The 115,343-nt window shown below is 64.7% G+C and carries 86 protein-coding genes, 2 pseudogenes and 2 other annotated features (2 of these 90 running past the window's edge); of the genes and pseudogenes, 46 read left to right on the top strand and 42 right to left on the bottom strand.

Annotated features, from left to right (window positions below; translation table 11 throughout):
- The 6 genes from proA to ACW175_RS14230 all read left to right on the top strand — a co-directional run.
- Positions 1-5,601, top strand: the 3' portion of a protein-coding gene (gene proA, locus ACW175_RS14205) for an anti-phage protein ProA (RefSeq protein WP_492100694.1). It extends 249 nt beyond the left edge of the window; only the last 5,601 of its 5,850 coding nucleotides appear in the window; its start codon lies off the left edge, out of view; it ends in the stop codon at positions 5,599-5,601.
- A gap of 155 nt (positions 5,602-5,756) precedes the next feature.
- Entirely contained in the window at positions 5,757-5,969 is a 213-nt protein-coding gene (locus tag ACW175_RS14210) for a hypothetical protein (RefSeq protein ID WP_492100695.1), read from the top strand.
- Positions 5,966-8,431 (top strand): AAA family ATPase, encoded by a 2,466-nt coding sequence (locus ACW175_RS14215; protein WP_492100696.1) that lies wholly within the window; start codon positions 5,966-5,968, stop codon positions 8,429-8,431. The genes ACW175_RS14210 and ACW175_RS14215 overlap by 4 nt, the downstream gene beginning before the upstream one ends.
- A 28-nt stretch (positions 8,432-8,459) precedes the next feature.
- Positions 8,460-9,953, top strand: a complete 1,494-nt coding sequence (locus ACW175_RS14220; protein ID WP_492100697.1) for an ATP-binding protein — start codon at positions 8,460-8,462, stop codon at positions 9,951-9,953.
- 57 nt (positions 9,954-10,010) lie between these two features.
- Positions 10,011-11,147: an exonuclease SbcCD subunit D gene (locus tag ACW175_RS14225; RefSeq protein ID WP_492100698.1), complete on the top strand. Its 1,137-nt coding sequence runs from the start codon at positions 10,011-10,013 to the stop codon at positions 11,145-11,147.
- The gene (locus ACW175_RS14230; RefSeq protein WP_492100699.1) at positions 11,147-14,203 is read left to right on the top strand and encodes an AAA family ATPase; all 3,057 of its coding nucleotides are present in this window, start codon (positions 11,147-11,149) and stop codon (positions 14,201-14,203) included. The genes ACW175_RS14225 and ACW175_RS14230 overlap by 1 nt, the downstream gene beginning before the upstream one ends.
- Before the next feature lie 7 nt (positions 14,204-14,210).
- Here ACW175_RS14230 and ACW175_RS14235 read toward each other — a convergent pair whose 3' ends face one another.
- Complete coding sequence (locus tag ACW175_RS14235; protein ID WP_492100700.1) at positions 14,211-14,594, bottom strand: ATP-binding protein; 384 nt, start codon at positions 14,592-14,594, stop codon at positions 14,211-14,213.
- Between the two features lie 428 nt (positions 14,595-15,022).
- Positions 15,023-15,098 (bottom strand) — a sequence feature (AL1L pseudoknot).
- Positions 15,030-15,156, bottom strand: a pseudogene (locus tag ACW175_RS14240) (IS3 family transposase); the annotation flags it as partial. Its footprint overlaps the feature before it by 69 nt.
- A 509-nt stretch (positions 15,157-15,665) precedes the next feature.
- On the opposite strand from ACW175_RS14240, the gene ACW175_RS14245 reads away from it, so the two are divergent.
- The 8 genes from ACW175_RS14245 to ACW175_RS14280 all read left to right on the top strand — a co-directional run bounded on the left by ACW175_RS14245 (position 15,666) and on the right by ACW175_RS14280 (position 28,258).
- Entirely contained in the window at positions 15,666-16,148 is a 483-nt protein-coding gene (locus tag ACW175_RS14245) for a glycine-rich domain-containing protein (RefSeq protein ID WP_492100701.1), read from the top strand.
- Between the two features lie 2 nt (positions 16,149-16,150).
- Positions 16,151-16,843 (top strand): class I SAM-dependent methyltransferase, encoded by a 693-nt coding sequence (locus ACW175_RS14250; RefSeq protein WP_492100702.1) that lies wholly within the window; start codon positions 16,151-16,153, stop codon positions 16,841-16,843.
- A 2-nt stretch (positions 16,844-16,845) separates the two neighbouring features.
- On the top strand, positions 16,846-17,703 hold the full coding sequence (locus ACW175_RS14255) for a TauD/TfdA family dioxygenase (RefSeq protein ID WP_492100703.1): 858 nt from the start codon (positions 16,846-16,848) through the stop codon (positions 17,701-17,703).
- Positions 17,704-21,945, top strand: a complete 4,242-nt coding sequence (locus ACW175_RS14260) for an excinuclease ABC subunit UvrA (protein WP_492100704.1) — start codon at positions 17,704-17,706, stop codon at positions 21,943-21,945.
- 1 nt (position 21,946) lies between these two features.
- The gene (locus ACW175_RS14265) at positions 21,947-22,663 is read left to right on the top strand and encodes a class I SAM-dependent methyltransferase (protein ID WP_492100705.1); all 717 of its coding nucleotides are present in this window, start codon (positions 21,947-21,949) and stop codon (positions 22,661-22,663) included.
- A gap of 104 nt (positions 22,664-22,767) precedes the next feature.
- The gene (locus tag ACW175_RS14270; RefSeq protein WP_492100706.1) at positions 22,768-24,906 is read left to right on the top strand and encodes a hypothetical protein; all 2,139 of its coding nucleotides are present in this window, start codon (positions 22,768-22,770) and stop codon (positions 24,904-24,906) included.
- Positions 24,906-27,503: a hypothetical protein gene (locus ACW175_RS14275; RefSeq protein ID WP_492100707.1), complete on the top strand. Its 2,598-nt coding sequence runs from the start codon at positions 24,906-24,908 to the stop codon at positions 27,501-27,503. Before ACW175_RS14270 ends, ACW175_RS14275 begins: the two co-directional genes overlap by 1 nt.
- Complete coding sequence (locus tag ACW175_RS14280) at positions 27,500-28,258, top strand: TauD/TfdA family dioxygenase (protein WP_492100708.1); 759 nt, start codon at positions 27,500-27,502, stop codon at positions 28,256-28,258. The genes ACW175_RS14275 and ACW175_RS14280 overlap by 4 nt, the downstream gene beginning before the upstream one ends.
- A gap of 273 nt (positions 28,259-28,531) precedes the next feature.
- Here ACW175_RS14280 and ACW175_RS14285 read toward each other — a convergent pair whose 3' ends face one another.
- From ACW175_RS14285 to ACW175_RS14295, 3 genes are all read right to left on the bottom strand, one after another.
- Positions 28,532-28,948, bottom strand: a complete 417-nt coding sequence (locus ACW175_RS14285) for a CopG family transcriptional regulator (protein WP_492100709.1) — start codon at positions 28,946-28,948, stop codon at positions 28,532-28,534.
- Between the two features lie 7 nt (positions 28,949-28,955).
- Positions 28,956-29,357 carry a type IV secretory system conjugative DNA transfer family protein gene (locus tag ACW175_RS14290; protein WP_492100710.1) on the bottom strand — a complete coding sequence of 134 codons (402 nt, stop codon included), beginning with the start codon at positions 29,355-29,357 and terminating at the stop codon, positions 28,956-28,958.
- Between the two features lie 437 nt (positions 29,358-29,794).
- Complete coding sequence (locus tag ACW175_RS14295) at positions 29,795-30,034, bottom strand: hypothetical protein (RefSeq protein WP_492100711.1); 240 nt, start codon at positions 30,032-30,034, stop codon at positions 29,795-29,797.
- A gap of 176 nt (positions 30,035-30,210) precedes the next feature.
- On the opposite strand from ACW175_RS14295, the gene ACW175_RS14300 reads away from it, so the two are divergent.
- On the top strand, positions 30,211-30,900 hold the full coding sequence (locus tag ACW175_RS14300) for a hypothetical protein (RefSeq protein ID WP_492100712.1): 690 nt from the start codon (positions 30,211-30,213) through the stop codon (positions 30,898-30,900).
- A gap of 62 nt (positions 30,901-30,962) precedes the next feature.
- The gene (locus ACW175_RS14305; protein ID WP_492100713.1) at positions 30,963-31,241 is read left to right on the top strand and encodes an HU family DNA-binding protein; all 279 of its coding nucleotides are present in this window, start codon (positions 30,963-30,965) and stop codon (positions 31,239-31,241) included.
- Positions 31,242-31,348: 107 nt separating this feature from the next.
- On the opposite strand, the gene ACW175_RS14310 is transcribed toward ACW175_RS14305, so the two are convergent.
- Together ACW175_RS14310 and ACW175_RS14315 are read right to left on the bottom strand one after the other, a co-directional pair.
- On the bottom strand, positions 31,349-32,566 hold the full coding sequence (locus ACW175_RS14310) for an amino acid aminotransferase (RefSeq protein WP_492100714.1): 1,218 nt from the start codon (positions 32,564-32,566) through the stop codon (positions 31,349-31,351).
- A gap of 2 nt (positions 32,567-32,568) precedes the next feature.
- Positions 32,569-33,510 carry a DMT family transporter gene (locus ACW175_RS14315; protein WP_492100715.1) on the bottom strand — a complete coding sequence of 314 codons (942 nt, stop codon included), beginning with the start codon at positions 33,508-33,510 and terminating at the stop codon, positions 32,569-32,571.
- Between the two features lie 130 nt (positions 33,511-33,640).
- Here ACW175_RS14315 and ACW175_RS14320 point away from each other — a divergent pair, with 130 nt between their 5' ends.
- Positions 33,641-34,111, top strand: coding sequence for an Lrp/AsnC family transcriptional regulator (locus ACW175_RS14320; protein ID WP_492100716.1), 471 nt, complete (start codon positions 33,641-33,643; stop codon positions 34,109-34,111).
- 155 nt (positions 34,112-34,266) lie between these two features.
- Here the strand turns inward: ACW175_RS14320 and ACW175_RS14325 are convergent, their stop codons facing one another.
- The 13 genes from ACW175_RS14325 to ACW175_RS14385 form a co-directional block, all read right to left on the bottom strand.
- On the bottom strand, positions 34,267-36,546 hold the full coding sequence (locus ACW175_RS14325; RefSeq protein WP_492100717.1) for an FdhF/YdeP family oxidoreductase: 2,280 nt from the start codon (positions 36,544-36,546) through the stop codon (positions 34,267-34,269).
- Positions 36,539-37,357 carry a formate dehydrogenase accessory sulfurtransferase FdhD gene (fdhD, locus tag ACW175_RS14330; RefSeq protein WP_492100718.1) on the bottom strand — a complete coding sequence of 273 codons (819 nt, stop codon included), beginning with the start codon at positions 37,355-37,357 and terminating at the stop codon, positions 36,539-36,541. Before fdhD ends, ACW175_RS14325 begins: the two co-directional genes overlap by 8 nt.
- 265 nt (positions 37,358-37,622) lie before the next feature.
- Positions 37,623-38,504: a copper resistance protein B gene (locus ACW175_RS14335; RefSeq protein WP_492100719.1), complete on the bottom strand. Its 882-nt coding sequence runs from the start codon at positions 38,502-38,504 to the stop codon at positions 37,623-37,625.
- Positions 38,501-40,342: a copper resistance system multicopper oxidase gene (locus tag ACW175_RS14340; RefSeq protein ID WP_492100720.1), complete on the bottom strand. Its 1,842-nt coding sequence runs from the start codon at positions 40,340-40,342 to the stop codon at positions 38,501-38,503. The genes ACW175_RS14335 and ACW175_RS14340 overlap by 4 nt, the downstream gene beginning before the upstream one ends.
- A 33-nt stretch (positions 40,343-40,375) precedes the next feature.
- Positions 40,376-41,638, bottom strand: a complete 1,263-nt coding sequence (locus ACW175_RS14345) for a Glu/Leu/Phe/Val family dehydrogenase (protein WP_492100721.1) — start codon at positions 41,636-41,638, stop codon at positions 40,376-40,378.
- Between the two features lie 3 nt (positions 41,639-41,641).
- A complete protein-coding gene (gene hisC, locus ACW175_RS14350) occupies positions 41,642-42,775 on the bottom strand; it encodes a histidinol-phosphate transaminase (RefSeq protein ID WP_492100722.1) in 1,134 nt (377 codons plus the stop codon).
- A gap of 120 nt (positions 42,776-42,895) precedes the next feature.
- On the bottom strand, positions 42,896-43,177 hold the full coding sequence (locus tag ACW175_RS14355; protein WP_492100723.1) for a copper resistance CopC family protein: 282 nt from the start codon (positions 43,175-43,177) through the stop codon (positions 42,896-42,898).
- Entirely contained in the window at positions 43,174-44,052 is an 879-nt protein-coding gene (locus ACW175_RS14360; RefSeq protein WP_492100724.1) for a DJ-1/PfpI family protein, read from the bottom strand. The genes ACW175_RS14355 and ACW175_RS14360 overlap by 4 nt, the downstream gene beginning before the upstream one ends.
- Positions 44,053-44,108: 56 nt before the next feature.
- Positions 44,109-46,265, bottom strand: a complete 2,157-nt coding sequence (locus tag ACW175_RS14365) for a TonB-dependent receptor (protein ID WP_492100725.1) — start codon at positions 46,263-46,265, stop codon at positions 44,109-44,111.
- 93 nt (positions 46,266-46,358) lie between these two features.
- Positions 46,359-47,375, bottom strand: coding sequence for a succinylglutamate desuccinylase/aspartoacylase family protein (locus tag ACW175_RS14370; RefSeq protein WP_492100726.1), 1,017 nt, complete (start codon positions 47,373-47,375; stop codon positions 46,359-46,361).
- 261 nt (positions 47,376-47,636) lie between these two features.
- The gene (locus tag ACW175_RS14375) at positions 47,637-49,031 is read right to left on the bottom strand and encodes an MFS transporter (protein WP_492100727.1); all 1,395 of its coding nucleotides are present in this window, start codon (positions 49,029-49,031) and stop codon (positions 47,637-47,639) included.
- Between the two features lie 302 nt (positions 49,032-49,333).
- The gene (locus ACW175_RS14380) at positions 49,334-50,392 is read right to left on the bottom strand and encodes a GlxA family transcriptional regulator (protein ID WP_492100728.1); all 1,059 of its coding nucleotides are present in this window, start codon (positions 50,390-50,392) and stop codon (positions 49,334-49,336) included.
- 112 nt (positions 50,393-50,504) lie between these two features.
- Entirely contained in the window at positions 50,505-51,320 is an 816-nt protein-coding gene (locus ACW175_RS14385; RefSeq protein WP_492100729.1) for a FadR/GntR family transcriptional regulator, read from the bottom strand.
- A 148-nt stretch (positions 51,321-51,468) separates the two neighbouring features.
- Between ACW175_RS14385 and ACW175_RS14390 the strand changes: the two genes are divergently transcribed.
- On the top strand, positions 51,469-52,731 hold the full coding sequence (locus ACW175_RS14390; RefSeq protein WP_492100730.1) for a Rieske 2Fe-2S domain-containing protein: 1,263 nt from the start codon (positions 51,469-51,471) through the stop codon (positions 52,729-52,731).
- An 87-nt stretch (positions 52,732-52,818) separates the two neighbouring features.
- On the opposite strand, the gene ACW175_RS14395 is transcribed toward ACW175_RS14390, so the two are convergent.
- From ACW175_RS14395 to ACW175_RS14415, 5 genes are read right to left on the bottom strand one after another with little or no spacing between them, the layout of a single operon-like run.
- Positions 52,819-53,457, bottom strand: a complete 639-nt coding sequence (locus tag ACW175_RS14395) for a 4-carboxy-4-hydroxy-2-oxoadipate aldolase/oxaloacetate decarboxylase (RefSeq protein ID WP_492100731.1) — start codon at positions 53,455-53,457, stop codon at positions 52,819-52,821.
- A complete protein-coding gene (locus ACW175_RS14400; RefSeq protein WP_492100732.1) occupies positions 53,457-54,110 on the bottom strand; it encodes an RraA family protein in 654 nt (217 codons plus the stop codon). The genes ACW175_RS14395 and ACW175_RS14400 overlap by 1 nt, the downstream gene beginning before the upstream one ends.
- 3 nt (positions 54,111-54,113) lie before the next feature.
- Positions 54,114-54,782, bottom strand: coding sequence for an RraA family protein (locus tag ACW175_RS14405; protein WP_492100733.1), 669 nt, complete (start codon positions 54,780-54,782; stop codon positions 54,114-54,116).
- A gap of 10 nt (positions 54,783-54,792) precedes the next feature.
- Positions 54,793-55,806 (bottom strand): DODA-type extradiol aromatic ring-opening family dioxygenase, encoded by a 1,014-nt coding sequence (locus ACW175_RS14410; protein WP_492100734.1) that lies wholly within the window; start codon positions 55,804-55,806, stop codon positions 54,793-54,795.
- An 8-nt stretch (positions 55,807-55,814) separates the two neighbouring features.
- Complete coding sequence (locus ACW175_RS14415; RefSeq protein ID WP_492100735.1) at positions 55,815-56,819, bottom strand: amidohydrolase family protein; 1,005 nt, start codon at positions 56,817-56,819, stop codon at positions 55,815-55,817.
- A gap of 236 nt (positions 56,820-57,055) precedes the next feature.
- On the opposite strand from ACW175_RS14415, the gene ACW175_RS14420 reads away from it, so the two are divergent.
- Genes ACW175_RS14420 through ACW175_RS14450 form a run of 7 tightly spaced genes read left to right on the top strand, consistent with a single transcriptional unit; the run spans position 57,056 to position 64,002 of the window.
- Positions 57,056-57,763 (top strand): HD domain-containing protein, encoded by a 708-nt coding sequence (locus ACW175_RS14420; protein ID WP_492100736.1) that lies wholly within the window; start codon positions 57,056-57,058, stop codon positions 57,761-57,763.
- 11 nt (positions 57,764-57,774) lie between these two features.
- The gene (locus tag ACW175_RS14425; protein ID WP_492100737.1) at positions 57,775-59,223 is read left to right on the top strand and encodes an aldehyde dehydrogenase family protein; all 1,449 of its coding nucleotides are present in this window, start codon (positions 57,775-57,777) and stop codon (positions 59,221-59,223) included.
- The gene (locus tag ACW175_RS14430; RefSeq protein WP_492100738.1) at positions 59,223-60,047 is read left to right on the top strand and encodes a sulfite exporter TauE/SafE family protein; all 825 of its coding nucleotides are present in this window, start codon (positions 59,223-59,225) and stop codon (positions 60,045-60,047) included. Before ACW175_RS14425 ends, ACW175_RS14430 begins: the two co-directional genes overlap by 1 nt.
- A 5-nt stretch (positions 60,048-60,052) precedes the next feature.
- Positions 60,053-61,273 carry a flavin-dependent oxidoreductase gene (locus ACW175_RS14435; protein ID WP_492100739.1) on the top strand — a complete coding sequence of 407 codons (1,221 nt, stop codon included), beginning with the start codon at positions 60,053-60,055 and terminating at the stop codon, positions 61,271-61,273.
- Positions 61,270-62,313: a gentisate 1,2-dioxygenase gene (gene gtdA / locus ACW175_RS14440; RefSeq protein ID WP_492100740.1), complete on the top strand. Its 1,044-nt coding sequence runs from the start codon at positions 61,270-61,272 to the stop codon at positions 62,311-62,313. Before ACW175_RS14435 ends, gtdA begins: the two co-directional genes overlap by 4 nt.
- Before the next feature lie 20 nt (positions 62,314-62,333).
- On the top strand, positions 62,334-63,023 hold the full coding sequence (locus ACW175_RS14445) for a fumarylacetoacetate hydrolase family protein (protein WP_492100741.1): 690 nt from the start codon (positions 62,334-62,336) through the stop codon (positions 63,021-63,023).
- A gap of 22 nt (positions 63,024-63,045) precedes the next feature.
- Complete coding sequence (locus ACW175_RS14450) at positions 63,046-64,002, top strand: PDR/VanB family oxidoreductase (RefSeq protein WP_492100742.1); 957 nt, start codon at positions 63,046-63,048, stop codon at positions 64,000-64,002.
- Between the two features lie 3 nt (positions 64,003-64,005).
- On the opposite strand, the gene maiA is transcribed toward ACW175_RS14450, so the two are convergent.
- On the bottom strand, positions 64,006-64,644 hold the full coding sequence (gene maiA, locus ACW175_RS14455; protein ID WP_492100743.1) for a maleylacetoacetate isomerase: 639 nt from the start codon (positions 64,642-64,644) through the stop codon (positions 64,006-64,008).
- Positions 64,645-64,892: 248 nt separating this feature from the next.
- Between maiA and ACW175_RS14460 the strand changes: the two genes are divergently transcribed.
- Positions 64,893-66,290, top strand: a complete 1,398-nt coding sequence (locus ACW175_RS14460) for an MFS transporter (RefSeq protein ID WP_492100744.1) — start codon at positions 64,893-64,895, stop codon at positions 66,288-66,290.
- A gap of 27 nt (positions 66,291-66,317) precedes the next feature.
- Positions 66,318-66,794: a YybH family protein gene (locus ACW175_RS14465; RefSeq protein ID WP_492100745.1), complete on the top strand. Its 477-nt coding sequence runs from the start codon at positions 66,318-66,320 to the stop codon at positions 66,792-66,794.
- A 207-nt stretch (positions 66,795-67,001) separates the two neighbouring features.
- Here the strand turns inward: ACW175_RS14465 and ACW175_RS14470 are convergent, their stop codons facing one another.
- From ACW175_RS14470 to ACW175_RS14480, 3 genes are all read right to left on the bottom strand, one after another.
- Positions 67,002-67,874 carry a DJ-1/PfpI family protein gene (locus tag ACW175_RS14470; protein WP_492100746.1) on the bottom strand — a complete coding sequence of 291 codons (873 nt, stop codon included), beginning with the start codon at positions 67,872-67,874 and terminating at the stop codon, positions 67,002-67,004.
- A 92-nt stretch (positions 67,875-67,966) separates the two neighbouring features.
- Entirely contained in the window at positions 67,967-68,809 is an 843-nt protein-coding gene (locus ACW175_RS14475) for a DJ-1/PfpI family protein (RefSeq protein WP_492100747.1), read from the bottom strand.
- A gap of 139 nt (positions 68,810-68,948) precedes the next feature.
- On the bottom strand, positions 68,949-69,953 hold the full coding sequence (locus tag ACW175_RS14480; RefSeq protein ID WP_492100748.1) for a GlxA family transcriptional regulator: 1,005 nt from the start codon (positions 69,951-69,953) through the stop codon (positions 68,949-68,951).
- A 153-nt stretch (positions 69,954-70,106) separates the two neighbouring features.
- Here ACW175_RS14480 and ACW175_RS14485 point away from each other — a divergent pair, with 153 nt between their 5' ends.
- Positions 70,107-70,643, top strand: coding sequence for a BPL-N domain-containing protein (locus ACW175_RS14485; protein WP_492100749.1), 537 nt, complete (start codon positions 70,107-70,109; stop codon positions 70,641-70,643).
- The gene (locus tag ACW175_RS14490) at positions 70,640-70,843 is read left to right on the top strand and encodes a hypothetical protein (protein ID WP_492100750.1); all 204 of its coding nucleotides are present in this window, start codon (positions 70,640-70,642) and stop codon (positions 70,841-70,843) included. Before ACW175_RS14485 ends, ACW175_RS14490 begins: the two co-directional genes overlap by 4 nt.
- Positions 70,844-71,731: 888 nt before the next feature.
- Here the strand turns inward: ACW175_RS14490 and ACW175_RS14495 are convergent.
- The 3 genes from ACW175_RS14495 to ACW175_RS14505 form a co-directional block, all read right to left on the bottom strand.
- Entirely contained in the window at positions 71,732-73,966 is a 2,235-nt protein-coding gene (locus tag ACW175_RS14495) for a prolyl oligopeptidase family serine peptidase (RefSeq protein WP_492100751.1), read from the bottom strand.
- 274 nt (positions 73,967-74,240) lie between these two features.
- Complete coding sequence (locus ACW175_RS14500; RefSeq protein ID WP_492100752.1) at positions 74,241-76,475, bottom strand: prolyl oligopeptidase family serine peptidase; 2,235 nt, start codon at positions 76,473-76,475, stop codon at positions 74,241-74,243.
- Between the two features lie 398 nt (positions 76,476-76,873).
- Entirely contained in the window at positions 76,874-78,367 is a 1,494-nt protein-coding gene (locus ACW175_RS14505; RefSeq protein ID WP_492100753.1) for a S10 family peptidase, read from the bottom strand.
- A 312-nt stretch (positions 78,368-78,679) separates the two neighbouring features.
- Between ACW175_RS14505 and ACW175_RS14510 the strand changes: the two genes are divergently transcribed.
- Entirely contained in the window at positions 78,680-80,176 is a 1,497-nt protein-coding gene (locus tag ACW175_RS14510; RefSeq protein ID WP_492100754.1) for a S10 family serine carboxypeptidase-like protein, read from the top strand.
- Between the two features lie 337 nt (positions 80,177-80,513).
- A complete protein-coding gene (locus ACW175_RS14515; RefSeq protein WP_492100755.1) occupies positions 80,514-82,592 on the top strand; it encodes a M13 family metallopeptidase in 2,079 nt (692 codons plus the stop codon).
- Positions 82,593-83,102: 510 nt separating this feature from the next.
- Here the strand turns inward: ACW175_RS14515 and ACW175_RS14520 are convergent.
- Positions 83,103-85,382, bottom strand: coding sequence for a TonB-dependent receptor (locus ACW175_RS14520; RefSeq protein WP_492100756.1), 2,280 nt, complete (start codon positions 85,380-85,382; stop codon positions 83,103-83,105).
- Positions 85,383-86,100: 718 nt separating this feature from the next.
- On the opposite strand from ACW175_RS14520, the gene ACW175_RS14525 reads away from it, so the two are divergent.
- Positions 86,101-86,844 (top strand): helix-turn-helix transcriptional regulator, encoded by a 744-nt coding sequence (locus tag ACW175_RS14525; protein WP_492100757.1) that lies wholly within the window; start codon positions 86,101-86,103, stop codon positions 86,842-86,844.
- 300 nt (positions 86,845-87,144) lie between these two features.
- Here ACW175_RS14525 and ACW175_RS14530 read toward each other — a convergent pair whose 3' ends face one another.
- Positions 87,145-89,415: a TonB-dependent receptor gene (locus ACW175_RS14530; protein ID WP_492100758.1), complete on the bottom strand. Its 2,271-nt coding sequence runs from the start codon at positions 89,413-89,415 to the stop codon at positions 87,145-87,147.
- Between the two features lie 587 nt (positions 89,416-90,002).
- Here ACW175_RS14530 and ACW175_RS14535 point away from each other — a divergent pair.
- The 6 genes from ACW175_RS14535 to ACW175_RS14560 all read left to right on the top strand — a co-directional run bounded on the left by ACW175_RS14535 (position 90,003) and on the right by ACW175_RS14560 (position 96,471).
- The gene (locus tag ACW175_RS14535; protein WP_492100759.1) at positions 90,003-91,196 is read left to right on the top strand and encodes an MFS transporter; all 1,194 of its coding nucleotides are present in this window, start codon (positions 90,003-90,005) and stop codon (positions 91,194-91,196) included.
- Positions 91,197-91,392: 196 nt separating this feature from the next.
- Positions 91,393-92,046, top strand: coding sequence for a helix-turn-helix transcriptional regulator (locus tag ACW175_RS14540; RefSeq protein WP_492100760.1), 654 nt, complete (start codon positions 91,393-91,395; stop codon positions 92,044-92,046).
- A 288-nt stretch (positions 92,047-92,334) separates the two neighbouring features.
- Entirely contained in the window at positions 92,335-93,207 is an 873-nt protein-coding gene (phhA, locus tag ACW175_RS14545; protein ID WP_492100761.1) for a phenylalanine 4-monooxygenase, read from the top strand.
- 162 nt (positions 93,208-93,369) lie between these two features.
- Positions 93,370-93,828, top strand: a complete 459-nt coding sequence (locus ACW175_RS14550) for a 4a-hydroxytetrahydrobiopterin dehydratase (protein ID WP_492100762.1) — start codon at positions 93,370-93,372, stop codon at positions 93,826-93,828.
- Between the two features lie 382 nt (positions 93,829-94,210).
- Complete coding sequence (locus tag ACW175_RS14555) at positions 94,211-95,215, top strand: ornithine cyclodeaminase family protein (protein WP_492100763.1); 1,005 nt, start codon at positions 94,211-94,213, stop codon at positions 95,213-95,215.
- Positions 95,212-96,471, top strand: coding sequence for an aminotransferase class V-fold PLP-dependent enzyme (locus ACW175_RS14560; protein WP_492100764.1), 1,260 nt, complete (start codon positions 95,212-95,214; stop codon positions 96,469-96,471). The genes ACW175_RS14555 and ACW175_RS14560 overlap by 4 nt, the downstream gene beginning before the upstream one ends.
- A 71-nt stretch (positions 96,472-96,542) precedes the next feature.
- Here ACW175_RS14560 and ACW175_RS14565 read toward each other — a convergent pair whose 3' ends face one another.
- The 6 genes from ACW175_RS14565 to ACW175_RS14590 form a co-directional block, all read right to left on the bottom strand.
- A complete protein-coding gene (locus ACW175_RS14565; RefSeq protein ID WP_492100765.1) occupies positions 96,543-96,710 on the bottom strand; it encodes an acyl-CoA dehydrogenase family protein in 168 nt (55 codons plus the stop codon).
- Positions 96,711-96,749: 39 nt separating this feature from the next.
- Positions 96,750-97,271 carry an ABC-type transport auxiliary lipoprotein family protein gene (locus ACW175_RS14570; protein ID WP_492100766.1) on the bottom strand — a complete coding sequence of 174 codons (522 nt, stop codon included), beginning with the start codon at positions 97,269-97,271 and terminating at the stop codon, positions 96,750-96,752.
- 131 nt (positions 97,272-97,402) lie between these two features.
- On the bottom strand, positions 97,403-98,338 hold the full coding sequence (locus tag ACW175_RS14575) for an MlaD family protein (protein ID WP_492100767.1): 936 nt from the start codon (positions 98,336-98,338) through the stop codon (positions 97,403-97,405).
- The gene (locus tag ACW175_RS14580) at positions 98,338-99,126 is read right to left on the bottom strand and encodes an ABC transporter ATP-binding protein (RefSeq protein ID WP_492100768.1); all 789 of its coding nucleotides are present in this window, start codon (positions 99,124-99,126) and stop codon (positions 98,338-98,340) included. The genes ACW175_RS14575 and ACW175_RS14580 overlap by 1 nt, the downstream gene beginning before the upstream one ends.
- Positions 99,123-100,211, bottom strand: coding sequence for an MlaE family ABC transporter permease (locus ACW175_RS14585; RefSeq protein WP_492100769.1), 1,089 nt, complete (start codon positions 100,209-100,211; stop codon positions 99,123-99,125). Before ACW175_RS14585 ends, ACW175_RS14580 begins: the two co-directional genes overlap by 4 nt.
- 40 nt (positions 100,212-100,251) lie before the next feature.
- Complete coding sequence (locus ACW175_RS14590) at positions 100,252-100,695, bottom strand: hypothetical protein (RefSeq protein WP_492100770.1); 444 nt, start codon at positions 100,693-100,695, stop codon at positions 100,252-100,254.
- 229 nt (positions 100,696-100,924) lie between these two features.
- Between ACW175_RS14590 and ACW175_RS14595 the strand changes: the two genes are divergently transcribed.
- Positions 100,925-101,446, top strand: a complete 522-nt coding sequence (locus ACW175_RS14595) for a TetR/AcrR family transcriptional regulator (protein ID WP_492100771.1) — start codon at positions 100,925-100,927, stop codon at positions 101,444-101,446.
- A gap of 474 nt (positions 101,447-101,920) precedes the next feature.
- On the opposite strand, the gene ACW175_RS14600 is transcribed toward ACW175_RS14595, so the two are convergent.
- Positions 101,921-104,017 carry a response regulator gene (locus ACW175_RS14600; RefSeq protein WP_492100772.1) on the bottom strand — a complete coding sequence of 699 codons (2,097 nt, stop codon included), beginning with the start codon at positions 104,015-104,017 and terminating at the stop codon, positions 101,921-101,923.
- 571 nt (positions 104,018-104,588) lie between these two features.
- Between ACW175_RS14600 and ACW175_RS14605 the strand changes: the two are divergent.
- A pseudogene (locus ACW175_RS14605) lies at positions 104,589-105,843 on the top strand (IS3 family transposase).
- Positions 104,896-105,013 (top strand) — a sequence feature (AL1L pseudoknot). (Overlaps the previous pseudogene by 118 nt.)
- Positions 105,844-105,963: 120 nt before the next feature.
- On the opposite strand, the gene ACW175_RS14610 reads toward ACW175_RS14605, so the two are convergent.
- The gene (locus ACW175_RS14610; protein WP_492100773.1) at positions 105,964-107,271 is read right to left on the bottom strand and encodes a glycine cleavage T C-terminal barrel domain-containing protein; all 1,308 of its coding nucleotides are present in this window, start codon (positions 107,269-107,271) and stop codon (positions 105,964-105,966) included.
- Between the two features lie 302 nt (positions 107,272-107,573).
- Between ACW175_RS14610 and ACW175_RS14615 the strand changes: the two genes are divergently transcribed.
- The 6 genes from ACW175_RS14615 to ACW175_RS14640 all read left to right on the top strand — a co-directional run.
- Positions 107,574-108,437, top strand: coding sequence for an SMP-30/gluconolactonase/LRE family protein (locus ACW175_RS14615; RefSeq protein WP_492100774.1), 864 nt, complete (start codon positions 107,574-107,576; stop codon positions 108,435-108,437).
- 2 nt (positions 108,438-108,439) lie between these two features.
- The gene (locus ACW175_RS14620) at positions 108,440-110,053 is read left to right on the top strand and encodes a GMC family oxidoreductase (RefSeq protein WP_492100775.1); all 1,614 of its coding nucleotides are present in this window, start codon (positions 108,440-108,442) and stop codon (positions 110,051-110,053) included.
- Positions 109,992-111,215: an LLM class flavin-dependent oxidoreductase gene (locus ACW175_RS14625; protein WP_492100776.1), complete on the top strand. Its 1,224-nt coding sequence runs from the start codon at positions 109,992-109,994 to the stop codon at positions 111,213-111,215. The genes ACW175_RS14620 and ACW175_RS14625 overlap by 62 nt, the downstream gene beginning before the upstream one ends.
- Positions 111,212-111,544, top strand: coding sequence for an EthD family reductase (locus ACW175_RS14630; RefSeq protein WP_492100777.1), 333 nt, complete (start codon positions 111,212-111,214; stop codon positions 111,542-111,544). The genes ACW175_RS14625 and ACW175_RS14630 overlap by 4 nt, the downstream gene beginning before the upstream one ends.
- Before the next feature lie 18 nt (positions 111,545-111,562).
- Complete coding sequence (locus ACW175_RS14635; protein WP_492100778.1) at positions 111,563-113,062, top strand: aldehyde dehydrogenase family protein; 1,500 nt, start codon at positions 111,563-111,565, stop codon at positions 113,060-113,062.
- A gap of 191 nt (positions 113,063-113,253) precedes the next feature.
- Positions 113,254-115,343: the 5' portion of a TonB-dependent receptor gene (locus ACW175_RS14640; RefSeq protein WP_492100779.1), read on the top strand. It continues 208 nt past the right edge of the window; the window shows 2,090 of its 2,298 coding nt (coding positions 1-2,090); the start codon lies at positions 113,254-113,256; its stop codon lies beyond the right edge, outside the window.

The raw sequence follows: 115,343 nt of genomic DNA on the forward strand, positions 1-115,343 counted from the left end.
CTGTTTGAAACCGCCGAGAGCCTAGCGGGCGAGGTCGTCATCTGCGTGCGCGGCGAAGAGGGCGAACTGGCGCGGGCGCGCTTTCCCGTCGAAGTGTTAGCGCGCAACGAGTGGGGCGGCGTCGGCTACATGCCGGAGCTGCTGGCGGCCTTCGTGACACCCAATGATCCTGCTGTCGACCAACTGCTCAAGCGTACGGCGCAGGTGCTGCAAAGCGCCGGCAAACCCGACACCCTGGATGGCTATCAAAGCCAGTCGAGCCGACGGGTGTGGGAGCTCACCTCCGCGCTCTGGTCGGCGGTGTCATCCCTGCGGCTGACTTACGCTTTGCCGCCGGCGAGCTTCGAGACGAATGGCCAGAAGATCCGCACGCCGGGAGCCATCCTCGAAGGCGGATTGGCGACCTGTCTCGACACCGCGTTGTTGTTCGCCGCAGGGTTGGAGCAGATGGGACTCAATCCCGTCCTGATCCTCACCAAAGGCCACGCCTTTGTCGGGTGCTGGCTGATCCCGCAGGAATTCGCCAGCCTGATCACCGACGACGTGGTGGCGGTCAGAAAACGCGTTGCGCTCGGCGAGATGGTACTGTTCGAAACCACGCTTTCGACCAGCAAGCCCGCGCCGTCCTTCAGCCACGCCGTGGAGACGGCCAGCCGCCAGATCGCCTCCGAGCACGAGGACGATTTCATCCTGGCGCTCGATATCCGCCGTGCGCGCATGCAACGCCTGCGACCGGTGGCGCTGCAGATCACCGCCGTCGCGCCCGAAGAGTCGGACGGGCGCGCGTCTGTCGCCGAGAGCCTGGAAGAAGCGCCTGCCTTGCCCGACTTCGACCGAAACCTGGCCAATGAAGCCCAGGCGACGCCGAGGGGCCGGATCGACCAGTGGCGGCGCAAGTTGCTCGATCTAACGGTACGCAACCGTCTCTTACACACCAAACCCAGCGCCACAGCCCTGCGCCTGATCTGTCCTGACATCGCCCGGCTCGAGGATCTGCTTACGGACGGCGCCAAGATCCGGATTAAGCCTCTGCCCGAGCTGGAGGGTTTTGGCGCAGGGGGGCGGGAAGCCGCCCTGCATGAAGCCCGGACAGGCGAAAACTTGCTTGAGGCCCACGCCCGCGAGGCCCTGGAAGTCGGCGAGGTCCTCTCATCGCTCGACGCCAAGGCGCTGGACGCCCAACTAGTCGAACTCTATCGCAAATCGCGCCTCGATTTGCAGGAAGGCGGCGCCAACACCCTGTTTCTGGCCATGGGCTTCCTGAACTGGAAGCGCTCCGAAGCCGATCCTCGCACCTATCACGCGCCGTTGATCCTGTTGCCCGTGACGCTTGAGAGAAAGAGCGCACGCTCCGGGGTGGTGATGACCGCGCACGAGGATGAGGCGCGCTTCAACCTGACCCTGCTGGAATTGTTGAAGCAGGATTTCGAGCTGACCATTCCCGAGTTGGAAGGTGAATTACCGGCTGATGACCATGGCGTGGATGTCCGCGCCGTCTGGACCGCGGTTCGGCGCGCGGTGCGTGACGTTGCGGGGTTCGAGGTCGCCGAGGAGCTGACCCTGGGCGTCTTCTCCTTCGCCAAATACCTGATGTGGAAGGACCTGACCGATCGCGTCGACCAACTGAAGGCCAGCGCGGTCGTGCGCCATTTGATCGACACGCCGCGCGACCCGTTCCTCTGCAAGGAAGGTTTCCCAGACGCCGACAAATTGGACCAGGAGGTCCGGCCATCCGACTTGTTCGCGCCGCTCCCCGCAGACTCCTCCCAGCTGGCCGCCGTGGTGGCGTCCGGCCAGGGCTGCGACTTCGTGCTCGACGGCCCGCCCGGCACCGGCAAGTCCCAGACGATCGCCAACATGATCGCGCACAATCTGGCGCTGGGCCGCAAAGTCCTGTTCGTGGCCGAGAAGATGGCGGCCCTGGAGGTTGTCTACCGCCGCCTGGACGCCAGAGGTCTGGCGCCCTTCTGTCTGGAGCTGCATTCGAACAAGGCCAACAAGTCCCAGGTGATCCAGCAGCTGGGACGCGCCTGGGACACGCGCGACACCGTGGCGGTGGAAGACTGGACCGCGGAAACCGGTAAGCTCGCTGCGTTGCGCGACGAGCTGAACGGCCTGGTCGACCTCTTGCATGCTCGGTCCGAGAATGGCCTGAGCCTCTTCGAGGCGATCGGTCGGACCGTCCGCGACGCCGACGCCCGCACGCCCGAGCTCGGCTGGACCGCCGAGCGTCGCCATGACCGCGTGACGCTCGACGCCATGCGCGAAGCCTGCCGTCAGATGGATCGCCTGTTCGACGCCGTCGACGCGCTGGACAGCGAAGCCTTTGGGGTGATCGCGGCCGATGATTTCACCGGCGCATGGCAGGCCGATATGGTCGCCGCGACCGCGGCCCTGGCGCGCGCGGGGGAAACGGCCCGCGCTCGACGGGCGGAACTCGAAACCTGCTTGGCCCTGCCGCGCGGGCCCGGTGACCGGCTGGGTCTCACAGCGCTGACCGCCATGGCCGATGCGATCGACGCCGCCCACGGCCTGGACCTGAGCTTCGCCTTCGTGCCCGACGCGACGGCGGTCATCGACGCGCTGGAGCGCGGACTCAAACATCTCGAGACCTATCAGACGGCCGAACGAGATCTGTCCCAGCCCTACCCGTCGGAGGCGTGTCGCCAAATTCAGACGGCGGCGTTGCAAGCGAAGCTGGAAAAGTCCGACAAGGTGTTCTGGCCTCTGAACCTAATCGGGCGTTCTGCGGTGAACGGCGCGTTGAAGACCGCCGCGAAGCTGGCGGCAAAACCCGACGCGCGTGCCGACCTGCCGCGCCTGAAGACGATGCAAGGCCAGTTGGAGCGCTTGGATGAGCTGAAGGGACAGGCCAGCCGGGCCTCGGCCTGGACGGGTCTGGCGACCGATGAAGCGCGGCTGGCCGCAACGCTCGAGGTTGCGCGACGACTACGCGCCGCCACGGCCAAGCTGGCCTCCACGCCCGAGACCTTCACCGCCGTCCGCGGCGCGGTGCGACAGGTGGTGGTGGACGGCAATGAATTGTTGGCGGAGGCCATGCCGATCCGGCAGGCGACAGCGCGATGGCGCGGTGCGCACGCCGATCTCGAGACGGCACTGGAGCGATTCTGCGCCGTCGCCCGTTGCGAGCAGCCGCTCGATCATCCCGACTTGCTGGAGCGGATCGCGACGATGAGCGCGACCCTGTTGGCTCATCAACCCCAGCTTCGCGATTGGAGCTTGTGGCGAAAAGCCCGACGCGCGGCCGTGACGCTTGAGCTCGACAGCATGGTCGAGGCCCTGGAGAGCCGCAGGGTCCGTCCCGGCGAGATCGCTACGCAGTTCGAGACGGCCTATGCGCGATGGTGGGCCGCCGGGCGCATAGACGCCGACGACCGCCTGCGTTTCTTCACGGCGCGCGAGGAAAAGGATCGCATCGCCGACTTCCGCGCGCTGGACGATCGCGTGGCGGACCTGACGGTTCGCTACATCCGCGCAAAAATCTCGGGCCAGATCCCGGACCGCAATACCGTCGCCAAATCTTCAGGATTCGGCGCGCTGCGCCATCAGTTGGGCCTGCAAAAACCCCGCAAGCCGGTGCGCGCCCTGATGAGCGAAATGGGACCAGACATCACCACGCTCGCGCCCTGCATGTTGATGAGCCCGCTTTCAGTGGCCCAGTACCTGCCGGCGGACGGTGCCTTGTTCGACCTGGTGATCTTCGACGAAGCCAGTCAGATCACCACTTGGGACGCAATCGGCAGCCTGGCGAGAGGCCGACAGGTCGTGATCGCGGGCGATCCGCGCCAAATGCCGCCGACCAATTTCTTCCAGCGTGGCGCGGGCGCGCCGGCCGAAGACGAGATCGACGACAGCGTCGAGGAGGATCTGGAAAGCATCCTGGACGAATGCCTCTCGGCCGGCCTGCCGCGACATACGCTGGAGTGGCACTACCGCTCGCGCCACGAGAGCCTCATCGCCTTCTCGAACCATCGCTATTACGAGAGCCGTTTGGTCACCTTCCCCTCGGCTGTGACCCAGGACACCATGGTCAGTCTGCGGCGGGTCAGCGGGGCATACGCCAAGGGCAAGTCCCGCACCAACGCGTCCGAGGCCCAGGCGATGGTCGAGGAAGCCGTTCGGCGGCTCCGGGATCCGACCTTCGGCGGCCGCGGCAAATCGTTGGCCATCGTGACCCTCAATTCCGAGCAGCAACGACTGATCGAAGACCTGCTCGACAAGGAGCGCGCCAAATACCCAGCGCTGGAGCGGTTCTTTGGCGACCATTGCCTTGAGCCTGTCGTGGTCAAGAACCTGGAAACCGTCCAGGGCGATGAGCGCGACCTGATCCTCCTGGGCGTCGGCTATGGGCCCGAGACGCCAGACGCCCCGACCATGAGCATGAACTTTGGTCCGCTGAACCGCTCTGGCGGCTGGCGGAGGCTGAACGTGGCGGTGACGCGGGCCCGCGAGGAGATGATTATCTTCGCCTCGTTCGGCCCTGAAATGGTCGATCTCAATCGGACCTCGGCCGATGCGGTGCGGGACCTCAAGCACCTCCTGGAATTTGCTCAACAAGGTCCCAGGGCCTTGGCCGCGGCGATCCAGGGTTCGGTCGGGGGCTACGAGTCGCCGTTCGAGGAGGCCGTGGCGCGCGGCCTGCGCGAGCGTGGCTGGACGGTCATCCCCCAGATCGGGGTCTCGCGGTTCCGGATCGACCTGGGCGTGGTGCATCCCGACAAGCCCGGCGCCTATCTGGCGGGCGTGGAGTGCGACGGGGCTTCCTATCACAGCGCGGCCACGGCGCGTGATCGGGACAAAGTCCGCGCGGGAATTTTGAAGGGCTTAGGATGGGAGTTGGAGCGCGTCTGGTCGACGGCCTGGTGGCACAATCGTCAACAGGCGCTCGATCTTCTCCACGCGGCGTTGACCGGCTTGCTGGAGGCCGATCGCGCCCGAGGTGCCGAAGATGTCCCGGTCAGTTTGCCAGAACCGGAAGAAACGGCCGAAACGCCCTCGGACCCGCCCAGTCCAACCGGCCGCGTCGCGCAATTCGCGCGCGCCGTCGCCTTCCCGGATTTGGAGGCGACTTCGCCGAGTCAGGACGATCTTTACCGCATGGTGGATTTGTCCGACGAACCAGCTCTCGATCCGGCCGCGTTTTACGAGCCGATCTACACCCCGACGATCGAGCGACTGACCCGCAGGGTCGTCGGAGGCGAGGGACCGTTGCGCATGGACGCGCTGGTTAACCGCATTGCACGCGCCCACGGGTTCAAGCAATCAGGCCGCCTGATCCGAGAACGGGTCGAATTGGTCGCCAACGCCCTGTTTCCGGCCGTCGCGGATCCCGACGGCCTGGTGTTCGTCTGGCCCGACTGGGCGGCGGTGGAAACCTGGTCGCGCGCCCGTGTGCCGGCGAGCGAAGCCGATATCCGTTTCATCGACGACATTCCTCACGCGGAGCTGTCGGCCTTGGCGCGGCGCGTCTCCAATGCTGACCCTGTGGTCGAAATCGCCCGGCAGTTTGGAGTGCGACGCGTTTCCGCTGCCGCCCGAAACAGAATCCAAGCGGCTGTCGCTTCGAACGTGGAAACATGACCGGACCGCAAAAAGGATTTGAGCCTGAAACGAGGCGCTATTCCCAAGAGAGTTTCGCAATAGAATTCGCGCTCAGCGGGTGTCTGCTGTAGAGCTTTCTAGCCGGTCGAAAAGCCCAATCCAACGGGGTCAATGTCCGACGAGGAGGAGAGCATATGGCAAAGGCCAAGTTTCTGTTCGCGATCGATGATGATCAGTCGTTCGAGCAAAACATGACGGCTTTGTCTCAACAGGGCGTCGCGCTGGACGCTAAGCTTGGCGCGGCCTTGTCACCGTTTCTGACACGCCTGGCTGCGGGCGACGTCAGCAAGGGCGAGATTTGGGATGCGCTGATGACGGCCGCCCGGCAAAACGGCGACGCCCCATGACCGGGTGGCTGTTGGAAGCGGTCTCCATCGAAGGATTCCGCGGGATCAACAACGAGGACGATCCTCTGATCCTCAAATTCAAAACAGACGCCGTCAATTCGATTTCAGCGCCCAATGGGGTGGGCAAGACGTCCATCTTCGACGCGATGACGTTTGCTTTGCGCGGCGGCATAAGCAAGCTCGACAATCTGGCCGCCACGGAACGCGGCGGTGACTACTACGTCAATCGCTTCCACTCCCAAGGGATGGGCACCGTCGGACTGACGCTGGCGCCGGCGGCCGGCGGCGCCTCGGTGCAAGTCACTGTGACGCGCAGCGCAAGCGGCGCGCGGGCGGTCACGGGTCCTCCGGGCGTCGACGCCGAGGCACTGCTCGAGGCGCTCAACCGCGATTTCGTCCTCCTGGATCACAAGATGTTTCAAGGCTTCATGGAGACGGACGCGCTCGATCGTGGCCGCGCCTTTTCCGGTCTTCTGGGTTTGGCCAAATATTCGGCGCTACGCCAGGAGCTCCAAGCGCTGGCCCATACCAAGGCCTTCAACAATCACGTCCAAAGCGCCGCGCTTCTCCAAGGGCATGCGACGCTGAAAGGCCAAATCTCTCAACATGAGGCCGAGGCGGCCTCGGCATTCGAGCAGCTGACCGCCCAGAAGCTCACCGACTTTGCCGATCCCAAGGCGGTCAGCGTCGCGGCGCACAACGCCCTGCATCAGATCGCCGTGCTCAAACCCCATTGCGCCGATCGAAATTTCGAAGCCATCGAGGTCGATGCCTGCATCGAAGCGGTAAAGCTGGCGGAGGGCGGCGAAGACCGCGCCCGGCTGACCGACTTGGTTCGCCAAGAGATCCAGCTTACGGGCTTGTTGAACGGCGGCGCGCAGTTGACCCAGTACGAGATAATGGTCGCCCTGGCGGCGGACCGCGACGGAGCGCTCAACCAAACTTCCGGCGAGCTTCTGCGCAAACTGTACGGCGCCGGCCGCGACGTGCTGGTCGACGACAGCTGGGCCGACAAGAACCAATGTCCCGCCTGCGAGCACACCGGTCAAACCTCCGTCCTTGAGCATGTCAATCATCGGCTGGGCGCCTACGCGGCCGTCGATGGCGCCACCAGTCAGATCACTGCGGCCTGGGCCGAAGGCGCCTGGGCTGAGCTGGAAACGCTGGAAACGCAGTTTCGCGTGGACGGCGAGGCAAATCTCTTCGCCGCCGCGGGACGGCAGGTGTCGACCGGCGGTCTCAGCGCGACCGAGGTCCAAGCGCTGTGGGCCTGGCGCACAGTCCTTGTCGATCGCGCCAAAACCAAGCTCACCGAAACCCAAGCGGCCAAGGCCGAGCTGGAGCAACGGCTTCCCGCCTCGATGGTGGCGGTAACTACGGCTCTGGAAAGCGCTCGCCGACTGCAGGGCAATTGGCTCAAGCTGGACAGCGAGCGTGCGCAGCTGCTCAAATCCGAAGCCACGATCGCCGAAATCACCCGCGTCAAAGCCTTCATCGATGCGGTCAGCGCCGGCTTCGCGACGGCCGAGGCGGACGCCTCCAAGCGCAGGCTGGCCGCTGTCGAACCGCTTTGCCAAACCCTGTTTCACAACATCATGCATCAACCGGTGCGGCCAACGCTGATCAAGGCCGACGGCAAGGAAACCCTGACGCTGGGCCTGGAGCAGTTCTACAGCCTAAAGAACGTGTCGGCTCAGGCCCTGCTGTCAGAGAGCTTTCGCAACGCCTTCGCGGTTTCGGTCTATTTGGCGGCCGCCAGTCTCTATGGCGGCGCTCCAAAGTTCGTGATTTTCGACGACGTAACCTCAAGCTTTGACGCCGGTCATCAGTACCAGCTCATGCAACTGATCCGGACCCAGTTCGCCCGGCCGGCCAAGAGCGACGGACCGCAAGTGATCTTGTTGAGCCACGACACGTTGCTGGAAAAGTTCTTCAACAGGAGCAGCAACGATCCAGACTGGCGCCATCAGCGTTTGGAGGGCACGGCGCAGACCGCCGTGCTGCCGCAAACCGGCGCGGTCAACCGCGTGCGCGATGCGACGCTCGCCTTTCTGCAGGCTGGGCAGGTCGAGTACGCCGCGCCGCGAATCCGGCAGTATCTCGAATACAAGCTCTTGGAAATCATCACCAAGGTCAGGATCCCTGTGCCGGTCGACTTCGCCGTCGATGATCAAGACAAGCAGGTGGGGGCCGCCATCGCCGCGATCGAGGCGGCGGTCAAGCTGCATGGCGCCGCCGGCTCGCTGGTCATGACCCCCGCGCAAGTCCAGGGCCTGCAAACCCATGTCGCTGGCGTGATTGGCAACTTCCTGGCGCACTACGCGACCGGCCAGGCCCAGGCCTTCTCGGCCCCCGCGCTCCAGGCGGTGATGGCGGGCATAGACGCCTACGCCGAGTGCTTCATGACCCAGGCTGGGACCCCGGGTCCAACGCGCTACTACAAGTCTCTTTCGCAGATCTGAGACCCCTCGCCGCCAGCCGGATGCTTCGATGACCGACAGCCGTCTCTTCGACCTCAATATCAAGAAGATCCTCGAGGCTTGGGACAACGCCCATGCCGTGCGCGAACTGATCGCCAACGCCCTGGACGAACAGGTCCTGACGGGAACGGCCGAAGCGCGCATCGAAAAGGACGCCGATGGCGTTTGGACCATTCGCGATCAAGGTCGCGGACTGCGTTACGAGCATTTTACCCAGAATGAGAACCCCGAAAAGTTGGCGGCCGTCGGCCAGGTGATCGGCAAGTTCGGCGTGGGTCTCAAGGACGCGATGGCCACGCTCGATCGCAACGGCGTGGGCGTTGAAATCGAATCCTCCCACGGGGTGATCACGCTTGCGCAACGCGCCAAGCATGGATTTGGCGACGTTGTGACGCTTCACGCCGCCGTCAGTCCGCCACGCGAGCCGCTGATGACCGGCACGACCATTCGGCTGCCGGGACTGCCGGGCGCCGACATGGAAAGGGCCAAAAGCTTCTTCCTGAAGTTCTCCGGCGAGACCGTGCTGGAGGACACCAAGGTTGGGAGAATTCTATTCAAAAGCGGCTCCAAGAGCCGAATCTACGTCGCGGGCCTGCTTGTGGCCGAGGAGGACAACTTCGCCTTCTCCTACGATATCACCAGCCTGACCGAGACGATGAAGAAGGCGCTCAATCGCGAGCGCACCAATGTCGGACGGACCGCCTATGGCGAGCGCGTCAAGGCCATGCTGCTGCAAACCAAGAGCGCCGGCGTCGCCCAGGTCCTGGCGGACCAGCTCATGGCCCTGGAACGCGGTACGGCCTCTGACGAAGTGGCCTGGAAGGATGTCGCGGTCCACGCTTGCAAAATCCTCAACGCCGCCGGCGATGTCCTTTTCGTCACGTCATTTCAGCTGCAAACCAATGTCAGCGCCGTCAACCTCGCCCGTGGGGACGGGCTGAGGATCGTCACCGTGCCCGATTCAATCTTGGCCGAAGTCGCTGGTGGCAAGGATCTCAGCGGCGCGCCGATCCGCGATCTTGGGGTGTATCAGAGCGAGTGGAACGACAGCTTCACGTTCGACTGGATAGACCCTAGCGCCCTAGAACCCTCCCAAGCGGCGGTGTTCGCCATGACCGACCGCCTGGTCGCCCTGGTCGGCGGCATGCCGCGTCGCGCGCGCGCGGTCCGTATCAGCCGAACGATGCGGCAGGATTTCTTCAGCGGCAGCGACGCCCTGGGGCTCTGGGATCCCGCGACGTCGAGCATTGTCATCCGCCACGACCAGCTAAACTCGCTTGCGACCTATGCTGGAGTGTTGCTTCACGAGGTGGCGCATGCGCGCAGCGGTCATGACGACGTCACGCGAGCCTTTGAAAATGAACTGACCGATCTTCTGGGCCTGACCGCCGCTGCGGCTGTGAGCCGGCTGGCCGTTGCCCCAGCCACGAGCCCAGCGTCGCTTGCGGTGGCTCCCCCTCCCCAACAAGCTCCCGCCAAACGCCGTTGGTTCTGGCGCGGTTAGAGTTCATCGACCATCGGGCGTCAGGCGGGCGGCTGATCCCCGCTATGAGAGAACGGCATGCGATTTCTCCATACTTCCGATTGGCATCTGGGCCGCATGATGGCCCAGGAGAGTCTGCTTGATGATCAGGCGCTGGTGCTCGATCAGATTTTCGACGCTCTGGTGGAGACCGACGCCCGGGCCATCATCATCGCCGGCGATATATTCGATCGCGCCGTGCCGCGCCGCGAAGCCGTTGACCTGTTCGACCGGTTTTTGACCCGCGTCTACCGGGAGACGCCCGCGGCCATCATCGCCCTGGCCGGCAATCATGATGCTCCCGAACGGGTGGGCTTTGGCGGCGCGCTGCAAGACCCCGCCCGGGTTCTGATCCGCGGGCCGCTCAGCGCGCGCGCCGACCCGCTGGTGTTGTCCGACGCCCATGGCCGGGTCGCTTTCAGCGCCCTGCCCTTCAGCGAGGTCCACGCCGCCCGAGGTCACTACAAGGACCCGGCGATGAACTGCCCCGCCGACGTGCTGGTGCGCCAACTCGCTGAAGCCAGGGCCCTGATTCCAGACGGCGCGCGTTGGGTGGTGGCCGCCCATGCCTTCGTGCAAGGCGGCTCGGTGACCGAGGCCGAGCGTTCCCTGGATTTCGTCGGCGGCGTTGAAACCGTGCCGCACGAGGTGTTCAACGGCGCGGCCTATGTCGCGTTGGGCCATTTGCATCGCGGCCAAAGCGCTGGAGCGGAGCATATTCGCTACTGCGGCGCGCCCATGGCGTTTGGCTTTGACGAGGCCGGCGCCAACAAGACGTTTTCGATCGTCGACTTGGGCGCCACCGGGCCAATCGTGGCGACACGCGACCTGACGCCGCGACGCGCCGTGCGCGTGGTCGAAGGGCGACTAGACGATCTTCTGAGCCAGGCTGGCGGAACGCCCAGCCAGGACTTCGTCAAGGCGATCCTGTTGGACGAGGGCGACCTCATCGATCCCATGGGCCAGCTTCGCGCCCTATATCCCAACGCCTTACAGATCGCTCGCCCCGAACGGGCCGGTCGCACCGGCGGCGCGGGCGTAACCCCAAGCCAGGCGCGTCGCGATCCGATGGACGTCCTGGACGCTTTCTTACACGACGTGCGTGGAGAGGGTTTGCTCGAGATCGAACGTCCCATTGCCCAAGCCGCCCTGACCCTCATCGACGAGGCGTTCTGATGCGCCCGATCCGTTTGACCGTCCAAGCCTTTGGCCCTTTCGCGCAGCGCGTGGTCGTTGATTTTCGAACGGCGCTGGCCCAACGGCTTTTCGGGATCTACGGGCCGACCGGCGCGGGCAAAACCAGCGTGCTCGACGCCATGTCCTACGCCTTGTTCGGCGTGTCGTCCGGCGGCGAGCGGACCCGGGCCCACCTGCGCTCGGACCTGGCGGATCTGGACACCAAAACCTTCGTCGAATTCATCTTCGAACTGGGTGCCAAGCGCTATGTCGTGCGTCGCGAACCCGAGCAGGATCTGAAGTCGCCGCGTCGCGAGAGCCGGGTCTACGCCCAGACCGCCGCGCTCTTTGACGTGAGCTTGCTAACGATCGAGGACATCTCCGAAAGCAACAGCGGCGTCGCCATAGCCGAACGGCGCGTGCGAGAGGTCGACGAAGCGCTCACCCATCTCTTGGGCTATAACGCCGAGCAGTTTCGCCAGGTCGTCATGCTGCCGCAGGGTCGCTTTCGCGATCTTCTGACCGCGAGCAGCGATCAGCGTTCCGAAATTCTCCGCGGGCTTTTCGATGTCTGTCTTTATGAGCGCGCCGCTGAACGGCTGCGCGCTCAGGCGGCGGATCTGGAAACCATCGTGCTGGCCGCGCGGCGAGACGTCGCCAGTCGATTGCAGGATCTTGGCGTCGACGACCTGGCGGCCTTGGCCCAACGTGCTGAAGAGCGGCAGGCCAAGGTCGCGGCGCACCGCCTGCATAGACTTGAATTGGACGCCGACCGACTGCTTGCGGAAACAGCGCTTGTCGCCGGTCGCGCGACCAGCGCCCTCTTCGCCGAAACGGCGACGGCCGCGGCGAGCCTGGCCGAGCAGCAGGCTCTGGAACCCGTGCGACTTCTGGATCGCCAGCGACTTACGCGCGCTCAAGCCGCGCGCGAGCTTGAGCCCCTCTCCAACGGTGTTCAGGACGCTCTTCGATCGGCCGAGCAACTGACCCAAGCGGTCACCGCGTTTGAAGGGCAACTCGCCCTGCTGCAGAGCGCCGAAACGGCCGCGCGCGCGGCGCTCGACGCATCTGAGGCCCGCGAGGGGGAGCGCGCCGCGCTCGTCCTGTCCCAACAGCGCGCCGAGCGGATCGTCGAGCGTGTGACCGCCGCCGCGCCCTTGCAGGCCCGGCGACTGGCCGCTCAGGGCCGCTTGAGCGCCGCTATGGTGGCTCACGCCAGCGCTGAAACGCTAAGACAGGAACGCCAAGCCGACGAGGCGCTGGCGCGATCCGCGCTCGACGCCGCGCATCTTGGCGCCGACCGCGCCTCGGTCGCGCGCTTGTCGCTGGCTCAAGGTCGACAATCCCTCGCCGCCGCCACGGCCTACGAGAGTCAGACCACACGGGTCGCCGCCCAAGGCCCGGTGACGGCAAAAGCCCAAACCGACCTGGCGTCGGCTCAGGCCGAGGCCGACGCTAAGGCGCGACATCTCGGCATGGCGCGCGAAGCCCGAGACGCCGCGCAGGCCGCGCATCTGGCCTTGGCCCTTGTCGACGGTGAGCCCTGTTCGGTTTGCGGCGCGCTTGATCATCCCGCTCCGGCCGGCGGCGGCGACATTGATCAAGACCTCGGTGCGGATCTCCGGGCAGCCGAACGCGCCGACAACCAGGCGCGCGACCTGCTCGGCCAGGCCGAACGCGCGGCGGGCGAGGCGCGGGTGCTAACCGAGGAGCTCGTTCGCGTTCTCAACACCCTAACCTCCCCCTCGACGTCTGTCGCCCAACTGACCGAGGAGATCACGGGCCTGGAGACGGCCCTGCGATCCTTGGAGGCGGGGCCAACTGCGGCCGAGGCGAGCGAAACGGCGGAGTTGGCCGTTCAGGCGCTGACCTCCGCGCAAGTCGAATTGGAGCACCAGCATAGCATCTTGATCGAGGCTCGCAGTGCGTTCGACGCCGTCGACGCCGCCCTGGTTACCGAACTCGCCACGGTTCCCGATGATCTGCGAGACGCGGAAAAGGCCAGCGCCAATCTGTCTGGCGCCGCGCAGGCTTTGGCTCGGGAGCTGGCCGCTCACCGCGAGCTTGAACAAGCGCTTGGCCAAAGCGTCCAAGCTAGCGCCGTCCTTCAGGCCACGCTTGGCGAGCGGCGCGGCGAAGCCGGCCGGGCCGAAACTTCCGCAGAGCGCGCTCGTGAAAGCCTAGCACAGGCTCTCTCGGCTCGGAATCTGGACGCGGCGACGTTTGAATTGGCCCGTGCCGAAATCAGTCAGATCAACGAGCTGCAAGGTCTCGTCTCGGCGCATCAAGACGCCCTGGCGGCCGCCCACGCGCGCGCCCAACGCGCGGCGGAGGCTGTTGCCGGGAAGATCCCCGCGGATCTCGCCGCCCTGATCCTCGCCCGCGATCAGGTTGATGAAGCGCTTGAGATGCTGATCAAGACGTTGGCCGATGAGGACGCCAATGTCCGCGAATTGCTGGCTGGCCAACAGCGGATCATCGATGCCCTAGAGCGCCAGAAAGCCGCCGAGGATTCTCACCGGCATGTCGGCGAACTGTCCCGTCTTGCCCAGGGGCGAAACCCGTTGCGGATGTCCCTGATCGACTATGCCATCGCAGCCTATTTTGAAGATGTGCTGCGTGCGGCGAATATCCGCTTTGATCGCATGTCGGCCGGCCGCTTCGAACTGCGCCGCAAGACCGCCGCGCAAGATCAACGTAGCCGCGCGGGTCTCGATATCGCGGTCTTCGACGCCCACAGCGGCCGGGAGCGAGACGCTCAGACACTCTCTGGCGGTGAGGGGTTCCTCGCGGCGCTCGCGCTCGCGCTCGGATTATCGGACGTGGTCCAGGCCGAAGCCGGAGGCGTGAAGCTTGACGCCATCTTCATAGACGAAGGTTTTGGACATCTCGATGAACAGAGCTTGGAGCGGGCGCTTGACGCGCTGCGCGACATGGTCGGCGGCGCCAGAGCGGTTGGGGTCATCTCGCATGTTGAAGCCGTGAAGACCCAGATCCCCGCCGGTTTTGATGTCATTCCCGGCGTCCGTGGCAGCCACATATCCGCCAGGCTTTGATGGACCCTTACCAAGCTCTGCGGAAGGCGAAGGAGGCCTGCGACTTCACCCACTTGATCACGCCCAAGGCGCCGGTCTTGCCTCGCCGGGCCTCGTCCTCGAGACGGTTCACTAGATCCACGGTGTTGAGGTAGCGACCCCGCGCCCCGGCCCGCACGACGTTGGCAGTGATGGCGATGGCGATGGCCAGGTGGGTTGCCGGTGCCCGTGCCGCCGAACAAGACGATGTTGCGGTGATCGGCCAGGAACGAGCCGCGTGCAGGGCGCGGACCAGGCCCTCGTTGATCGGCGAGCCGTCGAAGGTGAAGCACGCCAAATCCTTCATCGTCGGCAGCTTGGCGGCGATGATCCGGTAGCGGATGGAGGCGGTTTGTATTGCGCTTTTTCTCATTGTGCCCTGCAATGATAAATGACGTGATCTTGCCCCCAACCTTGGACCGCCCGGGCCGGTATTTCAGAGTAGGTCACGGGTCAACCGGCGTGCGCTAGGAAGTGATTTCGTGCTCAATATTGACGAGACAGCGGTTGGCAAGTCCGCGCTAGGGACCGCAAGTGGGATGGTGTTGTCGGGCAGGCCCGGGGAGCTTTGCGATGAAGACATTCATTAGATGGTTGGCCAGGTTATTCGCAATTAAAGTGCGAAAGAGAAGCCCGTCGATCCGACAAGGGGCTAACGCGCCTGTCCGCAGGCCGCCGGGATCAACGCCACACGAGCCGACTGGGTGGATTTCGCGAGAGGACTACAAGCAGGAGGCGGAGCGTAACGCGCGCAAAGGGTCGTGACACGCCACTGACGAAAGAATCTCTATCAGAAGATTCAGCCGCCCCGGTGATAGTCGACGAAGGCGATCATCGCTTGAACGGGCGGCCGAGCTCCGCCTGGGCGAAATAGGCCGCCGCCTTGCGCTGGATCTCGTTGCTTGGCGCAGCTCGCGGTTCTCCCGCTTCAGCGCCGCCGCGCGCGGCCGGAGTGATCCGCGAGAAAGAATGCTTCGTCTAACGCGCGCTCGCTGACCTCAGGAAGCTGGACGTCGAGGAAGAAGCGCTCTTCGCGCTTCTTCCGACGGCGAGGTCGCGACGGCGGACTTAGGCCGTCGCTTCGCGCCTCTGTCCGAAAGTCGCCGACCGCTCGACGACGAGCTTCCGCGGCTTCAAGCCGAACTCGACGTCATGCGTATCTCCTCCGTATCTCAAGAGGAGGTCATGCCCGGAGCACGGCCTCTAACTAGGGGCTGGGAAGCCATGAACCTGCCGCAGAAGCGGCAGATGATCGAAGCAACCACCAACCGCATCGTTGTCGGCCAGACTGTGTCGCCGCGATCGGTTGAGCCCACCAGCGGTAGCTGACGTTGGGGACCCACTTGCTAGAATACGTCGGAATTTGCTCACTGTCGCAAGCTCGGCTGGCCTGTCTCGCTTGAGCCATGCTACGTTGCATCTTAGACTCGGAGGATGATTGCGAATGACTACGGGATTTGACGGTCTCGTCACCTACGACGAAGCCCAAGCGATGGTCTCTCATAGTCCGGAGATGGAGCAGGCGCTGGCCAAGGCTGCGCAGCTCGATTTCACCATGCTGACCTTCAAGCTGATGGAAGACAAAGGCTGGACCTTCGAGCACTGCCAGGAGGTCCAAGACCTCTATCGCAAGTTCCTGGCGCTCAACGTCTGCTATCCGGACCGTAAGGTTTGCCCCACCGGTCCGGTCGACGAATTCTGGCACGCCCACATTCTCGATACGCGCGCCTACATGGCGGACTGCGATACCATGTTCGGCCAATACCTGCACCATTTCCCCTATTTCGGCCTGCGGGGCGAAGCGGACCGAGCGGCGCTGGAGAAGGCTTTTAAGGAGTCGGTGAGCCTGTTCATCATCAACTTCGGCATTGATCCGACCGCGGGCGACATGCTGGCCAGGTCGTGCTCTTCGCAACGCTGCCCCTGACCATGGCCGAGGGTGAGCGCGCCGGCTTCTTCAGCCAACGTTCCCTCGACACCAGCCTTCCCGAGGCCAACGCTACTTTTTGGACGGCCTTGATCGGTCATATCCAGGATGACGGCGTGTCAGCGCCCTCCGTCATCCTGGACGTGGGCTGTCACTCCGGCGGCCTCCTAGCACGGCTGATCGACGGCTTCCGGCCGGACCGGGTCATCGGCATCGAGCCCGCCTCCGCACTGCGTGCGGAGGCGGCGGTCAGGCTAAGCCCCTATCCGGCGGACGTCGGCCTGGCCGGTCTCGCCGGCTGGGACGAGATCGCACCTGGTTCGATCGATCTCATGACCTGTCACGAGGTGCTGTACTTGGTGCCTGATCTACCCGGTTTCATAGCCCGGACCGCACTCGTTCTCGCGCCTGGGGCTTCCGCTTATGTCGTTCTGGGCTGTCACGCCGAGAACCCGACATGGCGGGACTGGAAGCCGGCGATGGAGGCCTCCGGCATCCAAACCTACGATCGGACGCCGTTCGAGATCCTGTCCGAGGCCGCAAACGCTGGCCTGAGCGCCGTCGTCCAGCCTCTTCGGCGAACGGGGTGGATCAGCTATGACCCCCGCCAGGCGGACTTCAGATACGCGGACGTCGCCTCCATGTTCGATCACCATTACCGTCACAAACTGCTGTTCCGTCTCACCCGCCCGTGACGATGCCCGCTCTACCTGAAATCCAGGTCGCGCCGGACGCGATCGCTGCTTTGAGATCGGTCGCCGCGCGGTACGCCGACATCGACGCGCTCGAAGCCGACGCGCTCGAGCAGGCTCTTGATCTTAAAACGTCAGCCGGCGAGCCTTGGCAGGCTCTTGCCAACGACATCCGCACCACGCTCGACGAGAGAGGTTACGCCGTGCTGCGCGGCATGGACCTCGACGACGGCAAGACGCTTGTGCTGCTTTCCACGTGTTTGGGTGCCGGGTTCGATGCATATGGGGCCAACCGCATCGTCAAGCGATTCAGAATGTCGCCCTGGACGCGCGCGCTCTCGCACACCGTCAAGGCGGGCGACTTCCACACCGACGGCAATGTGTCAGTCGACCCGCCGGTCGCCACCCTGATGCAGTGCGAGGTCGAAGACCCCGGCGGAGATGCCTACGCCGAGCAGCGCGTGGCGGATCTGCCCGACCTCCTAGCCCATCTGGCCGTTGACGATGAGCTCACGGCCTTCCTGACCACGCGGGAGGCCGTGATGTCGCACGAGGGATCCAGCCAGACTTGGCGGGGCCGGCTGGTGGAGGATGGCCGCATTCGATACCACCCGGCCAGCTTGCGGATCGCAGCTGGAAGATCGGGCGGTCCGACGGCCGAGCTTGAAGGCCTGATGGCTAGGCTCCACGACGCCGCCATGGCGGTGTCGATCCCCTTCCACTCCCGTCCGGGGGACGTTCTCATCGTCTCTAACACGCGCGCGCTCCATTATCGCGGCGAGTGCTCGGTCCGGTTCACCGACTTCCCGTCCACATACGACGCCCGGTCGCTTTTGGTCATGCACCGCGCGGCGGCTGTCTGAGTGGCCCAGCCGAGAAACAGCCTTCAGATCCTCGGCGCAGACGCGAACAATCTGCGCGACGTCGATGTCGAAATTCCCTTCGGGAGCCTGACGGTCGTCACGGGAGTCTCCGGATCCGGAAAGAGCTCCCTGCTCGCCCAGACGATCGCGGCGGAAGGAGCGAGGCGGAACGGCGTCTTCCTGGGCTTGTCTCAATCCGACCTGGAAGACGAGGCCCCCCGCGCCTTCATCAGCGCCATGCCGCCGACCGCCCTGGTCGGCCAGCGAGGATTCCGCCCAAGCATCCGCACCACCGTCGCGACCGCAACCGGACTGCTCGCCCTGCTGCGGCGCTTGTTCATTCTGGAATCGACCGTGTGGTCCGACGCCGCCAAGGCCCCCACGCCTCCGCCGTCGCCAATCGCCTACGCCCGCTGGCTGACCCGCCACTACCGAGGCGAGGTCGAGATCCTGGCCGCGCCAGTTCGAATGCAGAAGACGGATGGCGCCGCCGCGGTGAAACGTCTGGCGGCCCACGATGTGAAGACCCTGCGGCTCTACAGCGAAACCGATCCAGTCAGGCTTCGCGACACGGGGCGAGAGGTGCAGATCGACGCCTTCAAGCCTTTGAATCCCAAGACCGCCCATTCCATCGAAGCCTCGTTCGGGCGCCTCAAGGTGTCAGGCGCAGAAAGCGAGGGCGCCCTGCTCAAGCGCCTGGAGGCCGCCTTCACCGCCTCAAACGGCGCGGTCGTCGTCACCCTCAAGGCCTCGGACGACCCCGCCCTGGCCAGTCCGTTCGGCCCGCGGCTCGACAGCCTGCGGAACTGGGTTCACCCCGACGACGGAATGACTTTTCTGGCGCCTTCCCGTCATCTGCTGAGCTTCAACGCGCCCTCACAGACAGACAGTGGAGCCTGCCCCAACTGCACCGGAACCGGGGTGGCGCGGCGGGTCGATCTCGACGCCCTCATACGTCACCCCGAGCGCTCGATGACCGCCGGCGCCTTCGCGCTCTGGACCGCGAAGAACTACAAGAACCTGAACATCCAGCACGAGACCATCGCCGGACTTCACGGGATCAAAGGATTCGACCTGCACGCCGCCTGGAAGGACTTGCCGGCGTCGGCTCGTGAGTTGGTCCTGCAGGGCTCGGCGGGAGAGGCGATCCAAGACCGCGACGAGAAGGGTCGAAAGATCGGCCCGCCCCGCCCGTTCCGGGGATTCGTTCCAGTGCTGCTGGAAAAGGCCGCCGGCGCGGGACGCGGCGCGCGGCACCTCGCCGAAATCGTCGTCAGCGGGCAGTGCCCGATGTGTGAAGGCTCGCGATGGTCTCCCCAAGCCCTGGCGCTGCGGGTCGCGGGGCGGAACATCGCGGAGTTGCTCGCCTTGTCGTTCGAGGCCCTGGCGGACCTGTGCCGCGCCGATGGCCCGCTCACCGACCTGCGGACGGTCGAGGGCCGAAGACTCATCGTGGCCGTGCGCAAGCGCGCTCAAGATGTAGTGCAGGTCGGTTTGCCCTACCTGACCGCGGGCCGCGGAATGCTGGACGTGAGCGACGGCGAGAGCCGACGGTTGAGGATCGCGCGGGTGCTAGCGCCGGATCAGGCGGGGTTTTGCCTGCTCCTGGACGAACCCGGCCGGGGCCTGCACGAAGCCGACCTGGGCCGGCTGGGTGAAGCGTTGGGCCGGCTGCGCGGTCGACACACCGTCATTCTCAACGAGCATCGCCAGAGCCTGTGGCCCGTCGCGGACCGGTTACTCGAGTTCGGTCCAGGAGCCGGACCCGCGGGGGGTGCGATCGTCCGGGACGGGCCGCCGCCGACCCTCTCGGCCGAGACGCAGGAGGTTCGCCTGCGCCTTCCTCCGCCTGACGCCGGCAAGGCGTGGCTACGCATCAACGGCATTCGCCACCACAATATCCGCGACGCCGACGTGACCCTGCCGGCGGGCCGGCTGACAACGATCTGCGGGGTCTCCGGCTCCGGCAAGTCGAGCTTCGTCAAGGGTGTGCTCATCCCGGCGCTGACAAAGACGCCGTGCTCGCACGGCGCCTGGGGCGCCGTCACGGGAGAGTCTTTGCTTGGTGAGCTCGTCGTGCTCGACCAATCCATCCCCTCGCCTAACCGGCGCAGTCTGGTCGCCACCTTAAGCGGGGTGTTCGACCCGCTTCGAAAGGCCTTCGCCGCCTCGGAGCAGGCGCGCGGCGAGCGCCTCGGTGCCAGCGATTTCGGACTGAACGCGGGCCATGGCCGATGCCCGGTCTGCGAAGGCGTCGGCTCCGTCAACGTCGACGGCCGATCCGGGGTCTGCCCGGCCTGCGGCGGCGCTCGCTACGGCTCCTCGATCCTAGCCATCCGGGTGGCCGGCATGAATATCAGCGAGGTTCTCGACACGGCGGTCGATCGCCTCCCTGAAGACATCCGCGACCTGACGCGGTCCGCGGACCTGCTGGCCATGATGAAGGATCTGGGTATCGGCCATATCGCTCTGGGACGCCGGATCGACACCCTCAGCGGCGGCGAACTGCAACGCCTGCGGCTCGCGGTTCGTCTGGCGTCTTCCCATGACCGTGCGACCTTCATCCTGGACGAGCCGGCGGCCGGCCTTCACGAACGCGATGTACACACCCTCATCAAGGCCCTGGACCGCGTCCTCGACGGTGGCCGCAACACAATCATCGTCGTCGAGCATGATCTCGAGGTCATTCGCGCGTCGGACTGGCTGGTCGAGTTCGGCCCCGGAAGCGGTCCCCAAGGCGGCGACGTCGTGTTCCAGGGCGTCGCGTCAGAGATGATGCGCCGCAAAACCGCGACGGCCCTCGCCCTCGCCGGCCTGCTGGAGCCGATCACGAGATCGGCACGCCAGACGGACGGCCCTGCGAGTAAGGCCGACCTGTCACACGGCGAGGACCGCGCGGCCCGCACTCTCGCGGCGCTTCGAACAATCATCACCGGCGATGTCGCCGCCACCGATGACTTCGATCCCACGGGGGAGGCGGCGCTGGGCCCTCCGACCATGGTCCTGTCCGAACGGCTCTGGGCGGGCCGCACCACCGGCGAGGCGGCGGGCATCGACATAGAGGTCGCCAAAATCCTTCTTGACCTTCACCAGGCCGACCGCGACGCCGCTCTCCCGCTACTTATGGACGCCTGGGCGGCAGACCCGGACGCCGTCCTCCAGATCCATCCTTTCATGGCCGAAATGCGCGTCTGGGGCGCCCGCGTGCCGCGCTCGCTCATCCGCGATCGCCTGAAGCATATCCGCGCCGAAGGTCTCGCCCTGTCCGGCGCAGCGACGGACGACCTCAACATGGGCCAGGACGTTCGACGCGCGAGAGCATCCGGGAGTCGATTCGCACCCGGCGGCGACCTTGCGGCCGACCGGAGCGCCGTCGTCGCCGACGCCCTAGCGATCGGCGGGGGATATGTGGAACTTCGCGGCACAGATGGAAAGGTCAAGGCCGCTGCGGGCGCGCGGCTGGTGTCATTCGACGACGGGGTCGTCGGCCCCCAAGCCCCGACGCCGCGCGACTTCTCGCGCCACGACGTCTCGGGTCGCTGCCCGGCGTGCCGCGGAAGCCGCGCCGCGTCGCGTCTCGAAGATGATCTCCTGATCGCCCGGCCAGACCTTCCGCCGTCGGCCGAAGGCTTTCTGACCGGCCAGGCCGAGCACGTGCTCAAGGGCGTGCGTCGCGCGATGTTCTTGCCCTATCTCAAGAAACTCGCCTCCGAGGGGCTCTGGGACGGCGACTGTCCCTTCCAGGATCTCGAGGACGGCCACCGCGACCTTCTGCTTCACGGAGACTGGCGCCGGCCGGGTTTCGGGACCTTCCTCAAGTCGCCGAAGTCCAACCCCGCAGAGGTGTCGTCCTGGCTTCGATGGGACGGACTTTATCGTGAGATTCTCGCCCAGGCTGACCGAAGCCCTGACAAGGATTGGTTCGAGCAGCTTCGCAGTCGCCAGCTCATCGCGTGCAGGACGTGCGCCGGATCAGGTCTCCGCGCCTTCGCCGAACTCCTCCCCGCCGGTAACCTGCCGTTCACGACCTGGAGCCTCAGCGCTCCCGAGCAGCAGATCGAGGCCCTTAGGCATTGCGACGCGACAACCAGCGCCCGCGCGGGCGCGGGCCTGCGCCGGATCTTCTTGTGCCTCGACAGCCCGGCGGGGAAACCTCTGCTTCCCGAAACGGTCGCCCGCCGCATGGTCGACGCTTTCACGACTCTGACGCCTGTCGAGCCCGCGCCGCTGGAGACTGACTGACGTGCACCAGCTCTTCGAGACCTACGCCCATCGCTACGACCTCCACACGCCGCCGGGTCACTACAAGCATGATCATGCGTTCGTCCTGGACCGGGTCGCCAGCCTTGGCAGACCCAATACCCGCCTGTTCGACGTCGGGTGCGGAACGGGTGTGTTTCTCGAGCTCGCGATCGCGAACGGGATGGACGCCCACGGGGCCGACGCCGCTGAAGGCATGGTGCGGGCCGCCGCCGACCGCTTGGCCTCCTCGCGCGTTCGCGTCGAGCGAATGCAGGATTTCGATGAGGTCGCCCGCTACGACGTCATCACCTCGCTGTCTTGGACGTTGCACTATTGCGACGACGAAGCCGACCTGCGTCGGATCGTCAGCGCGCTTGCGAAGGGTCTCACGGCCGGCGGTCTGCTGCTCCTTCAGGTAGCAAATCCAGCTCGCATGAACACCGGACCCGGGATCGACAGGGAACCGGGCCCCGATGGTCAGCCCGACGACATCCTGTTCATCCATCGATTCAGCCCCCAGCGCGGTCCGGGCGCCGAGGTTCTGGCCGATTATATCTATGTCGGACAAAGCGCCGGCGAGCTGCTGGTTGAACAGCATCGCCTGCGCTGCTGCGACCCTGAGTTGGTGGCGGGCGCGATGCGGGACGCCGGTCTGGAAGACGTATCTATAGTTGACCCGGCGTCAGTTTCCCCGTTTGTAACCGGCAGGGCGCGCTAAGCACGAGACGCCGAGCCGTCGGGGAAAACATGCCGGAACATAAGACCAAGAGCGGCTTCGGTGGGCTTTCGCCTGCTCTGCTGTCCCCCCACGAGCTCGAGATCATGCTCAAGATCGAACAGCATCTCAAGGAGTTGCCGCCCCGCCCTGTTCCCTCGAAGGAGGCGGTTTGGCCAGTTGCTGAAAGGCGGGGAGACAGAGTGTTCCTCCTGGACGGGGATCGAGGAGCCGGAAAGACATCGCTGATGTATGCGATGATCGAGCGCTGGGGCGACACCTTCGACCGGTCTGGCCTCGCCGACGCGTATGGCGATCGCGCCGAACTCCTCAAGATGAAGGATCAAGTTGCCAGCCTTCGGGCTCCGCCCAGCGACATCCGGGTGCTGGGCATTCTAGATTTCGACCCCCTCCCCCCCTCGATGCCGGTGGTGGCCGGACTTGTCCAATCTTGGCGCCGTGTCGCCGACAAGCTGTCCAGAGACAAAGTCTACGAGGACTCGGACAACGAAGACTCGGTTATGGACAGCTGGCAGGGTCTGTTCCGGAAAGCCGTGGCCGGCTGGGGCAAACTAGGCGAGCGCAAAACGCTGATCGACCAAGTTCTCGATCAGGAAGAGCAGATTCAGGACTGGCAGACGCTGGGATTGGAGTGGCGCGCTTTCGTCCAAAAAATCATCGATGCGGGCGCCGGTGCGCCGTTCAATTTCACGAACAAAACCGCGTTCGTCATTATGATCGATGACTGCGACCTGCAGGTTGAGCGAATGCGGGAGATCCTGCCGGCGATACGGCTACTTTACGATCACAACGTCTATTTCATCGTCTCCGCAGACCGGTCGCACATGCTCGACATGCTTGAGCTCGATTATCTCGGCCAGCAGAATATCGTCGCGAATCGGCAGTTGAGGGACAATCCGCTCGACGAGGAGGATGAATGGGCCAAAGCGTTGGCTAAGGCTTCATTCGAAAAGGTGTTCCCAACAAAGTATCGGTGGCGGCTAGATCGCCTTTCCCTGCGCGATATCCTCGAATATCCGCCGGTTTCCGCGTTCGAAGGTGAACGAAGGCGCTTCTCGGAGATCCTGAAACGGTGGGGCTGGGATGCAGACTCCGGCAACGCGCAGTTTGGCGACAAGAAGCTTCCGCATACGCCACCGCGTCTGTCCCAGTATCTGTCGCGCATGGCCGTCGTCGTTTCCAAGTTGTCCTTTGCACTTCCTCTGGCGACCTATCGGACCACGCAGCAGTCATGGGAGTCGGTCTGCGAAGTCACGGACCCTGAGGATCGAACGCGTCAGGCCGTTGCGCGCATTCTCGGAGGCGCCGAATACGATCAGCTCGTTGGATCCACCGGCTCCAACAAGGCCGTGTCGGCCTCGCGCCGGATCAAGTTCGCTTTGAAGGGACGACTGATCGCGCGATTTAACGAACAGTTCTCGGTTCCTGTGGGTCTCGATTATCGCATCGACCTCAGCGCCGGGCCGGAGTTCCAAGTTCTACCGCCGGCGTCGCGAGCCCTTGCCTTCGTCGATCAAACCCCGGACGTCCGGCGGTCGCAGGAGTCTGCAACCGCCGAAGTGCGCCGGAGCCAAGCCATACTGGCGGTAAGCCTTCAGGAAGACTCCTACAACGTCCAGGCACCCGACATGAGCTGGGAAATGGAACGAGCGCTGGTTTGGACCTTCCACTATCGGCCCTATTTCATGGATTTCAGCTGGCCGACCCTGATCCATCCCTCCCCGCTGCGCCTGATGAGCTGGGCCCGCGATTGGGACGTGGTCATCAACACCATCCGAGCTTTGCCACTATCTGACAGAGCTTGGATGCTCGCCTACGCATGGATCGGCTATCAGCTGAAGTGGACCGGCGTCGTTTCGGCCAAGCCCAACCTGTCGAAGAAGCCGACCCTCGAGAATATCCAAACGCTCATCGACAAATCGCCGCCGCAGGCTTGGGTCCAACTGGCACGGCCCGAGATTGGCCTACCTCTCGAATTACAGCGGTTTCTCCTCAAAGACGTCTCTGACGATTGGACGAAGGAGATGCGCCAAGAACGGCGTCAGAAGATTACAGATGCACTGATCACCGGTGGCCAGGCGCTGCTCGGCGATCATGGGCAGGTTCGCGACCGGGTGACGCAGATCGAGCAAGAGTTCGAAACCCTCCTCGACTTGGAAGGTCGAAAATCGCCTTGGGCGGAGAAGATTGGACTAACTCACGCCGTGGGATTTGGCGAACCCTGATGGTCGACCTTCCGGCTCTTTCGGATCGTCTCTACGCCGAGGCCATTTCTGCCGATCTGCGCGATCCAGCGGCTTTTCTGGACGTCCGCACAACGTCGACGAGAGCCGACATTGAAGGCTGGGCCCGCCTTCGGTCGACGGCGCACCAGGAGGATCTGAAGACCACAGCCGCTGCCACTGATGAAGCCCTCGAGATAGCGTTCGAACGTCTTGAACGCGCTAAATTGACGGACACTCAGCCAATTCACCGAAGGATCTCCAAGCTCGGTGGAGATCTGCTTGAGTTTGACGGTCGAGATCTCATTCTGCGGGTGGACGAGCACGAACCCGGGCGAGAAATCCTCCGTTGGCGGTTCATTTCGCTGCTCATGCCGGGAAGTATTCTCGCGGCCGCCGCTGCAGCCCGCGTGGGGCGAGCGTCCCCACCGCCCCGGATCCGCCTCCTGCACGCGTCAATGGCTCCGGACGGTCCAGTGGCGCAACAGCACCTCCACCAATCCGCGAGCGTGACCTTTGACAGGCTGTGGGCCTCACTGCAGGTCCGTACGATTTTGAAGCCCCATGAGCTTGAGGCGAGCCTGCGGCTGGCCCGCGCATACTGTCCCGGCCTTCATAAGGGCAGATGTCCGCGATGCATGGACCCGACAGGCGCGTCGGATCCGGTGCACGAAGCTGCGAAGGCGAAACACATGGAGGTTTGGCTCGGCCAGTTGCACCGGGCATTCTTGTCTGCCGAACTTCTCCGCCAACATGCGAAACACACCGGCCAACTCGACGAGTGCGACGATTGCAGGGGCTTATGCCGGCGGCTGAACAACCTTTTGTTTGAGGGCCAGAACGGCCCGGCCGTAGGCGCCTATCCGTGGCCGAAACAGGCTCGTCGCCTCGCCATGGACGCACGGCGGGACGATGCGCGTCGAAGAACGCCTGTCCCCCAGCATCCCAGCTCGCAGCGGGACTTCCTCGACACAGTCGCCCAGACGGAGAGCACGACGATCACGGCGGCCTTCCGCCACCTGAACACTCGGGATCCCGACACAGCGTACGAAGCCCTCCTGCTGCAATATCTTCGCGTGAAGACCGCTACTTACCGCATGCTGGTGCACTCACCGGGCCGGCATGGGCTCGCGAAGTTCCTGCATCACTTCACTCAGATCGAAACCTATCAGCCGAGCAAGACGTCAGTCGGCGTCCAGGCCGCCCAAGCGCCGGAGCTGGACTTGCGATCGACCGAGTATCGGGTGTCGCCCAAAGACTGGATAGATGCGGAACAGGATCGCGGGCGAGCCCCCCGTCGCCGCCTTGGTCAATCTGGCACCGACCCGCGGGTTCAGGACGCTGTCCTTATCCACTTCCAGCGTAGCCAACCCAAGGGGGCGCTCCCCCTTTACGGTGCCAGCAGGCGAAAACTGAACGACCTCGCCAGGCGCATTGCCAACTTGCTTCAGCAGGATCCGCGCCGACTCATCGATCTGCGCGGCGTCGACATCTGCGGCGTCGAAGAACATCAGCCTCTCTGGGTCTCCGCTCAGACCCTTCGTCAGGTGCGGGAGGCCTCATCGGACGTTGCGGCTAGGACGTCGTCGAAGGGTTTGGCGTCCCGCGCGAACCGCCAGGTTCCCGGCGCCCCCCGAATGAAAATCGAACCTTTGCGTGTGACCATGCATACGGGCGAGGATTTCGCTTGGTTGACCACCGGTGTCCGAACCGTCGCTGAACCTTTCCGATGGGGCGTCATTCGTCGGGGCGACCGCATAGGCCACGGCCTCGCCGTGACGTTGGATCCCAAAGATTGGTGGCATCGTCGCGAGGGCGAGGTCATCCACGTCAGCGACTTCGACCGCCTCCAGGACCTAGGTTTCCTCGCCAGCTTCACGGCAAGTGCGGACGGCTTTCCGACAAAGGTCAAAAGTCTGCGGCGTCCAAGAGAGTGTCACGGCGCGGGCGTCCGATCGGTTGACGAAGAAAAGTGGCTACAAGATCAGGTTGAGAGCGTCCTCTCTCGTCTGGATGCGGCACCGGGGGCGGGGGAGGATCCCATCGTAACCGCGATGGATCTATGGACCGCGATCGGACAGCCGGTCATGCGCCGATTGCAGAGCGCCATGACGCCCCTCGCGGGCGACGAGGCACCTCATCGCAAGCTTCTTCACCGCTACATCTGGAGCAGGGGGCTCCAGCGGCGCGCCAACACTCCTCGTCCCGTCCGCGTGCTTGCCTCTAAACCGCACGAGCTCGCGCTGCTCATAAAGGCTCGATCGACGGTCATCCGGCATCTGGCGCGGTGGCAGATCCCGATCGAGTCCAATCCGAGCTCGAACCTCGTCGTCGGAAGTCTGGACGCGGTGGCGTCCCAGACCTTCCTCGCGCGCAGCAGCCAAGAAGCGAGAGAGAGCGGTCTTGAGACGCTGGCCTGGACCATCAGCACCGATGATCCCGTCACCTTCGCGACAAGCCTCGCAGACGAATACGCCTACGCCTGGGCCGGCATGGTTTTGCGGGCCGACAACCCCTACGATCCCGCGCACGCTCGCGCCCTCCTCGAAGAGGCCGCCGCGACCTCTATGAGAACCCGTTTTGCGGCCCGCCCCGCATGATCGCGCCGCTTTCAGATACGCCGCCGGACCTCGAAGACATCCGCACTGCGCTCAAGGCCGGGGGGTTCTGGACAGGTCTCGCCAAGCTCTCCGAGGAGGATCCGGGCGCATTGTTGAGAACCCTCATGGTCCAGCTCGGCACCCCCTACGTTCCCGATGGCTGCACGCCTGAAGACCCGATCATCAGGACCGCCCCAACTCGGCGCAAGAACGCCGCCCCTTTCGACCGGCCCGAAGCGATCGGCTGGCACGGCGACTTCGCCTCCCACGACGATCGTCCGAAAATCAGCCTGGTGTACGTCGCGCGGGCGGATCCCGGCGATCCGAGCGCAGGCGCATGGCGCTTGGCGTCCTCGAACGCCGTCCTTGAGCAGATGGCCGGGACCGAGGACGGGCGTCGGGCCCTCGCCGTGCTCGAGCGCGAAGCGCTGCCCTTCAGCTACTCTGACACCCAGCCGCCAAGATGGTTCAAGGTGATCGCCGAGATCGGTAACGGCACGCGGGGCATCCGCTTTTTCGCGCCGTCCATCGCGCGAGGCTTCCACCATCTCGGCCATGACATGCCCGCCTCCGTCGCCGAAGCTTTGGGACAACTCGGCCGCGCGGCCGACGCGGTTCAGGTCGTTGTCCCGACCAGACCCGGCTCCCTGCTTGTCATCGACAACTGGCGGGCGCTTCATGACCGGACGCCGCAGACCGCAACCCGCAAGAACGGCCGCCAGGCCCTGCTCGGATTCATCAGCGCCGGCGCCTGAGGCCTCTAGGCCCAAGAGCCGTCGACGAAAGCCCGGCCCGCCACGGCCCCCGGGTTGCTGGTCAGACAACCACCGCGAAGGCCGGCAGCTCGTCGATGTAGGCCCGGTGTCGGCGGGCCAGAGATTCCGCAACAATCCGTCGGTGCGAAACATCGAACCAAGCTTGCCAGAAACCGTACATCGCCAACGGCCCCTCTGGAGTCACCCTCACGCTCGCGTCGCCGGCTGCGGCCGCACTTCCCGAAAGCGGACCCTTCTAGGGTCAGAGAAGAGTCATGCTTCCGCCTTCCCGGAGCGATCCTCCAAGACCTCAGAATGCAACAGCCGGCCTGACGCCAGCCGGCGTGACAGGGCGTCAAGAAACCCCAAATAGCGCTCTTGCCCTTTGGCGTTCTGGGCCTTCTGATCGCCAGCGCTGAGACTCGGCGTGGCCGTCAGCCAGGCCTTCACGAACAAGGCGATCGCCTCGTTGGAAATCGTCACATCTCTTTCGAGTCGCTCCAAAGATCGGCCAATGCGATCAAGCCGTCGAACGACCGCTGCCTCCGCCGCCTCGTCACCGTCCGGCGACAGATAGCTGGCGACAGCGGCCTGCACGATTTCTGACTTCGAGCGGCGGGTTCGCCGCGAAGCCTCGTCCAGCGCGAGGACGAGATCTCGGGACAGAAAGACCTTGGTCTGGATCTTCATCGCGACCTCACAAGGGGATGCCGTCGTCAGGATCGAGACTGGCTTGCCTGGCCGCGGCCCTGAAGAGTCGGTTCTGCTCGGCTTGGCTGGATTCATCGCTCTCCGGCTCCAAGTCCAGCCAGACCTCCGAGGCCTGCGGCGGCGGCGGCTCGGCCGGTGCCTCGAGTTCAGGCTCGATGCGGTGTCCGCCTTCGTCACCGCCCTCTCCTCGTTCATTCCCCGTCGCCGTCGCGGCGACGGCCACTCCAGTCCAGTCGGCTGGCGTCCCAGCGCTGAGCGGCTTCAGTTCGGTCGGCGGCTCACCCACCCGGTCAGCCAACTCGGAGTCGAGGTAATAGCGCACCTTGGTGGCTCGAATCGGCGGCACACCGGACACTTGAACCAAGGCCTCATCCGACGGAAGCTGCATCACTTCGCCCGGCGTAAGCAGGGGCCGAGCGGTCTCCTGGCGGCTGACCATGAGATGACCGAGCCAAGGCGAAAGCCGATGCCCGTCGGCGAGACCGGGGGTGCAAACGGAGGGGCGGCTTCGCGGGGACCCGGCTGCAGGGCGTGACCTCCCGATCGCCAAGCCTTGCCCGCCCCGCCCGAAGCTGGGCGGAAGGCGATCCGAAGTGCGCCGGGGGCGGAGCCCCAAGCCACGGCCGCGGCAGCGGCCAAAAGAGACCTCGCGGGATCAGACTCTCCGGCCAAGCGCCCGGACGCGCCCGCGTCAGCACCGTTCGCCTCGGTCGGGATTCGCATGGACAGTTGAAACTGCGCGCCTGGCCGCGCCAAAGCGCGAATCCGGCCTGCGCCTAGCAGTGCTTTACGGTGCGCGCGGCCGCCTTGGCGGGAATGGCGACGTTAGGCGATCTTGTTGAGCAGCGCTTCGCAGCGCGGCTTCAGCTCCCCAAGACTGGGATGGCCTTGCAGCCATGCGCCGAAGGCCAGGATGTCGGCTTGGTGGCGCGCGTTCCAACCCTCGCCATGCACCAGGGCGCCGTACACTTGCTGGACCTGGCGGCGAGGATCGGGCGCGCCGGCGTAACCGCGCAGGAGGCGGCGGGCCGTGACGAGCGCCTCGGCGCGGGTGGTCTTGAACACGACGCAAAATCCCATGCTGCTGGAGTCGGCCAGAGCCGCGCCCCGCGATCTAAGGCGCGCTGAAGCCCTTGGCCAGCGCCGTCGCGCCAGAACGGCGCTGAGCGCGCGGGCCTGTTGCCGCTTGGCTCAGGCGCCGGGCGGCGGCATGGTGGCGCGATGATCAGGATGGCGTGACGATGAGCAGAGACCGCAAGACGAGCGACGAGGCGGCGCGCACCGCCTTCGCCCTGGCGATCGTCGAGACCGGCATGCGCAATTCGCGGCTGGAAGAGCTGCATACCGGGATCTCGCCCGACACGGCGGTGGGGGACTACAGCGACGTTCGGGTCGTCACCCCCTACGGCGAGATCCCATGGGCGCAGGTCTCGCGCCTGGACAATACGGAGATGAAGGCGCTGATGATCGAAGTGGTCGATCGCGTCTACACCCTGCTGACCCATCCCGAGCCGTTCATGACCCTGATGGGCGCGCGCGCCTGGGACAGGCCAAAGCTTGACCCGGCGATGATGGACGCCGTCGCGCGCCACCTGGCCAAGCAACGCGGCGCGCCCCCCGAAGAGATCTGGGCGACCTGGCCGCTTGATGAAAGCAAACGGCCCGGCCCGCTGCGGCGTGAAGCGATCGCCGCCCAGCGTCTGGTAACGGCCGCGGCCTACGATGACGATACCGACGAGGATCGCGCCGCCCTCCTCGCGCAGTTTGACACCACGCCAGAAAGTCTTCGGACCCTGGCCGCCGCGCCGCTCGCCGATGCGATCTGGATCGCCAAGGCGCGCGACGCGCTGTTGGCGGCGGCCGAGGGCTGGGAGAGCGCTAACCTGCGGGTGCTCGACGCGATCGAAGCGGCGACTTACGGTCAGGACTGAGTGACAACCGCGCGTTGGACCAGCAGTCTCGCGTCTTCGATTCTCATCGCAAGGAGCTGCTTATGAATGTCTCGGATCTGATCGACGCCGCCGTCGCCGCCGAACCCAAACTGACCAAGACCCAAGCCAAGGCCCTGATCGACGGCGTCTTCAAGGCGCTGACCGAGGCGGCCGTGAAGGGCGAAGAGGTGTCGATCCCCGGCTTTGGCAAGTTCAAGGTCCAGGCCAAGCCGGCCCGCACCGGCCGCAACCCCTCGACCGGCGCGGCCATCGAAATCGCCGCCAGCAAGAAAGTCGCCTTCACGCCGGCCAAGCAGCTGAAGGACGCCGTCAACGGCTAAGCGCTAAGGCGCGTGCGAGCCGGGCTGTTGCAGGGATAGTTCCTCGCCACGCCACTCCCGCGCTCAGAGGTCTTCGCCCCCTTTGCCCGGCGGCGCCGCGTATCCGATCAAGAGCGGCCGATCCCCCAGGGATCGGCCGCGCGGGACGCCTGTATACCCGCAGCCGCCGTCGCCAGAGACCCAGCAGATCCCGGGATCATCGCTGCGAGATTGATCCGGCCAGAGGCCGTCCCGTAAATCGCGAACTCCTCGCGCATCCTGAGCATTTCGGGCTCCGTGAAGGGCAGCAGGGAGAACATCCCGCACTGTTGGCCCAGGCCCGTCAGACGGCCGTCGGGGCCATGTCGTGCGAAGGCCTCGGCGAGTTCGGTCCGGTTGGCGACGATCCGCGTTCGCATGTCTTCCAGTTCTGATCGCCATAGGGCGGCCAGATCGGCGCTTCCCAGCACCTCAGCGACAACCGCCGCGCCATGATCCGGCGCCATGGAATAGCTGCGTCTGGCGATGACCTCCAAGTGATCTCGCGCATTGGCGGCGCGGACGCCATCCCGGCCAAGGATGATCGCGGCGCCGGTCCGTTCGCTGTAAAGGCTGAAGGCCTTGGACGCGCTGACCGACACCAGGAGATCGGGCACCACACCGGCGAGGACCCGCAGGCCGGCAAGGTCTTCCTCCAGCCCGTGTCCCAGGCCCTGGTAGGCGACATCGACCAGCGCAATGAAGCCCCGCTGCTGCGCGAGTTCGCCCAGAGCGCGCCAGAGTTCCAGCGGCATGTCGCAGCCTGTCGGGTTGTGACAACAGGCCTGCAAGACAACAACATCGCCAGGAGGAACGGCCTGAAGGGCCTCCAGCATCGGCCCGGCGTCGAGCCGGCCCTCTCTGGAGCGGTAAGGGTAGGTCCGTACGGCCAGACCGGCGGCTTGGAAGATTGGGGCGTGGTTGACGTACCCCGGATCACTGATCCAGGCCGTTGCGGCCGGATTGGCCTGCGCCGCCAGTTCGCCGAGCAGTCGCAAGGCCCCTGTTCCGCCAACGGTCTGGATCGTGGCGGACCGACCGACAAGGTCTTTGTCGCCCAGGATCATCTCCGTGGTCAGCCTGTTGAACGCCAGGTGACCGGCGAGCGGCCGATAGGCTTTTGTGCTCTCGGCTTTGGCCAACCGGTTCTCCGCAAGCGCCACCGCCCTCATGACGGGTGTCGCGCCGGTCACGTCGCGGTAGACGCCGACAATCAGATCAAGTTTGTCAGGTCGCGGGTCCTTCGAAAACGCGTGGGCCAGGCCCCAGAGAGGATCGAGCGGCGCGGCGTTCAGCGATGCGTACATGGCTATTGTCCCGTCTGACGCGGCCACGTCGCCAGGCTCACGCCCACGGCCACCAGCAGAGCGCCGAAAAGATCCTGCGCGGCGAGCGGCTCACCGAGCAGCGGGACGGCGGCGAGACAGGACAACGGAGGGCTGAGCGCCCCGATGATCGAGCAGCGGGCCGGGCCCAGTCTGGCGATCGCTCTTGTGTAGCTGAGACCCGAGACGATGCCGACCGCGACACCCTGAAGCAGCAGGAACCGCCAGACATCCTGGGGCGCGCTATGAGCAAGGTGGCTTGGCAAAATTCCGGCCCAGAGAAGACAGGCCAGCAGCAGCGATGATGGCAAGCAAACAACGAGGCCCGAGGCCACTGGATTTAGCCGGGCCCACCCCAACCCCAGGGTAAAGATCGCCCAGAGCAAGCTGGCGGACAGGAGCGCCGCCACGCCGAAAGCGGCGGCTGAACCTTGGACCGGCGTTGCATGAGCCAACAGGCCTGCGGCACCGAGGAGAATGACGCCCAGCCCAAGGCTTTCTCGAACGCCAGGCCAGCGTCGCCGCACGCACGCCAGCAGCGCCGTAACGAAGGCGGGCGCCACACCGGCGACCAAAATCGCGACATAGGCCGCGGAGGTCGCGCGCCCGCCCAACCCGGTTAGGAAAAAGAAGGGCAGTCCGCCGCCGACGGCGATCAGGACGACCGCTCCTTTTGGAGCCGATCGGATCGCCGGCCAGTGCCTGGGCAGGAACGGCAGGAACGCCAAGGCTGGGGTAATGAACCGAATGGCGGCGACGTCAGCGATGGTGAGCGATGAACGGCCGATCGCGCGAATTGACAGCGCGAAACAGACCCAGACCGTCAGGGTGATCGCCATGGCGACATACCCGCCCGCAAGCGCGCCGCTCGCCGCGTCAGGCCGCGCGGCGCGGTCTGGCGCTGCAGTCTCAAGGGTCGTTTTCATTCGTCTCCGCGCCGCAAATCGTTGCTGTTGCAGTGGCGACTGGGATATCGTCGAATGACGGCTCGGAATGATCAAAGTCAGCTGAATCCTAGCCGCTGAACGGCAGAATCTGCCAAAACTGGAAAATCACATGGATGCGAAAGATCGCGCCCTGATCCTGGCGCTGCAGGCGGATGGTCGGGCCACAAATCAGGAACTGGCGGAGAGGATCAATCTGTCACCCTCGCCTTGCCTACGCAGGCTGCGCCAGCTTGAGGCGTCGGGTGTCATCCGGGGCTATACGGTTCAGGTGGACCAGAAGGCCTATGGACTGCCGATCACGGCGTTCGTCCGCATCAGACTCGATCGGCACACTCACGACAGCGTGGTCGATTTCGAGAGCCGGATCGCCAAGATTGATCGCGTTCTGGATTGCTACGTCATGACGGGAGACGCCGATTATCTCTTGCGCGTTCTCGTTGAAAACTTCGAGGATTATGAACGCTTCGTTCGTCGTCAATTACACTTGATCCCAGGTGTTTCCGGGATCGATACAAGTTTCGCCTACGGCGTCGTCAAGCAATCGAAAGTGTTTCCCGTCATCGCCGGCAATCACCCGTAAATGTCTGACGTCTGTCGACCTATTGAGGCAAAAGGCGCGGGCGTCGGTAATGCGAATTTGCGTTACACTCGTAGGTCATCAACGCAGCTCACAGCGCTGTAGCGCGCAAATCCAGCCGTCGGCTTGGAAGCGCTTGTGCGCTGATTGACACCCCCTCAGCCCGTCCGGCTCTGGCGTAGGCGCACCGGCGCGGACTTGTAGGCCGGCGTGCCCGAACGCTGGTCGTGGTCCTCCAGGGCGATCAGCACGTTCGTCTCGGGATAATAAGCGGCCAGGCACCCCGGCGGAATGTCGCGCGCCACGACCGTGAAGGCCCGCACCACCCGTTCGCGCGTCTCGTCGAACGCCGCGGCGAGATCGACAAGGTCGCCTTGGGCCAGACCCATCCGCACCATGTCGTCAGGATTGGCGAAGATGACGTCGCGCCGGCCGAACACCCCGCGATAGCGGTCATCGTTGCCATAGATCGTGGTGTTGTACTGATCGTGGCTACGCAGGGTGGTCAGGAGCATCACGTCCGGATCGCCCTGGCGCGGGTCGCCGCCACTGGGGACGAACACGAGGAAGTTGGCCTTGCCCGTCGCCGTCATCCACACCCGGTCTGACGGTCCGACCGGCAAGCGGAAGCCGCCGGGGATGCGGACCTTGTCGTTGTAGTCGTCGAACCCTGGGAAGACACGGGCGATCAGGTCGCGGACGGCGTCGTAGTCATCGGCCAGGCCCGGCCAATCGACCAGCGGATCGTCGCCAAACAGCGCCGTGGCGATACCGGCCACGATCGCCGGCTCGGACATCAGGTGCACGGACGCCGGCGGGTTCAAACCCCGCGAGGCGTGGACCATCGACATCGAGTCCTCGACGGTCACCGACTGGCGCACCCCGGCGCGGACATCCTTTTCGGTACGACCCAGGCAGGGCAGCAGGATCGCCGCCTTGCCGATCAGCAGGTGCGTGCGATTGGGCTTGGTGGCGACGTGGACGGCCAGGTCCAGCTGCCGCATCGCCGCGAAGGTCCGCACCGGATCGGGCGCGGCCACGGCGAAATTGCCGCCCAGCCCGATGAAGACCTTGCTCTCCCCGCGCTCCATGGCGGCGATGGCCTCCACGACGGTGTGGCCATGCTCGCGCGGCGGCTCGAAGCCGAAGACGTCCCTTATGGAGTCCAGCATCGCCGTCGACGGCTTCTCGGCGATGCCGACCGTGCGGTTGCCCTGGACGTTGGAATGGCCGCGCAGCGGACAGATCCCGGCGCCGGCCCGGCCGATATTGCCCCTCAGCAACAGCAGATTAGCCAGCTGCTGAACGGTTCCAGAGCTATCGCGGTGCTGGGTCAGCCCCATGCCGTAGCAGAGGATCGCCGCCTTGGCCTTGGCGTAGACCGCCGCCGCTTCCTCGATACGCGCGCGCGGCAGACCGCAGCCGGCCTCGATGGCCGTCCACTCCAGCCCCGCGACCTGGGCGGCCAGATCGTCGAACCCGGTGGTGTGCTCAGCGATGAACTCATGGTCCAGAACGCCGCCGTCGCGCGCCTCCATCGCCAGCAGCGCCTTCATCATGCCCTGCACCAGCAGCGCGTCGCCACCGACGGTCACCTGATAATAGGCCGAGGCGATCGGGGTCGACGACAGGGTCGCCATCTCGATCGGGTCCTGCGGCGAGGCGAACTTTTCCAGCGCCCGCTCGCGCAACGGGTTGAACGCCAGGATCGTCGCGCCGCGCCGGCTAGCCTCGCGCAAGGTCGCCATCATCCGGGGATGGTTGGTGCCGGGGTTGTGGCCAAAGCAGAGGATCAGGTCGGCGTGATCGAAGTCCTCCAGCGTGACCGAGCCCTTGCCCAGGCCGATGGAGTCCGGCAGGCCGACGCTGGTCGGTTCGTGGCACATGTTGGAGCAATCGGGGAAATTGTTGGTGCCGAACCGCCGCGCCATCAGTTGGTAGAGGAAGGCCGCCTCGTTGCTGGCCCGGCCCGAGGCGTAGAACTCCGCCGCGCTCGGATCGTCCAGCGCCTTTAGCCCCGCCGCCGTCCGGGCAAAGGCCTCGTCCCAGGCGATCGGCTTGTAGCGGTCGTCGGCCGGGTCGTAGGCCATCGGCTCGGTCAGCCGGCCCAGGTCCTCGATCGCGTGATCGGTCCAGGTCAGCAGCTCGCTGACCGTATGGCGCGCGAAGACATCGGGCGTGGCGCGCTTGGTCGTCGCCTCCCAGGCCACGGCCTTGGCGCCGTTCTCGCAGAACTCAAACGACGAGGTGTGCTTGGGGTCGGGCCAGGCGCAGCCAGGGCAGTCGAAGCCCTCGGGCTGGTTGGCCTTGAGCAGCGTCTTGCCGCCCTCGATCACCGTCTCCTGGTTGGCTAGGGCGCCGGCCACGGCCTTCAACGCGCCCCAGCCCCCGGCGGGGCCGTCGTAGCGCTTGACGCCGGGGATCTTGATTTCAGCCATGGACAAGCTCCGCTATGTCGTCGACCAGGCGATCGGCCCGGGTGAACACGGTGTGGCCGTCGGCGCGGGCCAAGGCGACCAGGGTCAGCCCAGCCGTCTCGGCCTTGGCGATGGCCAGGTCGGTCGGCGCCGACACCGCCACCAGCACGGACGCGCCCAGGCGGACGGTCTTTTCGACCATCTCGAACGAGCAGCGACTGGTGACCAGGACAAAGCCCCGCGCCGCCTCGATCCGTTCGCGGGCCATCGCTCCGGCCAGCTTGTCCAGCGCGCTGTGGCGACCGACGTCCTCGCGCGCGACCAGGATCTCCCCCTCGCGGCTGGCGAACGCCGCCGCATGGGCCGCCCGCGTCTGCCGGCCAAGCGGCTGATGGTCGGCCAGGGCGTCGATGGCCCTCTGGACCGCAAGGTGGCGGAAGTGTTCGCCTTCCGGGACGGCCGGCAAAGGCCGGACCACATCGGCCAGCCGCTGAACGCCGCAGAGGCCACAGCTGGACCGCCCCTCGAGCGTGCGCGGCCGAGCCTTGCGATTGGCCGCGCCTGGCGCCAGGCGAACATCGACCATGATCCCCAGCGAGACGGTCTTGATGTCGACCGCGACGATGTCGGCCATCGTCGCGACCGCTTCGGTCAGGGTGAAGCCGATGGCGAGGTCGTGGACGTCGCGCGGCGTGGCCATCAGCACCGTGTGGGGGCGTCCATCGAAGGATAGGGCCACGGGTGTTTCGAGCGGCGTCGCCCGCGTATGCGGCGTCGTCCCAGAGGGACGCCACTGCACGCCGCTCCGCGTTGCCGCCGCTAGCTCAGTCATGGTGAGCTCCAAGGACCAGGGCCTCGACAGCGCCCGTTGCGCCTCGTCGCCTTATGGTACGTCGACGAGATCGCGCTCGCCCGCCCGATCGCACCGCTTTTCGCGTCTTCGACTGGCGCAGCCCCCCTTGGCTCTGCGGGCACGGATGCCGGATGCGCCGCATCCGCGCCAAGCCGAAGGGCGGCCGAGTATCCCGTCGAGGCCCAGAGCCGACCGGCCCCGAGCCTGCCAGGCCAGGACGTGGCGGCGGCGTCAACAACCTCGCCTAGAACCAGCCGCGCAAACCGATCACGAAGCGCGCGCCCGCGACATCCTCTCCCGCCGCCCTGGCGAAATCAGCCGTTCCTCCATAGCGACGCTCGTAGGAAACGCCGACATAGGGCGCAAACTCTCGCCGGAACTCGTAGCGAAGGCGCAAGCCGAGTTCGACATTGGAAACGCCAGAGCCGGTCTGGGTCTGACGGGTCGTCTGTGCGGCCAGGTTGATTTCGGCGCGCGGTTGCAGGATGAGGCGCTGGGTGAAGCGCAGGTCATAGCTGGTCTCGACCCGCGCCAGAACCTCGCCCTTGGTGGACAGGAAGAGCGCGCCTTCCACCTCGAACCAATAGGGCGCCACGCCCTCCAGGCCGAGGGCGGCGTAGCTGCGATCGGGGCCCTTGCCCAGGTCCTGGCGAACACCGCCCTGCAGATTGAACATCGGACTGACCGCGCGAGAGGCCAGCACCTGAACCTCGGCGGCCTCGGCGCCGCCGCGTCGCGCGCCCTCGCCTTCCGTCTTCAGCACCAGGCGATCGATGTCCCCGCCGTACCAGGCCTCGCCGGACCAGCGGTAACCGTCCTCGCCGGAGCCGGCCTGATACTCGGCCAGGTTGGCCATGACCTGCGAATAGACCATGCCGCCATGCTCGACGCGCAGTTGGGCGCGGGCCTTGGCCATCTCGGCGGGATCAAACAGCCGGTCGGCGACATGATCGGCGGGAACGGGCGGCGGCGGCGCCTGGGGGCTGGCGACGGCGGGCGCGCCGCCGCCGGTTGGGGCCGCTGGCGCCGCACCGTGGACGTGGACCTCCTGCGCCAGCGCGGAGCCGGCCAGAACCGAGCCCGAGAGCGCGCAACTGGTCAGAACGATCAAAACAGCCCGCCTCATGCCGCGTCCTCCCCGGGCCGAACGGTCACGACGCGGAACATCCCCGCGTGCATGTGGTAGAGCATGTGGCAGTGGAAGGCCCAGTCGCCGGCCGCGTCGGCGGTCAGGTCAAAGGTCACCTTTCCCCCGGGCAGGACATTGACCGTGTGCTTGCGCGGCAAGTGGCCCGCCGGGCCATGGACCAATTCGAAGAAGTGGCCGTGCAGGTGGATCGGGTGGGCCATCATGGTGTCGTTGACCAAGGTCACGCGCACGCGCTCTCCCTGCCGAAAGGCATAGGGCTTGGTGGTCTTGTCGCTGAACGCCTCGCCATCGAAGCCCCAGCTGAAGCGCTCCATGTTGCCGGTCAGATGAATTTCCATCGCCCGCGACGGCGCGCGGGTGTCGGGATTGGGCTCCAAGGCCACCAGGTCCTGGTAGACCAGCACGCGGTGACCAACGCTCCCCAGCCCCTGCCCCGGCTCGCCCGTGCGGTCCGAGGGCATCGGCGCCAGGGTCTGGACAGTGGGGCTCAACCGGACCTGAGGTGCGTTGGCGGGATTGCGCATCGACATATCCATGCCGCCCATATCCCCCATGGCCGCCATCGTATCGACGCCCCGCTTAGCCTGCGGCGCCATGCCCGGCGGAGCCTTCGGGCCCGCGCCGGGCCCTGTGGCCGCCCCCATGGCCGCCATGTCGTGGCCCAGGGCGCCATGGTCCATCCCCGCCATGGGCGCCCCGGACGCGTGGTCGGTGTCACCCATGCCCATGTCCTTCATCCGCGTAAGCGGGCGCTCTCGAAGCGGGGGGACATCGGCGCTCATGCCCAGGCGCGGCGCCAAGGTCGCGCGGGCCAGGCCCGAACGGTCCACTGCTTCGGCGACCAGGGTATAGGCCTTGTCGTCCAATGGCTGGACGACGACGTCGAAGGTCTCGGCGTTGGCGATCTGAAGCTCGTCGACCACCACCGGACGCACGTTCTGGCCGTCGGCGGCGACGACCGTCATCAGCAAGCCCGGCAATCGGACATTGAAGATCGTCTGGGCCGCGGCGTTGACGAGGCGCAGACGCACGCGCTCGCCGGGCTTGAACAGGCCGGTCCAGTTGTCCTTGGGGCCATGGCCATTGGCCAGATAGGTGTAGGTCGTCCCGGTGACGTCGGAGATGTCGGTGGGATCCATCAACATCTTGGCCCAGTCGATGCGCTCGGCCAGAGTCTGGTCGCGCCCCGCAAACAGGCCCGCCAGCGTCTGCTTCTGGTCGTTGAAGAACCCGGCCTGCTGCTTCATCCGCTTCATGATCAGGTGCGGATGCATGAAGCTGTAGTCCGACAGCACGATCACGTGCTCGCGCTCGGACCGCACCGGGTCCTCGCCTTCGGGATCGATGACGATCGGTCCGTAGCAGCCCTCGGGTTCCTGCAGGCCCGAGTGGCTGTGGTACCAATAGGTGCCCGATTGGATGAGCGGGAACTCGTGAACGAAGGTCTGTCCGGGCTTGATACCCGGAAAGCTGACGCCCGGCACGCCATCGAACTGCGGCGGCACCAGCAGGCCGTGCCAGTGCAGCGAGGTGTCCTCGGCCAAGCGGTTCTCGACGGCCAGGCGCACCGTCTGCCCCTGCTTGAGGCGCAGCAGGGGTCCCGGGGTCGTGCCGTTGATGGAGACGGCATGTCCCAGACGTCCATCAACCGGATGGCGGCCGTGGCCGATGGTCAGTTTGATGTCGGCGCCCGACAAGGTCGCCAACGGCGGCGGCAACCCGACCGAGCCGGTGCGCGCCCAGGCCGGAGCCGCTAGCGTCAAGCCGCCGCCGCCAAGACCCGCCAGAAGATGGCGCCGATGCAGGATCGTCATGTCAGGTGCTGCTTCCGTTGAGCGTTGATGGGATCATGGGAACAAGCCGCGTTGCGCCTTTGCCGCGCGCACGCGCTCAACGCCGATGGACGTGGCCGCGACGCGGGTGGAGACGCCATCGCTCGCGGCGCGATTGATGACGGCCTGGAAGGCGCCGCTCATCAGTTCGCGCAGACGGGCGTTGACCTCCGCCTCGCTCCAGAAGAGCCGCTGCAGCCCCTGCACCCATTCGAAATACGAGACGATCACGCCGCCCGAATTGCACAGGATGTCGGGGATGACGAACACCTCGCCTCGCCGCTCGGCCAGGAGGCGATCGGCGCCGGGCGTGGTTGGGCCATTGGCCCCCTCGGCCAGGATCCGGCACTGGAGCGCGTCGGCGTTCTGCTCGGTGATCACCCGCTCGACGGCGGCCGGAACCAGCACGTCGCAGGGCTTGGTCAGCAACTCGGCGGGATCAATCTCGGCCTGACCGGACCACCCCTTGAGAGAGCCGTGCTGCTGGACATGGCGGACCAGGGCCGCGGCGGGCAGACCGCGCTTGTCGTAGTAGGCGGCGCTATGGTCGCTGACCCCGACGATGCGAACGCCCATCTCGGCGCTGAGCACATCGGCCGCGACCGACCCGACATTGCCAAAGCCCTGAATGATCGCCGTCGAGCCCGACGCTTCGAGGTTGAGCGATTTCATCGCCTCTGCGACGGTGAAGGCCACGCCGCGGCCTGTGGCTTCGCGACGGCCGGCGGTGCCGCCCAGCGCCAGGGGCTTGCCGGTCACGATCTCCGAGGCCGCGTAGCCCTGGTGCATGGAATAGGTGTCCATGAACCAGCCCATGATGCGCTCGTCGGTGCCGATGTCGGGCGCCATGACGTCGGTGTGCGGCCCCACGAAGGGGATCATCTCCTGCATGTAGCGCCGCGAGACGGCTTCCAGCTCGCGGGGCGACAGCGCGCGCGGATCGCACGCCACGCCGCCCTTGGCGCCGCCGTAGGGCAAGCCGGCCAGGGCGCACTTCCAGCTCATCCAGACGGCCAGGGCCGCCACCTCCCCCATCTCAAGGTCGGGCGAGAACCGCGTGCCGCCCTTGCTGGGGCCAAGCGAAAGGTGGTGCTGAACGCGGAAGCCCTGGAAGACCTCGGTGGAGCCGTCGTCGCGGTGGATCGGCACCGAGACGGCGATCGCGCGCTTGGGATAGAGGAGCCTGGCCCGTTCATCCTCGGGCACGTCGAGATGATTGGCGACGGCCAGGAATTGCTCCCTGGCCATCTCGAAAACAGGACCGGAATAGATGCTCATCGATCAGGCCGGCTGAGCGGTCTTCTGGTCGGCCAGCACCTGTTCCAGCGTGTCGAGGAACCGAGCGTTTTCCTCGCGCAGGCCCACCGAAATGCGCAGGTGATCGATCAGGTTGTAGTTGGGACGCAGCGGACGGACGATGACGCCCTTCTGCAGCAGCGCGCGATAGACCGCGCCGGCCTCGGGGATTTCCACCATCACGAAATTGCCGGCCGACGGCACATAGGGCAATCCCAGACGATCAAACCCCTCATAGAGCTGCTTGAGCCCCGCGACGTTTACCGCATAGGTCTGATCCAGGAACTCTTGGTCATCCAGGGCCGCGACGGCCGCGGCCTGGGCCAACAGGCTGGTGTTGAAGGTCTGGCGCACCCGGTTGACCAGACCCGCGACCGACGGCGAGCTGATCGCAAAGCCGATCCGCAAGCCTGCCAGACCGTAGGCCTTGGACATGGTGCGGAAGATCAGCAGATTGGGATGCTCGTCCAGCCAAGCCAGCGAGTCCGGACGCTGGGCGTCGGTCTGGAACTCGCGATAGGCTTCGTCCAGGACGACGACGACATCCTTGGGCGCCTTGACCAGGAAAGCCTTGAGCTGCTCGGCCGACAGCATGGTGCCGGTCGGGTTGTTGGGGTTGGCGATATAGATCAGACGCGTGTTGGGCTTGATCGCCGCGAGCATCGCGTCGAGGTCGTGACCATAGTCCTTGGCTGGCGTCACGATCAGTTCGGCGCCCTGAGCGCGAATGGCCGGGAAATAGGCCGAAAAGCCATACTGCGAGACGATCGCTGAATTCTCGCTGGTCAGGAAGGCGGCGGCGGCCATGACGATCAGGTCGCTGGAGCCATTGCCCAGCACGATCTGATCGGCCGCCACGCCCAGCTTGCGCACCAGGGCCTGGCGCAGGGTATAGGCGTGCCCGTCGGGATAGCGCTCACCCTGCTCCAAAGCCGCCGCGGCGGCGGCCTTGGCCTTGGGGCTCATGCCCAGCGGGTTTTCATTCGAGGCCAGCTTGATGATGCTGTCTTCGGCCAGTCCAAACTCACGGGCCGCCTCTTCGACCGGCTTGCCGGGAACATAGGTCGGCATGTCGCGGATATGGGCGGGGGCCAGATGATCCAGGGAAACGCTCGACATAGGCTGAGGCTCTCATTTCGCCGGGCCGGTCTTGGCCCTCCCTCCGGTTCTAGGAAGCCGAAGGGAGGAAGGCCGGACAAACCTCCATGCGAAGCGGCCAACCTTCGCCAAACAACCGATCTAGTGGACCATGAAGCCGATGGAGCCGGTCATGGTGCGGCCGCTGCCCGAGCCGACGCCTGTCCAGGTCAGCTTGTAGGTTCCCGGCGAAAGCTTGGGCAGGGCAATCGTGGCGCTGGACTCGCCCGTCGCCGTCGGCTTTGACGTCACCGGAGCCGCCTGCCCGTTGGCGTCAACGATCAGGATGTCTTGCAGCACCATCGGATGCACGAAGGTGACGGCGAAGGTTTCGGGCGGTCCCATCAGCATGGCGCCGTCGGCGGGGGTGGACGTCTTGATCATCGAGCGCTTCTCCCCCGGCGCGCCCACGGCCATGGCGCCCATGTCGTGACCGGCGTGAGGGTCCGCAGCGGGCGCCGCGGCGGTCTGGGCCCAAACGGGCGCGGCGAGGCTAGCGACGATAGAGTAGACGGCGAGCATGGCGGATAGACGCATGGGAACTCCTGTTGAACGGTCAGATCGGGTTTGAGACAGGGGGCTTGAGACGATCGGCGGAGCGGCGCGACGCCGCGATGCGGCGCGCGGTCATCGGCGCGGCCCGTTCCCTGAAGGCGGCGACGATATGGGCGGGCGCGAGGTCGGGAGACCCGCCGACGAAGGGGGGGCTGGGGATTGTATTCCAAGCCGAGCTGGGTGCGCTGGGCCATCTCGTCGCCCTGCAGCATGGCCATGATGCGCAGGCCAAAATCGATGCCGGCCGTCACGCCGCCGCCGGTGATCCGGTTACGGTCAATGACCACCCGCTCGTAGACCGGCTCGGCGCCAAACAACGGCAATTGATCCATGGCCGTCCAGTGGGTGGCCGCCTTGTAACCGGCCAGCAGGCCAGCCGCGCCCAACAGCAGCGCCCCGGTGCAGACCGAGGTCACCCACTGGGCCCGCGAGCCCTGCGTCGCCAGAAAGGCGATGACGTCGAGATCGTCCATCAGGGCGATCTGGCCCGGGCCGCCGGGCACGAACAGCATGTCCAGCGCCGGACAATCGGCCAGGGCGGTGTCGGCCAGCACCGAAAGACTGGCGTCGGTCGGCACGGGCCCGACCGCCTTCCAGAGGATATGCAGTTGAACGTCGGGAAGCTTCGCCAACACCTGCAAAGGTCCGGCGAAGTCCAGATTGGTCATCTGCGGATAGATCAGCATCCCGACAACAAACGTCATGGATCAGGCCTCGTCAGACGGCAAGGCCGCCGGGCGCTCGGCCCGGCGGCTTGACCTTAGAAGTTGTAGCGGAGCTGGACGCCGACCTGACGCGGCGCGCCCACGTCAAGCTGGCTGATGCCGATCAGGGTCTCTCGGCGGGCGAAATCGATGCCGCCGATATAGTAGACCTCGTCGGTCAGATTGGTGCCGAACACCGCCAAGGTCCAATCGGCGTTGGTCGGCGTGAACTCGACCCGGCCGCTGACCAAGCCATAGCTGTCCAACCGCACCGAGTTGCTGGCCGTCGATGTGGTCGTCTGGCTGGCCACCCAGTTATAGGCGAGGCTGAAGCGCGCCTGACCCCAGGGCGTCTCATGCTTGTAGTTGGCCGAGGCCGAATAGGTCTGGGCCGGCGTACGCAGGGGACGGGTCTTGACGCTGATGCCGGTGGCCGAACCCACGCTGTCATATTCGGACTTCAGCAGGCCGGCGGTGCCTTGCAGGGTCAGGTGATCGCTCACCGCCAGCATGGACTCCAGTTCCACGCCCTGCAGGTGCGACTCCCCGACGTTCTGGACGTAGGTCTGGTTGATCGCCGAGTCGAGCGCGGTCAGCTGCTGGTTCTCGTACTTCATGTAGAAGGCCGTGGCGTTGACCCGCAGGCGCTTGAAGAAGGTCGAGCGCATGCCCAGCTCGTACCCGGTCACCCGCTCGGGATCGTAGGGCAGCAGAGCCTGGGTCTTGCCCGCCTGGGAGACGCCCGCCAGCGTCGGCGACAGGCCGGCGTTGAGACCGCCGCTGCGGAAACCTCGCGTTGCCGAGGCGTAGCTCATCACGTCGGGCGACCACTGGTACTCGACGCTCAGGCGCGGCGAGATCTCGTCCCAGCTCCCCTTCCCGACGCCCTTAAGACGCGTGGTGTAATTGACCGTCTCGAAGTCCTTGTCGTCCTTGCTGTAGCGCAGGCCGGCCGTGGTCGAGAGCTTGTCGGTGAACTTGAACGTGCTTTGGGCGTAGGCCGCGTACGACTTGACCGAGCTGTCCTGGGTGACCACCCGCGGCGTCGGGAAAAAGGCGTCGTTGACCGTCACGGTCGAGGTCGAGTCCTTGGGGCCTTCGGTCAGATAATAGAGACCCGACACGAAATTCAGGCGATCCTCGAACAGGCTTCCCGCGAGCTGGAACTCTTGCGAGAACTGATTGATCGAACGATTGGTCGTGTAGTCGAAGATCGGCAAAGGCGTGCCGTCGTAGTCGTTGACGTAGCGAATGTCGTTCTTGAGGTAGCCGGTGATCGACTTGACGGTGAGATTATCGGTCAGTTCATAGGCGACGGTCGCGCCAAGGCTGTAGCCGTCGAACGTGTAGCTGGTCGGCCGGCCGCCGTAGATCTTGTAGGGATCGTTGGTCAGGTAGCTGTTGTCATAGGTCTGGCCGGTCTTGGTCTTCAGCACCCGGGCATAGGTGCCGTTGGGCGACAAGTAGTCGATGGTGAAGGCGCGACCGTTGGTGTCGGTCTGCATGGCCGTCGCGTCAAAGTCGATGGTCAGCTTCTCGTTGGGCATGTAGCGGAACTGGAAGCGCTCGACCTGGGTGTCCTGGTCGCCGAAGGTGCGATCCCCGGCCACCTCGGTGACATAGCCGTCGCGCTTGAGCGAACCGGCGGTCAGCTTGACGAAGACCGCATCACTGATCGGGACATTTACCGACGCCTTGAAGTCGCGGCGATCGAAATTTCCGAAGGTCGCTTCGACGTAGCCGCCAAACTTGGCCGTCGGCTTCTTGGTCATGTAGCGCACCGCGCCGCCGATGGTGTTCTTGCCAAACAAGGTGCCCTGTGGCCCGCGCAGCACCTCGACGCGATCCACATCCAGCACCGCCAGGAGATTGCTGTCGCTGCGGCTATAATAGACGTCGTCGACATAGAGGCCGACGCCCTGGTCGAAGGCGATGCCCGAGCGGTCCTGGCCGATGCCGCGGATGAAGAAGCCCCCGTTTTGCCCGCCCGTCGTTGACTGGCTGCCGACCACCACGTTGGGCACGAAATTGCCGATATCGAGCAGGCTGGCCACCCCCTTGGCCTCCAGCTCCTTCTCAGACATCGCCGTGACAGCGACCGGGGTCTTCTGCAGGTTTTCCTCGACCCGGCGGGCGGTGACCACCACCTCCTCCAGCCGACCCGGTTCAGCTTCCTGAGCGAGCGCCTGGCCGGCGGCCAGGCTCAGCGTCAAAAGCGCGACAGAACATGAAAGGTAGGACTTGAAATTAGACATCTGGCTCCCCTCGCCATTATTTTGGTGTCTGCGGAAACGTTACGACCTCTTTCAGTCCAAGGCTTCAGGCCAAGGCTGACAGGTTTGGAAGAGACAATCCCCCCGCTCGCACAGGCTCAGCGGCCTTTCGCAAACGATGGAGCCAGGCCGGCCGAACCGGATCTCGGCCACCGGCCGCCAGGGCGTCTCGGGATTGTGAATGACGCCGGCCAGTTGCCCGGCCTCGACCGTCTCGCCCAGGGCGCAGGCGGGTTCGAAGATCCCCGCCTCCAGCGTGTAGACATAGTCCTCGGGGCTGACGGCGACGAAACGCGTGGGCGCATCGGCGGCCGGCGCCTGGCCGGTCCACACGCCCGTAGCGCGCAGATAGCGGCGAAGCGCCCCCTTGGCCAAGGCCACGGTCTTGGGCGTCAGGGTGGCCGCGCCGCCCATCTCGGCGGCCAGGGGGATGCCCCCCTGGTCCCGCACGACGCTGGCCAGGGTCCGGCCACCCGAGACGCCGCCGCCCCGGAACACGGTGGTGGACGGCAGGGCCAGAGCCTCGACCAACTGGCGCACCTTGGCCCGCTCGGTCTCGTCCTGGGGCCGCACGGTCAGCACGGTTGGGATGTAGTTCAGCGAGGCGCCGCCCGAATGGATGTCCAGCGAGAAGTTCAGGCGCGGGGCCAGTTCGCTGGAGATGTAGTGGGCGATCATCTGGGTGGGCGTGCCGTCGGCCCGGCCCGGGAATTCACGGTTCAGGTTGCCGTCGTCCAACGGCGAGACCCGCGCCGCCGCCATCACGGCGGGATAGTTGGCGGCGCTGAGGATGATGATCTGCCCAGCGACGTCCTCCAACCGCACGGTGCGGATGAAGTCCATCAGGGCCACCTGCCCCTCGTACTCGTCGCCGTGGTTGCCGCTGACCAGCAACACCGTCGGCCCCTCGCCATTTTTGAGGCTGACGATCGGAATCGGCACCCAACCATAGGCTGACCGGGTCACCGACATCGGCAGCTTGAGGAAGCCGTGGTGCGCGCCGGGCGCATCCAGATCGATGGTCGGCCGTATCGTAGACTTCTGGCTCACTGAAAGCCGCCCCGTTCTCACTGTGGCGGGCCCCTGGGCGCGCCGATCCATGTGAAGACGGTATGACGCGTCGGGCGGTCAGATCAGACGAACACCCCCTAAAACGAGACAAACTCCAGGTCCAAATCGCGCACTATGGAGAATACCAAAAGTACATTTTCGGCCAAAATTTATTCTGCCTAGTAACGGATCAAATAATGACTTCGAACGCCTAGTTATTGGACCCATCGAAAAAATACCGGCCCTCCACGTCATTGACGTTTAAGCGCGACGACGGCGACGCAGGATCAGCAAGGCGGTCACCAACACCATCGAAAGGCTGATGAAGATCGCGTAGCAAAGCATCATGGCCGGCACCAAGCCCTTGTCACCGCCAAAGGCGCCCTTGGCCACCAGGGCATAGATCGTCGGGCCGATCGCCAGGCCCAGGAAGTTCTGGGTCATGTTGAAGATCGCGCTGGTCTTGCCCATCAGGCGGCCGGGCGTGGCTTCCGCCAGCAAGGTGTTGGCCGCCACCTGGATGGTGCCGGTGAAGAGCATCGAGGCCCCATAGGCCAGCCACATCAGCTCCTTCGTCGGCGCCAGGAAAATCAGCATCGCGGGGATCATATGCAGGACCTGCGCGGCCAGCGTGATCTGCAGGGTCGCATCACGAAAGCCGCGGCGAACCAGGCTGTCCATCAGGAAGCCCATGGAGATCAGGCCGATGGGCGTGCAGATCAGGGCGATCGGTCCGCCGATGGCGCCGATGGCCCCGGGCGACATATGCCAGGTGCGGCCGATACCGGCGGCCATCCAACCGCTCCAGCCGCTGCCGGCCAGCGACCACAGGGTCGGCGCGGCGAATAGCAGGAAATAGGTCAGGCGATCGGTCTTCATGTGACGCCCCAGCTCGCCGAAGGTCGGCCGATCGGCGGCCGGCACCGCATCGCGCTTGGGCTCGCGGATCGTGAAGACCAACAGCGCCAGCAGCATGCCGACCACTGCGGGGACGACCAGGGCGAACTGCCAGGCCTTCAGGTGACCGATCAGCGGCCAGCCCGCCGCGCCGCCCTTGTCGGCGAACGCGAACAGAACGCCGCCGACCAGCATGGCGGCGCCGCCGCCAACCAGGGGGCCAACGCCCAGAACACTGAAGGCGCGAGCGCGTCGCTCGGGCGGAAAGCTGTCGCGGACCAGCGAGACGGCGGCGGGCTGCAGAGCCGCCTCCCCGATGCCCAGGCCCGCGCGGCCGGCGAAGAGTTGCCAATAGGTCGTGGCCAGGCCGCAGGTGGCGGCCATCACCGACCAGGCGAACACCGCGACGCCGACCAGCTTCTTGCGGCTGATGATGTCGCTCAGATAGCCCATCGGCACGCAGCAGATGCTGTAGAGCGCAGAAAACGACAGGCCGACCAGCAGGCTGATCTGCAGATCGCTGACGCCCAGGTCGGCCTTCACCGGCTCGACCAGCAGCTTGAGCAAGCTCCGATCCATGAACGACAGCACCGAGGCCAAGGTCAGGATGATCAGCATCCACCAGCGCTGGCCGGCGCCGACCTGAAGCCAGGGCATGGCCTGCGCCGCGCGGGCCGTGATGACGGCGGCCTCATCGGCCTTCGCGGCGCTGGACGGGACCGGAGTGTCGACGGAGATGGCGGAGTCGGCGATGGTCATGAGGGCCTCAAGCGGCAAAAAGGGCCGACGGCGCATCAGCGGCGCATCGGGCTTGGTCAAGGAAAAGACCGCGATCTCGGGGCCAGGCCCGCATCGACGCTGGATGATGGATTTCGTGCGAGCCGCGGTTGCGCGGCGGCGCGTGCTGCGGAAGGCTCATGACCGATCCGCGAAAACTGCTTTGGCGATCAAGACGCGCTCCTACCCCGACGTGGCAGTATGACGTCAAGCCAACCTCGACAATCCGCCAAAGTCCCGGCGCGATCGGCCACGGGGCGCGTGCTATCGGGTCCCAGTAACGGTCAGGCCGCGACGTTGCGCGTCCGCGCCCGATATTCGCCCGGCGTCTGGTTCATCAATTTGCGAAACACCTGCGCCATATGCTCGCCGCCGGAATAGCCGGTGCGGCGGGCCACCTTTTCGATGGGCAGATCGGACTCGGCCAGCCAGCGGCGCGCGGCCTCCAGCTTGGCGCGCTCGAGGAAGCGTTGCGGCGACATGCCGATGTCCTTGGTGAACACCCGCGAGAAGTTGCGCTCGCTCATGGCGAATTGCTCGGCCAGCTTGGCCACGGTCGGCTTGCGATCGATATTATTGACGATCCACTCGGCGGCGACCGAGACACGCGGCAAGGCCGCGCCTTGGGCCCGCAGCTCGGCGCTCAGTTGCGGCTGCTCACCGGGCCGCTTGCGCGACAGCACCAGGACACGTGCGATGTCGACAGCCAGCGGCGCGCCGTGATCGTCCTCGACCATTTGCATGGCCAGATCCATCGCCGCGCTCGAGCCGGCCGTGGTGAAGCAGTTGCCGTCGCGCACGAACAGCGCTTCGCGATCGACCTTGATCTGGGGATAGGCCTTCTGCAGGGCGTTGGCATAGCGCCAATGGGTGACGCAGGACTTGTCATCGAGCAGCCCCGCCTTGGCCAGGACGAAAGCCGCCCCGCCAAACGCGGCGGTTCGGCGCGCGGCGCGCGAGGCGTCCCGCAACCAGGTCAGCAACCGATCGTCTCGCGCGATCACCTGGATATCGATCCCGCCCGCCACCGCGACGGTGTCAAACTGCATGTCGGCGATTTCGGACAAGGCCAGGGTCTGGACCTGGATCCCCGCCGAGGTGGTGATCTGACCGCCCTGCGGCGAAATCAGCACGACGCGATAGGCGGCCTTTCCGGACACGCCGCGTTCGCGCTCGGCCAGTTCGCGATTGGCGGCCGCGAAGACTTCGCTGGGCCCGGCCAGGTTCAACAGCAGAACGCCCTCATAGACCACGATGCCAATGAGCTTTTCGCGGCGATCGCTCAGAAGATCGTCGATACGGTGATGGCGGGCCGCGACAGGGCCTGCGGGGCGATCATCCATTGAACACTCCCTGACGAAGACGGGTCGCTGAACGCGACTCCGCGAATATATCATATTCACGACACTGATCGCCAGTGGGGCCGATGGCCGCACCGGTCGCGGCGTGAATGGATTAACCTGGCGGACGTAAAACGCCATCCGCAACCAGATTCGCCCGCACCGAGCGCAGATGGTCGCGCATGCGCATCCGGGCAGCGTCCGGATCGTGGTTTGCGATCGCGTCCAGCACATATCGATAGCGCGCCACGACACCGCGGGCCCGATCCGGCGTGGTGTTGGGCCCGTAGGTCGAAATCAACACCTGCATGACGCCCTTGAGCAGCGTGGTCAGCACCAGGCTCCGCGAGCTCTCGGCCAGGGCGACATGGAAATCCCGGATCGCGGCGGTGAACCCGATCGGATCGTCGATCGCCTCGGCTTGATCCAGCAAGGCCGCAAGACGAGCGACGTCGTCGGCGTCGGCGCGCTCGGCCGCCAATTCCGCCGTGGCCGCCTCGGCCGCGATCTGGGCGTCAAGCACATCGCTGAGAGGCGCGCCCAACAATTTCAATTGTATGGCGAGCGCATCAGCGAAGATGTCCGGATTGGCGCGCGAGACGCGAACCCCGCCGCCGGCGCCCTTGCGGATCTCGACGACACCCGCCGCCAGGAGGCCGCGCAAGGCATCGCGCACCGCCATTCGACTGACCCCGAACTGTGCGGCCAAGGACGCTTCGCCGCCGATGAAGTCGCCTGGCCGCAGGCGATCGGCGAACAGCGCGTTGCGGATCTGACGCGAGATATCATCCGACAAGGTCCCGACCTTAGCGGGCGCCCAATCCATCTCCCGCGCGTCGGCGGCGACCAGACGCCTGCGCGGCGCGACCTTGCCTGCGATCGGGGCGGCCTTTTCGGCGCGCGTCTTCGCATCAAGCTTGGCCTTCGACATGCCCACCGTTCCCGCTTCCACGCCCGACACGGCGTCCCCGCAGCCTAAGCCCCGACACGCCCTCTTGCGAGCCTAATGTCTAATATATTATATTTGGAAAATTGACGGCCTTAGAGCCGCTTTCCGGACATCCAAGGGAGGGCCGCCGATGCTAAGCCCGGAGAAGAACGACCTATTGACCAAGGTGGGCGCGGACCAGCCGATGGGGCAACTTTTGCGCCGCTACTGGATGCCGATCGCGGCTGTGAGCGAGTTCGACGAAAAGCCCATTCGCCCCGTGCGTCTGATGGGCGAGGACCTGGTGCTCTACAAGGACAAGAGCGGAACCTTTGGCCTGGTCGAACGCCAGTGCGCCCACCGCAGGGCGGATCTGGCCTATGGCTTCGTCGAAGACCAAGGCCTGCGCTGCAACTATCATGGCTGGAAGTACGACCAGACCGGCCGCTGCACCGAGGCCCCCTACGAGGACGCGGCCATGCCGCAAGCCCGTCTGCGCGACAAGGTCCAGCTCAAGGCCTACCCCGTCCAGGTGAAAGCCGGCATGATCTGGGCCTATATGGGCCCCCTGCCCGCGCCGCTGGTGCCCGACTGGGAGCCCTTCTCCTGGGCCAACGGTTTTTGCCAGATCGTTATCGCCGAAGTGCCCTGCAACTGGTTCCAGTGCCAGGAGAACTCGATCGATCCGGTCCACTTCGAATGGATGCACACCAACTGGAGCCGTCGCCAGAAGGGTGACCAAACCTACGGCCCAAAACACCTGAAGGTCGACTTCGCCGAGTTCGAGCACGGCCTGATCTATCGACGCATCCGCGACGACACCACCGACACCCACCCCATGTGGACGGTAGGCCGGGTCTGCCTCTGGCCTAACGGCTTCTTCCTGGGCGACCACTTCGAATGGCGGGTGCCGATCGACGACGAAAATACCTTGAGCGTCGCCTGGATCTTCAGCCGCGTGCCCAACGAACAGGAGCCCTTCGTTCAGGACAAGATCCCGGCCTGGCGCGGACCGGTCAAGGATCCAGACACCGGCCTTTGGATCTCCACGCATGTGATGAACCAGGATTTCGTCGCCTGGGTCGGCCAAGGCGTCGTCGCCGATCGAACCCAGGAACATCTGGGCGCCAGCGACCGAGGCATCGCCATGTTGAGGCGGCAGTTCCTCAACGACCTTGAAAAGGTGGCGCGCGGCGAAGACCCCAAGGCCGTGCTGCGCGACCCCGCCGCCAACCAGATGATCAGCCTGCCGATCGCCGAGCGCGATCTGCTGGTCAACGGGCTGCCGCGCGAGAAGCTTGAAGCCCACCCGGTGTTTGGAAAGCACCTCAAACACTTCGTCTTCCAGGCGGGCCAGCCGGACGCCGTTCGCGACGCCTACCGCGCGGCCATGGGCCTGGAGCCGGTCGACTAGTCAAAAAAAGGCCGCCCGCCTCGAAGGAGGCGGGCGGAAGTCTTGAACGCTCGCCGAGACGAGCGGACCCAGATCGGAAGGGCTCGCTTAAGTCCGCGCGGCGCCGGCGCCCCAGCCATAGATGTCGATGGTGCGCTCGCCGGCCTTGATCCGCGCGATCTTGGCCGCCTCGTCGGCTTCACGGGCGGCGGCCTTTTCCAGAACCTCGTCCACGCGCGCCGCGGGGATGGCCACCGCGCCGTCGCGATCGCCGACGATCAGGTCGCCGGGCTGCACCAGGACCTCGCCGATCCGCACCGGCTTGCCCAGGAACGCGACGCCGTCGTGGTCCTTGATCGTTCCACGAATGCAGACCCCGTGGGAGAAGACCGGGAAGCCCATCTTCAAAAGCCCCGCGGAGTCGCGCACGCCGCCGTCGATCAGCAGGCCGGTGAGGCCCGCGGCGATGGCCGCGGTGTTCATGATGTCGCCCCAATAGCCCCATTCGACGCCACCGGACGGGAACACCACCATCACGTCGCCCGGCTTGGCGACGTAGAGTCCGCGGTGGATCCAGAGATTGTCGCCGGCCGGGCAATGGACGGTGAAGGCCGGGCCGGCCATGACCCAGGTCTCGTCGATCGGCTTGATCGCCGACGGCAAGGCTCCGATGCGACCGGCGGCCTCATGTAGGGTCGCCGAGCCGAACGCCCGGGCGCGCGACAGTTGGTCGGGAGAAAAGCTCATCAGGCTTGCCGGGTCTGCAGCGAGTGATAACGCAGATCGTTGCGCACCGCGTCCAGGCGCTCGCCCTGCGCCAAGCGCGCCCGAATGGCCTCCTCGGCCGCGTGGATCACCTCGGCCGCGGCCAAGACCTCGTCCTCGCGATCACGGGGAATGACGATCACGCCGTCGCTGTCGCCCTTCAACAGGTCGCCCGGCGCGATCCGCGCGTCGCCGATCGTCACCACGCCGCCGACCGTCTCCAGCTGCACGCGGTCCTTGCCCGTGCGCATCGAATAGGAGCGGCTGTACATCGGATAGCCCAACTTCAGGGCCAGGTGCGTATCGCGGCAGGCGCCGTCGATCACGGTGCCGCCCAGGCCGCGCTTGTGGGCCACGAAGGTCATGATGTCGCCCCACACGGTGGCGTCGGGGCGTCCGCCGTTGTCGATCACCACAACGGCGCCTTCCGGCACATCGTCGATGAAATCCCCGACCGTGCCGCCTGGGCCTTGCGGAGCGTATTGCAGGGTGAAGGCGCGGCCGGCCAGGACATTGGCCTTCTGATCCAGCGGCTTGATGCCCAGGCATTGGCCGGCGATCCCCAGACGGTCCAGGGCGTCGGACAGGGTGGCGGTGTCGAGCCGGGCGGCCCGTTCGACATTGGTATCACTCATCGATCAGTCCTTATGGCTCAGCATGTGCTCGTAGGCGCCGCCCATCACCTGGCTGACTGGCTCTCCAGCCAGCACCGCCTTGGTCATCGCCGCTTCGCGCTGGACGATGCGTTCCGCAGCCGCCAGAACGGCCTGCAGCTGGTCGGCGGGGATGAAGGCGACGCCGCTGGAATCGGCGACCACGAAGTCGCCGTTGCGCACCGTGACGTCCCCGACCTGGATCTCGCCGCCGGTCTGGGCTTCATGGATGCGTCCGCGCGCGGTGCGCGCGGTCTGACCGCGCGAATAGACCGGAAAGCCCAGGTCGGCCGCTTCGTCGATGTCGCGCGCGGGTCCCTCGACGATCACGCCCGAAAGCTCCCGGGTCTGGGCCGCGTTGGACAAAATGCCCCCCCAGCCGGAGGCGTCCAGGCCGGTGCGCTGCTCGACGACGACGACGCCGCCGACCGGGGCGGCCTCGATCGCGCTCGTGCACAGGTGGCGCGGCTTGGCCTCGGGCGGCGCCTGGCCAGCGGCGAGGCGCACGGTGACCACCTCCCCCGCGATGCGGCGACGGGCCGTGCGCGGTCCAATCCCGGTCACCGCCGAAGGCAGTTTCAGCTGGTCCAGCGCGTCGGAAATCGCGCAGACGTCCAGGCGTCGCAGGCGTTGAAGATGGCTTTCGTCAGTCATGGAAACTCCCCTATCGCCAACAGACGAAGCCATTGGCGGTGCCGGTGCCGGCTTCGGACCGGTAGCAAGGCTGGTAGTCGACGACGTCGCCGATCAGCTTGGTGTCGAACAGCGCGCCCGCCGCCCCGATCCAGTTCTTCAGCTCGGAGGTGCCCGATTGAAACGCGCTCTCGGGGTGGGCGCAGAGCGCCCCGGCGTCACGCGCCTGCAGGGCCATCAGGATGTCGTGGTCGAAGGCCTCGTCGATGACGAAGTGGCTCATGCCGCCCGATCCGATCACCGCCACGCGCGCATCGCTGTCCCAATCGGCGATCGCACGGCCGACCAGTTGGCCAAATTCGAAGCACCGTCGGGCGCTGGGCTGGTTTGGCGGGAAGAAGGTGTTGGCGATGATCGGCACATTGGCCACCGGCCGATCGCGCATGATTTGGCGATAGATGAAGCCGAAGGCGTGGCCGATGCCGCTATTCCAATGATCGGCGTGGGTCGGCAGGCGCACCGATCGCGCCACATCAAAACCCCCGTCCATCGCGGCGCGAATGATCCGGCCGCCCAGCTCCGGATGGCCGGGATACTCCTGGTAGGCGGACGGCTTGTGTCCTGGCTCGGCTTCGAAGATGCCCGGCGCCATGCGGGCGGCCTGGGCCGGCGTGGCCGGCTCGTTCCAGATCGTCGGGCCGTGAAAGACGGTCAGGGCCGGCATGATGTCGTCGAGAAAGACTTCGTTCTGGTCGTTGCCGAAGATCACCGCCACATCGACGCGAGCCTCTTCGAAGGCGTCGGCCAACACCGTGATGGCCTTTTGGCAGGCCTCGGCGCGACGTGTCCGCTCGGCCATGCCGCTTTGCGCGGCCAGCCCTTCGCCTTGACGCAACCGCACCAGGGTGTCGAAGTCGTAGAGCCCGCCTCGGAAGGGATGGTCCTTGCGCGCCTTGTCGGCCGGCAGGCGCAGCGACCATTGCTCGGGCGTGGTCGAAAGGGTCGGGCCGTGGGTGGTCCACAGGCCCAGAACGATCTCAGCCATGACGCCCCCTAGGCCAGATTGAAAAGGCGGCGGGCGTTGCCTTCGAAGATCAGGCTCTTGTCGGCGTCCGACAACCAGTCGAACCCGGCGATGGTCGGCGCGATGTGATCCATCGTGCAGCCGTCATGGCTGTGCGGATGGACCTTGGACCCCACGCCGGGGCATTCGGCGCCGAACAGGCAGCGATCGGCGCCGACGGTCTCGATTAGCAGTCGCAGGCCGCCTTCGCTGTAGAGCACGGTGTCGAAATAGAGGTTGCGCAGGCCCTCGCTGAACCGCTTGCCGCCGGGACGCAGGGAAGAGGCCTCGAACCGCCCCAATTGGTAGGGAATGGCTCCGCCGCCATGGCTGACGACAATCTTCAGGTCCGGGAAGTCGGTGAAGACGTTCGAATTGACGAGGTTGTAGACCGCGATGGTCTCCTCGTTGATGAAATGCACGGTGTAGGGGGTGCGCTCCGACTGCGAACCGGTGGCATGGATGTGGGCGGGCACGCCCAGCTCGACCAGCTTTTCGTAGAGCGGATACCAGTACCGATCGCCAAGCCCCGGAGCCTCCTGCCCCCCGTTCTCGTAAGGGTCGGGGTTGAGGAGGCAGCCCTTGAAGCCCAGACCGATGCAGCGCTCCAGCTCCGGCAGGACGTTCTCGATCGGCTCGCCGGCCACCTGCGGCAAGCCGCAGACGCCGACGAAGAGATCGGGGAACAGCTGCATCTGCCGATAGATGATGTTGTTGGTCTCTTCAGTGAACCAATGGACCACCCGGCCAGGCTTGGCCGAGGCCATCATCTGGAACGGCCGGGGCGAGATCAGCTGCAGATCGGTGCCGTGGCTCTTGAGCATGTCCAGATGGCCGACCGGCGCCATCTCCTTCTTGTTGACCGCCCGGCGGATGTCGTCGTCGGAGACATCGACCTTGCCGCGCCCGTGCGAACCGCGATGCGACAGCAAGGAGGCCTTGTAGGCCCAGAGTTCGGCCGGGGCGCTGACGTGGCCGTGGCAGTCGATGATCATGGAGGCTCCCCAAGAACGTGAGCCTCTTGGACTAAAGGTCGCCCGCCTCGCCCGCAGGACGAAAGCCCCGGCAGATCAGCCAAGGCGGCCGTCCGGCGGCGGCAGGGGTTTGTCCGATCCGCGCCCCGACCCCGACCTAAGCTTGCCGCCAACTAGACGGCCAAGAGCCGGTTCGAACCAAGCGGGTGCGTGTTTTGAAGACCCTTTCCCAGCTCGCCGACGAGCATGAAGACGAAATGAGCCGCCGGCTCGACAAGATGGTGATGAAGTCGGTGCTCTATATGTCCGGTGACATCGACCCCAGCGCGCCGCGTCCGCCGCCGTCCAAGGAAGAGGTCGCGGGCCGTCACTACCTGATGGCCGAAGACCCGCGCCTGAAGCCCATGCCCAAGGCGCCGACCCTGATCGACTTCTTCCGCTATCGCTTCGGTCCCGCCGCCCACCTGCTGCAAAGCGCGCGCCTGGCGCTGAAAAACGGCCTGGACGAGAAGATCGTCATGGCGTGCCTGCTGCACGACATCGCCGTCTTCGGCCTGATCCGCGCCGACCACGGCTACTGGGGGGCGCAACTGATCGAGCCCTATGTCGACGAGGAAGTCAGCTGGGCGGTCCGCGCGCACCAAGCCCTGCGGTTCTATCCCGACGAGTCGGTCGGCTACGAATATCCCGAAGCCTATCTGCGCATGTTCGGGACCGACTACGCGCCCGATCCCTACATCGAGGCCGAGTACCAGCGGGCCCGAAACCACAAATGGTACATGTCCGCGCGCCTGGTGACGCTCAACGATCTCTACGCCTTCGAGCCCGGCGTCGTCGTCGACATCGAGGACTTCACCGACATCATCGGCCGAAACTTCAAGCAGCCCAAGGAGGGCCTGGGGATGGACAACTCTCCGGCCAGCCACATGTGGCGCACCATCATCGCCCCGACCAAGTTCCTGTGAGCGTGGCGATCATGACCGACACCCTCCCCGCTTCCCACGTCGCGTCCGACGTCGCGCCCCTGCTGCAGACCATTGGCGGCGCCCAGGAAGACAGCCCCACGCGCTTCCTCGTGATCGACCCGGCCACCGACGCGCCGTTCGCCGATTGCCCCGACGCCACCCGCGACCAGTTGGATCGCGCCGTCGCCGCGGCGCGGGCCGCCTTTCCGGCATGGAGCGCCGCCAGCGTCGAGGACCGTCGCCAGCGCCTGAAGGCGTTCGCCCAGGCTCTGCGCGACCAAAGCGACCAAATGGCGCCGCTGTTGACCCGCGAACAGGGAAAACCCCTGGCCCAGGCGCGCATGGAGTTGGTGATCGCGGCCAAGCGCATCGACGAACTGGTGACCATCGATCTGTCGCCCGAGCTGCTGCGCGATGACGCCGAGGCCCGGACGGAACTGCGCTATCGCCCGCTGGGCGTGATCGGGGCCATCACGCCCTGGAACGTGCCTGTCAGCCTGGCCACCGCCAAGATCGTCCAGGCGCTGTACACCGGCAACACCGTGGTGTTGAAACCCTCGCCGTTCACGCCCCTGACGACCTTGATGCTGGGGACCCTGGGCCTGGCCCACTTCCCGCCGGGCGTGCTCAACGTCGTGGCCGGCGGCAACGAGCTGGGCCGCTGGATCACCGAACATCCCGACGTCGACAAGATCTCGTTCACCGGCTCGGGCCCAACCGGCAAGGCGATCATGCGCAGCGCCGCCGCCAGCCTCAAGCGCCTGACCTTGGAGCTGGGCGGCAACGATCCGGCCATCGTCCTGCCCGACGCCGACGTCGAGGTGGTCGCGCCCAAGATCGTTCAGGCGGCCTTTTCGAACGCCGGCCAGATCTGCATGGCCGTCAAGCGGGTCTACGTCCACGCCGACATCCACGACGCCCTTTGCGCCGCGATCGCCCGGATCGCCGCCACTTGGAAGCTGGGCCCCGGTACGGAGGCCGGCGTTCAGATCGGCCCCGTGCAGAACCGCCCACAGTACGACAAGCTTGTCGGACTTCTGGCCCAGACGCGGGCCCTGCCCGGCGCGCGTCTGCTGGCCGGCGGCGAAACGCCGGGTCCTGGCTATTTCCTGTCGCCCACGGTGTTCGCCGGCGTCGAGGACGGTTGCGCGCTCGTCGACGATGAGCAGTTTGGCCCGATCCTGCCGATCGTTCGCTACACCAATCTCGATGCGCTCGTCGATCGTCTCAACGCCAGTCGCTTTGGCCTGTCCGCGTCGATCTGGACCGCCGATCCCGCCCGGGGCGAAGCGGTGGCGCGGCGTCTAGAGGTCGGCACCGCCTGGATCAACCGCCACGGCGGCGCCGACAACTTCGCGCCCTTTGGCGGCGCCAAGGAATCGGGGGTCGGACGGGAATATTCGGTCGTGGGCCTGAAGGCCTACATGGAACCGCACGTCGTAAGCCTGGCCAAGATCTGATGACCCACGACATGACGACCCTCGCGGGTCTGGCCGCCGCCTTGCTGGCGTCCGGCGTGCTGGCCGGCATCCTGGCGGGACTGCTCGGGGTCGGCGGCGGCATCGTCCTGGTGCCCGTGCTCTTCTACGTGTTCTCGGCCCTGGGCGTCAGTCCCGAGGTCAAGATGCACATGGCCGTCGGCACCTCCTTGATGTCGATGATTCCGACCTCGATCCGCTCGGCTCTGGCCCATCGCAAACATGGCGCGGTCGACGAAGAGCTGCTGGGCCGTTGGGCCATCCCCGCCTTTCTGGGCGCTATCGCCGGCATCCTGATCGCCGCCTGGGTCAAGGGGCCGGTGCTGATGACGGTGTTCGCCGTCTTCGCCTCTCTGGCCGCCCTACACATGGCGTTCGGCAAGGAGAGCTGGCGGGTCGCCACCGAACTGCCGGGCCGGCTTGGCCAGTCGCTCATGGCGTTCCTGATCGCCGGCGTCTCGGTGATGATGGGCATCGGCGGCGGCACCTTCACCGTGCCGACCCTCACCCTGTTTGGCTATCCAATTCACCGGGCCGTCGGCACGGCGTCCGCCATCGGTGTTCTGATCGCCGTGCCCGGCGCCATCGGTTTTGCCTTGAGCGGCTTGGGCGCTGCGGATCGTCCGCCCTTCTCGCTGGGCTATGCCAGCCTGCTGGGCGTGGCCTTGATCGTGCCCGCGACCTTCATCGCCGCCCCCTGGGGCGCGGCGCTCGCCCACCGCCTGAACCGTCTGTGGCTGCGGCGGGCCTTTGCCATCTTCCTGGGCGCCACCGGCGTCAAGATGGCCCTGAACCTTCTGAGGTAGACGTCATGCAAGTCGCGATCATTGGGGGCGGTATCGTGGGCCTGACCCTGGGCCTGAACCTCCATGCCCGAGGCATTGGCTGCCGGATCTACGAGGCTGTGCCCAACATCCAGGAGATCGGCGTCGGCATCACCTTGCTGCCCCACGGCGTGCGCGAACTGACCGCCCTGGGCCTGCAGGACAAGCTGCTGGCCGTTGGTATTGAAAACCGCGAGAGCGCCTTCTTCAACCGGTTCGGCCAGCTGATCTACAAGGAGCCTCGCGGTCGCCTGGCGGGCTACGCCACGCCGGAGATCGGCATTCATCGCGGTCGTCTGCACGCCCTTCTCTATGCCGAAGCCAAGGCCCGCCTGGGGGCCGACCAGATCGTCACCGGCTGCCGCGCCTTGGGCGTCGAGCAGGACGACGACGGCGTCACCATCCGGTTCGAGAGCGGCCATAGCGTGCGCGCCGATGTGGCGATCGCGTGCGACGGGGTCAATTCGGCGATCCGGCGCCAATTCTATCCCGACGAGACCATGGCCTTCACCGGCATCAACACCTGGCGCGGCGTCACACGCCGCAAGCCCATCCTGGACGGGCGCACCTATATGCGGGTCGGCTCCCTGAAGACCGGCAAGATCGTCATCTATCCCATCGGCGACGCGGCGGATGGCTCGGGCGACCAATTGATCAATTGGGTCGCGGAAATCCAATCCGACAACCAGGTCATGAACGACTGGAACGCCAAGGGGCGGCTGGATCAGTTCTATCCCCTGTACGAGAGCTGGAAATTCGACTGGCTGGACGTCTCGGCCCTGATCCGCGACGCCGAGCAGATCTTCGAATATCCGATGGTCGACAAGGATCCGATCGATCGCTGGACCTTTGGCCGCGTCACCTTCGCCGGCGACGCTGCCCATCCTATGTATCCGCGCGGCTCCAACGGTTCGGCCCAGGGGGTGATCGACGCCCGGGTGCTGGCCGACCATCTGAACGCGCCGGGCGGACCGGTCGCGGCCCTGGCCGCCTATGAGACCGAGCGCCTGGCGCCGACGGCGGCCGTGGTTCGCGCCAACCGCGCCAACCCACCGGACATCATCAACATCAAGGTCGAGGAACTGACGGGCGACGAGCCGTTCGACGATCTGGACGCGCTGATCAGCCAGGACGAGCTTCGCGCCCTGTCAGATCGCTACAAGCAGGTCGCCGGTTTCGATCTGAAGTCCTTGAGCGCCCCCGCATGACGCCGCCGGGGCTCGACATCGCGGCCATGGACAGCCTGCGCGAGCGCCTGGCCGACCGGGCCATGTTGCCGCTATGGGAGTCGCTTCACGCCCTGGTCCCGCCTCAGCCCAACCGGCACTATCGTCCGCACCTGTGGGTCTATGACGAGATCCGCGCCCTGCTGTTGGAAGCCGGCGGCCTGATCTCCGCCGAGCAGGCCGAGCGACGGGTGCTGATCCTGGAAAACCCCGACCTTCCGGGCTCGGCCTCGATCACCCCGACCCTCTATGCCGGCGTCCAGCTGGTGCTGCCCGGCGAGATCGCGCCGGCCCACCGGCACACGCAGTCGGCGCTGCGTTTCGTGCTGGAAGGTGAAGGCGCGATCACGGCGGTCGAGGGCGAGGAGATCGTCATGGGCCCCGGCGACCTAGTCCTGACCCCCAACTGGAAATGGCACGATCACGGCAACGCCTCGCGTTCGCCGATGATGTGGTTGGATGGCCTGGATATCCCGCTGGTGCGCTTCTTCAACGGCGGCTTCATGGAGAAATCCAATAGCCCGGTCGGCGCGCGCACCAAGGCGCGCGGCGACGGCTTGCTGCGGTTCGGCGCGGGCCTGGCGCCGGCCGAATGGCGTCCCACGAGCAAGGCCTCGCCCAAGGTCCACTATCCCTATGCCGACGCGCGCGCTGCGCTGAACGTCCTGGCCGCGTCCGATGCGATCGACCCTTTCCAGGGCTGGCGCATGCGCTACGTGAACCCCGCGACCGGCGGCCCGCCCCTGCCCACCATCAGCTGCTATCTTCGGCTGCTGCCCAAGGACTATCGCACCCTGCCCTATCGGGCGACCGACAGTCGCGTCTTCACCGCGGTCGAGGGTCAGGGCGTGGCCACCATTGACGGCCGCGCCTTCCCGTTCTCGCAACGGGATGTCTTCTGCGCGCCGTCCTGGGCCAGCGTCTCGATCGAGACCGGGCCGCAGACCGTGCTGTTCGAAATGTCCGATCGCGTCGCCCAGGAGGCCTTTGACCTCTGGCGCGAAGATCGCCCCTCCGCCTGACATCTCTGATTGGAACCTCGATGAGCTATCTGTTCACGCCCGCGCCCGTCGTCTCGGCCCCCGTTGTCGGCGAGACCGACCGCTTCCCCGTGCGGCGGATCTTCTGTGTCGGCCGCAACTACGCCGCCCACACGCGCGAGATGGGCGGCGACCCGACACGCGACGCGCCGTTCTTCTTCCTCAAGCCCGCCGACGCCCTGATCGGATCGGGCGAGACGATCGCCTATCCGTCCGACACCGCCAATCTGCACTATGAGATCGAACTGGTGGTCGCCATTGGCAAGGATGGCCGCGACATCCCCGAAGACGCGGCGCTGGACCACGTGTTCGGCTACGGGGTCGGGATCGACCTGACGCGGCGCGATCGCCAGTTCGAAGCCCGCGATAAGGGGCGTCCGTGGGACCTGGGGAAGGCCTTCGACCAGTCCGCGCCGATGGCCGCCCTACACAAGGCCGCCGAGGTCGGTCACCTCAGCGAAGGGCGCATCTGGCTGGCGGTCAATGGCGAGATCAAGCAGGAGGCCGACCTGTCGCAGTTGATCTGGTCGGTTCCGGAGATCGTCTCGATCATCTCCAAGTCGTGGGAATTGCGCGCGGGCGACCTGATCTTCTCGGGCACGCCCGACAAGGTCGGCCAGATCGGCAAGGGTGATCGCGTCACCGGCGGCGTCTCCGGCCTCACCGACATCGCCCTGACCATCGCGGCCTAAGCCAGATCGCCATGCACGTCTCATGACCAAGATTGTTGTCCAAGTCCGCCGCAAGGTCCGCGAGGCCGACGGCATTTGCAGTTTCGAGCTGATCAATCCAGGCGGAGCGCCTCTGCCGGCGTTCACAGCGGGCTCGCACATTGATGTCGTAACGCCGTCGGGGGCCACGCGGCAGTATTCGCTGTGCAATGCACCAACCGAGCGCCACCGCTACCTGATCGGCGTGCTGCGCGACCCGGCGTCGCGCGGCGGCTCGGCCTCACTGCATGACAGCATCGCCGAAGGCGACATCCTGCAGATCAGTCCGCCGCGAAACCACTTCGCGGTGAGCGCTGGACCGCCGGCCCTGCTCGTGGCCGGCGGCATCGGGGTGACGCCGATCCTGTGCATGGCCGAGCAGTTGCACGCCGCCGGTCAGGCGTTCGAGATGCACTACTGCGGGCGCGCGGCGGCCGGCATGGCCTTCCTCGAGCGGCTGCGGGCCAGTCCGTTCGCCGCGAGCGTCCACCTCCATCGCGACGATGGTCCAGAAGATCAACGGCTGGATCTCCCCGCCCTGCTCCGGAACGCCAAGGCCGGCAGCCATCTCTATGTCTGTGGACCGACCGGGTTCATGGACTGGGTGATCGCTGGGGCGAGACAGGCCGGCTGGCCCGACGAGGCGGTTCACCGCGAGTACTTCACGGGCGCGGCGATCGACGATACGGGTGACAAGCCCTTCGAGATCGAAATCGCCAGCAGCGGCGAGGTCCTGAACGTGCCTGTCGGGACGCGCGCCATCGACGTGCTGGCCCAGGCGGGCTTTACGGTCGAGACCTCGTGCGAGGAAGGCGTCTGCGGCACCTGCGTGACGCGCGTGATAGCGGGCGAGGTGGATCACCGCGACCTCTATCTGACCGACGGGGAAAAGGCGGCCCATCGCGAGTTCACCCCGTGCGTGTCCCGCGCCCTGAGCGCCCGTCTGACCCTGGACCTCTAGCCCTTACTCGGCGTCGGCCTGACGTTCTGGAGCCGCCAACGCGAAGGCCGGCAGCGCCTTGGCGGCGCTTTCCGCCCGCATTAGGCGAGGAAAGCGCGAGACATCGACGCCGAACCGCCGGGCGTTGCCCAACTGGGGCGCCAGGCAGATGTCCGCCAGGCTGGGCGCATCGCCAAAGCAAAAGCCGCTGTCCGTAGGGGTGTCGCCCAGCAAGCGCTCACAGGCCTCAAGGCCGGCTTGGTTGATCTCGGCCGCCCACGCATCGCCAGCCGCGGGATCACCGGTGATCTGGATCACCTTGCGCAACACGCGCAAATTTTGCAGCGGGTGGGTGTCGATCGCCAGCACGCCCGCGAAGGCCCGCACCCTGGCGCGTTGCAGACGATCGCGCGGCAGCAGCGCCGGCTCGGGGTGGGTTTCGTCCAGCCACTCGATGATCGCCAACGATTGGGTGAGCAACTGGCCGTCGTCGAGTTCAAGCACCGGCACCAGGCCCTGGGGGTTGAGCGCCAGGAACGCCGGGTCGTGCTGCTCGCCCCGGCGCAGATGGTGGGACACCGCCTCGACGCTCAGGCCCTTCAGATTCAAGGCGATGCGAACGCGATAGCTTGCCGCGCTTCGGAAATAGCCATGTAGGCGCATCGTCGGTCTTGCTCACTCAAAAAGGGTCGACCCGGCCTATCATCGCTGTCGTCCAGCCTGCCAGTGGCTCCGGGATGGTTGTCCGAAACCCCGGCCCATTGGTCCGATCCCAAGCCTGGCCCGCGCTTAAATGTCAGCGGCGCGGGCCCGCCTTCCCCGCTCACGCGCCCACGTCTCATGCGTAGTCGCATCGCACGGCACGCAGGGCCGGGTTCTCTAAAGCGGCGTTCGCGCCCCGGACACGCCCTTTGACCAACGGCCTTCCTCTTCCGCGGCGCACCTGGTCGGTTCTGACGATCTGGCTCGCGATCGGCATGGCCGTACTCGACGGTGGGATGGTCAATATCGCCTTGCCGAGCATCGCCCGCGATCTTGGGGCCGATCGCGCCGGGACGATCTGGGTGCTGACCGCCTATCAACTGGCGATGATCGTCAGCCTGTTGCCCCTGGCCGCCCTGGGCGACAAGCTTGGCTATCACAGGACCTACATGATCGGACTGGCGGTGTTCACCGCCGGCTCCCTGGCCTGCGCGGGCGCTCATACGCTTCAACACCTGGTGATCGCGCGCGTGATCCAAGGCTTTGGCGCGGCGGGTGTTCTCAGCGTCAATACCGCCTTGGTGCGCAACACCTATCCGCGCCAGCATCTGGGGCGCGGTATCGGCAGGAACGCGGTCGTCGTCGCCATCGCCGCCAGCGCCGGCCCGTCCGCGGCGGCCGCGCTGCTGGCCATCGGGTCCTGGCCCTGGCTGTTTCTGATCAACGTGCCGATTGGCCTGGTGACGTTGGCCTTGGCCCATCGCGCCCTGCCCCGTCAGCCGGGCTCGGGCGCACGCCTGGATCTAATCGCCGTCGCGCTCAACGTAGCGACGTTCGCGGGACTGACGCTCGGCGCGGAAGCCCTGGCGCGTGACGTGAGCCTTGGCGCGATCGGCCTCCTGGCGCTTGGGGCCTGCGCCGGCGCGACCCTGGTCGGGCGAGAACTTTCGCGTCCCAGCCCGCTGATCCCCCTGGATCTGTTGCGCGTTTCGGCGTTCCGGGGACCGCTCGTGACCTCGGCCCTGGCCTTCGTCGCCCAGATGCTCGCCTTCATCGCACTGCCTTTCCTGCTCCATGACCGAGCGGGTCAAGGCCCGCTGGCGATCGGGTTGCTCATGACAGCCTGGCCGCTGACCTCGGGCCTCGTCGCCTTCCTGGCCGGACGCACCGCCGACAAGGGATCGCCACGCCTGTACATCAGCCTTGGTCTGTTCGTGGTCGCCGCCGGCCTGGGCTTGCTGGTCGCGCTGCCGGCTCAGGCCGGCAGGCCAGGCATCGCGTTGGCGATCGGTCTTTGCGGCGCCGGATTTGGTCTGTTTCAGTCTCCCAATACCCGAAGCCTGATCCTGGCGGCGCCAGCCTCGCGCAGCGGCGCCGCCGGCGGTCTCCTGGTCATGGCCCGGCTGCTGGGGCAGATCACCGGCGCCACGATCGTGGGCCAACTCTTTCGTTCGGGCCTGGACCAACCCACGCTCTACGCGCTCGGCCTGGCGACCTTGAGCGCCGTGATCGGGGGCCTGTTCGCCTTGCGCGGCGCGCCTACGGCGTCGAACGACGGGCCGGCTTCCCCGGCGAGCGCACCGACCGCTTCTCCACCCAGCGCCTAGTTCCTTCGATCACGAGAAACGGCCGCCATGACCCCGCCGACCATCGCCCCCCCGCCCAGCCATCCCGTCGACGACAGGCTGACGCTTGAAGCGCGGATCAACACCTTCCTTCAAGCCATCCTGCCCCGCCGGTCCGCCGACCGGACGGCGATCCGAAGACTGCGCGCGGCGTCCAACGCCGCCATCGCCCGTCATCACGCGGCAGGCGGCGCCGAGCTGCTGTCAGAAGACGCTCTGGTGCTGACCAGCGCCGATACGCGCGTCGAAGGACGCGCGGCGATGATCAAGGCCTTCGATCGCGCCTTCGGCGATCCGAACTTTGTCACCTATGTGCGCAGCCCCCACCGGGTGGCGATCCATGACGGCGGGAACACGGCCGCCGAATATGGCCAGTGGACCGCGGTGCGGCGCGACCGGCACCGCGGCGGCCTCTATCTGGCCCGGTGGGCCAAAATGGCTGAAGGCTGGCGCGTTCAGTCGGAGATCTACGTGCCCTTGGTTTAGAGAGGCCGCCTCAGAGATTAAACGGCCCCCGCAGCGCCGCGCCTAGCGGCGTCATCTCTGTCCACAGAGCGCGGCGGGCCAATTGAAAAGCCCCGCGACTCGCCATCGCGCTTCGCCGCCAAGGCCGGACGCACCCGCCTTGCGCGATGAGGAGCCGCCATCATTGCGCAAAACGGCGCGCCCGGCTGGCGCTCACATGGCCACCGCTCAGGTCCTGAAGGTCGCCGCCATACGGATCGACGCCTGGCGCGCGCGCTCCACCGCCGCCGCGCGGCTGGTGACCAGACGGTCGAGCACCGGCTTGGGCGCGGTCTCGGGCGTCCCGGCGTTGAAGGGCGGCGCCGGCGCATACTCGATGACCAGCTGGATCGCTTCGGCCTCGGCCTGGCTGCGCAACAGCGCCGCGATCGTCAGGCCAAAATCGATGCCCGCCGTGACGCCGCCGCCAGTGATGCGATTGCGATCCTGGACGACGCGATCATGCACCGGCGTTGCGCCCATCAGGGCCAGGTGATCGCGCACCGACCAGTGGCTGGTGGCCTTGTAGCCTCGCAAAAGGCCCGCCGCGCCCAGCAGCAACGAGCCGGTGCAGTCACTGGTGACGTAGCGCGCCGTGCGGCCGCAGTCGGCGAAAAACTGCACCACCTCGGGGTCTTCCATCACGGCGATGGACCCGTCCAGCCCGCCTGGCGCGAACAGGACATCAAGGTCGGCGGGGCAATCGGCGAACAGCGTCGTCGGCGCGATCGGAAGCCCGACCTCGGTCATGACGGGATCGCGGGATTTCCAGACCAGGTGGATCTCACAACGCATTAGGTTGAACACGGTGAGCGGTCCGATCAGGTCCTGCATGACCATCTTGGGATGAACCAGCATGGCGATCTTCGGACGACCGGGGCCCGCGCCGGCGGCTCCCAAGGTCCCTACGGGGATCGGCTTGGGCGCAGTGGGCGCCGCGGGGTCGGCCGCCGCCGGCGCGCCCTGGGCCAGCATGTAGCCGCCCAGTCCCGCCACGGTGATCGACTGGAGAAGACGTCTGCGGTCCTCGGCGTTCTTGTTCGGCGTCGACGCGTCGCTCACGGGCGTATCCCTTGCTCTAGATGACAGGCGCGGGCTGGCGACGTCGCCCTTGTGGGGCGGCCGTAACGCCGAACCGCGGCCGGGAAAAGGCTTCAGACCTTGAGGCGCTGGCCCGCCAGGCGGGCGGCGGCTTCAGCCGCCGCGTCCATGCCCTTGCGCCGGCTTCGGGTGAAGGCGGTCAGCTCGGCGCCGGCCTCCTTGGGCGTGCCGGCGTGGAACGGAGGTTGCGGCGAATATTCCAGGGTCAGCTGGATACGCTTGGCCGTGGTTTCGTCGGTGAGCTTGGCGGCCAGCATCAACGCAAAGTCGATGCCGGCTGTAACACCGCCGGCCGTGATGCGATTGCGATCCACCACCACCCGCTCATCGACATGCTCGGCGCCCATCAGCGGCAACAGATCGGCCACCGCCCACAGCGACGTGGCGCGATATCCCTTCAGCAACCCGGCCGCGGCCAGCACCAAGCTGCCGGTGCAGACGCTGGTGACATACTTGGCCGCCTCGCCCTGGGCCCGAACATAGTCCAACACCGCCAGATCGTTCATGCAGGCGACGCTGCCCATGGTCCCGCCGGGGATCAGGAAGATATCGGCGCTCTTGTTGGCCGTGGTGAAGTCGTGCGTCGGGGTGACCGGGATGCGGCAATCGGTGGAGACCGGGCCGAGGTCCTTCCACACCATCTCGATCTTCGACTGCATAATCGAAAACACCGTGAGCGGACCGACGAGGTCCAGCATCACCATGCTCGGATAGATCAGGATCGACACGCTGGGTCCGTTGCTCGGTCCGGCGGGCGCCGGGCGTTGGGCCTGGGCGTTCGGCGCGGCTTGGGCCGCCTGAGCCGTGGATGACGCCAGGACGCCCGCGCCGAGCATTCCCCCGCTGAGGAGCGTCGTGAGGCGGCGACGATTGATCTCATGGTCAGCCAACGGCATGCGATGCTCCTGATAGCCCGCCCGGCGCGCACGATGCGCGCTGGTGGATCGAGGCGATGCTAGAAGGGCGGCGTGTTGTCGAGAATGACAGTTGACCTTCAAATTCGGCCAATTCGTCCGCCCGCAACGCCGGCCTGGCTCAGGCTTCGTCCTCGCCCACTTGGCGCCGAGCGCTGCTGAACCTTTGGCGATACGCGATCGGATTGACGCCAAAGCGCCGCGCGAACACCCGGCGAAGGTTCTGCTCGTCCCCAAAACCGGCCTGGGCCGCGACCTGCTTCAGAGGCGCCTGGGTCGATTCCAGAAGCCCGCAGGCCGCCTCCACGCGCATCGCCTCTATGGCCCTGGCCGGCGTGTGGCCGACGCGTGCGGCGTAGAGCCGGCTGAACGTGCGCGGCGACATACCGACCCGATCGGCCAGGCGTTCAATGGTCAGATCCGCTCCCAGGTTTTGCCGGATCCAAGCGTGCAGCTCAGAAAATCCGTCGTCCTTCTGACTTTGGAAAGACAGCGGCACCGAAAACTGCGCCTGGCCGCCGGGGCGTTTCATAAACACCACCAGACGCCGCGCCGCTTCGATCGCCACGCGGTGGCCGTAGTCCTGCTCGATCAACGCCAGGGTCAGATCGATCCCGGCCGTCACGCCGGCGGAGGTCCAGATCCTCCCGTCAGTGACGTAAATGGACTCAGGCTCGACGGCGATGTTGGGGTTCTCGTCCTGAAGCAATTTCGCCCAATGCCAGTGGGTCGTTGCGCGGCGGCCTTCGAGCAAGCCCGCCGCCGCCAGCATGAACGCGCCCGCGCAGATCGAGCAGACGCGGCGCGCCCGCCCTTGAAACCGGGCGATCCAGTCGACCAGATCCGGCGGCGCTGCGGGACGACCATCCAAGCCGCCGCCACCCACCATCACGGTGTCGAAAACCAAATGCTCGATGTCGGCCAACTTGCGGGTGACGACAGGCAGTCGCGCCGAGGTCTGGATGACGCCGCCCTTGATGGACGCCACGATGGTCTCATAGCGCTCGGCCGGATCGCGATGAGGTTCACTGGCTTCGAAGGCCTGAAGCGGCCCGCTGATGTCGAGCAGATTTACGCCATCGAACGCCAGGAGCAGAATGCGGATTGGATTTCCGGAAAGGGTCATGGCCGCGGCGATCTCGTCATTGTTCTCGCATCAAGGCGCGTCGCCTCGCGTCAAGAGAGCGTTCAAGATGGACGAAAATTCATCGCTTTTTGTCGTCAGTTCGCGAACGCTTACACCAAACTCAGCTATAGCCTCCAAGCGTTGGAGGCCAAGATGAAGTTTCGCCATTTGTTGCTGGCGCTCTGCTGCGCCGTCGTTGCGCCCTTTGCTGGAAGCGCTGACGCCAAGGATGTCGTGGCGGTCGCGGTGTACCGGGGCGCTGCCGGTTGTGACGACTGTTCGGAGACCGCCAAGGAGGCGATCGAGGCTTTAGACCCTCGCTACAGGGTGGACTTCGTCGGTCCGGGGGAAGCGGTTGACGTAACCGTCTCCAACCTTCGCCGCTATGCGGTCTATGTGCAGCCGGGCGGCGGGCAGAACATTCCCGCCGCCTTGAAGGCGTTGGGCGATCGACGCGTCGCCGCGATCCGCGACTTCGTTTCGCGCGGCAGCGGCTATCTGGGCCTGTGCATGGGCGCCTACCTGGCTGACGACGATAATATCGGGCTGATTGGGGATGATCTGGACTCAGCGGTCGGACGCCCTGGTTTCCCCGTGAGCTCGATCGATGACGATGCCGTCGCCGTGCGGTGGAAGGGGCGCCCCGACACCATATTCTACCAAGATGGACCCTATTCCCGCAGAGCGTGAAAGGCAACTTCCACGCGCTCGCGCACTACGCCAACGGCGACGTCGCGGCCGCGCGCTACATGTTCGGCAAGGGCGTCGTGGTCCTGAGCGGCCCCCACCCCGAAGCGGACAAAAGCTGGTTCGAACAGGCCGGCATTCCTCTTGGCAAAATGCCGAAGACCGATGTCTTGAAGACCCTGTTCGACGAGTTCCGCAAATAGGGTCGTTTGTTACAACGCCACCAGGGCGGATGAACAATAACCACTACGGGCATGGCGCAAGTCCGCCAATATATTGCCATTACGGTATGGCCTTCTGAATAGGTGACCAGGGCCGCTGGTTTTTAGGTCATCGCGTGGAGTCATCTTGCCTTGAGAGTTATCGTTCTCATCTTGACCCTTGGAACGTTCCTGGTCTCGCCGTTGGCCGCCGGAACGGCTCAAGCCGGGGCCCCTTCGCCGCAGGCGCGGCCAACATCGAAGTTCATCGTCCTGTGCGATTGCGCCACGCGCGAGAAACGGGCGCGCGTCCAACAGGCGATCAGACGAGCCGGCGGCACAACCGTATTCACTTACGAAAATCTCGGTGGCTTTGCCGTCGCGCCGTCGAAGTCGAGCAATTCGGCTCGGCTGGAGCAAAGGTTGCGCCGCATACCCGCAGTGACATCGGTTGAACCCGATGGCGAGGCCAGTATCAACAGACGCCATTGAGCGCATCAAGCGCTCTGATTTCTATTCGCGGCGCGCGCGCCAATCTTCCGGCTTCACGACGTTTGATTGTACGATGTGGGTAGGTGCTCGCCTCAGCCAAGGTCCGCCGACGGTCGTCGCCTTCCCTCGGCTCCGCCCATAATCGTCAGGAGCGGCCCTTGACCGGATGCGGGCCGCTCATCTCGACGCTAGCCGCCGAATGACCCACGCGCAGAGCCTTGCGCGGCTCGCCTTCACCTTGATTGCGGCGATGTCGCGCAGATCACTCGGCTAGACCGCAATGCGGCCTGGCTTCCTCACCGGCGCTTGGGTACGCCAGGCATCCGCCTGGCGCCCTGAAGTCGACGCGGCCGAGCACGGAGGCGACCTCGAAAAGCTCCGAGGTCGCGTCGCAACTCCTTACTTCATCAAGCTTTCAATGAAGAACGTGACTTGCGCCGCGTGCTCCTTTGGATTGGCGAATTCATTTGGGAAGCCGTGGCCGCCGGTCGGCCCTTCCAAAAGCAGGGAATCGGCGCCGACGCTTTGCAACTTCGCGGCAAAGCGTCGCCCAAAGCCGGGTCCAACTTGCCCGTCCTCTGTCGATACGACGGTCAGGACATGGGGATAACGCGTACCGGCGCGGATATTCTGGTACGGCGAATAACCCAGCATGATCGGAACTTGCTTGGGGTCCTTGGGGTCGCCCGTCTCCGTGGTTTGGCCGGCGTCGATGATGCTGCCGTCGTCAACGCTTCGGAAAAGATCGGTGACGGGCACGCCGACGAGAGCGGCGCCAAAGAGCTCGGGCTGCTGGGTGACCATATTGGCGGACAACAGACCGCCGAACGAACGCCCAAAGCTGCCGATCTTTCCTGGCGCGGTGAGGCCCGACGTCACCATGTCCTGCGCGACCGCAGCGAAATCATCGAACGTACGCTGTCTCTTGATGCCCTTGGCCGAATTGGTCCATGCCGATCCGCGTTCGCCGCCGCCTCGAATGGCGGCAAGCCCAAAGGCGCCCCCGCGATTGAGCCAGGGGACGAGCCCCATGCCAAGATCGCCGGTGAAATAGCTCGGTTCCACGTTGATCCCATAGCCGCCATAGCCGGACAGAATAACCGGCACAGCACCGGCTTTTGTCGTCTTCGGCTTGACGAGATAATAGTCGACCATCGTGCCGTCGCGAGACCGCGCCGAATGAACCTCCGTCACGAATTTGCTGGCGTCCACCACAGGCTTGCCCGTGAACAGCGTGATCGGCTTGCGACCCGGCAGCACGAGGCTTGTCTGGGTCGGTTGGAGAAACCCCGCCTGCCGGACGATCAGCGCTGGTCCAAAGTGGTCATTGCTCGGAATGGTCATCGCCACCCCGGACGGAGCGGACAGCGAGCGCGTGATCGACCAGCCGCTCGCCGTCGGCCGAGCGATTACCAGTGTCTTTTTGAGGTCGCGGGTTTCGACGAAAGCGATCCCATCGCCGGTTCCCGCTATGCCTTCGAAGGGGTCGTTGACATAGGAGCCCGTCGTTGGTGCGTAGACGGTGGTTACGCGGCGGCCTTCCGGCGCCTGCAAATCGTAAGATATGAGCGTGTCCGCCGCATAAGCCTTGCCCTCGATCACCGCGGCGTCAGCCAGTTGCACGACAACTTTGCTGCCGGTCACAAAAGCCGTGCCGAAATTCTGAAGCTTGGTCGGCAGTTTGAGCTGCTCAACCGACCCGTCTGGTCCGGCCAGATAGAGCTCGAAATTCGAATAGTCGACGACCCGCGTGATGAGGCCCCGCTGCGTGGCGCCCGCGCCAATCGTCGTGGCGCTCACCATCGAGTCTGACGGCTTGGCTGAATAGACCGGCTTGGCTTCTGCTATGGGCGTCCCCCGTTTCCAGGCGACGAGCGTCTGCGCAAACCCGCTCGCCAGTTGATCGGCGGGCTTGCCGACATACCCGATAAGAACGGTGTCGGAATTGAGCCAGCCAAAATCGCCGCGCGTCGGTGGGCTATGGAAGCCGCCCTCAACGAAGCCGCCCGCGGAGAAATCAAACTCCCGATATTCTACAAACGACGCCCCTCCATTGCCAAATGGGATCAGGCAGCGATCCGTCTTCGGCAAACATTGGACGTTGAGGTTCAAAAACATGACTTCGTACTGCTTGCTCTCGCGAGCATTCAGTGCGCCGACGTCCAGCACCAGCCGCCAGTCGATCGCGCGTCCGCTGGCGACCGCTTGGCGCGACGCGACGTAGAAGGCGCCGGCCTTGAACTCTTCATTGCGCACGAAGCGCACGATCTTGTCCTCGAGCAGGAAAAAGCTCGGCGCGGGCGAACTCGCAGCGCGCGCTTGCTTGATTTCCGCCTCGACGGCGGGAAACTCCGGGCTCGCCGTGAGGCGCTGCATGGTTGTCTCGGATTGCTTGGCAGCCCAGTCCAGCGCCTTGGGATCCTTCGCCCTGGCGAGCCAGGTGAATGCGTCAGGCGCGCCGGGGTCGACAACGGACTGCGGCGGGGCGGCGGACTGCGCGTAGGCTGCAGATCCGACCGGCCCAAGCGAAAGGACCGTTGCGGCCAACGCCGCCGACACCAATCGGCGAGCGTGCGCCTGGCTGTCCGCTGAACGGATTTGCTGGCTTGATTTGCGGTTTGACCGACGTTGCATGACCCACCCTCAATCGGCCCGACGCTGCGGCCTTGGTGCGTGACAATTCGTCCAGAATTTAATCGTGTCAACGAATTTATATCGCTCGAACGCGCGCGTGGGCGCCGCCGGCAAGCTTTGACGCGTCGGCCGCCGTCGAGCCGTGCGCAGGCCTTCATTCGTGACGGCCCTGACGGGCGCTTTGGTGCGCCAGGCATCCGCCTGGCGCCCTGAAGTCGACGCGACCAAGGATTGACGCAGGCCTCAGAAGCTTCGACGTCGCGTCGCCAACGACCTACTTCATCAAGCTTTCGATGAAGAAGGTCACTTGCGCCGCGTGCTCCTTGGGATTGGCGAATTCATTTGGGTAGCCGTTGCCGCTGGCGGCCCCTTCCAAGAGCAGCGAGTCGGCGCCGACACTTTGCAGTTTCGCGGCGAAGCGGCGCCCGTAGCCGGGTCCAACGATCGCATCCTCCGCCGAGGCGACGGTCAGAACATGGGGATAGTGCGTGCCTGGGCGTATATTCTGGTACGGAGAATAGCCCAACATAATCGGCGCTTGCTTTGGATCCTTGGGATCGCCCGTCTCCGTTGCTTGGCCGGCGTCGATGATGCTGCCGTCGTCAACACCTCGAAACAGGTCGGTGACTGCCACACCCACGAGAGCGGCGCCGAAAAGCTCCGGCTGTTGGGTGACCATATTGGCTGACAGCAAGCCCCCGAACGAGCGCCCGAAGCTGCCGATCTTTCCTGGCGCGGTGAGGCCTGACGTCACCATGTCCTGGGCGACGGCGGCGAAATCATCGAACGTGCGCTGTCTTTTGATGCCCTTGGCCGAATTGGTCCATGCCGACCCGCGTTCGCCGCCGCCTCGAATGGCGGCAAGCCCAAAGGCGCCCCCGCGATTGAGCCAGGGAACGAGCCCCAGGCCAAGATCACCCGTGAAGTAATTGGGATCCACGTTGACGCCGTAGCCGCCATAGCCGGACAGAATAACCGGCACAGGACCAGCCTTTGTCGTCTTGGGCTTGACGAGATAGTAGTCGATCATCGTGCCGTCGCGAGACCGCGCCGAACGCACTTCCGTCACGAATTTGCTGGCGTCCACCACAGGCTGGCCGGTGAACAGCGGGACCGACTTGCGACCGGGCAGCACAAGGCTTGTCTGGGTCGGTCGCAGGAATCCCGTCTGGCGCAGGAGGAGGCCCGATCCAAAATGGTCATTGCTCGGAATTGTCATCGCCACCCCGGGCGGCGCGGACAATGAGCGCGTGATCGACCAGCCGCGCGCCGTTGGCCGAGCGAGCACCAGCGTCTTTTTAAGGTCGCGGGTTTCGATGAAAGCGATCCCCTCGCCAGTTCCTGCTATGCCTTCGGTTGGATCGTTGACGTACGAGCCCTTCGGTGGCGCATAGACGGTGCTCACCCGGCGGCCCTCCGGCGCTCGCAGATCGTAAGATATGAGCGTGTCCGCCGCGTAGGGTTTGCCCTCGATCACCGCGGCATCAGCCAGTTGCACGACAAGTTTGTTGCCGGTTACAAAAGCCGTGCCGAAACTCTGCAGTTTGGTCGGCAGCTTGAGCTGGTCAACCGATCCGTCTGGTCCGGCCAGGTAGAGCTCGACGTTCGAATAGTCGATGACTCGCGTGAGGAGACCGCGTTGGGCAGCGCCTGCGCCAAGCGTGGTGGCGCTCACCATCGAGTCTGTCGGCTTAGCCGATAGAACCGGTTTGGCTTCTGCTATCGATGTTCCCCGCTTCCAGGCGACGAGCGTCTGCGCAAAGCCACTCTCCAGCTGATCGGCAGGCTTGCCGACAAAGCCGATGATAATGGTGTCAGGATCGAGCCAGGCGAAATCGCCACGGGTCGGCGGGCTGTGGAAGCCTCCCTTGACGAACTCACCTGTCGAAAAATCAAATTCGCGATTTTCGATGAAAGTAGACCCTCGGTCGCCGAGCGGGAGAAGGCAACGATCTTTTCTCGGCAGGCATTGCACGTTGAGGTTTAAGTATATGACTTCGTATTGTTTGCCCTCGCGGGCATTGAGTGCGCCCACATCAAGTACGAGCCGCCAGTCGATCGCGCGCCCACTGGCGACCGCTTGGCGCGGCGCAACGTAGAACGCGCCAGCCTTGAACTCCTCGTTGCGCACGAAGCGCACGATCTTGTCCTCGAGCAGGAAAAACCTCGGCTCCGGTGAACTCGAAGCGCGCGCTTGTTTGATTTCCGCCTCGACCGCGGGAAAGTCCGGGCTCGCCGTGAGACGCTGCATGGTTTTTTCGGACTGCTTGGCGGCCCAATTCCGAGCCTTGGGATCCCGCGCCCGGGCGAGCCAGGTGAATGCGTCGGGCGCAGCGGGGTCAGCCACGGATTGCGGTGGGGCCGCGGCCTGCGCCGAGGCCGCAGATCCCACCGGCCCAAGCGAAAGGACCGCTGCAGCCAACGCCGCGGACACCAGTCCGCAGTAAGTCGACAAACCTACCGCTGAACGGAGCTTCTGGCCTGCTTTGCGGTTTGACGAACGATGCATGACCCACCTTTACGCTGCCCGACACCGCGCCCCAGTCGCGTGACAGTTCGTCCAGTATGTCACCATGTCAACGATTATGCATCTTGAGCCGGCGCGCCATGGGTGAACGGAATCCCTTGACCTCTCGTCCGCCGCGACACCTGCCGCACAGCGCGATTGCGCCCTCCTTTTGGCCAACACGTGGGCGGTCGCCGGCTTGACCCAAGCCCGCCTCACCCACGCCAAGGGGCGCATCGGCGCGACGCTGCGCGCGACTGATTGTTTGAAGGGCAATCGGCGGGCGCGGCCGATCCGCCCTCCACCGGCCTTCGCGGGAATCATCGATAGAGGCGATATCGCCGGAATGGCGATCGAAAAGCCGCGCGGCCGAACATGCGCACGCCGTACGAAGAGAGGGCCTACGATCCGTTCCCGGCGCGGTATATAGCGATCACATCGTCGCGCCAGGCTGCGCCGCTGGTCGGGCGGTCATAGAACATGTGTCCCCCGGGATAGACGCGCAGCCGCAGGCGGTCACCGGCCAATTTAGACGGCATCTGCTGGATCAGTAGCTTGGACAGAAAATACGGACAGGCCGTGTCGTTCCAGCCGTGCGAGATCAGGACCTGCATTCGGGCGTCGCTGGCCATGACCTTGCGCAGTTCGGTGACCGCGGTGTCGGCGGTGTCGTTCTCGAACATTTCGTAGAGCGCGTAGTTATGGGCGCGATAGTGGCCCTCCACGCGCCAGCCCACCTCGTTCAGAACAAAGTCGGTGATGGCCGCTGTATAGGGCGCGCTCGCCGAGAGGATCGGATCGAAATAGTCTCGATTTTGCTTGGCCGGAAACGGATCGAGGGCTTTTACCCGTGCGTCATAGCCAGAGGAGACGACGCCCTCGTCACGGTGGCGCTCGCGCAGCGCCACCGTGGGCGATAAGCGCCCGTCCATCCGACGAACGATGAATGGATTGACGCCGATATAGTCAGCGACCTTCGCCGAAAGGCGATCGGTGGCCGCAGGATCCGACGCCCCGGCGAAGAAGTCGGTCAGGAATTCGGTCTGCGCGTAGCGCTCGACCGGCGCCAACGTCTCCGGGCTGAGCGGCCTGCCCTCCTCCTCCCAGTGCGACGCCGTAAGCGAGGGCAAGCTGGCCATGTACTGGAGCGGCGACAAGGCATCCTGATCGCTCTGGGCCGGGATATCGAGATAGGGCGACACCAGGGTGAGCCCCGAGAAACCGATCCCGCCGTTGATCTGCAGCTCGTAGGCGATGCGGGGCAGCCGATATCCGGCGTAGCTCTCCCCAACCATATACTTGGCGCTCTTCATGCGATCGTTCTGAGCAAGCCACTGATAAATGACCTCGCTCAGATATTTGACGTCCGCCTTGGCCGTCATGAAGGCTTTTTTTGTTTCGGTCTCGTCGACGCGGCTGCGTGAGAATCCGGTCCCGACCGGATCGATGAACACCAGGTCGGTGAAGGGCAGCCAGCTGTTTTGGTTGTCGACCGTGATTGGCGCGCTCGACGCCGTATGCCCGGCCTCGATAGACTTGGGCCCAATCGCCCCGAGATTAAGCGTCGCGGAGGCGGCGCCCGGGCCGCCATTCATCGCGAACGTCACGGGACGTGAGACCGCCGCCCCCGGGACCGTATAGGCGGTATAAACCACCTCACCGAGCAACCTGCCCCGCTCGTCGCGCAAACCGATGGCGCCGACGGTGACGACATAGTCGATCCGTTTGCCCTGAACGATCGCGGAGCGACGTATTGACCGCGGCGCGGGAAAATCTATCAGCTGGTCAGCGGCTGAGACCACTTGCGCGGGCTTTTCGGCTGAGACTGCCGGGGTGGCGGTGATGGGCATCGCGCTCAACGCAATCAGGGCCGCTACGCGACGAAACATCATCATCTCCTAATACCCCGCCGACCAAGCTCACCACTTGGGCAGACCAACGAATCTTGCTGCGCGCTGAGGCGGCGCCCATCCCGTTAAGACATAATGTCAGGCCAACAGCCCAATAAGCCAAGCTCTTATGCGTGCGCACCGCCTGACATAACGTCCAGATTAACTTGACGCCACATCCCTGCACGCGGCACATCGCTGGAAGCCTATAGAGGGGAGTCCACCGTGAAGCGCTGCACTAGGGTCCGATCCACGGCAAAGGCCCGACATCTCGTCTGCGCTGCGTTGCTGGCGGCCGCGCCCCTGGCGACGCTCGTCATGACGACGCCAGCCACTGCCGGCCCTCCTGCTAGGACAGTGATCGGCGCCGGCGCCCAGGATGCTCTAGCGCCCCGCCTGATCGATGATGAGAGCGTGGTGGTCAGCGAGCGCCGCATCCAGACCCTTCGCGGACCGCTGACCTACGAGGTCAGGGTCGGACGCGTGCCGATCCGCAACGACGATACCGGCCAGGTGCGCGGCCGCCTGTTCTTCGTCGCCTATGTGGTCAAGACAACCGGGCCACGTCGGCCGATCACCTTTGCCTGGAATGGCGGGCCGCTGGTCGCCTCCGCGATCGTCCATATGGAGGGAATGGGACCGCGCCGTCGGACCGCTCAGGGTATGATCGACAATCCAGACACGTTGCTCGCCGATACCGATCTGGTGTTCATGGACGCCATGGAAACCGGCTTTTCCCGTCCGGCTGCCCCGGAGTTCTCGCCCGACTTCATGAACATGACCGGCGACGTCAACGCGACCGCCGAATTCATTCGCGCGTATCGGGCGCGGTTCCGCGCCGGCGACCAGCCGCTGTTCCTCGCCGGGGAGAGCTACGGTGTGTTCCGGGCCGCGGCGCTCGCCGACAAGCTGAGCGCCGCCCATGTCGATGTCGCCGGAGCGATCCTCGTGTCGGGCGACATCCCCAACATTCCGCAGCCGCCGGAGTTCTACGATGCGATGCACATCCCGGCGCGGACCGCGGCGGCCTTCCACCATAAGCGCCTTGCAGCCGACCTGATGCAGGACCGTGAGGCGACGATGAAGGCCGCGCTCGACTGGGCGCGCGCCGTCTATATGCCCGCGCTCGCACGGCGCAAGGCGCTCGCCCCCGAGGAACGCGAGGTCATCGCGACGGCGCTCGCGCGCTACACCGGCATCTCGCCAGCGCAGGTGAACCGCGACACGCTGGTCGTCCCCATCCAGCAATATCTGACAACGTTTCTGAGCCTCGACGGCGGCAAGGCGCTCTCGGACGAGGATATGCGGGTCAGGGTTGACGAAGATCGCAGCGACGTCGGCAGCGCCGAAATGGTCGATAGCTATATCCGCGGCGAGCTCGGCTATGCGACCGACCTTACCTATGCCGGACTTGAGACCGGTTATTCGCCCTTCCCCGCCCCCAAGAAGCTCTCGATCCGCGACCGGTGGATCTACAATCAGCCGGGGGTCACGCCCGAGATCGTGGCCGAAGTCAAAAAGACCTGGGAAGTGTCGCCGCTGGCGCGCGTGAACCCGACCTGGATCATCAATGCGATGAAGCAGGACAAGGATATGCGCGTCTTCGTCGCGACCGGCCGCTTCGACCCCCTAAACATGTGCGAGGGCAATATGATCGCCGCAGCCCAGTTGCCCTCCGATCTTGGCGATCGCATGAGCACCCACTGCTACGAAAGCGGCCACATCATCTTGCGTGACGACAAGGCCAGCGCGCCCTTCCTGCACGACGTGTCCGCGTTCATCCAACAGACGGTGGCGGAGCGGCCGAGACCCTAAGGCGTCGTGCCGGTTAGTGCTCGATACAGCTGGGCCCATACCGGAACGCCGCAGGTTCGGCCGAACCTGCGCAAGGTCGTGACGACGCCTTACGGCGATCCACGCCCCGCCGTGAAATTTGCGAGATTGATCGCGTTTGCCGTCCGCCGCGGCTTGGGGACACGGCGTCCGGCTGGACGCTTGAGCTGGCGCAAAGCGCTCGTCACAGACATGTCCATCTCGCGGCCAACCAACAAGCACTAGACGTAACGATTATATCGACCGTTTGTCACTCTCGGAATTGACGCGCCACGGTGACGGACTAAGACGGAGTGTCCAAGTTTTCAGGGGTCGTTCGATGCGTCTGTCGTTGCTCGCCACCACCTTCCTCGCCCTCCCCGTGCTCGTCGCCGGCTGCGCGCACCCGATCGCTGGCGAGGGCGCGGCGACATCGACACCCGCAGCCAAGCCCATAGCGGCGCCGCAAGCACCCGCAGCCAAACCGCAATATGGGACCTACGGCTTCGACACCGCCAGCATGGACGCCTCGATCGCGCCTGGCGACGATTTCTTCGGCTATGCCAACGGTGGTTGGGTGAAGACCACGCCGATCCCGGCGGACAAGTCGAACTACGCGCTTTTCGACCGGCTTGACGATCTTTCGCGGGAGCGCACCCGTGGCATTCTTGAGGCCGCGAGGGGCGACACCCGCTCCAAGATCGGCGCGGCCTACGACACCTATCTCGACACTACGGCGATCGAAGCCAAGGGGTTGTCTCCGGTCCAGCCGTGGCTGAACCAGATCCGGGCCGTACCGGACAAAGCCGGCTTGCCCGCGGTCTATGCCCAGGCCACGCGCAATGGCGTACGCACGCCCTTCAGATTTTATGTCAGCCAGGACGACAAGGCGCCGGAAACATACGCCTTGCGCCTGCTCCAGGGCGGGCTCGGCATGCCCGATCGCGACTATTATCTGTCCAAGGACGCACAGCTCGCCAAGACCAGGGCGGCATATCTCCAGCATTTGACCAACATGCTGACGCTCGCGGACGAGTCCAACGCCGCTGCGCGCGCCGCCGCGGTGCTCGCCTTCGAAACCAGGATCGCCGAGGTCAGCTGGACGCGCGTCGATGGCCGCGACGCGGACAAGACCTACAACAAGATGACCCTGGCCGAGCTCGACAGCAAGGCGCCAGGCTTTGACTTCAGGGCCTATTTCGACGGCATCGGCGCCCCCGTCGACTATGTCATCGTCTCGCAACCCAGCGCGGTCGCGGGGATCGCCAAGTTGATCCAGACGACGCCGATCGAAGCCCTCAAGGAGCAACTCCTTGTCCGCTCGCTCCACGGCTTCTCGGACGTGCTGCCCAGCGCCGTCGACAAGGAGGATTTTGCCTTCAACGGCACCATCCTCTCGGACACGCCCGAGCAGGAAATTCGGTGGAAGCGCGCGGTCGACTTCACCACGGGCGCGCTCTCGGACGACATCAGCCAAGTCTATGTCGCGAAATATTTCCCGCCGGAGACCAAGGCGGCGGCTGACACGATGGTCAAGAACATCATCGCCGCCATGGGCCAGCGCATCGACCAGCTCGATTGGATGTCGCCCGAAACCAAGGTGAAGGCGCGCGCCAAGCTAGCGGCGTTCAAGCCCAAGATCGGCTATCCTGATCGTTGGAAGGATTACTCGCGCCTCAAGATCGCCGCCGGCGACGCCTTCGGCAACCGGCTGCGCGCCAACCAGTGGACGCATCAGGACCAGGTCGACCATCTCGGAAAGCCTATCCAACGCTGGGAATGGGACATGACGCCGATGGAGGTGAATGCCTATTCCAACCCCAATATGGTCGAGATCGTCTTCCCCGCCGCGATCCTGCAGCCGCCCTTCTTCGATCCCAATGCGGATCCGGCGATCAACTATGGCGGCATCGGCGCGGTGATAGGTCACGAGCTCAGCCACCAGTTCGACGATCAGGGCGCCAAGTTCGACATGCATGGTCGCCTGACCGACTGGTGGACGCCAGCCGATGTCGCCGCGTTCACGGCGCGCACCGACGCGCTGGCGGCCCAGTACAGCCAGTATGAGCCGCTTCCAGGCATGCACATCCAGGGCAAGCTGACCCTGGGCGAAGACACCGCCGACCTGGCGGGTCTCACCGTCGCCTACGACGCCTACAAGGCTTCACTGGGCGGTCGGAAAGCGCCCCTGCTCGACGGGACGACCGGAGACCAACGCTTCTATCTCGGCTGGGCGCAGGTCTGGCGCAGCAAGATCCGCGAGGCGACGCTTCGTCAGCGGCTGCTCACCGATCCGCACTCCCCGGCGCAGCAGCGCACCTGGGTCGCGCGCAATCTTGACCCCTGGTATGGCGCCTTCGCCCCAGACCCGACGACCAAGCTCTTCCTGGCGCCGGAAAAACGCGTTCGCATCTGGTAATTGCCAACCACCCTCCCGCAGGCGGCGGGAGGGGCAAGCTCGTCCCCTCGCCTGACCCGCCTGTCCTGCCGATTGGGAAGCGCTGTTGTGGGATAGGTGGGCAGCGGGGAAGCTGGCGGCGCGGCGCGCGGCTCAAATCTGGACCATCGAAAGCCCTATTCATCACGCTGGTAAAGTCGTCCCCGTCGCCGCCCCAATCAGCTAGGATTTATGCCCAGCCGCGTCCACAGCGCAGCGAAATCCGATCAATGCCGAGCAGTCCTTAGACGGCGCGATCAATAGCAGCCGCGCAGGCTCGCTCAGCGATGGTAGACGATCGGCGAACGCATTGTCGCGTGAGCCCGTGACAATCGTTCAACCCTATGCCCGCGGCGGTGACCGGTCAGTTCGCTTTCTCGTAAAGCAACGACTTCCAGAATCGGCGAGCCCCCGACCGCAACGCCAAGCCATGGCGCCGCGCTCAGGGGCTCAACCCGTCTTTGGACCGACGGCGATTGCTCCCAGCCCGCGTCAGAATTTCTGCGAGAGGCGAACACCGTAGATGCGCGGCTGGATCACATTGACGACCAAAGGATTGAAGAAGCTGTAGTAGCCCTGCGCCGTCGCGCTGATCGCCCGCTTGTTGGTCAGATTGCTGACGTAGACATTGACACCGAACCGCTCCTTTTCGACACCCGCGCGTACGTCCACGGTAGAGTAGCTGGGAACCGTGTAGGGCTCGGCGATCGAGTCGTAGGTCGACCCCCGATAAGCGTAGGTGCCGCCGACATAGGCGCGCGTATCGTCACCCAGCTGCCACGCATAGCTGACGTCGGCGGTCGCCGTCCATTTGGGCACGGCCGGGATGCGTTCCCCCTTGAGCTTTCGCACCTCAGGCGCATCCTCGGTGAACTTCCCGTCGGTGTAGGCGGCGTTGCCGCTCAAGATCAGCCCTCTGACGGGCTCGAACGACGCCTGGACTTCGCCGCCCTCGCTGCGCGCCGTACCGCCATTTCCGGTGATGCCGAAGGGGCCGACATAGACGAGCGTTTGGATATCGCTCCAATCAATGCGGAAGAGATCCGCGTCGAAAGTGATGCGGCCATCCAAGAGGTGAGCTTTCACGCCCGTCTCATAGCTCCAGATGCTGTCCGACACGAAGAAGGGCTTGAGATCGGCGGACGCGCCCGGCGGCAGGCTGCGCGCACCGCCTGGCCTGTAACCGCTTGCCGCGCGCAGATAGAACATCAGGTCCGTGTTCGGCCGCCAACGCGCGCCAAGCTGATAGGTGTCGGCATCCTCGCTCGAGGAGGTCTTGCTCTCTTCCAAGGCGCCCGGCGGCAAGCCGTAGAAGAAGCCGGCCAGCACCGAATTGCTGTGCTGATCGATACTGCTGCGACGGTAGCCAGCGGTGATGTCGACCGTCTCCGAGAGATAAGCGGTCGCGTTGACGAAACCGGCATATTCATCGAGCGTGGATTTCAAAGCGTTCCGCGCCAGCGGGTCGGTCGCCGCGTCAGGCTGGCCATTGGGCAGATACGAAAGCATGTTCAATGCGACGTCGGCATTGGCATGCTGATAGAAGGCCCCGGCCTGAAATTCGATCGGGCCCAAACGGTTCGACGTGAACCGGAGCTCTTGCGAGAATTGCTTCTGACCGAACTTGGCTTGCTGGCTCGCGGGGGTCGCATACTCGATACCGCTGCCGGTGCCGACGTAATTGTAGGTCAGGTCGTTGTTGGCGCGGGGCACGACATTGGAAAGACCGCTCGACGACAGGACCGTGCCAAGCGGCGTGTTCCATTTGAGCGTCGCCGAGTAGATTTCGCTGCGCACGCGGAAGCTCTCGGGCGTATAGCGCTCTTGCTTGTCGCGTCCGAACAGCGGCTTGGAGGTTTGCCAGTCGAGGTCGACGGAGCCAAAACCGTGGACGACCGACTTCTGGGTCGAGGCCGAAAGATCGACGCTCAAATTATCGGTCGGTTTCCAGTACAGAGCCCCGCGAACACCCCACGCATCCCCTTCGTTCACGGCGTCGCCAGCGAGCGGCCCGACATTGTCGATATAGCCAGCATCGCGCCGATAATAACCGCCGACGCGGACCGCCAGATTGCTGGTGAGCGGCGTCGAACCCGACGCACGCAGCGTCGCGCCCAACTGGCCGTTGTCCAGCATATTGAGCTCTTCGGAGGTATTGAGCTCCGACTTGGTCAGGCTGGGTTTCTTGAGAACATATTTGATGACGCCACCAAGCGACGAGGCGCCATACAGCGTTCCTTGCGGTCCCTTCAGCACCTCGACGCGCTCAATGTCGTTGGGATCCAGATCGGGGGAGTTCAGGCCGCTGCGAGACGCGCCGCCGGAGCCGCTGATCGGCACGTCGTCGACATAGACGGAGACGGTCCCCGCGACAACGAGCGGGGGGATGCCGCGGATCGCGACCGATCCGTTGCCCGGCGCGCCGCCCGGCTTGATGCTGATGCCGGGCGTTAGCGCGATGAAATCAGCCAGGCTCTTGGCGCCGCGTTGCTCAAGCTGTGCGCCGGTGACCACGGAAATGCCTTGGGGCACGGTGCTGAGACGCTGCTCGCGCTTATTGGCGGTGACGATGATGTCGTCGAGCTGAATGGCCTCCGACCCACCCTGGGCGCGCGTCGCCGTCGACGCCTCGGCCGCTTTATCGCCGCCAGCGACTTGCGCCATCGCGATAGCGGGAAACAGCGCCGCGGCTGTCGCCAGCATCAGCGCCTTGTTGGTGCGCATGCGGTTGACCGCCGAAGTCATCCTGGCGCTTTCGAAGACAGGTCGCATCTCTCTGTTCCCCCAATAAATTCGTGCTGGCCAACGGCGCCTTTTCCGACGCTCCCGGCCTTCAGCAACGAGACCGTCATGACATTTCATATAAACGTCAAGTCTATTTAGCAGTTTTGTAACCCCGCCAACGGCTGCGCCCTATCGGCGGCAGGCGGTCGGCAAAACAGCCAAATCGGCGGCCCGGATCGCGTTTTGGGATGGGATCTCTTGGTTTCTCGCGCCGGTCGAGGTGAAGCTGCCCGCCTGCCGATTTGGATTCCGCTTCACGGCTGTACAGTTTGTCAGAAACCGCCAAAGGTGGTGCTCTCGAATTGCCGCGCCAGCGGGCGCCGGTATCGCGCCGTGACCGCGCAACGCCTTCGGCGCAAGCGCGTCCATGGAAGATCGCGTCCGCGTTCAAATCGGGACCGAATGAATGGCGCGCCTTGCGCGGGGCTCATTCGCGCAGGCAGCCGGCGCCCGGAAAAGCAGCGCCGGGCCGACGGGTTGAGGCGAATGACGCCGGCCCGCTCGATGTGATCGACCTGCGGTCGGACCGTCGACGCCGCGCCGGGCATTTTAAATCTGTCTATTATTCAATAGATTATAGCGGCGATCCACTGAGGCATGTCCGACCACAACCTTGACAAAATGCCAGTCGCGCACGCTCTGTGCATGCTCTACGACCGCACCTATCGCTTGGTAGACCCACTATCGGCTGTTCGAGGCACAAGAGATGGCAAACAAAAAGAAGATCGACCGCGTGCCCGAAACCGTCGACCCGTTCAGCGCCTATTTTTCGGTGGGAGAAGCCATGGCGACCCTGCTGCATCCTTTCGCCGAGGTCGTCCTGCACGATTTGCGGACCGGTCGTATCGTGCGGATCTGGAACAGCTTCACGGAACGCCAGGCAGGAGACCTATCAAATTTGAAAGGCGCCAAGGACGCCTTTCCCGACGAACAGTCCATCCTGGGCCCCTATGAGAAAGCCCTGCCATCCCAGGGGCGAACCAAGTCGATCACGGCGGGCCTTCGTAATCCCGAGAACGAATTAATCGGCTTTCTCTGCGTCAATCTCGACGTCAGCGTCATGGACAGCGCGATCGCGATGATGTCGACCTTTGCATCGACCGAGTTGAAGCGGCCAGAGCCGATCTACCGAAATGATCTCCAGCAGCATGTCAGCTATCTGGTTCGTGACTATTCGCTTCGGATCAATAAGCCAATCGAGAATCTGACCCGCGCCGAGCGCGCCGAACTGGTCGGGCTGGTCAATCGTGACGGTCTGTTCCAGGCTAGGCACTCGGTCACGCACGTGGCGAACGCCATGAAGATCAGCCGCGCGAGCATCTACAACCTGCTCGCCGAGATTAACAAAGATTGCGACAGCGCCGATGGCGAACCGCTTGCGCCCAGCCCGCAACCCGAGACCGAGTCCGCCAAGCCATCGCGGCGCCGCGCGGCAAACCGAAGCGCATAAGCCCATCAGCCACAGGCAGGCGGGCTTGTGCGCTGACACCAAGATCGAGGGGCGCCGGCGCGATGGCCGATCAGCCGCCAAGGCCCTGGGGGCGGCCCGACGCCGCGCGCACCTGAGCGGCGGGAGCGTGAGGCGTGGCGACGAGCGTCGGCATGTCGCCTTTCGCCAGACCCCCTCCTGGGGCGCGTTCCAGGCGAGGCCGCTCGTCGTCTCCCGCAGCGCGCCGGTAAAGAGAAGGGGCCGCGCCGAAACGTGACCCCTCCCCGTCAATCAACTCAATGTTTTCGACAAAGTGCCCAGTCAGTATTTCTGGCTGACGACAATCCCGAACGTCCGCGGCTGATTAATTGTGAACGGATAATAGGGGAGATTGACAGTATTCGCGATGACGCTTCCCACCAGCGCGCGCTTGTTGGTCAGGTTCTTCACATAGAGATTGACCGACAGATTGCCCGCCTGAAGCCCCGCATGGGCATTCCATAGCGAATAGCCGTCAAGCGTGCGGCGGTTCGAATCAAGCTGCGATGATCGTGTGTTCCAGTCCGCCCCCACAGTGGCCGACATCATGTCGCTGACGGGCGCCGAATATTCGGCGTACGCGCCTGCTGTCCATTCCGGCACGAAATAGAGTTTCTGCCCGGCGGTCACCCGAGCAATGACATTTCCCTCAGTAAATCGTCCGTCGGTGTACGCAAAATTCCCTCCAAGCGTCAGGCCGCGGACTGGAACATAAGAGGCCTGGAATTCAACGCCCTTGCTGCGCGCGCCACCCGCATTGCCATCCGTTGCGTCATTGCCGACGGGTTCGAGCGCCTGAATGTTGGACCAGTCGATCCAGAAGCCGTCGAATTCGACAAGGAGTCTGCCGCCCAGCGTGCGCAGCTTAGCGCCCGCCTCGTAGCTCCAAAGACTGTCGGAGGTGAAGAAGGGCGCAAACCCTGCCGGCGCCGACGGCGGCACGGTCCGGCCGCCCCCAGGGCGGTAGCCGCTGGCCGCACGTCCGTAGAACAGCAGGCTGGTCGTGGGACGCCAACGGATTCCCGCCAGATAGGTGCTCGCATTCTCCGACGATCCAGAGATGCTCGTGAAGGCGGTGGTGGGAGCCGTCGCGCTGACAAGCACCCCGGTCCGGACACTGAGGTTGTCGGTATCGATCGAACTATAGCGATAGCCGGCGGTGATATCGAGGCGCTCGGTCAGGTAGAACGTACCGTTCGCGAAGCCGGCATATTCCGTCAGACCAGCCGTGCGGTTCGCGGTGATGCGCGGTGCCACAGGCGCGAGTTGACCATTCGGCAAGTAGCTAAGGTAGGTGGCGACTTCGAACAAATCTTCGTTCTGGTAGAATCCGCCAGCCATGAATTCGACGGGACCAAACCGGTTGGAGACGAAGCGCAATTCCTGCGTGGTCTTCTTCACAGTGCCATCGTAGCCGCGCCCAAGCGGCGTCGCGGCGCCCACGGGGAACAGCGCGTTGTAAGATTTCTGGACGTCGGTCGCATCATATTGAACAGAGGTGTCGAACTTGGAGTAGCTAGTCGCCGATACGAGGGTGCCGGGCCCCAAATCCCAGTTGATGGCGGCCGAGTAGAGCTCGAGATCGACGCCAAAGGGCTCATTGACGTAACGGCGCTGCTTGAGATCCCCATAGAAGGGCTTCTTGGTCGCGAAGACATAGTCGACGTTCGAGCCGCCGTCGGACTTGTTGTCCTGACGCACCGCATCAAGGCGGATCGAGACGTTGCTCGTCGGAGCGTATTTCAGAGAGCCGCGAAAACCCCAGTCACGGGAGCTGTTGGCGCCTTTACCCTCCAGGCCCAGATCGGTGATGTAGCCGCCCGAATAGCGATAATACCCGCTGACGCGGACCGCGAGCGCATCGGCGATGATGGGCGTCGAGATCGCGGCGCGAACCTTCACGCCCGCCTTGCCACCCTCGACGAAATTCACTTCCTGACTCGCCGTCAGTTCGGTGCTCGTGAGATTTGGCGCGCGGGTCACATAGTGGAGCACGCCGCCCATCGAGGACGCGCCGTACAATGTTCCCTGCGGCCCTTTCAGAACCTCGACGCGGTCCAGGTCCGTCGGGTCAAGATCGACGGTAAACTGCGACCCCCGCGTTGCCGGGCTTGCAGGGCCGACCGGGATATCGTCGACATAGGTCGCGGTGGTGGACCCGACACTCTGCGGAGAAACGCCGCGTATGGAGACCGCTCCGTGACCGGTATTGCCGTAGGAATTGATCGACAGACCAGGCACGAAGGCGATGTAGTCCGCGATGCTGTCGGCGCTTCGCGTCGTGAGAACCTCGCCGGAGACTGCCGAGATACCCGCCGCGACGGTGCTCAGGCCCTGCTGGCGCTTGTTGGCGGTGACGACGATGTCGGAGACGGTGTCTTCATCGGCCGATGAGGTCGCCGCCGCGCTTTGCGGCTGCGCGACTTGTCCGCCGCTTGGCGCTGCCCAGGCCGCATGAAGGGGAAGCGCCGCAAAGATCACCGCGAGGGCTGTCCCGGCGTGTAAGCGCCCCAAGCGGCCACAAATCGAAGAATGCCGTTCACGACTGTCCATGATGTCCCCTCTGAAGCAGCGCTGCGAAATCTATAAACGTGTGGGAACGCGCTGCTACTGAAGTGACGCTGTGGTGTTTTAGACGTTATGTCAATCTGTTGAGGAATGATCTCGGTGCGCTTGCCTAAAGGTTGGGCTGAAACAAACGACGCTTCACGACCGCAGGGGGAACAATCGGGCGCAGGCGAGCCGCCCTGCGCCTTGCCGGTATCGGCGCAAGGGCGGCGTAAATCGTCGACGCGGGCAGCGCTATCACGACGGTTATTCCCGCCCACCTGTGAAGGCGCCGCGCGCGGGCCGACTCTATGGCGCTGCGCCAGCAGGTGACGATCGTGTTTGCCGCCCCTCCCTGCGGCTTTACGATGACGAACAACACAGATACTGACGTTTTGTCTTATGTGACGATTAGTCGAGCTTTGCGGCCGGGGGAGAAGATATGTCTACGAGGCAAGGTTTTCCTCAAGCGGTGCCGGCCACCGCTATTGGCCAACGATCGGATCGTTCGGCTCTCCTGAGTCAAATTTCGTGTTGAAACCAGGCAAACCAAGCGCACGAATTGCGCCTGCGCTCGCAGCGAAAGGAAGAAAATGAAGGTTCAAAAGCCGCACGCCGCGACGGTCATCTTCATTTGTTTTCTCGTGGCGGTCTTTGAGGGTCTGGATATCCAGTCGATGGGCGTCGCCTCGCCTGGCCTCTCCCGCGAGCTTGGCTTCTCGCCCGGCGAGATGGGCATCCTCATGAGCGCAAGCACCGTAGGGCTGATGATCGGCGCGGCGGCTGGGGGATGGCTGTCGGACCTATATGGACGCCGATCCGTGCTTCTGTTGTCGATGCTCATGCTCGGAGCGTTCTCGCTCGCGACGGCCGTCGCCTCGACATTCCCGGTCCTGATCGCTGTTCGTCTGCTCGCGGGCCTCGGCCTCGGAGGCGCGTTTCCCAATCTGATCGCACTGACGTCGGAAGCCGCACCGTCCAACTACCGCGCCAGAGCGCTAAGCTTCATGTATTGCGGTCTCCCGATCGGCGGCGCCGCCGCAGGCGGTCTTCTGGGTTTCCTCGGCGGCGGCGAGTGGCGCACCGTCTTCTGGGTCGGCGGATTTGGGCCGCTTCTGCTCCTGGTCCCGATTGCTCTTGGCCTGCCTGCGGCGAAACGCGGGGTCGAGCAGGCCGCCGGTGGTGTTGCGCAGCCGGGGCCGGAGGCAGGACTATTGGGCGCTCGTTCGCCCGTCACAGTGCGGCTTTGGATCGCCTACTTCTTCACGCTTCTGGTCGTCTATCTCCTGCTGAACTGGTTGCCGTCGCTGCTGGTGTCCCAGGGCTTTTCTGGCGCCAAGGCCGCAAGGTTCGCCCTGATCATGAACGGTGGGGCGGTGCTGGGAAGTCTCATACTCGGACGGTTCGTTGATATAGGCCGGCCTCGTATCGTACTGGCCATCGCCTATTTGGGCATGGTCGCGGCCTTGCTCATCCTATCGCTTGGCCACAACGCCACCCTGATCTTCGGCGTCTTCGCGGCCGGGTTTTTTGTGATCGGCGGTCAGCTTGTGCTCTATGCGCTCGGACCCATGGCCTATCCGCCGGCGATACTCGGCGCCGGCGTCGGCGCCGCCGTCTCCGTCGGCCGGGCAGGTTCCGTGGCGGGGCCGTTGCTCGCGGGCCTAGCGATCTCCGCCGGCGTGGCGCCCAATCTCATCCCCGCGCTCGCCGCGCCGGGGCTGGCGGTGGCGCTGATCGCAGGCTTGGGCGTCCTTGGCCGACTGCCTGTTGAGCGCCATCCGTGACGACGCGTAGGGCTAGGGTCGCGGGCCGGGATGCCCCAGCCAGAATGGCGGATGCAGCGGGCGGCCCGTCGGCCAATCCGCAGAGCGACTTACCTTTGACAAAATGACTAAGTTGCCCAACAGAAAGTCAATCAGTGTCGGGAGCCACGAAGGGTTCTGGCGTCTATAGGCCATCGGGTGAACGCGGATGACAGTGATGAAGCAGATGGTCGCGCCATCGACGATGTCCGATCCGCTCGCGGTTCATTTCGCGACGGGCGAAGCGTTCGCAACCTTGCTCCATCCCTACGCCGAAGTCGTGATCCACGACCTCGGCACGGGACGTATCGTGCGGATATGGAACTGCTTCACCGATCGGCAGGCCGGTGATCTTTCGAACCTGAACAATGCGGGGGAGCTGTTCCCCCAAGACCAGGCCGTCCTCGGTCCCTATGAAAAGGCGCTGCCCTCGCAGGGGCGCACAAAGTCCATTACAGCAGGGCTGCGCGACGCCGACGGCTCGCTGATCGGGTTTCTGTGCGTCAACCTCGATGTGAGCATCATCGATCGGGCGCAGGCTTTGATGTCCGCCTTTGCTTCGCCCGAGATGAAGCGGCCGGAGCCCATCTATCGGACCGATATCCAGCAGCACATCAACTATCTGTTCCGCGATTATTCGATCCGCCTCAACAAGCCGATCGAAAACCTAACCCGCTCAGAGCGCGCAGAACTGATCGCGCTGGTCGACAGAGATGGCCTGTTTCAGGCAAGAAACTCGGTGATGATCGTTGCCGCGGCGATGAAGATCAGCCGCGCGAGCGTTTATAATCTACTGTCGGAGCTCAACGGGCGAGACGCAGGCGGCGGTTAGCGGCGCAGCGGGAATGGGCGCTCGCCCGATACGACTATTTTGGTAACGCCCGCGGCAGCGGAGTTCAATGCCCGCAGACGCCATGATCGACGCTATGCGCGTACTGAAGCGAACCTTCGTCGCCCATTGCCGTGGAGTTGACAGTCCATCGAAATTGTCAAATCGTCCATCTCGCGGAACGTAGAGCTGATCGAGGCAGGCTGTTGATCGCGTTTGCTGAGTAGGTGCAGCGTGCTCACCTCCACGGCCGGCTTCAGCGTTCTCATCGTCTAGTCTGAAGGCCCTGTCATGAGCGATCCCACAGCCCTGCCCCTTGAGCTGCCGTCTGGCGCGGCCGCCGATTGGACTATTGCGCAGAACTGGGCGGCCTATACGCCGGCCGAGCACGCCGTGTGGGACCATCTTTTTGCGCGTCAGTCGGCGATGCTGCCTGGTCGCGTCTCGCCGACGTTCCTGCGGGGCTTGGACGTGCTGCGGTTGTCCAAGCCGGGCATTCCGGACTTCGAAGAGCTATCCGAGCGCCTGTCCAAGCTCACGGGTTGGTCGATCGTGGCCGTTCCAGGGCTGGTGCCTGACGCCGTATTCTTCGAGCATCTGGCCAACCGGCGCTTTGTGGCCGGCAACTTCATTCGCAGGCCTGAACAGATCGACTATCTGCAGGAGCCCGATGTCTTCCACGACGTCTTTGGTCACGTTCCGTTGCTGGCCGATCCGGTTTTCGCCGACTACATGCAGGCCTATGGCCAGGGCGGCCTGCGCTCGCTCGAATATGGCTCGCTCGACAAGCTAGCGCGGCTTTACTGGTATACCGTCGAATTTGGCCTAATCCGCGAGGACGGCGCGCTACGTCTCTATGGCGCGGGCATCGCGTCCAGCTACGGCGAGTCGATTTTCGCCCTGGAAGACCCCTCCCCCAACCGCATCGGCTTTGACCTGAAGCGGGTGATGCGAACCCGCTACAAGATTGACGATTTTCAGCAGTCCTATTTCGTCATCGATAGTTTCGAGGACCTGCTGCGCCAGACCCAGGAAACCGATTTCGCACCGCTCTACGCCGAGCTGGAACACGAGGCAGACCTGGCCCCCGATGCGATCGCCCCCCAGGACGTCGTGGTCCATCGCGGCGTCCAGAGTCACGCCACCATCAGCAAGATTGCCTGAGTGTGTCGCCGCATCCGTGCAAGACTGGCGTTCGACGGCTTCATCGGTCAAGCGCCGACGTCGCGCCGTCGGTCTTAGAGCGCGATGAGACCGTTTCGGCGGGTGCCAAGTGGGTGCGCGTTATCGCGATCGGGTTTTGCGGCCGCGTCGACCGCGTGACCGATGACGCGGCGCCTTCGGCGCGAAGCTATCCTCGTCCGGCAATTTGGTTCGGGCCTCGCCGTGCCCCTCTACCAGCCTGTGGCCTGCAATACGCATCGCGCTCCATTCGCGGCGGTGACAGCTCCCCCCAGCCTTGTTCAGGAAAACATCATGTCTATCGCCCGTCTCGAGCCCGCCGTCTGCCGTCGCCGGCTCGACGAACTCAACGGCTGGGCCTTGACCTCCGATGGTCTTGGCTTGGTGCGCCGATTTAAGTTCGACAACTTCGTCCAGGCCTTTGGCTTCATGGCTTCGGTGAGTTTGCTGGCCGAACGCGCCGGTCATCATCCCGAATGGTTCAATGTCTATGATCGGGTCGACATCACCCTGACGACCCATGAGGTGGGCGGGATTTCAGACCGCGATTTCGCGCTGGCGTTCGGGATCGACCTGATCGCCGCGCCAATCGCCATTGCCTGAGGCGATCAGCCTGCATTGTGGAGTTCCCTGGCGCCGAGCGTCCAGATGGCCGCCGCCGACGGGCCATAGGCCAAGGCGCAGAGCGTGACGAGAGACGGAGTCCGCACATCCACTGACGATCCGACCTGGCACCCCGCATTTGCTGCGCGCTTACAGATTGCCCGAGCGGACGATATGTCTAGCATCGCGAGGCCCGATTTCAGCCTCTTGGCTCGGTCCCTCACGCACCCCATCGCAGATTGACGGCGATAATTGGCGACAGAGAGGTTTGACAGTTCGTCCAAACTCGATAGCTTGTCCAAGCAATGACGAGAGGGCGGATCCCATGGCGCGCGAGAGCCAACAATCGCATATCCGGCGACCCAAGCGGAGCGCCTGATCCTTGACGAAAGTCGCCTCCCCGGTCCTGGCCGCTCCCAAGACCCTGTCCCTGATCAACGACGCCGCGCTGCGGGCCCTGGTGCCGATGGCCGACGCGATCGAGCTGGTGGCGCGCGCCATGATCGATCTCAGCAAGGGCCGCGCCATCGCGCCCGAGCGTTGGGCCATTCCCCTGACGGGGGATAACAAACTGGGATTCATGCCGGGCGCCATGCCCGAGCTCGGCGTGTTCGGCGCCAAGCTCATCAGCCTCTTCAAGGGCGGTGAGGGCTCCAGTCACCAGGGATTGATGCTGCTGTTTGACTTGTCCAGCGGCGCGCCGCTCGCCGTCGTCGACGGCGCGGTCCTAACGGGACTGCGCACGGCTGCGGCCAGCGCCGCGGCCACGCGCGCGCTGGCCGCGCCCGACGCGCGCAGCGTTACGTTCATGGGCTGTGGCGAGCAGGCGCGATGGCATGTCGAGGCGATGTTGGCCGTGCGTCCCATCCAGGAGTTCAATCTCTGGAGCCGCAGCCGGGCTAGGGCCGAGGCGTTCGCCAACGAGATTCGCCGGGCCGGCCGAACGGTCACGGTCCATGACGACCCGCGCGCGGCGGTCAGAGCGAGCGAGATCGTCTGCACCTTGAGCGCCGCGGCCGAACCCATTGTGCAGGGCCAATGGCTGCGCGCGGGACAGCACCTCAATCTGGTCGGGTCGAGCACGCGGCACTTTCGCGAGCTGGACGATGAGGGCGTCAGGCGAGCCGACTACATCGCCGACGAACGCGCTCATGCGCTGTCCCAGGGCGGGGAGCTACTGCACGCGATCGAGCAGGGGGTGGTCGACCAAGATCATGTGCAAGCCGAGATCGGCCAGGTGCTGTCGGGCGAGCGCGTCGGGCGGCGGGACGCCGAGGCGATCACGCTCTATAAATCCCTGGGCCACGCGGTTCAGGATCTGACCGTAGCGAAAGCGGCGTTGATGCGCGGTCGTGAACGCGGCGCCCTTGCGGAGATTGCCTGGTGACCCTGCCCTCCCCCACCTCCACCCGTCGCGGGTTCCTGGGCGCCATGGCCCTGGCGGGCACGGGCGCAAGCGCGGCGCCGGCCCTGGCGCGCACCATGGGACCCAAGGTCGAGGCCTCGGCCTTCATGATCCCCGATGGCGAGCTTCTACTCAACAACGCTGGCACCCATCCCATGCCGCGCGTGACCTATCAGGCCATGTGCGACTATGTGCTGGGCAAGGCCGAAGGGGCGCTGTCGCCCCGCAGTGTGCTGTTTGAAACCCTTCCGCCAGCCCGTGCCGCCTTCGCCAAGCTGATCAACGCCTCGCCTGACGAGATCGCCGTCGTCCAGTCCACTCTGGCGGCCGAGAACCTCGTCGTCTCGGGGATGGGCCTGCGCGAAGGCCGTGGCAACATTGTTACCGACGCCCTGCACTATGAAGGGGCCCTATATATGTATCAGGCCCTGGCCAGCCGTAAGCTGAAGATCAAGATGGCCGCGCCGCGCGACTTCGGGATCGCCCTAGAGGATCTCGACCGGCTCATCGACCATGACACCAAGCTGGTGGCGATCTCCCTGACCTCCTCGAGCAACGGCTTCACCCATGACCTCAAGGCCGTCTGCGATCTGGCCCACAGTCGCGGAGCGCTGGTCTATGCCGATATCATCCAATCGGCCGGCGCCTTCCCGATCGACGTCAAGGCTACCGGCTTGGATTTCGCCGGCTGCGGTTCCTACAAATGGCTGATGGGTGATGGCGGCAGCGGCTTTATCTATGCCGCCAAGAAGCACCTTGGCACGGCCATTCATCGCGATCACTGGGGCTTTCTGCAGTGCGACCCGATCGAGCAACTGCCCTTCGAGCCGGCGACTTGGCCTGAGTGGCCCCTGCGCTATAAGCGCCTGGAAACCGCCCCGGGCTTCTTCGAAGTCGGAACGGTGGCCTTTGGGGTCTTGGCGGGCCTGGAAAAATCGATGGGGCTCATTGACTCCATCGGCGTGCCGACGATCCACGCGCACAGCCAAGGGCTGCTAGCGCATCTGCGCGAGGAATTGCCCAAGATCGGCCATAGGCTGGCCACGCCGCCAGGTCCGGGGCCCGTGCTCTCCTTCACCGCCGATGAGCCCCGCGCGCTCCGCAAGCGGCTTCGGGCGCAGAAGATCGACGTGAAGGCGATCGGTGGCTTGATGCGTGTTTCGCCCAGCATCTTCCACGATCATGCCGACATGGAGCGGCTGCTGGGCGCCCTGAAGGGTGAAGCGCGTGGCGCGTAAGCGCAGGACCGGCGAAATCGTTTGAGACTCTCCGCCACGCGGCGCTTGGGCCTGGACCAAGCGCCGCGACACTAACGCTGTTGCATCCTCCCCCACACGCCCCCAGCGCCTATGGCCCGGAAGAGCGCCGGCGGATAGCCGCGCGCCTGCTCGAAGGCAAGGCTGCCGGGGCGGATTTCGGCTTGGGCGAAGGCGTTGACCGCTCCACGCAGGGCCCGCTGGGTCTCGGTCAGGATCATGGTCAGGCGACTTTGGCGGTCGGATCGGCGGTCAAACGTTTAGTTTCGCTTTGACTGACCGATCACCGATTGCTGCGCCGTCCAGTCCACCAGCTCGGTCGTAAAATCCAAGACCGCCTGGTCGAAAGCAGAGACTATCGCTGCCTGAGAGTTTGCGGCTGCTTTTTCCTTGATGCTGAAGGAGCGTTTACAAACTAGTTTTGTGCCGGCCGTGTCGGTCAGTTCCGCCGTGCCGCTGACAAAGATCGTTGGGGGCGCGTCCGGCCCAGCGTCCTGATCATATCGTGCTTCGAACCGATCGAAGGCCAGGCGTAACTGCATGGCGTCGGCTGTTCGCGCCGAGGCCGGCGTCAGGCGAACGGTTGGCGCGGTCTGGTCAAAGCTGCGGGCGATCGCTTGCATCATCAGATCAGGCGCCGCCGTGACCCACCGTGCATCCTTGAGGTACAGCACGCCATCGCCACGAGCGGTCAGTATCCGGTCGCCTTCGATCTCCGGCGCGAAACGTATGCGCGCCAGTCGGACGATATGCTGTCGCGCGCCATCGCCCGCGGACTGCATGGAGACATCGCCAGTAGGCATTCCGAACCGATAAAGATTGTCGGGTTTCCCGCCCCCCAGCAAGGACGCGCACGATGCCAGAGGGACCAGCACAAGCAGGGGGACCAGGCAACGCAGCAAAGGATGAGATCTCATTTGGGTAGCTCCAGTTCTTTGCCGCTGTTCTTGGTAAGGGCGTGCCGTGGATTCTGGCGTACCTGACGGATCAGGGCATCCAGCGAGTCCGAAGTCTCCTGCAGGCTCTGCATTGTATCGTTGATCGCGGGCAAGGTCGTGGCGCCGAAAGCGCTGCTCTGGGTGTTGATATTGGCGACGACGCCCCGTGCCTCGGCAATCGTCACCCTAAGGTCACTCGCTGCGGCCGAAATATCCTCGAAGGACTTCCTGCCATCGGTGTCGGTGATGTCGCGGACCGCCGCCACAGTATGCTGGATATCGTCAGCGGTGCGGTCGAACTTGGCCAGCGTGCTTGCAGCATGGGCGAACATGGCGCGGTTCGCGGCAAGTTCGCTCGTCGTCAGGCGCACATCTTGCACCATCGCGCTAACGGTCGCGATATTCTTGTCTGAGAGTAGTCGGTTGACGCGATCCAGAGCGGTGGTCGCACTCTCGATCATCTGTCCGCCGCCTTGCAGCAGCGCCGCCAGGGAATCGGTCTTGCTCTTGATGATTGGGCGTTCTTCACGGGTCGTGTCGCGAAGCAACGGTTTGCTGGGGGTGCCGGCGCTGATCTGGACGATGGATACGCCCGAGATACCCTGTGCCTCAGTCGACGCGATCGAGTCGGCCCGGACGGGCGTTCCATGGGTCAGGATGATGTCGGTGATGACCCGATTGGGATCGTGTTCATCGAGCCGGATACGTTCGATTTGCCCGAACTTGATCCCGTTGAACTGTACATCTGAACCGACGCTGAGGCCACGAACGGGGCCCTGAAAGATCACTTGGTATTTGTCGTCGGCGGAACCGAACCGAGCTCCACCGAGCCAGACCACGAAAACGATGCCCACAATGAATAAGGCCGTCGAGACCATCCCGACGATCGCGTAGCTTGCATGGCGTTCCATCAGAGCTCTTTCTTCGCGTCATGAGCGGCGCGGCCGCGCGGTCCCAGAAAATAGGATCGTATCCAGGGATGATCCGACCGCTCCAATTCCGTGACGGGGGCGACGGCGACGACCTTGCGGTCGGCCAGCACCGCAACGCGGTCGCAAATGGCGTAGAGCGTGTCGAGATCATGGGTGATTATGAAAACCGTCAGGCCCAGCGCATCCCGCAGGTTCCGGATGAGCGCGTCGAATTCCGCCGCGCCGATTGGGTCGAGGCCCGCGGTCGGCTCGTCGAGGAAAAGGATTTCGGGATCGAGGGCGATGGCGCGGGCCACGCCAGCGCGTTTGCGCATGCCGCCTGAAAGTTCCGATGGCCGAAGGTCGCCTGCATGTTCGGGAAGTCCGGCGAGCTTGATCTTAAGTCGCGCAAGTTCAGCCAGGAAGCCAGAGGACAGGCGGGCGTGCTCCAGCATCGGAGCCTCCACATTTTCCTGCACCGTCAGAAAGGAGAAGAGCGCGCCCTCTTGGAACATGACGCCAATCCGCTGAGACAGCCCAATCCTGGCGTCTTCGTCGCCAATGTCCCGGCCGAGGATCTCAACCGTTCCGCCATCGGGCGCTTTGAGGCCCAGGATTGTGTTGAGCAGAACCGATTTGCCAGTGCCCGATCCGCCGACCACGCCCAGTATCTCTCCACGCCGAACCTCCAGGTCGAGACCATCGTGGATCACTTTGCCGCCAAAGGCGGTGCGCAGGCCGACGACTCGGATGGGCGGCGCGTGTGCTGGGTTCAGGTCCTGGCTCACAGGTCGAGGACCATGAAGATCACGGCGAAAACAGCGTCGAACATGATGATCATAAAGACCGACTGAACCACTGCGGACGTGACATGGTGGCCCAGGCTCTGGACATCGCCTTCCACCATCATGCCATGGCGTGATCCGCTGGCCGCGATGACTAGGCCCAGAAAGGGCGCCTTCCAGAGACCCATCCAGAAATGGCTAGTGCTGACGGTTTCGGAAAATCGCTGGACGAAGAAGGTCGGTTGAATGCCGATCGTCGCCCAACTCACCACCAGACCGCCGGCGACGCCTCCCAGGTCGGCGATGAACGTCATCAACGGCATCATCATGACCCCGGCCAGGATGCGGGGGACGATCAGCGCCTCAAACCGGTCGATGCCCATGACTTGCATCGCGTCGGTTTCCTGGTTCATCCGCATCGATCCGATCTGCGCGGCAAACGCAGAGGCCGATCGTCCCGCGAACAAGATGGCGGCGATGACCACTCCGAATTCGCGCAGGATCGCAACGCCGACGAGTTGGACCGTGAATACTTCCACGCCCAAGGTCGTCAGGAGCTTTGTGCCGACAAGCGCGATCACCGCGCCGATGAAGAAGGTCATGATGAAGGCAATCGGCAGGGCATTGATGCCTGCGTCTTGCATCATCGCGATTAGCGGCGTTGGGCGGAGGCGGCGAGGATTAATCGCCACCCGCCCAAGGGCAAGGAACATGTGGCCGGTAAAGACGAACATCGCGTAGATGTCGGAGCCAATTTCGCAGAGTTGTTTTCCGAGCCGGACGAAGAAAGGAAGCCGCACCTTGGCTTGCCCGTTGCTGTCCTCGACGGAGGCGCGGACCAGAGCAAACAGCCTGACGATATCGTCGCGCTCACCGAATTCGACCTGCGCATCGTCGCTCAGGAGCTTCGCCAAACAAAGCGCACCCGCCGTGTCCACCTTGCCGATGCGCGAAAAATCAACGTGGCGCGGCCTTTCCTCAGGCGGCGCCTTTCGCGTGGCGTCTCCCATATCCAGCACGATCCAGTCACCGTGAGGGCGCAATGTAGCTTGACCGCCCGAGGCGTCGATCTCCCAGCCCGCCGTCATCGCGAGCGCCCCGCGCCATGGGGGTCAGGCAAAAACATGCTCATTGGAGACCAAGCCCCCAAGCGCAGTGTAGAGCGGGACACCATTCTGCAATTTGGTCGCGCGCAGCAGGATCAACGGCGGTCGAGAACAGATTGCGCTGCGCATCCATCACGACGAAATTGATGGCGGCGCCGCTGTCGTATCGAAGCTGAGCCGCCTCCGCCAATCGCCGTTGGACGGCAACCGCCTCCTGCTGCTCGCGGTGGCGCTGGCGGCGCACTAGCGCGCCGGACACTTCCCGGAAGGCCTTTTGTACGGTGTACTGATGGGCGGCAGCCAAGCGCGCCCGCACTCCCGCTGCTCGCACCGCCTCGATACGACCCGGGAGTTCGACGACGTTGCGAACAACCCCGGAAGCGACGGTGACTACAGCGACCGTGACCGGCGGCGCCGTCGGTTGCGTCTCGCCGCCGCTGCATGCAGCCACGAAAAGCAGGACCACAGTAGCCGCTGGCACGAGCGCCAGAGTGCGAGGGGGGATCAACAAGCAGCAACTCCGCTGTTAAAGGGTCGGCATGAGCGGCTTGACCGTCAGCATCGGCGCCCATGGATCAGATCCGCGAACCGGCGCTGTACAACGCACTAACCGGACACCAATGTCCGCTTAGTAGCTGGGAGAGTAGGAGAGGTCAAGGATGCGAAGGGATGCAAAGGAGAGGCGCGACGCATTGGTGAGAACCGCAGCCCATATGTTCGAGGAAATGGGCTATGACGTGCCGCTTGAGGTCATCGCTGAGAAGGCAGGCGTTGGCCGGGGAACGCTGTATCGCAACTTCAAGGATCGCTCCGCATTGGCGATCGAAGTCGTGAATCTTCGGCTGGACGAAGTGTCCCAAGACGTGGGGCGGTATCCCGACCCCATGGATGCATTCGTGTTTCTCTTATGCCGGGTCGGCTTGATGTCGGTTCTCCACGCGGCGGGCATCGACCGTCTTTCCAGTGATGACGCCCTGACCGCCCAGTTTCGCGAGCTTCAGCAACGAGCGCGCGACCTGTTTGGGCGCCATCTCCAGCGTGTTCAGGCGGCAGGCCGGATCCGGTCAGATATGACCTCGGCCGATTTCGATGTGCTGGCGCGCATGCTCCAAGCCGTCGCGACCGATCTTCCCAAAGAAGAAAGAGCGGATGCAATTTCGAGAGCCGTCGCGCTTCTGATTGAGGGCATTGGGGCCGGTCCGCCTCCGCCCATCTAGGGTCACTCAGAGATACGCTAAGCGCCCACGGCCGCGCGCAGCCGGGCAAGATTGGCTTCACCAAGACCATCAACGCCTGGCGCAGGCAGGTCAGCCACGGTGACCTTGCAAGGGTTGCTGATCCACGCGAGCCAAACTGAAAGTCTCACCGGATGGGTGCGCCCTTAGGGTCCTTTCAGGAACAGCCGAGGGACGTCGAATGAGGCCGTCAGAGTGTGCAACGGAAGCGTCCCGCGGGACCCTCTCCCGCCGTTCGCCTGTCTTTCCGCGCCGCAGCCCTCCCCGTCCTTGGCGCGGTTGTCGGCGAGCCGCCTGACGAACAGTTAATGATCCCGCCCGGCGTATCACTGGCCTATTTGACGCCCTTGGCCTGGCCAAGGGAGGTTTCAGCCGCCTTCGAAATGCGGGCGCTATAGAGCCGCTCACAGACATTTATGACTGGCGAAGGGGCGCGCTGTTCCGGAATAGGACTTGCTAAGCCAACACTTTGGCGATGGTCGAGAGGAGGTCACCGGCGTTGACCGGCTTGGTCAAGAAGGCGTCGGCGCCGGCGGTCATTCCCGCCGCCCGGTCTTGCGGCGAGACGTTCGCGGTCAGCATCACGATCGGCACCGCCGGCGCGCCGGCGTCGCGTTCGATCTGACGGATACGGGCGATCGCCTCAAGCCCGCCCATATTGGGCATCTGCATATCCATCAGCACGAGGTCGAAAGCGCCCTGTGCAAAGCGCGCGAGAGCTTCGCGTCCATCGTCGGCCGTGGTCAGTTCCACATCCAAGGCTTCCAGCATCAACCTCACGACCCGCCGATTGATCTCGTGATCTTCGGCCAGCAGGATCTTGAGCGTCCCACCGGTGACCAGGTCTGGGTCGCGGAAGGTCTGTGAATGCCCACCAAAGTTCGCCGCCGACACGGGCAGAGCGACAGTTAAGGTAAAGCACGCGCCCTCCCCGACCGCGGACACAGCTGTCAGATCCCCGCCCATCAGCCGCGCGAGGGCCCGCGAGATCGACAAACCCAATCCCGTACCGCCAAACCGCCGGGTGATTGAGCCGTCAGCCTGGGCAAAGCGGTCGAACAGCCGCGCGCCGGCCTCGGCGTCAAAGCCAATACCCGAGTCCCTGACAGACAGATCGAGCGCCTGGACTCCATCGATCTCGGCGCCGGCCGCGATATCAAGGATTACACGGCCGGTCTGGGTGAACTTGACCGCGTTCGAGATCAGATTGCCAAGGATCTGTTTCAGGCGCAGGGCGTCGCCGAAATGGCGTTCGGCCACCGCCGGCGCGACACGAAGATCCAGCACAAGGCCTTTGTCCTCGGCCTTGGCTCGGAAGAGCTCGACCATGTCGGCGCAGGTCGTTCGAAGATCGAACGGTTGGGTCTGGATCGCCAACTCCCCGGCCTCGACGCGCGCCATGTCCAGCACGTCGTTGAGCAGGGCCTGCAAGGAGTCGGCGCTGGTTTCGACGAGTTGAACCATCTCCCGCTGTCTGGGAGACAGATCGGTCCGCGCCAAGGCGCTGACGACCCCCAACACCCCGTTCATGGGCGTGCGGATTTCGTGGCTCATATTGGCCAGGAACTCCGATTTGGAGCGGCTGGCCGCCTCGGCCTTTTCCTTGGCTTTGCGCACGGTCGCATAGGCGCGTTGCAGGCGCTGGGCGCTGCGGTTTCGCGCGCAGAGCGCGGCGGTTGCAGGGATGGCGGCCGCGAAGGCCGAAGCGATGAACAGCTGGATCATAAACTCCTGCCGATACGGACTGACTGGCGTCATGAGGGCTATCGGCCCGTGGCCGTTGGCCGTGAGCGCCATGGCCAGGAGACCCATCATCAGCACCGAGACATAGACCCAACTTGGCCCGGCCCGGAAAGCCAGCAGCACCAAAGCGGGCATAACAAGCGTCACGGCGATGAAGCGATCGAGCGTGAAAGCCAGGAGCGTCAGCGAAAGCATTAAAAGGAGCAGCAAAAGGCGCTCAAGACGCGGGCCCGCCGCCGCGGACAACAGGCGTCGTTGCCTGAACGGCAAGAGCACCGCAGGCGTGGCGATCAGCAGACCAAGGCCGTCTTCGAGCATCCACTGGAGCCAAGCAGCGCCAAAATCGGCGAAAGATCGGTCGATGAAGCCGACGAGGATCTGACCCACCAAGGCCTCCAAGGCCGCGCCGCCCACGGCGATCAGGGAGAAGGTGAGCAATCGCCTGGCGCGCGACAGGTCCAGCGCCGCTCCGCAGAAGGTTCGCGTCAGCGCTGCGCCCCCGAAGGCCAGCGCTTGGTTTAGGCTGCTGAACAGCAGGGCGTGAACAAGGTCGATCCGGCCAACCCAGTTGAGGGTGATGTCAACGGCGAAGCAGGCCAGGCAAAAACCAAGTCCCAGCCGAGGCGACAGGATGAGGATCCCGGCCAGAAGGACGCCATTCGAGGGGAAGAAGGCGGCGGCGTCGCTGATGTCGCGGCAAAACAGCCAGATCCACATTTGAATGGCCACATAGACCGCCAACAGCACCACGGCCACCAACAGGCTTTGCCGGGAATTAGCCGATCGATAGAGGCGAACACCCAAAGCCATGCAAAGGCCCTCCTCGGCCAAGCGCGCCGGAGCGCCATCTGTCTGCTCAAGGGCTCGCGCCCTCGCTCCGTCTGCCTCATGGTCGGTCGCCCGAGGGCGACTCAGCCTCTTCCCTAAGCGCGATGCTAGAAGCGCCTCAAGGCGCCGCGAAAATCACCAAGTCGATCACCGAAACTATCCAAGCAAACGACGCTCCCTCTCTCAAATGATGCTGCTTTTCGAACCAAGACCTCGACAATGCAGCTCACAATTAGAAATTGTAGCGATCACCATCAACTTCAACTTTAAATTCGGATACATGACAAATCCACGGTTTAGAAGCGCCTAAGTTGCAGACCTCTACGCCAACTTAGCGGACGGATCCATTAGCGCTGCAATCGTGAAAGACTTTGTTTGATGCCGCACCGCCTTGCGGCGGCATCTTGCCGCACGCAGATTTCAAGCGCGCGCCGGGTTAGCAAGGATGATCGTCGCCGTCGCGATGACACAGCGGTCCAGATCCCGCCGACATTGCGCAGTGAACCGCGCCGGGTTTGCCGGAGGCCCCAACTCCTGAGAGTAAGGGGCCATTATGAGCAACAAGACGACGAACAAGTTTTCACCTGAGGTTCGCGAACGAGCGGTTCGGATGGTGCTGGATCACGAGCCGGATCACGCCTCGCGCTGGGCGGCCGTGGTGTCCATCGCCGAGAAGATCGGCTGCGCGCCGCAGACCCTGCATGAGTGGGTCAAGAAGACGGAGGACGACAGCGGCAAGCGGGCCGGCGTGCCGACGGATGTCCGAGAAGCTCAAGGCTCTTGAGCGGGAGAACCGGGAGTGGCGCCAGGCCAATGAACCGAAGGTCGGCGCATAGCAGCCAGATCCTGCGCAAGGCGTCGGCCTATTTTGCCCAGGCGGAGCTCGACCGCCCCGTTCAAGCGATGATCGCCTTCATTGACGATCACCGGGGCGGCATCCGGGTCGAGCCGATCTGCAAGGTCTTGCCGATCGCCCCGTCTACCTACCGCGAGCGCCTGGCCCAGCGGCGCGATCAGGCGCGGCAGTCGGCGCGAGCGCGCCGGGATCAGGCCCTCAAGCCCGAGATCGCCCGCGTCTTCGCCGAGAACTTCGCCGTCTACGACGTGCGCAAGGTCTGGCGGCAGATGCGCCGGGAGGGCTTCCAGGTGGCCCGCTGCACGGTGGCGCGGCTGATGGGCGAACTTGGCCTGCAAGGGGTGATCCGGGGCAAGCCGGTGCGCACCCCGATCAGTGACAAGGCCTCGCCTATCCGCTCGACCATGTGAACCGCCAGTTCCACGCTCCGGCGCCCGACCTGCTGTGGCTGTCGGACTTCACCTACGTCGCCATCTGGGCGGGCTTGGTCTACGTGGCCTTCGTCATCGGCGCCTACGCCAGGCGGATCGTCGGCTGGCGCGCCAGCCGCACGGCCCACGCCAGCTTCGTCCTCGACGCGCTGGACCAGGCTCTACACGAACGACGCCCGCAACATCGGGGCGGCCGGATTCATCATTCCGGCCGCAGTTCTCAATACATCAGCATTTAAGTACACGGAGCGATTGGCCGAAGCTGGCATTGAACCCTCGGTCGGCAGCGTCGGCGACAGCTATGACAACGCCTTGGCCGAAACCATCAACGGTCTCTACAAGGCCGAGGTCATCCATCGGCGGGGCCCCTGGCGCTCGTTCGAGGCCGTCGAGTACGCCACGCTCGAATGGGTCGACTGGTTCAACAACCGTCGGCTCCTCGAGCCCATCGGCAACATCCCGCCGCAGAAGCCGAAGCTGCCTACTATGCCGCGATCACGCCGTCCGCTATGGCGGCATGACTTAAACCATCAGGCCTGCGGCAAACCCGGCGCGGTTCAACGCCCTTGCTTGTAGCGCGCTCACGCAATGATCGCCCGGCGTCTCGGCTCCGTTGGCGCAAACCAAGACGCCGGAGAGGTCTATAGAGTAGTAAGGTCCGTGCGCCGGTTGTCCTGCTTGAAAGGCGAAGCCGCCACTGTCGCCCGGATAGTCTTTTGGCGATGGCCTGGCTCCCCCCAGATCACGACCACCTCGGTTCCGACCTCGGCGTGCTCAAGATCGATGATCACATGCGAGATCATCTTCCGGAAATAGTAGCTGTAGCCGCGAGACGTCGCCACGCCCACGAGCTTGCCGTCGATCAGCACCTTATTGGCGTACATGACGTTCCAGGAGTGGCGCGGCATCTCCATGTAGTCGTAAGCCTCACCCTCCTCAAACAAGGACGCGAAGACATCGACGACGTCGTCCTTGTTCCAGACGAGCGTCATGCGCTTGCGCTGGGGCGCGGCGACCTCTTGCTCAAGCGCAGCACGCCCGTAGAACTCGTGATCGAACTTGATGCTTTTGGTCCAGCCCAGCTCGACCGGACTGCGATACCAGTCGCTGACATTGTCGCTTTCGAAGCTGCCCTTCACCTTGACCGTGCGCTCAAGGCTGCGGAACCAGTCGGGGGAGCCATAGGTCGGGTTGAGCTTGGCCAAACTTTCAAAGAAGTCCTTCTCCGCCGGCTCGCTGATCGCCGGAAGGTAGTCGTGGGTGATCGTCGGGAATGCCGCCTCTAAGTGATTGATCATCACGGTGCGCGAGCCCAACAGGCGAATGCCAAACTCCTGACCGGCCTCGACGATACGCTTCTTGACCTCTACGGCGGCGCTCGCGGGACCATGAATCTCGAAGCCGATCTCGCCCGCCATGCCCTGGCGCAGCATCATCACGTCGACGCCATCGATCCTGGCGGGTCCCGTGCGCATGAAGCCGATATCTCGGAGCGACTGCCCGGTTACCTTTTCACACACCGCCAGGGCGGTTGGGCCAGACACCTGGAATTTGAACTTGCTGATCGTCGTAGAGGCCTTGGCGTCGTAGCCGCCCTTGGCGAACTGGAACTCGAGCCAAGGGATAACGGGCCCACGGGCATTGTACTCGTACTTGTCCTCGGCCAGACGTGTCAGCACGCCTTCGCCAATGACCTTGCCATTGGCGTTGCAGCACACCGCATGCTTGGCTTGCGCCAGATCGAATTTGGCGAAGCTATTGATGCAATAGTCCGAGAAGAACCGAAGTGCATCGGGCCCCTCAATGGTCAGCTCGTCGAGCCAACTCCAGTCGCCGATATAGCAGGTAGTTTTCCAGGACATTTGCTCGTCCTGCCAGCCGCTGAACTCGAAGCTTCCCCAAGACGTCGAGGTATCAGCGCCGGAGCGGAGGGTGTCGATCAGTTCCATGCTCGATCCTGTCAGGAAAATTGGCGGGATCGCGAAGCTCCCTTTCCGGCTGGTATATCGGCACACGGTGCCGCCACACTTGCTCGTGAGTGACAGAAACTAGCCGAGCACGGCCAGCGGCTTCGAACGCGTACAGCCGCTCTGTCTTCTCCCCAAGAACGAACTCTAGGCCCGTTTGCTCACCATCGAATGCGGCGGCCCGACATGCGCGACAAGTCTTTGGCGCGAGCGGGCAAGTCCCTAGTGCGGCCTCAGCGTAGGTGTGCTGGGCGCCGTTGCGCTTCGATAGTCGGAAGGACGACATGCAGATCACCCGTGTTGGCGAAATCACCTGCAAGCTTGGCGAAGGCCCGGTTTGGGATCCCCAGGACCAGGCGCTCTATTTCGTCGACGTCATGGGTCGCCAGATCCTTCGATACCGCCCGACTGATGACCGGTTCGACCACTACGACATGCCCGGTGTAGTGGGATCGCTGGCTCTTCGCGAGGGGAGCGGCGCCATTGTCGCCATGGCCGGCGGCGTCGCCCTGTTTGATTTCGCAACGCGCGTGGTCACGCCCTTGGGGGATCCGGAAGCCGATTTGCCTCTAACCCAATGGAACGACGGCAAGGTCGATCCCCGGGGCCGCTTTCTCACGGGCACCGTGGCGACCGACATGAAGAGCATGGTCTGCGGGCTCTACAGCGTCGACAATGGCGTGATCACGCAACTGGACGGCGGCTTTGGCATCACCAACGGGCCGTGCTGGAGTCCCGATGGCGGCACTTTCTATTTCGCCGACAGCATCCCCCAGAACATCTACGCCTACGACTATGACCTAGAGACCGGAGCGGTCTCTAATCGGCGGGTATTCGCCAATACGGCCGATTTGGGCGGCATCCCCGACGGGGCGACTGTCGACACGCAGGGCCGGCTGTGGAGCGCCATCTGCACAGCGGGAAAGATCGCTTGCTGGCGACCTGATGGCGCGCTGGAGCGTGTGATCGATGTTCCGCCCAAACTTGTTTCCAGCGTGATGTTTGGTGGGGCCAATCTTGATCGTCTCTTTGTGACCTCGATCGACGGTGCGTGCCTAGGTTTCCCTTCTGACGCAACCGGCGGTCAGCTGTTCGTGATCGATGGCTTGGACGCGCAAGGCGTGCCCGAGCCTCGGTATCGGGGCTGATCATGGCCGATGGCTTCGACTACGTCATCGTCGGCGCAGGATCTTCGGGCGCCGCGCTGGCTGGCCGGCTCTCGCAAGCCGGCGCACGCGTCGCGCTTCTCGAAGCCGGCGGGTCATCTTCCGGATTCCGCTACAGGATTCCCGCAGCGTTCATGTCGTTGTGGTTCAATCCAGCCTCAAGCTGGATGTACATGGGCGAGCCCGAGCCGGAACTGAACGGCCGCCCCATGCCGATCCCAAGGGGGCGGGCCCTAGGCGGTTCTTCGGCGATCAACGGGATGATCTGCAATCGCGGGGCGCCGCAAGACTACGACAATTGGGCGCGCCTTGGGCTGGAAGGATGGTCCTACGCAGACGTCTTGCCTTACTTCCGCAAATTGGAATCCAACTGGCGCGGGGCAAGCCATTGGCACGGCGCCTCGGGTCCAGTGACCGTGTCGAAATACCCGAACCCCAGCCCCCACGCACCACTCGTTTTGGCCGCCGCACAGTCGCTCGGGTTCGCTCTCACCGAGGATTTTGGCGGCGCGGTTCCGGAGGGCATCGGCCTGCCGGACATGAATATCAAGCACGGGCGTCGTGTGAGTTCAGCTGACGCCTATCTCGCCGACCCTGGCCCGAGCCTAACCGTCCTCAGCGGCGCCCAGGCCGTCAAGGTGGTCCTGGAGAAGGGGCGCGCCGTAGGGGTGCTCTATGTGCAGGACGGGCAAGTTCGAGAAGTTCGGGCGGACAAGGAAGTGATCCTATCGGGCGGGCCAATCAACACGCCTCAGCTTCTAATGTGCTCGGGAATTGGCCCGGCCGCGGATCTGCGAGCAGCCGGGATTGAGGTGACGTTGAATGCGCCAGGCGTGGGCCGCGATCTGGAAGACCAGCCTGGAACGCGGTTTTCTGTCAGCGCCAAGGAGCCACTAAGCCTCACGCGCGAATTGCGGGCTGATCAGCTGGGAGTCTCGGCGCTACGCTGGCTCGTCAAAGGCGATGGTCTTTTGGCTGCGCCGCCCCTCATGGGCTTCTTGATCGTGCGCACCAAGGAGGGCCTTAGCCAGCCCGACATGCGAATGATCGTCTCAGCCTTGCCGGAATCCAAGCCGTGGTTCCCAGGTTGGCGCAAGCCGACCGGTCCGGGCCTGAGCGTCGGCTTTTCGCTGACCCATCCGAAAAGCCGCGGATCAATCACTCTGGCTTCGGCCGACGCCTTGGCCAAACCGCGCATCCTCTACAACGTCTTCAAGGATTCCGAGGATCTGGCGGAGATGCGACGCGGCTACCGGATCATGCGGGAGCTTGTTCGCCAACCCTCGCTAGCCGACCTGACTGGACCGCTTCTCGCCCCGGCCAATGAACCCCGCACCGACGCTGAGATCAACGCGTTTCTCAGAGCTGCGACGATGACCACGTTCCACCCTGTGGGCAGTTGCCGAATGGGCGCAACCGAAGACAGCCCGGTAGATGGCGAGTTTCGAGTGCGCGGCGTCGAGGGCCTGAGGGTCGTCGACACGTCCGTCTTCCCAACCCAGATCGGCGGCAACCCGAACCTGCCGGCCATCATGCTTGCCGAAAAGGCCGCCGACATCCTCCTCGGCCGCCCTGCCCCGGCGCCCCATCAGTCATAAGGACCCACCCGTGAAGACCTTTCCTACGGCTCCGCGCGAGCAAACCAATCCGCTGTTCAACGACAACAAGCTCAAGCTCGGTGTCTTTGGCATCAACGGCACGGGAACGGTTATGACCGAACACCCCGACCGCTTCATGCCGACCTGGGAGGCCTCCCTCCAGGTGGCCCAGACGATCGACCGGGCGGGCCTAGAGGCGATCGTGCCATATTCCCGCTGGAAGCCGTTCGGCGGCCCGGAGCACGTCACGGGCATTACGCTCGACACCTTTGCCTGGGCCGCGGCTGTCAGCGCGCGCACCCAGTATAGCAGCGTCTTCTCCACGGTTCACGCCCACGCGGTCCATCCCCTGGTCGCCGCCAAGCAGGGAGCGACCATCGATCAGATCTCGGGCGGGCGCTTCACGCTCAACGTCGTCGTGGGCTTCTACACGCCGGAAATCGAGACGTTCGGTGTTGCCGCCGGCGACCACGAGGACCGCTATGCGCTCGGCGAGGAATGGATCACGACCGTCAAGCGGCTGTGGACCGAGACCGAGGAAGTCAATGTCGATGGCAAGTATTTGAAGGTGATCGGCGGCGTTTCGACGCCCAAGCCGGTGCAAAAGCCCACACCTCCGATCATGAACGCGGGCAGTTCTGACCGGGGGCGCCGATTGGCCGCTGAGCACGCCGATGTCGCTTTCGTCATCGTGCAAAATCCTGACCCTGCCGCGATCAAGGAGCAGGTGTCGTCTTACAAGGCCTACGCCAAGGAGACCTTCGATCGCGACATCCAAGTCTGGGGCTACGGCTTCGTGGTCCAGGCCGACACGCTGGAGGCCGCCGAAGCCAAGGCGCGCGAATATACCGTCGACCATCCGGACAATGACTCCATCGACGTCTTCATCGAATATCAGATCAAGAACGCCAAAAACATGCCTCCCGAAGCGCTCGCCCGCCTTCGTCCGGCGGTCGCCGGCGGTGGCGGCGTCCCGCTCTACGGCACGCAAGAAGATATCGCCGCCAAGCTCCAGATGATGTCGGAATGCGGTATGGACGGCGTGCTTTTGACGTTCGTCGATTATATCGGCGGGGCTGAGCGTTTCGTGCAGACGGTTCTGCCCATCCTCGAAGCCCAAGGTCTGCGCAAGCCGGCCCTCGACCGGGGCATCGGCGCATGAGCGCGGCGCCCAAATCCCCCATCGTCGTTACCGTGGTCTACCCCGCGACACCAGGAGCCAAGTTCGACGCCGAGTACTATGTGCAAGTCCATCTGCCGATGGTCCAGCGTCTCTGGGGGACATCGGGTCTGGAATCGGCGACCGGGGTCATTGGCGCGGCAGCGCCGAACGGCGGGCCGCCACCGTATCTTGCAATTTCCCTGTTGCGGTTCGCGGACCTCAACCAAATCCAGATCGCCATGGGCGGCGAGCATGGCGCTGCCGTCATGGGCGATGTCGTCAATTTCACCGACGTCGCTCCAGTCGCTCAGTTCAGCACGCCCGTCTGATCCTCAAAGAGAACAGCCATGACCGTTGCCGACGCCCCCAGCATTGATCCGTCCGTTGCGACATTTCTCAAGCGCGCTCACGGCCTTTTCATTGAGGGGGCCTGGCGCGAGGCCTCGTCAGAGGAGACTTTCACGGTCCGTGACCCCGCGACAGGGCTGGAAATCTCGCGCGTTGCCGCCGCCACCGCCGCCGACGTCGAGGCGGCGGTGTCATCGGCCCATCGCGCGTTCCACGACGGTCGTTGGAGCGGTCAAACCCCAGCGGCGCGTGAAAGGATATTGCTGCGACTGGCCGATTTGATCGAGGCGAATGCCGACGCGCTGGCGCAATTGCAGACGCTCGAGCAGGGCAAGTCAGTGGCGATAGCGCGCTATGTCGAAGTCGGCGGCGGGATCGACTTTTGTCGCTATGCTGCTGGGCTAGCGACCAAGATCACGGGCATGACCCTCGATCTTTCCATTCCCCTGCCTCCCGGAATGCGGGCCACGGCCTATACCCGGCGCGAGCCGGTCGGCGTTGTGGCCGGGATTGCTCCCTGGAATTTTCCATTCGCCATCGCCTTGTGGAAGGTGATCCCCGCACTGGCCGCCGGATGCACGGTCGTGCTCAAGCCGTCGGAGGTAACGCCGCTGACTGCTCTTCGCCTGGTGGAGCTGGCCGCCGAGGCTGGCGTTCCGGCAGGGGTCTTTAATCTCGTAACCGGTGACGGACAGACAGCGGGCGCGGCTTTGGTCAGTTCGCCCCTCGTCTCGAAGATCACCTTCACGGGCTCGACCGCGACAGGAAAGGCCATCGGTCGCATCGCCATGGATCGACTGACGCGGGTGGCCTTGGAACTCGGAGGAAAAAATCCCGCGATCGTCCTGGACGACGCGGATCTTGAGCTCACTCTGCCAGGCCTGATGCTCGGCGCATTCCTCAATCAGGGCCAAGTCTGCTCTGCTGCGTCGCGCGTCTATGTACAGGCCGGCATTTTCGACAAGGTCGCGGCCGGTCTGGAAAGTGCGGTCAAGGGACTGACCGTTGGACCAGGCCTCGACCCCGCCAATCAGATCAACGCGCTCGTCTCGTCCCCCCATCGTGACAAAGTCTTGTCGTACCTTGAGGATGCGGCGTCGGCTGCCGAGTTGCTCCAGGGCGCTGAGGGCCCCGACGCCAATGGCTACTACGTGCGGCCCACCCTCATCGTGAACCCTGCCGCCTCGCTGCGGTTCACACATGAAGAAGTCTTCGGCCCCGTGCTCAGCCTGGTTCGCGTCGAGACCGTCGAAGATGCGATCGTGGCGGCCAACGACTCCGCCTACGGTCTAACGGCGAGTCTGTGGACGCGCGACCTCAAGGCCACGCTGGACATCGTGCCGCGCATCGAGGCGGGCACCGTTTGGGTCAACACCCACATTCCACTCGACCCAAATCTGCCGTTCGGCGGCTTCAAGCAATCGGGGTCAGCTCAAGAGTTCGGACCACGTTGGGTTGAAGGTTTCACCAAAGAGAAATCGGTCTGCATCGTCCACTGAGGCCCATCGGAGCAAAGGCCGCCGGGTTTGGCGCAAATCGTCAAGTAATTGGCCGACGCGAACCATCGGTGCGTCCGGTGGCGCGTAATGCTCAATAGTCCGGACCCAACGAGGCCGGTGTCACAATGGGGAGGAAAACTTTGGTCTATTCATCGTCACGAATCTGGGCTTCGGCGAGCGTCGTTGCCCTGTTGATCGCCGCAGGATCCACGGCCCAGGCTCAGACCGCTTCGCCGCCTGACACTGATCAAGCCAAGACGGTCGAGGAGATTGTCGTCACCAGCCAGCGGCGGTCGCAGAGCCTTCAGGACGTCCCGGTGGCGGTGTCCGTCGTCACCGGCGCCGCGCTGGCCCAAAGCAATCTCACCTCGCTGGAATCGGTCACCGCACGCCTACCGAACGTGAAAATCGCCACGGGTCCGTTGGTCGACTTCCTTAACGTGCGCGGCGTCGGCTCGGGCCAGAATGTTGGCTTTGAGCAGTCGGTCGCCACCTTCGTGGACGGCGTCTATCGCGGCCGCGCGCGTGCGACCCGAGCGGCTTTCCTGGACGTCGATCAGATCGAAGTGCTCAAAGGCCCCCAGACGACCTTTTTCGGCAACAACGCCATTGCCGGCGCCCTGAATATCACGACGAAGAAGCCGGGCCATGACTTCGCCTACAACGTCACGGGCTACTACGGCTTCAAGTACAACGACTACACCGTCGATGGCGGCGTGACTTTGCCGCTGTCCGACACGCTTTCGATCCGCTTGGCCGGTCGGGTCAACGGCGGCGACGGTTATGTTCATCTCAAGTCCTCCGGAGAGGATGGTCCGCGGCCGCGCGAGGCCCTGGGACGCATTTCGGTGCGCTGGGATCCCACCGACGCTTTCCGATCGGACCTGAGGTTCGATAAGGGCCGGATGCGGATCCACAACGCCAGCCCCGCCGAACTGCTCAACTGCCCCGGCACGGGTCCGAGCACGGGATCGAATGCTTGCACCAATTTCCTCGCCGCAAACGGCGGCGTTATTGACGACAAGCTCAACCGTAAAAGCGATTCGCCCTATACTTATAACAACTACGACTTCAACGAGACAGCGTGGACCAACACGCTTGACATCAGCTCGTTGACCCTGACCAGCACGACCTCATACTTCACCCACGATTTCGAAGCGCTGGTGCAACTGATCCCGACCCCGATCAAGGGCGTCGCAGGCTACGACGCCTTCCCTTCCGCCGCCGCCGAACAGGTCGATCAGTTCACTCAAGAACTTCGCCTGCAATCGAAGACGGGGGGCGCCTTCGAATGGATGGTTGGGGCCTACTACTCCAAGCTCGACACCGACGTCCGCTCCGACGCGGGGTTTTACTTCCTGCCCTTTGGCGCCTTCAACCCGACGGGTACGACGAACGCCGATACGCCGATCACGGCCAGCAATCGTCAGGCCTATCGCGATAAGACGCTGTCGGGCTTCGCATCGGCGACCTTCCGTCCGGTCGAGCGCCTGCGGATCAATGTGGGCGCTCGCTACACCACGGTGGAGAAGTCCGCACAGCGAAACGTCAGCTTTGGCACATCGATTAATGGCTCACTGGAGAGCTACCGGCCCTTCCCCGACGCCCTGACCAATATCGTCTTCTCGCAGATCATCGGCGCTGATCTGGGTCAGTTCGCCAACCCCGATCGAACCGACAAGAAGTTCATGCCGGCGGTCGGCGTTCAGTACGACCTGACGCCAAGCCTGATGACCTATGCGAACTATTCCGAGGGCTTCAAGGCGGGGGGATTCAGCGCCGCGCAGATCGCCGACACCTTCAATCCTGAAACCGTGAAGGCCTATGAGGTCGGCTTCAAGGGCACGTTCTTTGACCGTCGCGTCCGTCTGAACGCCGACGCCTATCTCAGCGACTATGCCGACCTGCAGGAAACGACCCTGGTCTTCAACGCGGCCGGCGCTCCCATCTCGGTGGTCCGCAACGCCGCTGGCGCTCGGGCCAAGGGCGCCGAAGCCAACGTCGTCTTCCAGGCCAATGACTGGCTTAGCCTGTCGGGCGACATCGCCTACCTGAGCTCTAAGTATACGACGTTCCCCAACGCCGCGTGCACCATCCTCCAGAGCGCGGCGTCAGCGACCTGCGTTCAGGACGTGAGCGGCAAAAGCCGAGCCTACGCGCCTAAATTCAGTGGGAGCCTTACGGCGAACGCGGAGTTTCCGGTCGGGGAAGCGCTGTTAAAGATCGAGCCGTCGGTCTATTTCAGCTCGAAGTTCTTTACCTCCGCGAGCGCCGATCCGCT

It is taken from the genome of Caulobacter sp. FV1ye6ST (assembly GCF_058681225.1).

Coding starts and splice junctions, on each gene's coding strand:
- ACW175_RS14385 (WP_492100729.1), bottom strand. CDS start 51,320: ATGTCGAAGGCCAAGCTTGATGCGAAGACGCGCGCCGAAAAGGCCGCC.
- ACW175_RS14305 (WP_492100713.1), top strand. CDS start 30,963: ATGAATGTCTCGGATCTGATCGACGCCGCCGTCGCCGCCGAACCCAAA.
- ACW175_RS14315 (WP_492100715.1), bottom strand. CDS start 33,510: ATGAAAACGACCCTTGAGACTGCAGCGCCAGACCGCGCCGCGCGGCCT.
- ACW175_RS14615 (WP_492100774.1), top strand. CDS start 107,574: ATGCAGATCACCCGTGTTGGCGAAATCACCTGCAAGCTTGGCGAAGGC.
- ACW175_RS14345 (WP_492100721.1), bottom strand. CDS start 41,638: ATGAGCATCTATTCCGGTCCTGTTTTCGAGATGGCCAGGGAGCAATTC.
- ACW175_RS14310 (WP_492100714.1), bottom strand. CDS start 32,566: ATGTACGCATCGCTGAACGCCGCGCCGCTCGATCCTCTCTGGGGCCTG.
- ACW175_RS14450 (WP_492100742.1), top strand. CDS start 63,046: ATGACCAAGATTGTTGTCCAAGTCCGCCGCAAGGTCCGCGAGGCCGAC.
- ACW175_RS14245 (WP_492100701.1), top strand. CDS start 15,666: ATGACTACGGGATTTGACGGTCTCGTCACCTACGACGAAGCCCAAGCG.
- ACW175_RS14425 (WP_492100737.1), top strand. CDS start 57,775: ATGACCGACACCCTCCCCGCTTCCCACGTCGCGTCCGACGTCGCGCCC.
- ACW175_RS14380 (WP_492100728.1), bottom strand. CDS start 50,392: ATGGATGATCGCCCCGCAGGCCCTGTCGCGGCCCGCCATCACCGTATC.
- ACW175_RS14340 (WP_492100720.1), bottom strand. CDS start 40,342: ATGACGATCCTGCATCGGCGCCATCTTCTGGCGGGTCTTGGCGGCGGC.
- ACW175_RS14620 (WP_492100775.1), top strand. CDS start 108,440: ATGGCCGATGGCTTCGACTACGTCATCGTCGGCGCAGGATCTTCGGGC.
- ACW175_RS14570 (WP_492100766.1), bottom strand. CDS start 97,271: ATGCAGTCCGCGGGCGATGGCGCGCGACAGCATATCGTCCGACTGGCG.
- ACW175_RS14225 (WP_492100698.1), top strand. CDS start 10,011: ATGCGATTTCTCCATACTTCCGATTGGCATCTGGGCCGCATGATGGCC.
- gtdA (WP_492100740.1), top strand. CDS start 61,270: ATGACGCCGCCGGGGCTCGACATCGCGGCCATGGACAGCCTGCGCGAG.
- ACW175_RS14255 (WP_492100703.1), top strand. CDS start 16,846: ATGCCCGCTCTACCTGAAATCCAGGTCGCGCCGGACGCGATCGCTGCT.
- ACW175_RS14300 (WP_492100712.1), top strand. CDS start 30,211: ATGAGCAGAGACCGCAAGACGAGCGACGAGGCGGCGCGCACCGCCTTC.
- hisC (WP_492100722.1), bottom strand. CDS start 42,775: ATGTCGAGCGTTTCCCTGGATCATCTGGCCCCCGCCCATATCCGCGAC.
- ACW175_RS14400 (WP_492100732.1), bottom strand. CDS start 54,110: ATGAGTGATACCAATGTCGAACGGGCCGCCCGGCTCGACACCGCCACC.
- ACW175_RS14475 (WP_492100747.1), bottom strand. CDS start 68,809: ATGCCGTTGGCTGACCATGAGATCAATCGTCGCCGCCTCACGACGCTC.
- ACW175_RS14485 (WP_492100749.1), top strand. CDS start 70,107: ATGAAGTTTCGCCATTTGTTGCTGGCGCTCTGCTGCGCCGTCGTTGCG.
- ACW175_RS14410 (WP_492100734.1), bottom strand. CDS start 55,806: ATGGCTGAGATCGTTCTGGGCCTGTGGACCACCCACGGCCCGACCCTT.
- ACW175_RS14510 (WP_492100754.1), top strand. CDS start 78,680: ATGACGACGCCAGCCACTGCCGGCCCTCCTGCTAGGACAGTGATCGGC.
- ACW175_RS14270 (WP_492100706.1), top strand. CDS start 22,768: ATGCTCAAGATCGAACAGCATCTCAAGGAGTTGCCGCCCCGCCCTGTT.
- ACW175_RS14585 (WP_492100769.1), bottom strand. CDS start 100,211: ATGACGGCGGGCTGGGAGATCGACGCCTCGGGCGGTCAAGCTACATTG.
- maiA (WP_492100743.1), bottom strand. CDS start 64,644: ATGCGCCTACATGGCTATTTCCGAAGCGCGGCAAGCTATCGCGTTCGC.
- fdhD (WP_492100718.1), bottom strand. CDS start 37,357: ATGACTGAGCTAGCGGCGGCAACGCGGAGCGGCGTGCAGTGGCGTCCC.
- ACW175_RS14325 (WP_492100717.1), bottom strand. CDS start 36,546: ATGGCTGAAATCAAGATCCCCGGCGTCAAGCGCTACGACGGCCCCGCC.
- ACW175_RS14375 (WP_492100727.1), bottom strand. CDS start 49,031: ATGACCATCGCCGACTCCGCCATCTCCGTCGACACTCCGGTCCCGTCC.
- ACW175_RS14405 (WP_492100733.1), bottom strand. CDS start 54,782: ATGACTGACGAAAGCCATCTTCAACGCCTGCGACGCCTGGACGTCTGC.
- ACW175_RS14445 (WP_492100741.1), top strand. CDS start 62,334: ATGAGCTATCTGTTCACGCCCGCGCCCGTCGTCTCGGCCCCCGTTGTC.
- ACW175_RS14630 (WP_492100777.1), top strand. CDS start 111,212: ATGAGCGCGGCGCCCAAATCCCCCATCGTCGTTACCGTGGTCTACCCC.
- ACW175_RS14320 (WP_492100716.1), top strand. CDS start 33,641: ATGGATGCGAAAGATCGCGCCCTGATCCTGGCGCTGCAGGCGGATGGT.
- ACW175_RS14250 (WP_492100702.1), top strand. CDS start 16,151: ATGGCCGAGGGTGAGCGCGCCGGCTTCTTCAGCCAACGTTCCCTCGAC.
- ACW175_RS14540 (WP_492100760.1), top strand. CDS start 91,393: ATGAAGCAGATGGTCGCGCCATCGACGATGTCCGATCCGCTCGCGGTT.
- ACW175_RS14550 (WP_492100762.1), top strand. CDS start 93,370: ATGACGCGGCGCCTTCGGCGCGAAGCTATCCTCGTCCGGCAATTTGGT.
- ACW175_RS14500 (WP_492100752.1), bottom strand. CDS start 76,475: ATGCATCGTTCGTCAAACCGCAAAGCAGGCCAGAAGCTCCGTTCAGCG.
- ACW175_RS14355 (WP_492100723.1), bottom strand. CDS start 43,177: ATGATCAAGACGTCCACCCCCGCCGACGGCGCCATGCTGATGGGACCG.
- ACW175_RS14525 (WP_492100757.1), top strand. CDS start 86,101: ATGGCAAACAAAAAGAAGATCGACCGCGTGCCCGAAACCGTCGACCCG.
- ACW175_RS14505 (WP_492100753.1), bottom strand. CDS start 78,367: ATGATGATGTTTCGTCGCGTAGCGGCCCTGATTGCGTTGAGCGCGATG.
- ACW175_RS14360 (WP_492100724.1), bottom strand. CDS start 44,052: ATGACGTTTGTTGTCGGGATGCTGATCTATCCGCAGATGACCAATCTG.
- ACW175_RS14635 (WP_492100778.1), top strand. CDS start 111,563: ATGACCGTTGCCGACGCCCCCAGCATTGATCCGTCCGTTGCGACATTT.
- ACW175_RS14235 (WP_492100700.1), bottom strand. CDS start 14,594: ATGAGAAAAAGCGCAATACAAACCGCCTCCATCCGCTACCGGATCATC.
- ACW175_RS14515 (WP_492100755.1), top strand. CDS start 80,514: ATGCGTCTGTCGTTGCTCGCCACCACCTTCCTCGCCCTCCCCGTGCTC.
- ACW175_RS14285 (WP_492100709.1), bottom strand. CDS start 28,948: ATGAAGATCCAGACCAAGGTCTTTCTGTCCCGAGATCTCGTCCTCGCG.
- phhA (WP_492100761.1), top strand. CDS start 92,335: ATGAGCGATCCCACAGCCCTGCCCCTTGAGCTGCCGTCTGGCGCGGCC.
- ACW175_RS14435 (WP_492100739.1), top strand. CDS start 60,053: ATGCAAGTCGCGATCATTGGGGGCGGTATCGTGGGCCTGACCCTGGGC.
- ACW175_RS14210 (WP_492100695.1), top strand. CDS start 5,757: ATGGCAAAGGCCAAGTTTCTGTTCGCGATCGATGATGATCAGTCGTTC.
- ACW175_RS14290 (WP_492100710.1), bottom strand. CDS start 29,357: ATGCAGCTTCCGTCGGATGAGGCCTTGGTTCAAGTGTCCGGTGTGCCG.
- ACW175_RS14390 (WP_492100730.1), top strand. CDS start 51,469: ATGCTAAGCCCGGAGAAGAACGACCTATTGACCAAGGTGGGCGCGGAC.
- ACW175_RS14535 (WP_492100759.1), top strand. CDS start 90,003: ATGAAGGTTCAAAAGCCGCACGCCGCGACGGTCATCTTCATTTGTTTT.
- ACW175_RS14420 (WP_492100736.1), top strand. CDS start 57,056: ATGAGCCGCCGGCTCGACAAGATGGTGATGAAGTCGGTGCTCTATATG.
- ACW175_RS14495 (WP_492100751.1), bottom strand. CDS start 73,966: ATGCAACGTCGGTCAAACCGCAAATCAAGCCAGCAAATCCGTTCAGCG.
- ACW175_RS14230 (WP_492100699.1), top strand. CDS start 11,147: ATGCGCCCGATCCGTTTGACCGTCCAAGCCTTTGGCCCTTTCGCGCAG.
- ACW175_RS14215 (WP_492100696.1), top strand. CDS start 5,966: ATGACCGGGTGGCTGTTGGAAGCGGTCTCCATCGAAGGATTCCGCGGG.
- ACW175_RS14565 (WP_492100765.1), bottom strand. CDS start 96,710: ATGATCCTGACCGAGACCCAGCGGGCCCTGCGTGGAGCGGTCAACGCC.
- ACW175_RS14430 (WP_492100738.1), top strand. CDS start 59,223: ATGACCCACGACATGACGACCCTCGCGGGTCTGGCCGCCGCCTTGCTG.
- ACW175_RS14220 (WP_492100697.1), top strand. CDS start 8,460: ATGACCGACAGCCGTCTCTTCGACCTCAATATCAAGAAGATCCTCGAG.
- ACW175_RS14480 (WP_492100748.1), bottom strand. CDS start 69,953: ATGACCCTTTCCGGAAATCCAATCCGCATTCTGCTCCTGGCGTTCGAT.
- ACW175_RS14610 (WP_492100773.1), bottom strand. CDS start 107,271: ATGGAACTGATCGACACCCTCCGCTCCGGCGCTGATACCTCGACGTCT.
- ACW175_RS14520 (WP_492100756.1), bottom strand. CDS start 85,382: ATGCGACCTGTCTTCGAAAGCGCCAGGATGACTTCGGCGGTCAACCGC.
- ACW175_RS14415 (WP_492100735.1), bottom strand. CDS start 56,819: ATGATCATCGACTGCCACGGCCACGTCAGCGCCCCGGCCGAACTCTGG.
- ACW175_RS14530 (WP_492100758.1), bottom strand. CDS start 89,415: ATGGACAGTCGTGAACGGCATTCTTCGATTTGTGGCCGCTTGGGGCGC.
- ACW175_RS14275 (WP_492100707.1), top strand. CDS start 24,906: ATGGTCGACCTTCCGGCTCTTTCGGATCGTCTCTACGCCGAGGCCATT.
- ACW175_RS14280 (WP_492100708.1), top strand. CDS start 27,500: ATGATCGCGCCGCTTTCAGATACGCCGCCGGACCTCGAAGACATCCGC.
- ACW175_RS14335 (WP_492100719.1), bottom strand. CDS start 38,504: ATGAGGCGGGCTGTTTTGATCGTTCTGACCAGTTGCGCGCTCTCGGGC.
- ACW175_RS14465 (WP_492100745.1), top strand. CDS start 66,318: ATGACCCCGCCGACCATCGCCCCCCCGCCCAGCCATCCCGTCGACGAC.
- ACW175_RS14575 (WP_492100767.1), bottom strand. CDS start 98,338: ATGGAACGCCATGCAAGCTACGCGATCGTCGGGATGGTCTCGACGGCC.
- ACW175_RS14395 (WP_492100731.1), bottom strand. CDS start 53,457: ATGAGCTTTTCTCCCGACCAACTGTCGCGCGCCCGGGCGTTCGGCTCG.
- ACW175_RS14600 (WP_492100772.1), bottom strand. CDS start 104,017: ATGGCTTTGGGTGTTCGCCTCTATCGATCGGCTAATTCCCGGCAAAGC.